Source organism: Streptomyces sp. NPDC048484, assembly GCF_040651415.1.
Lineage (GTDB): Bacteria > Actinomycetota > Actinomycetes > Streptomycetales > Streptomycetaceae > Streptomyces.
In genome coordinates, this window is sequence record NZ_JBEZJY010000023.1 from 76,193 (window position 1) to 173,242 (window position 97,050).

Below are 97,050 nucleotides of genomic sequence, written 5' to 3' on the forward strand. Positions count from 1 at the left end.
CCTCGCGGCAGTCGAGCAGTTCCCGCACAGGCAGTTCCTGCACAGGCAGTTCCCGCACAGGCCAACGAAATCCTGTGCGCCCGGCGCCCCGGAGTGTCGGCGCCACGCGTGGCCGGGCCCCGCAGCACCGAACAAGACGGCGGCTGTCCAACGCCGGTGGGCGTTGGACAGCCGCCGTCTTCTCCTGTGCCCCAACCGGGCTTCCGCGTCCGGCCGCCCGGGCAGAGGCCGGGCTCCGGACCGTCGTGGCGGGTCAGTCCGCCGCCCGGTTCGAGCCGGCCAGCGGCCGTACGTCGGGTCGCGTACGGGGCTTTGCCGAGGCCAGGAGCGTGACCAGTGCCGTCAGGGCCGCCAGCGCGGCGAGTACGGCCGTGAGACCGGCGAGCCACGGCGGCGCGAGGGTCAGATCCAGGGCCCGGGACAGACCGGGCGACTGGATGCGGCCTTCCAGGAGCTGGGCGACGGCGAGTGCCGCCGGAACCACGATCCCCAGGGCGAGCACCGGCAGCGTGCTCCGGCGGAACAGTGCCAGACCCGCCAGGCCGCACAGACCGCAGGCGACGGCGATGAACCCGAACGCGTTGACGGAGGCGCCGTCCCGGTGCGGCGGGAAGTGCACCAGAGCGCACACCACGAGCATCAGGGCCGCGGCCCACAGCGGCCAGGCAGGAGAGTCACCGTGCTTCGCCGTCCGGCCACGGCGTGCCCGGGCCGTCCGGCCGATGGCGACCGTGCCGCCCTCGGCGATGAGCCGGTCCTCGTAGGGGGATCCATGCTTGGAGGAGGCCGTGCGAGCTTCGGCGTCGGCCGGATTCGCCCCTGCCAGTGTCGATGACTTCGACGGCTTCCGGTCCTCGCGTACGCCCCGTTTCTGGGCCATACGGCCGATCAGTTCCACGAGTTCCTCGACCGGCCGGCTGGCGGCGGCCGCCCGCACCGCGGCCTCCCCGCAGTGAGGTTCCAGCGTGGGCTGGTGCAGCAGTGCCATCAGCCTGGTGACGTCCTCCACGGGCCGGGCCTCGGCTGCCGCGCGGATCGCCTCGTCGGCGCTGTCGGCGTTCCTCGGCGGCCGGGTCAACAGGGCCACCAGCCGGCTCACGTCCTCCACGGACCGGTCCGTGCCGACCGCCCGCAGTGCGTCGACCGTGGCCCTCGCGTACTCAGGTGACTGCTCCAGCAGCTCGATGAGCTGGATCACCTCCTCCAAGGACCGGTCGGCCACGGCGGCGTGCACCAGTCCGTCGACCGGGTTGAGGTACGCGGGGTCGGCCTCTTCGGCCGGGCCGGAGTGCGACTCGTCCACCGCGTCGACCGTGGCCGGGTACCGCTGGTCGGCCTCTTCGGGCGGGTCGGGGTACGTGGGGTCCGGCTCGTCGGCCGGCTCGTCGGCCGGCTCGGCGTACCGGCGATCGACTTCGTCGGCCGGGCCCGCGTAGCGGTGCTCGCCCCGTTCGCCCCTCTTGCCCCGTTCGCCCCTCTCGGCCGGACCGGTGTAGCGGTGGTCGGCCCTCTCGGCCCTCTCGGCCCTCTCGGCCCTCTCGGCGCGGTCGGCGTACCGGTGGTCGGTCTCGTCGGCCGGGGCGGCGTACCGGTGTTCAGCCCTGCGCGGTGCCCTCTCCGGCGCCTCGTCCGGCGGCGTGTGCCAGGGGGCGGAGACGGGTGGTGGCGGCATGGGCGCGTCGACCACGTTCTCGGGAGATATGCCAGGTCGATCGGAGTCGAAAGGCGAACGGGTTGTCATACTCGGCTCCCTACGAAGGGTGCAGTCGCTGTCGTGGCCCGGACGCGCGGCCCGAGAGTTGCTGTTCGACCCTTTCTAAGCGCCCGCGCCGGACACCGCCAACGGGATGAGGCACCCGTGTGAACGTGGGCCGGAGCCGGACCCGCCCGGGTGTCAGCCGTTGGGGCTGCCGTACAGCCACAGGCGCAGCAGACGACTGAGCCCCGGCATGATCACATACGTGAGCATGGGCACCAGCACCATCGGGAAGACAGCGGCGCGCAGCGGCAGAGGCCACGCGGCCATCTGGGGTGCCATCAGCCACTGGATGAGGAAGGCCATCGGATAGGCGCCCAGAAAGGTCACCACGACCATCTTCCAGCGTGGCGGGGGCTTGACCGCGGTGCCGGGGAGGCGGAACCAGCTTTCCATGCCGGTGGTCGACTGGCGTTCGGCACGGACCTCGGTGGCGATGCCCTCGATACGCGCGTGCCACTCCGCCCGCTCCGGCGAGGTCAGCCAGTCGGTGAGCCGCTGCGGATCGGAGAAGCGGAGCACCGCGTGGAACCGGAGCCCGGGCTCCGGTCGCAGCCAGGACACCCCCTCGCTGCCCGGGAACCGGGTGACGCAGTCGGCGACGCCTTGGGTCCACTCCTCGAATTCGGCTTCACGGCCGGGGCGTACCTGCCAGGTGAAGACCGAGGTGACGGGTTCGGTGTACGGGACCTGCGTGGTGCTCATGCCCTGACGAGTTCCATGTGCCGAACGGGTCATGCACAGGCCGGTCAGAGGGTTCGGATTCAGCCGTCGGGGTGCAGGCTGCGGGGTTCAGCCGTCGTGGTTCAGGCGTCCACGTCGTGGACGCCCGGGGTCACTATCTCGTCCAGTGCCCTGCGCACGGCCTCATAGGTGTGTCCGCGCAGCTCGGCGTCGCGTGAGCCGTCCGGATCGCCGATCTTGAGCTCTTCGCTCCGCGCCTTCCACGTCCGCTCCTCCTGACCGGCCCAGGAGCGGGCCCGCTGGATACGGCGCAGGAGTTCGTCGGAGTCCACCACATCGGTCATGGGACACGGGTACCCGCACAAGCCCTTCCGACGAGTCGGTATCCGTGCCGAGTCTGTGAACGCTGTGCGGACGTGACCTGGAGAGGGCCGGGGCTATGGCTTACGGCCCACTCCGCCGTAGGCGTCCACCACGGAGGCGGGGGAGTCCGGACGCCACTGGGTGACCTGGGCGACGCCGGGTTCGACCAGATCCAACCCTTCGAAGAAGCCGGCGATCTCCTCGACACCGCGCACGTGGTAGGGGACGGCTCCGCTGGAGTTGTACGCCTCCGAGGCGGCGATCATGCCCTCGCTGGTGGCCGTGCTGTCGCTGATCACCAGGTAACTCCCCGACGGCAGGCCGGACATGAGACGGGCGACCAGCTTCCGGGCCTGGTCGTGATCGGCGACATGGCCGAGCGTGTTGAGGATCATCAGGGCGACGGGCCGGGACAGGTCCAGCGTGTCCGCCGCCGCGTCGAGGATGGCCTCGGGGTCGTACAGGTCGGCGTCGATGTACGCCGTCCGGCCCTCGGGCGTGCTGGTGAGCAGTGCGCGCGCGTGGGCGAGCACCAGCGGGTCGTTGTCGACGTACACGATCCGTGCGTCCGGGGCCACGCGCTGGGCCACCTCGTGGGTGTTGTCCGCGGTCGGCAGCCCGGTGCCGATGTCGAGAAACTGCCGGATGCCCTGCTCTTCGGCGAGATACCGGACCGCGCGCCCGAGGAAGTGACGGCTCGTGCGCGCCACGTCGGCCAGGCCGGGGAAGATCTCCTTGATGTGGTCGCCGATCTCGCGGTCCACCTCGTAGTGGTCCTTGCCGCCCACGAAGTAGTTCCAGAAACGCGCGGAGTGCGGCTTGTCCGTGTCGATCCGGGCCCGGATGTCGGCAGCGGCGGCGAGCTGGGGTTCCTGGTCCGTCAAGGGAGCGCCTCCTGGAGAACGTGTTCGGTCATCGTCCGCCAACCTAGTCGAACAGCGCGGCCGAACGCCCGTGTACGGGCAGGTCAACAGGGGTCCACTGGGCGGTTTTTGGCCACTTGTGGGTGAGCGTGAGCCTTCGCGAGGGTGGTGTCAGTCGAGGATGTGCCGGAGATAGGCCTGCGGTTCGGCGAGGTAGCGGCGCCAGTGGTCGACCAGCGCCAGCTCCTGCCAGGCCACCCGCCGCATGCCGTGGTCACCGACCTCGATGATGTCCGCTCCCGGCAGCGCGGTCAGCAGGGGGGAGTGCGTGGCGCAGACGACCTGCCCACCTTGCTTCACCAGTTGGTCGAGGTGGCCGAGCAGTTCGAGGCACGAACCGAACGAGAGCGCGGCCTCCGGCTCGTCGAGTACGTACAGTCCGGGCTGGTGGAACTTCCCACGGAACGCCGCGAGGAACCCCTCGCCGTGACTGACCGAGTTCGGCGCGAAGCCTTCCCGGTCCAGTGCGTCCATGGCTGTCTCGGCCCGTAGGAAGAACCCCTTGCGGGCCGACCAGCTGCCGAGCATCCGGCGCCCGCGCGCCGCGGCGTCGAAGCGGATCCGCTCGCCCAGCACCGACTTGGGCCGGGAACTCGCGTACCGCCAGTCGTGGGAGCCGCCGTAGGAATCGAGCCCGAAGCCCTCGGCCAGTGCCTCGACCAGCGTCGACTTGCCCGAGCCGTTCTCACCCACGACGAAGGTCACGGGCGCGGTGAACCGTATTCCGTCCGCCAGCAGCCCGCGCACGCAGGGCACGGACCAGGGCCACGCCTCTTCGTCGTACGAAGCCACATGTGCGTACGCGCGTTCGATTATCATGCGTCGAGTATGCCGCCGGCTAGCGCTCGGCCTTCTTGTCCAGGTCCTCGTCCTTGTCCTTGTCCTTGATACGGGCCGTTTCCTTCCGGACCTCGGCCTGGGTCGCGCGCTCCTTCCGGAGCCACTCCGGCGAGTCGTTCTTCAACGCCTCGATCTGCTCCGTGGTGAGGGCATCGGTCACTCCGCCGCGCGCGAGTCCCGAGATGGAGACGCCGAGCTTCGCCGCGACCACCGGCCGGGGGTGGGGGCCGCTGCGCCGCAGCTCCTGCAGCCACTCGGGCGGATCGGCCTGGAGGGCGGTGAGCTCGGAACGCGAGACGACACCTTCCTGGAACTCGGCGGGTGTGGCTTCGAGGTACACACCCAGCTTCTTCGCCGCGGTCGCGGGCTTCATCGTCTGGGTGTTCTGGTGCGACGTCATGATGCCCAGGGTATCGAGCATGTGAACCAGCGCCGACCACGACGGGTAACCTGGCCAGGTGACAGGCTCGGAAGAATCCCCTTCGTTCCGGCTCGCGTATGTCCCGGGAGCGACGCCCAGCAAGTGGGTGCGGATCTGGCACGAGCGGCTGCCCGACGTCCCCCTGACTCTCCTCGCGGTGTCCGCCGCCGAAGCCTTCGACGTACTGCGGGGCCGTGGCGCCGACGCGGGCCTCGTCCGGCTGCCGGTCGACGGTACGGATCTCAGCGCGATCCCTCTCTACGCCGAGACGAGCGTGGTCGTCGTCCCGAAGGACCACGTGGTGGCCGCGGTGGACGAGGTGACCGCCGAGGACCTGGCGGACGACGTCGTGCTGCATCCCCTCGACGACACCCTCGACTGGGAGCGGCTGCCGGGCCGCCCCGCGATCGAGCGCCCCGCCACGACGGCCGACGCGGTCGAACTGGTGGCGGCGGGGGTGGGACTCCTCGTCGTTCCGCAGTCGGTCGCCCGCCTCCACCACCGCAAGGACCTCACGTACCGGCCGGTCACGGACGCCCCCGAGTCGCGTATCGCCCTGTCGTGGCCGCAGGACAGGACCACGGACCTGGTGGAGGACTTCATCGGGATCGTCCGGGGCCGCACCGCCAACAGCTCCCGGGGCCGCTCGCAGCCTCCCGCCCAGCCGAAGGCGGCAGGCTCCGACAAGGGCACCGCCCGGCGGAAGCCTGCCGCGGGCAAGAGCACCGGCAAGAGCACAGGCAAGACCACCGGCAAGAGCCCCCGGACGGGCTCCGGCACCTCCAAGGGAGCCAAGGGAGCCAAGGGCGGCAAGCCTCGCCGTCGCCCGTAGACCCGGCCACCGGGGCGCTACGGACCGTGCGGGACCTCGTCCGTGTCGCGGACGAGGCCGGCGACGTGGTCCGTGATCGTGGCGAGGATGTCCGCCCACGCCGAGTCGTCGCCGAGAACGAGGAAATTGAGGGTCAGTCCGTCGGTCATGGCGGCCAGATAGCGGGCCAGTACCGGGACGGGTACGCGCAGCGCGAAGTCCATGTCGCGGCTGAGCTGCTCGACGAGCTCGGCGTAGGTTTCGGAGTACAGCTCGTACTGCCGTCGGGCCAGGTGCTCGAAACCCGGCCGGCGCAGGGCGTACTGCGTCAGCTCATAGGTGAGCATGTGCTCGCCCGGGTGGGCGGACACATGGTTCCAGTACGCCTGGAAACCGGCCGCGACGGTCTCCCGCAGGGTGGCCTTCGGCCGGATCGCCTCACGCACCACCGTGGCGGAGTGACTCGTGATCGTCTCGATGACGGACGCGATCAGGGCCTGCTTGGAGTCGAAGCAGTAGTGGAAGACGCTCAGTGACACGCCCGCCTCGGCCGCGATGGACCGGGTCGTCGTCCTGGAGACGCCGTCCCGGGTCATCGCGCGAATGGCCGCTTCGGTGAGCTGACGGCGCCGCTCGGCCGACGGCATCCGTGCCATGGGGCCCCTTCCGTCCGGCGGGCGTGTCGTTGCCGGGCTGGTCCTGGCGCGTGTCAGGTGCTGTGGACGCCCACCTCGTACAGGGAGTATCCCCAGTCGGTGCCGCGATCCAGCCCGTGGACGCGTACATAGCGGGCGGGTACGCCGGAGAAGCGGGCCGTGTCCAGACCGCCGTCCCCGGTGGTGGTGGACCAGACGGACTGCCAGTCCGTGCCGTTGGTGGAGACCTCCACGCGGTACGACTTCGCGTAGGCGCGCTCCCAGCCGAGGGTGACGCGCTTGACCGTGCTGGTGGAGCCGAGGTCGATCCGCAGCCACTGGTCGTCGCTCCAGTCGCTGGCCCAGCGCGTGTCCGTGTCGCCGTCCACGGCGCGGCCGGGCGCGTAGCTCGTGAAGGGGTTCGACTCCGACGAACTCGCCGACGCGGACGCGCCCTTGGCGAGGTTCACCCCGGCCCTGTGCCCCTCGGACGCACCCCAGGTGTCCAGGTAGGACTCGGCGCCGCGGAACAGGTCGTCCACGACCTCCTGCCCCGCGACCACCCGGATGTCCTCGATCCAGTCCGGTACGAGACCGTAGTGGGCGGCGCCGTCGGTGTTGATGTCCCAGGTGCGTTGCCCGGTGGTCTGCCGGTCGATCACGGAGGTGCCGTCGGTGCTGCGGAACGGGTACCGCACGGGGTTCGAGGAGTCCGCGCCGCGCGGGGCGGGCCAGCCGCCGACGCCGTTCATGTCGGTGCCGTAGCCGTAACCCACGTCGTACTGGTCGCGCAGGGCCTTCGTCCGCGCGGCCTCCGCGCCGAACTGCTCGGAGCCGTGCATGTACTGGGCGATGAAGCCGCCGAGACGATAGACCCGCTCGGTCCAGTTCAGGTCCATCCAGCTGTGCGAGGACACCACCCCGGGGTAGGACTCCGCCTCGAAGAGATCGAGGGCCCGACCGGTGGCCTTGACGCTCATGTGGTCGATCTCAAGCATCATCTTGCGCTTCATCAGCCCGCGGACGGCGTACTCGCCGAGACCGGTGAGCCCGCGTTTGTTGCACTGCGCGTCCTCGTCGTACGACGGGACGTCGACGCCCGCCGGCAGTTCCTTCTCCGCGCCCGGCGCCGCGGCACCCCCGATGGGGTTGTCGTGCTGCGGGCCCGTGCACTTCTCCGTCTGCCAGAAGGTGCCCGTCGACAGGAACTGGCCGACGTTGATCGCCGTACCGAGGCCGCCCTCATCGAAACGGACTCCGCACAGGGCGTTGTCGAACTTGTGGCACAGGAACATGCTGCGCACGCCGAGGTCGTACAACTCGTCCAGTCCGGCGTCGATGTCGGCCTTGTCGCACTGCGCGATGTCCAGGACCTGTTTGCAGCCGAACGGCTCGGACGTCTCGACGCCCAGGACTACGGCGAGTTTGCCCTGCTCGGCGACCTGCCGGGCCTGTGCGCTGTCGGTGACGATCCTGAACCAGCCCTTGCCGGGACCGCCGTACATCGCGTCGATGTAGTCCTGCATGTCGTACGTCAGCTTCGCCTGCAGCCGGATCGAGGTCATCTCGTCGCAGCTGCGGTCCTTGAAGGGGTAGACGGAGCAGATCACGCCGTTGGTGACCAGGTCGTTGACGAGTACGCGCTGGCCGCCGCGCCAGGCCCGTTCGACCCACGCGTAGTAGTTCTGCTGATGCGTCAGCGAGTCGTGGGCGGGCCAGTCCTTGAACGTGGGCCAGCCATCGGGATCGTGCTTGCCGTCACCGCCGTTGGTGATGAAGTCGAAGATCGCCAGGGAGCCGTCCGGGTAGTGCTCGGGACAGTCCTTGAGCGCGTCGGCGACCCCCGCCTCGGAGAAGGCCTTGCCGCAGATGAGGCGGCCGCCGAAGGCCTCGTTGGCCATGATGTGGTTGTGCGCGTCGACGAACCCGCGCACCTCTCCCTGAGAGTTCGTGCCCTTGAAGGGCTCCCCGGTGACGTTGATCCGGGAGTCCGGTGCGGGCCGGGCGGTCGGGTTCCACCACTCCGGGCCGGCCGCGGAACTGGGCGTGGGACCGAGCGCCATGGCCATCATGACGAGCAGCAGCGACAGGACCGTGAGGGGCCTGCGCCGATGGAGAGGCAGTCGGGTCATGGTCATCACCCAGGTCTTCGGTCGGCGGACGATACTTGTCATGACTCGTGCAAACGCTGGGACGAGAATCCCGACTGCCGCCAGGAGAGTCAAGGGTCCGGGACGGTTGACCTGATGGCCCTTCGTGCCTTCCGGTCAGTTGGTCAAGCACTCATTTACGGCGCGCTGTCCGACGTGGTCCGGCCGGCCACGGGTGCCTCCGCCGATCAACAACCGGCCTGACACGGGCGGGACCAGGATGGTAGAAGCAGGGCATGACCACTTGTTCCACCCGCACTCGCACCAGCACCCGCACCCGCACCAGCACCGACTCCGCCACCACCGGCACCTTCTCCCCGGCCGGCGCACGATGACCGCGGGCGTCGGCATCGACACCCCCGACCGCAGGGGCCGTACCGGACTCGACCGGGTCGGCCTGGACCTGACGGGGAACCCCCGGGTCAAGGTGCGGGACGTGACACTGCTGTCCTGCCACTGGTACGTGGAGCGCACCACGACCTTCGACCTCCAGCTCGCCGACGGCACCTGGTCCACCCAGGAGCGCGAGACGCACGACCGCGGCAACGGCGCCACGATCCTGCTGTACGACACCGAACGCGAAACCGTGTTGCTGACCCGGCAGTTCCGCTATCCCGTGTACGTCAACGGACACCCCGACGGCATGCTCGTCGAGACACCGGGCGGCCTGCTGGACGAGGACGACGAACACCCCGAGGCCGCTGTACGCCGCGAGGCCGTCGAGGAGACCGGGCACACGGTCGGCGAGGTCCAGCGGGTCTTCGACGTCTACATGAGCCCGGGCTCGGTCACCGAGCGCGTGACCTTCTACGCCGCCTCCTACGGACCGGCCACCCGCACCCACGAGGGCGGCGGACTGGACGAGGAGGGCGAGGACATCGAGACCGTCGAACTGCCCTTCCGCCAGGCCCTTGGCATGATCCGCACCGGCGAGATCGCCGACGCGAAGACCATCATGCTGTTGCAGTGGGCGGCGTTGGAAGGGCCGTTCAGCGGAGCAGCAGCTGGACGAGGGCGAGAGTCCCGATCGTCACGATGAGGGTGCGCAGGACCGCGGGGCTGAAGCGGCGGCCGACCGAGGCTCCGAGCTGCCCGCCCAGCGCGGAACCGACGGCGATCAGTGCGACGGCCGTCCAGTCGAAGTCCGCGACGAAGAGGAAGAAGGTCGCGGCGACGGTGTTGACGACGGCGACGAGAACGTTCTTGACGGCGGTGAGGCGTTGCATCGTCTCGTCCAGGAGCACCCCCATCAGCGACATGTAGATGATTCCCTGCGCCGCCGCGAAGTAGCCGCCGTAGACGCTGGCGAGGGTGAGGCCGATGAACAACAGCGGGCCCCCGTCGCTACGGGCGGGGGCAGGGGCGTGATCGAGGGCGCCGACGGGATCACGGGCGGAACCACCGGCGGGAGCATCGGCGGATTCGGCGGTGGTTGCCGGTGTGCGGCGGCGGCGCATGCGCTTGGTGATCAGCGGCTGGAACGCGACCAGGACGAGAGCCAGGCCCACCACGACCGGCACGATCTTCTCGAACGCCGTCGCGGGGAGGGCCAGCAGGAGCACGGCGCCCGTGAAGCCGCCCAGCAGGGCGCCGACGCTCAGTTTGAGGATGCGCCGCCGCTGACCGCGGAGCTCCGCCCGGTAGCCGAGGGCTCCGCTGACGGCGCCGGGAACCAGGCCGAGCGCGTTGGAGACCGTGGCGGTGACGGGCGACAGACCGGTGGCGAGCAGCACGGGAAAGGTGATCAGGGTCCCGGAGCCGACGACGGTGTTGACGGCGCCCGCGCCCACCCCCGCGGCGAACACGGCGACGGCCTCCACCGGCGTCACGCGGCGCCTCGCCGCGCACCGCCGCCGCGCCGGTCCGGGAACGGCCGGGCGGCGGCGGTGCGTCGCGGGTGACGGGTCACTCGAATCGTGAGGTGTCGCCGGCTCCCTTGCGGACGATCTCCGCCTCACCGCTGGAGAAGTCGATGACCGTCGTCGGCTCGGTGCCGCAGTCTCCGGAGTCGACCACCGCGTCGACGGAGTGGTCGAGCCGCTCCTTGATCTCCCAGCCCTGGGTCATCGGCTCGTCCTCGTCGGGCAGGAGGAGCGTGCTGGACAGGAGCGGCTCGCCCAGCTCGGTGAGCAGTGCCTGGGCGACCGTGTGGTCGGGGATGCGGACTCCGACCGTCTTCTTCTTCGGATGGAGCAGCTTGCGCGGGACTTCCCGGGTCGCGGGAAGGATGAAGGTGTAACTGCCGGGCGTGGACGCCTTGATGGCACGGAACACGTCGTTGTCGATCTGCACGAACTGGCCGAGCTGCGCGAAGTTCTGGCATACGAGCGTGAAGTGGTGACGGTCGTCGAGCCGGCGGATGGAGCGGATCCGGTCGATGCCGTCACGACTGCCCAGCTGGCATCCCAGCGCGAAACAGGAGTCCGTGGGATACACCACGAGCGCACCCGCACGGATGGAGTCGGCGACCTGGGTGATGGTCCGCGCTTGAGGATTGTCGGGATGAACGTCGAAGTACTTTGCCACCCGACGAGCTTATGCCTCTGTGCCGCTGCCGCCGACGCGGGCCCGCTGCAAAACGCGGGGCGCCGGTGAGAACAGGGCTCTCACCGGCGCCGGCAGCCCTTGGGCGTGTTTCGAAAGTCCCGTCTGCCCGGCGGCGTCATGCACGCACTCTCGGCGCACCGGACGCAGACCCAAGTACATCCAGTACGAGGGTCTACGCCCGGCACGCCGAGAGCACGCACCTGACGCCGCCGGGCCCGCCCTCCGGGCGGACGACGCTACTTTCGAAACACGCCCTAGGCCGAGGTCAGTCTCTGAGCCGGTCGATCTGGCGGATCTTGTTGGTGGCGTCGAGCGCGGCGACCTTGTAGGACTCCGCGAGCGTCGGGTAGTTGAAGACGGCGTCGACCAGATAGTCGACCGTGCCGCCGCAGCCCATCACCGACTGCCCGATGTGGATCAGCTCGGTGGCGCCCGTACCGAAGCAGTGCACGCCGAGCAGTTTGCGGTCGTCGGGGGAGACGAGCAGCTTGAGCATGCCGTGCGAGTCGCCGATGATCTGGCCCCGGGCCAGTTCGCGGTAGCGGGAGACGCCGACCTCGAACGGCACGCGGTCCTCGGTGAGCTGATCCTCGGTCTTCCCGATGAAACTGATCTCCGGGATGGTGTAGATGCCGATCGGCTGAAGGTCGTGCATCCGGTTCACCGGCTCGCCGCACGCGTGGTACGCGGCCGTACGCCCCTGTTCCATCGAGGTCGCCGCCAGCGCCGGGAAGCCGATGACGTCGCCGACGGCGTAGATGTGCGGCACCTCGGTGCGGTAGTGCTCGTCGACCTTGATCCGGCCGCGCCGGTCGGCGGACAGGCCGGCCTTGTCGAGGTCCAGGCCGTCGGTGAGGCCCTGCCGGCCCGCGGAGTACATCACGGTGTCCGCCGGGATCTTCTTGCCGCTCTCCAGGAGGGTGAGCGTGCCCCGGGAGTGGCGCTCGACCGCGGCGACCGTCTCGCCGAAGCGGAAGGTGACGGCCAGGTCCCTGAGGTGGTACTTGAGCGACTCGATCACCTCGACGTCGCAGAAGTCGAGCATGCCGGGACGCTGTTCGACCACGGTGATCTTGCTGCCGAGGGCGGCGAACATGGAGGCGTACTCCATGCCGATCACGCCGGCCCCGACGATGACCATGGAGCGGGGTACCTTCTCCAGGTTGAGAACGTTGTCGGAGTCGAGGATCGTCTGCTCGTCGAACTCGACGGTCGCGGGCCTGGCCGGCCTGGTTCCGGTCGCGATGACGATGGTGTCCGCGCTCAACAGCTTCTCGTTGCCGGTCACTTCGCGCAGGGCGACGGTGTGGTCGTCCACGAAGCGGCCGGTGCCCGCGAACAGGGAGACCTGGTTGCGGGAGAGCTGATTGCGGATGACGTCGACCTCGCGGCTGACCACGTGCTGGGTGCGCGCGGTCAGGTCGCCGATGGTGATGTCCTCCTTCAGCCGGTAGCTCTGGCCGTACAGGTCCCGCTGGGTGAGACCGGTGAGATAGAGGACCGCCTCGCGCAGGGTCTTGGAGGGGATGGTCCCGGTGTGGATGGAGACCCCTCCGACCATGTCGGGGCGGTCGACGACGGCGACCCGGCGGCCGAGCTTGGCCGCGGCGATGGCGGCCTTCTGGCCGCCGGGGCCGGATCCGATGACAAGCAAGTCGTAGTCGCGCACTTCCGAAGTCTGTCAGTCGGCGCTGTCGCCCGAAAGGGTGAACAGGTGACAGTTGGCCCCGCGGACGGGAAGAGGGCCGGCCCGGAAACCCGTACCGGGCGGGTTTCCGGGCGGGTGGCTCAGCACTCCACCGAACGCGCGACGCGGAACCCCACGTCGTCGACCTGGTAGCTCGGGTGGCTGCGGCGCCGCGCGGAGGCCCGGCAGCTCCAGTGCTCGTCGAACCAGCCGCCGCCGCGCAGAACCCGGTAGGTGCCGTAGACCTCGGCGTCGTAGACGTCCCAGCACCAGTCCCAGACGTTGCCCAGCATGTCGTGCAGGCCCCAGGAATTGGGCCGCTTGCCGCCCACGTCGTGGACGCGCTCCTCGGAGTTGTCGCGGTACCAGGCGATCTCGTCGAGCGGTCCGTAACGCGGTCCCGGTGTACCGGCACGGCAGCCGTGCTCCCACTCGGCCTCGGTGGGCAGCCGGTAGCCGTCGGCGGTCGTGTCCCAGTCGATGCCCTCCCCTTCGGCGGGGATGAAGTAGGCGGGGGTGAGTCCCTCGCGCCGCGACAGCGCGTTGCAGAACCGGACCGCGTCCCACCACGAGACGCCCTCGACGGGTAGTTCGTCCCCGTCGGCGCTGCTCGGTCGCAGCCCCGTGACCCGCGCGTACAGCGCCTGCGTGACCGGGAAGGACCCGAGCCGGTAGGGCGCGAGTTCGACCGTCCAACTGCGCTGCGTCCGCCGATCCGACAGCGTGACCTGCCCAGGCGGGACTGCGATCATCTCGTACACCGATCGTGTGTCCATGAGCAGGCAATCCTACTGATGATCCGGTGGGCGATCCGCTCGTGTCCGCACGTACCGCGCGGTTATGCCACGATCATTCGGTCACATTTGCCCAAGTGCCGTGCTCGGCGGAACGGGCCATGGCGTCCAGCGCGGCCGCGCTGTGGACGGCGTCCTCCAGAGTGGCTCCGTACGGGGTGCCCTCGGTGATGGAGCGCAGGAAGTTGTACGCCTCGATGACCTTCAGATCGTCGTAACCCATGCTGTTGGCCGAGCCCGGCTGGAAGGCGGCGTACTCGCCGTGCCCCGGGCCGACGTACAGGGTGCTGACCGGCTGGTCCTGGAACGACGTGCCGCGGCTGACACCCAGTTCACCCATACGACGGAAATCCCAGGAGACCGCGCCCTTGGTGCCGTGGATCTCGAAGCCGTAGTTGTTCTGTTCGCCGACCGAGACCCGGCAGGCCTCCAGGACGCCGCGGGCGCCGGAGGCGAAGCGCAGCAGGCAGGACACGTAGTCCTCGTTCTCCACCGGCCCCAACTCACCGCCCGCGGAACGGGTGTGGCCGGCGGTGGCGCCGGTGGGCCGGGCCCGCTCCGGGACGAAGACGGCCGTGTCGGCGGTCAGCGACGCGATCTCGCCCAGCAGGAAACGGGCCAGGTCCACGCCGTGCGAGGCGAGGTCGCCCAGTACTCCGCTGCCGCCGCGCTCACGCTCGTACCGCCAGGTCAGAGCGGACTCGGGGTGGGCGGCGTAATCGCTGAAGAGGCGGATACGGACATGCGTGACGGTGCCGATCTCCCCGGCGGCCACGAGTTCGCGTGCGGCCGCGACGGCGGGCGCATTGCGGTAGTTGAAGCCGACCGCGCCCTGGACGCCCGCTGTGGCGACGGCGCCCGCGACGGCCCGTGCGTCCTGGGCGGTGAGGCCGACCGGCTTCTCGATCCACAGGTGCTTGCCCGCCTCGGCCATGGCGACACCGATCTCGCGGTGCAGGAAGTTCGGGGCGGCGACGCTCACGGCCTGGACCCGGGGATCGGCGGCGACCTCACGCCAGTCCCGGGCCGCCGTGGCGAACCCGTACTGCGCGGCGGCCTCTTCGGCCCGGCCGGGAACCTCGTCGGCGACGGCGATCAGTTCGGGTCGTACGGACAGCTGCGGGAAGTGGTGCGGCACGCGTGCGTACGCCTGGGTGTGCACCCGCCCCATCCAGCCGAACCCCACGACGGCGACGCCGAGCGTACTCCCCATAACTGTTCCTCTTCGGATCGGTTCCAGCCCGGTTCCAGATCGGCTCTTGAGCGGCTTCGGATCGCTGTTGGGCCAGCTTTGGGTCAGCTTTGGGTCAGCTTTGGGTCAGCTTTGGAGCGGTCCATAGTCGTTCTGGATCACATTGAAGTCCGTCACAGCAGGTGTCAACCCCTTTGACTTCGGAGTGAGACGTGTGGAACGGTCCATTTCATGAGACCGCCGACGATCCGCGATGTCGCCGAACGGGCCGGAGTGTCGAAATCCCTGGTCTCGCTCGTGCTGCGCGGCTCCGACCGGGTGCGCCCCGAGAAGCGGCAGGCCGTCCTGGCCGCCGTCGAGCAGCTCGGCTACCGGCCCAACGCCGCCGCGCGCAGCCTCAGCGAGCGCCGCGCCCACCCCGAGGCTCTCGACCACGCCCGGTCGGGAGGCGCCCCGCTGGTGGGCGTGCTCCTGAACGACATGCGCAACCCCTGGTTCGTGGAACTGCTGGACGGCCTCAACTCCCTGCTGGATGCCCGCGGCCTGCATATGCTGCTGGCCGACGGCCACCTGAACCGACGGCTGGGTGAGGACCTCACCCGCACGTTCACGGACCTGCGGGTCGACGGCCTCATCGCGGTCGGAACACTGACCGGTCCCGAGATGCTGCGGGCGGCGGCCGGGCGGCTGCCGACCGTCGTCGCGGGCGCCCGTGAGCCGGTACTGCCCCGGGCGGACATCGTCGCCAACGACGACGAGCACGGTGCCCGTCTCGCCACCGAACACCTCATCGGGCTCGGTCACCGGCACATCGCCCACATCGCCGGTCAGGGCATGGTCGGCGAGCTGCGCCGGCGCAGCTTCGAAACCGTCATGCGCGACCACGGACTGGCCGGCACGGCCGTCGTGGAGCAGGGCGACCTCACCGAGGAGGGCGGTTACCGGGCCACGGTCCGGCTGCTCAGCGCCCCCCGACGGCCCACCGCCGTGTTCGCCTTCAACGACATCGCCTGCGTCGGCGCGCTGTCCGCCGCCGGGGAACTCGGTCTCCAGGTGCCCCGGGACCTCTCCCTCGTCGGCTACGACAACACTTATCTCGCCCGGCTGCGCCACCTCTGGCTCACCACCGTGGACAGCGCGGGCCACGACGTCGGCCGCCGCGCCGCGCAGTGCCTGCTCGACCGGATCGCCGACCCCGCCCGCCCCGGCCAGGTCCTCCTCAGCCCGCCCGCCCTCGTGGTGCGGGGCACGACCGCTGCGCCCCCGCGGACCGCTGTCCACCAGCGGCCGACCTGACCGTACGACCCACGCGGAATCCCCGACGGTCATCCAGCGCGGTCAGCGCGGTCGGTACGCGGTCGCCACCGGGCCGGGCCGCGTCGGCGCCGCGCGCCAGGGCGAACTCCGCGAACCGGCCGCCGCCTGCCCTGGCGGTGACGAGTTCACGGATCCGCTTCCTGGGGCATGCCCTCCTGGGCCATGTCCTCCGGACCCAGAAGGGCCTCCTGCGGGACCGGCCCGACGCCGCCGGTGTCGGTGGCGCGGGCGTCGGTGGCGCGGGCGTCGGCCGGCCGGCGTGCGGAGAGTTCGGCGACAGCCGCGGACAGTTGCTGCCGCACGGGTTCGGGCAGTGACTCGCCCCGGACGGCGGCCACCGTTCCCTCGGCGAGATGGCGCAACTTGATGTTGGCGTTCTGAGAGACCGTGACCAATACGCTCCATGCGTCCTCGGGGCTCAGCCCGAAGGTTGCCATCAGCACTCCGCGGGCCAGGTCGATGACCGGCCGTGTCTGCATGGCGCGCTTCAACTGGACGACTTCGAGGCGAAGATCCTGCTCGGCATCGGCATCAGCGTCGGTGTCGACGGCGTCGATGGCGGTGTCGGACAACGGACTTTCCTCCGTGGGGCTGTGCGCCGCGCCGGGGCGCGGATTCTGATTCCGGAGAGCGGTGTCAGGGTCGGCGTCGCCTGTGGACGCGAACAGCGACGACGTCTGCGAGAGGGTGAGCAGCCGCTCGATGGCGGGGCTCGCCGACCGGACGACGACCGTCTTGCCCTCCGATGCCGCGCGCCGATGGATGAGCAACAGGGCGTTGAGGCCTGAGCAATCGCAGAAGTCGACCCCGGACAATTCGAGATCGACGCCGCGGGCCGATTCGGACAAGGCCTTGTTCAGGGACAGCTGCAGCTCCGGGCAGGTGTCCATGTCGATCTCGCCGACCGCCGTGACGGTCGTCCGCCCGTCGGCCGAGTGTGTTTCGACCTTCAAGAGCGTCTGCGGGTGGCCCCTCGCGGGGCTGGGCGACGCCGCACAGAGCGTGATGTTCCCACCCACGACGTGGGAAGTAAGCACTGGTTCCGACATGGCAGCCGCTCCCCGGGCATCCACCGTCACTGTCCCCTCCAGATTCGGCTCTGTATCTTCACACGTCAAGGGATACATGAAAATTATTTCACCCTTTGAGTTGCGTGAATGACAAGTCGTATGCTGTGGACCATGGGTGGAGTACCTGAGACACATTCCGGCTGGACGTTCCTGACGAATCATGCCCGGGTGCTGGCTGCGATCGACGAGAACCCGAACACCCGCATCCGGGACATCGCAGCGCGCTGTCGGCTGACCGAGCGTGCTGTGCAGAAGATCATTTCCGATCTGGAGGAGGGCGGCTATCTCACCCACACCCGGCAGGGGCGCACCAATGAGTACCGCATCCAGCCGGGGACGATCCTGCGCCACCCGGCCGACGCCGGACTGTCGGTCTCGGGTCTGCTGTCGGTGCTGGCCCGGCACGACGCCGAGCGCGACGCCGAGCGCGACGCGAGTCCTCAGTGGCTGCAGCCGGCCTCCGTCCGCGAGCAGAGTCCCCCGGCCGGTCAGTGACGTCGGTGGCGTGGCCCGCAGCCCGCAGCCCGCAGCCCGCAGTCCGCGGCACCGACAGCGGTGGCGTGCGTGTGCGGACGGGTCCGCGTCCTGTGTGCGGAGGGGGACGCGTCCATGCGTGGTTCCACCCGTACGGGGGACCGGCGGGGCCACACATCGACCGCAGGAGTGACTCCCGTCCCGTGACGCGCCGGGCGCTTCGCCCGGCGAGCAGGGGGAACCCGGGGCCGCATGACTGGTGACGCGGGCGATCAGACGTCGTACTGGATCGGAACGGCACCCCCGGGAGACCTTCACCCGCCCCCGGCCGGCGACATCACGGTGGATGTCGCCGTGATCGGAGCGGGTATCGCCGGGCTCAGCACCGCCCTGGAGCTGGCCCGCGCCGGACGGAGCGTGGCCGTACTGGAGGCGGACCGGATCGCCACGGGCGTCACGGGGCACACCACCGCCAAACTGAGCGCCCTGCACACCCTCGTCTACGAACGACTGCGGCGTACCCGGGGCATCAAGGCCGCGAAGCTGTACGGGCGATCCCAGTCCGAGGCGATCCGCCACGCGGCCGCGCTCGTGGACGAACTGGACATCGACTGCGACTGGGAGGACACGGACGCCTTCACCTACACCCAGGATCCCGAGCGGGTCGGGGAACTGAAGGCCGAGGCCGACGCCGCCCGTGCGGCCGGACTGCACGCCGAGTACGTGACCGGGTCCGGAACAGATCTGCCGTTCCCCGTCACGGGCGCCGTCCGGGTGAGGGAGCAGGCCCAGTTCCATCCACGGAAGTACCTGCTGGCAGTCACCGACGACCTGCTCCGGCACGGCGCCCGGATCCATGAGCACACCAGGGTGATCGGACTGAAGGAGGGTGAACCGTGCCGACTCACCACCGAGGCGGGGCCGACAGTCACCGCCACGGACGTCGTGGTCGCAACGCACTACCCGATCTTCGACCGTGCGCTGCTGTTCACCCGGCTCTCGCCGCGCCGCGAACTCGTGCTGACCGCCCCCGTCGCGGCCGGCCTGGCTCCGCACGGCATGTACATCACCACGGAGCACGGCACCCGCTCGCTGCGTACCGCTCCGTACGCGGACGGGCAACGGCTGCTCATCGTCACCGGGGAGCACTTCACCCCGGGCGCGGCCGACGTGGAGGAACGGTTCGGGCGGCTCGCCGACTGGGCCACGGAACACTTCGGAACGCTCGACTTCACGCACCGCTGGGCCACACAGGACAACGACTCCACCGACTCCGTGCCGTTGGTCGGCCCGTTCCACGCGGGCAGCCGGCACACCTATGTCGCGACCGGGTTCGGCGGGTGGGGGGTGAGCGGCGGCATCATGGCGGGCCGGCTCCTGTCGGACCTGATCACCGGTCAGAGTCCGCCGTGGAGCGAGCTGTACGACCCCCGGCGGGTGCGCGCGGCTGTGCGTGAGGCGCCGGCCTTCCTCAAGCACCAGGCGCAGGTCGCCCGGCACTTCGTCGGCGACCGGCTGCCGCCCACGTCGGGCTCGGCGGACGATCTCGCCCCGGGCGAGGGTGCGCTCGTCCGTATCGACGGCCATCGCTGCGCCGCCTACCGCGACGACGACGGAGAGCTCCACGCCGTCTCGGCCCGCTGTACGCACCTGGGCTGCCTGGTCGCCTTCAACCGCGCGGAACGGGCCTGGGAGTGCCCCTGCCACGGCTCCCGGTTCGACCCGGACGGCCAGATCCTCCAGGGGCCCGCGACCCGGCCGCTCGAACGACGTACCGTGCCCGGCCCGGACCCGGTGGCGGACGACACGGCGGCGGACGACGGGTCCACGGAGCGCCCCTGAGACGGAACGACCGGGTTTTCGGGCGCCGCTGCGGGGGACCCGGTTAGGTAACCGACAAAAGGTAGCAAGATCACGCAGACCCGGACCCGTGCGGGACGGGTCGCAGAAGGAATGTGAGGAGTCGTGACCGCGTACGCAAGTACTCAGGACACCATGCGCCGCCCCGAGACCGGCTGGGCGCTGGCCCGCCGCAGCCGGGACAGCGGCGTACGTATCTGCCTGCCGGCGATAGCCGACAGGGACACACGCCGTACTTCGGCGGAGCCGGAGGGGAACATCGTCAGGGGCGAGGACTGAGCGGCGTGGCGTCCATGGCCGAGTGATCGACTGGTGAGGCCGGGAGCACGGCGCTAATGTCGTTTGAGCGGCCGCCTGCGTGCAGGCGTCGCCAGGACACAGGGCCATCCCATGACGGGCGCACACGCGACACCTTCCGACACTGCCAAGTCCCCGGAGCGGGGCCGCGGCAGCGGAATCGCACTCCTCGTCATCGCCTCGTGCCAGCTGATGGTGGTCCTCGACATCACCATCGTGAACATCGCCCTCCCGCACATCCAGAGCTCGCTCGGTTTCTCGACCGAGAACCTGTCGTGGGTGGTCAACGCCTACACACTGACCTTCGGCGGTCTGCTCCTGCTCGGCGGCCGACTGGGCGACATCCTCGGCCGCCGCAAGGTCTTCGTCTTCGGCGTTCTGCTCTTCGTGCTGGCCTCTCTGCTCGGCGGACTCTCCCAGGAGTCCTGGCAGTTGCTCACGGCTCGCTCGCTGCAGGGCGTCGGCGGGGCCATCGCTTCTCCGACGGCCCTCTCACTGATCACCACGACGTTCCGCGAAGGACCCGAGCGCAACAGGGCGTTCGGCGTGTTCGCCGCGGTCTCGGCCGGCGGCAGCGCGATCGGGTTGCTCGCGGGCGGCCTGCTCGTGGAGTGGCTCGACTGGCGCTGGGTCCTGTATGTCAACATCCCCATCGGCCTGCTGATCGCGCTGGCGACACCCCGCTACATCCGGGAGTCCGAACGCATGCCGGGCCACTTCGACATCCTCGGCGCGCTCACCTCCACGGCGGGCATGGTGCTGCTCGTCTACGGGTTCATCCGCGCCTCGGAGGAGGGCTGGAGCGACGGGCCGACCCTCGGGGCCTTCGCGGCCGCCGTCGTGTTCCTCGCCGCGTTCATCTTCGTCGAGCGCAGGTCGAAGCAGCCCATCACCCCCCTGTGGATGTTCCGGGACCGCAACCGTGCGGGCGTCTACGTGATCATGCTGTGCCTGGCCGCGGCGATGTTCGGCATGTTCTTCTTCCTGACGCTCTTCGTGCAGAACGTCCTCGGCTTCAGCCCACTGCGGGCGGGCCTCGCCTTCCTGCCGATCAGCGCCATCATCGCGGTGGGCGCCGGTATCGCCTCGCAGTTGCTGCCCAGGTGGGGCCCCAAACCGTTCATGACGGTGGGCGCGATCCTGTCGGCCGCCGGACTCGGCTGGCTGACCCTGACCGAGGTCGACAGCACGTACGCGGGCAGCATTCTCGGGCCCATGCTGGTCTTCGGCTTCGGCATGGGGCTGAACTTCGTGTCGCTGACACTGATGGCGGTGTCGGGCGTGGCGCCGCAGGAAGCGGGAGCCGCCTCCGGAATCCTCAACGCCACCCAGCAGGTGGGTGGTTCGCTCGGCTTGTCCGTGCTGGTCACCGTCTTCGGCACGGCCAGTCGCAACGAAGCAGGCGACCAGGTCCGCCGGTTCATGGCGGAGGCGACCCCCGCCCAGCGCCTGGAGTTCCGCAGGACCGGCACGCTCCCGTCGCCGTGGAGCGACCAGGTGCTGACCTCGGGCATTTCGAGCTCGTTCATCGTCGCCGCCGTCTTCGCCGTCGTGGCGGCCCTGGTGGCCCTGCTCGTCATCCAGGTACGCCCCGACGACCTGGAGCGTCTCCAGGGAAACGGCGAACCGTAGAGGCTGTTTCCGTTCGTTCCGTTCGTTCGGTTCGGTCCGTTCGGTTCATCCGGCCTGTTCGGTTCAGGGCAGCGGCTGTTCGGCCCAGATGACCTTGCCCCCCAGGGTGTAGCGGGTGCCCCAGCGCTCGGTGAGCTGCGCGACGAGGAACAGACCGCGTCCGCCCTCGTCCGTCGTCGCCGCGTACCGCAGGTGCGGTGAGGTGCTGCTGCCGTCGAAGACCTCGCAGATCAGAGAGCGGTCGAACAGCATGCGGACCTGGATGGGGCCGTTGCCGTACCGGATCGCGTTGGTGACCAGCTCGCTGAGGATCAGCTCCGTCGTGAACGCCATGTCCTCCAGGCCCCACTCCGTCAGCTGCCGGGTGACCGAGGCGCGCACCTCGCCGACGGCTGCCGGGTCGGACGGCACCTGCCACTCGGCGACGCGGTCGGGATCGAGCGCACGGGTGCCCGCGACGATCAGGGCGATGTCGTCGCTCGGGCGGGGCGGGAGCAGGGCGTCGAGAACGGCCTGGCAGGTGGCCTCCGGCGACCGCTCGGCACCGGCGAGGGCGGTCCGCAGAAGTTCGAGGCCGACGTCGATGTCCCGTTCCCGGTCCTCGACGAGCCCGTCCGTGTAGAGAACCAGCCTGCTGCCCTCCTCCAGCGTGAGTTCGGCCGTCTCGAAGGGGAGGCCGCCGAGACCGAGCGGCGGCCCGGCCGGCACCTCCGGGAACTCGACAACGCCGTCCGGGCGGATCACCGCGGGCGGCGGATGGCCGGCGCGGGCGACGGTGCACCGCCGGGAGGTCGGGTCGTAGACGGCGTACAGGCAGGTGGCGCCGGTGACGGCGGCGCTGCTGTCGTCCGTCATCTCGTCCTGGTCGATACGGCCGACGAGCTCGTCGAGGAGACTCAGCAGCTCGTCGGGCGGCAGGTCCAGCGAGGAGAAGTTGTGGACCGCGGTACGCAGCCGTCCCATCGTGGCCGCCGCGTGCAGTCCGTGGCCCACGACGTCACCCACGACCAGCGCGACCCGGGCGCCGGACAGCGGCAGCACGTCGAACCAGTCGCCGCCCACCCCCGCCTGGGCGGGCAGGTAGCGGTAGGCGATGTCCAGGGCGCTCTGCTCGGGCAGGTTGCGGGGCAGCAGACTGCGCTGCAGGGTCACGGCCATGGTGTGCTCGCGCGTGTAGCGGCGGGCGTTGTCGATGGAGACCGCGGCCCGTGCGACCAGTTCCTCGGCGAGGGCCAGCTCCTCCGCGTCGAACGGCTCGGGCCTCTGCGAGCGCCAGAAGTTCGCCACGCCCATCACCAGGTGCCCCGCCCGCAGCGGGACCGTGATCAGCGAATGGATTCCGTACTCCACGACCTGCGCGGTACGCACGAGGTCCTGGGCGAGCCAGCCGTGAGCCTCCTTGAGGTCGGGCGCGATCACGGCCTCGCCGGTGCCGAGGCTGTGTGCCTGTGGTGTGGAGGCGATGAATCCGATCCGCTCGCCCACCTGATACAGGGGAGAGTCCTTCCGGATACCGCTGAACGCCGTACGGCGCAGCGAGGTACCCGCGTCCGGTTCCTCCCCGCTCAGCACGGCCTCGGCCAGATCCACCGTGGCGAAGTCCGCGAAGCGCGGGACGGCCACTTCCGCCAGCTCCTCGGCGGTACGGGTCACGTCCAGGGTCGTGCCGATGCCCACCCCTGCGTCGTACAGGAGCTTGAGGTGCTCCCGGGCCACCTCGGCCCTGCCGGACAGCGCACGCAGCTCGGTCGAGTCGCGGAGCGTCGCGACACTGCCGGCCGGGCCGCCCTTGAGGTCCGTGGGCCGTTGGTTGACGGCCAGCAGCCGGTCACCGACCAGGTGCACCTCGTCCGTGACGAACCGCCCCGAGGCCAGCAGGCCGGCGGTGCCCGTGTCGAGGCCCAGTTCGAGGACATGGCGCCCCTCGGCGTTCTCCGGGAGATCCAGCAGGCGATGGGCCTCGTCGTTGGCGAGCAGCAGCCGCCCCTCGCCGCCGACGATGAGCACTCCCTCCCGCACGGCGTGCAGCACAGCGTCGTGGTGCTCGTACATCCGGGTCATCTCGAACGGTCCCAGGCCGTGGGTCTGGCGCAGCAGCCGCCTGCTCACCAGCGCCGTCCCCGCCAGGGCGAGCGCGAGCGCGGCGGCCGCGGCGGTCAGCAGGAGCGGCAGCTGCCGGTCCCCGACGCCTCCCACGTTCTCGGTCGTGATGCCCGCCGACACCAGGCCCACGACCGAGCCGTCGTCGGCCTTCACCGGCACCACGGCCTGCACCAGCGGCCCGATGGTCCCCGTGATCTCCTCGGTGAAGGACTCGCCGGCCAGCGCGGGGCCGAGGGTCCCGACGAACTTCTTGCCGATCCGGTCCGGCTTGGGGTGGGTGTAGCGAACGCCGTCGGTGTTCATCACCACGACGAAGTCCACCTTGGACTGCACGCGGGCCGCCTCGGCGCGCGGCTGGAGTACCGCCGTGGGATCGGGGGCGCTCAACGCCGCGCGGGTGCCCGGAGCGTTGGCGAACGCCGCGGCGACGGCCAGGGAGCGATTCCGCGCCTCCCGTGTGCTGTCGTGGCGTACCTGCAGGACCAGCGCCACCACCGCGGCCACGACGAGCAGCAGCACGATCGCCACCTGCAGGACGAAAACCTGGCCCGCGAGGCTGCGTCTGCCCAGCGCCGACCGCGCACCCGCGGCCCCGTGCCGGGGCTCGCCTTCCTGCGCCCCCTGCCGACGCCGCGCGCGCAGGCCGTTGAGGCGGGGGGTCGACCGGGCCCAGGATCGACCCAAGAGTCGGACCATATGACCACTTCTACACTGCCGGAGCCCAGGAGGCGAGGGGCGCCTGTGGCGCGACGGGTGGTGGCTGGGCCTTCGACCTGGGGCGAAGGGCTACCGTCGGCGTGTGAGCACGATGCGGATCTTCCAGCCGGCCGAGCGTTTCTGGCGTTCCGGCCACCACTCTGCGCTTCTACGAAGGCGCGGGCCTCTTGCCGGCCGGCCGGTCGGACGTACGTCCGACCGGCGGATACCGGGTGTACGGCGAGGACGCGGTCGAGCGGCTGCCGGAGTCGCCCTGCTCACCCGACCTGTTCGGCCCGGCCGCCTGACCGCCCCCGCCTTCCCGCCCGCTTCCCCGTTCCGGAGAGAACCCGTCGTGCTCGTCGCCCGCTCCATCGCCCTGTTCGCTGTCGCCGCCCTGTTCGAGATCGGAGGCGCGTGGCTGGTCTGGCAGGGCATCCGTGAACACAGGGGCTGGGTCTGGATCGGCGCCGGTGTCATCGCCCTGGGCGTGTACGGGGTGGTGGCCACTTTCCAGAGCGACGACAACTTCGGCCGGATCCTCGCCGCGTACGGCGGGATCTTCGTCGCCGGGTCGATCGCGTGGGGCATGGTCGCCGACGGCTACCGTCCCGACCGCTTCGACGTCCTCGGCGCGCTGGTCTGCCTCGCGGGGATGGCGGTCATCATGTACGCCCCCCGCGGTCACTGAGGAGCCGTCCGACTCCCGCCAGGTTGACCGCTCGGCGGTCCAGGGAGGCCGGCGCCGGCACCGGCCGGCCGAGATCCGATGAGTTCGGGCCGGGTCCGGAGTCTGTTCCGGTGACCCTCGCAGCAGTGTCGTACGACGCTGTCCGGCACGAGACACCACGGAGGACACCATGACGACCAAGCCGAATGACTCCACCACGACGACCGAGCCGAGTGATCCCACCACCGCGCTGCCGGGCCGCCCACCCGTCGTTGACGCGGCCACCTGGCAGGCCGCCCGTGATGAACTCCTGGCCCGCGAGAAGGCCCACCTGCTTCCTGCGCGACGGCGACCGCGTCTTCCTGACCTACTCCACGACGGGTCGTGGCAACGAGCCGGTCAACGGGTCCCTCAGCCTGCTCGACATGACGCCCTACGGCCGCGGCGAGGCGTGGGAGGACAAGCCAGGCGGCCGGCCCGAGGGGCGCGACTCGTGCTGGTACTGGCGCACGGACGCGGACGGAGACGCAGCTTGGGGCCCGACCAGCCGCCCTGTGCCGCAGTGGACCCGCCCCGGCGCGGCCCCCCGTGGAGACCCTCGGCCGACAGGGCCACCACCACTGACACCTCTTCGCCCGTCGAGGTTTCGCAGCTGACCGCGAGGTGCAGTGGTGCGATCACCGCGACTGCCGCAGGACAGCGGAACCGTACTCGGGCATCGGCCACGCGACGGCCGAGCGGATCGGCGTACAGGGCTGCGGCCGCTGATCCGGGGGCGTGCGGCGCGCCGTGTGACGCCGTATCGCCTCCGTGGCCCTCGGGAAACCCGCACGCTGCCGGGGCCCGGCCCGTTGCAAACCGGCGGAAACGGTGTCACTCGCGCCCCGCAGAGCCCCTCGGATCGCCCTTCCCCAACCAGACCGCAGGAAAACGTGATTGCCCGGACACGGGTCTCGCAAACGCCTGGTTCATGAGAGGTTTCTATGAATCTGGGATGTGTGTGAACACTCTGAGCTTCATCTCCGTATGAAGCCGGGGGCGCCATGCCGGTCGGCACCGAAGCGTAGGAGTACATCCGTGGGACGCAACACGCGCAGACGCCCAACAGGCGCACGACGCGCGACCATCGGGGCGGTCGCGCTGATGCTGGGAGGAGGTGGGCTGGTCGCGGCGAACGTCTACGCCACGGCCTCCGAGAGCACCTCGGGCCAGACGGACCAGGTCCTTGCCTCCGGTGCCGCCACCATCGACTGCCCGGATGTCGGCAGCGAGCTGGCAGCGGTGCCGGACGGCTCCAAGACGCAGGTCGACAAGGAACTCGCCTCCCTGGACAAGCAGATCGCCGAGGCCTACCAGCAGCTGCAGAGCTCCGCGGAGGCGATCAAGCAGGACGGCGGCTTCGCCGAAAACTCGATCATGAATCCGCTCAAGGACAAGCGAGCGGCGACGATCGAGCGCATCGTGGCCGCCATCGACGCCGTGGGGGACCGCCCGCAGGGGCTGGACGCCTTCGCGCCCTGCATTCTCCGCGCCTCCGGCAACCAGGACGAGCCGGAGAACGGGCAGGACGGCGAACAGAACGGCGACGGCCAGGGCGACAACGCGAACGACGCCGAGAACCAGGACCAGGCCGACGGCCAGGACCCGGGCGGCGACCAGGGGCAGGGCGACGAGCAGGGCGGCAACGGCGGCCAGACCGGAAACGGCCCCGTGGCAGCGGACTTCGTGGACATCTCCACCGTCCAGCCGAACGTGCAGAAGCCGAGCGCCGGGGGTGACGCCTCCAAGGGCTCCTTCACCACCAGCTGTGGTGTGAACGAGAAGGGGCTGTTCAACTCCGACAACATCATCGCGGCTCCCGGTGTCACCAACGGGGCCCACCACTTCCACGACTACATCGGCAACCAGTCCAACGACGCCTTCGCGAGCGACGAGGACCTGGCCAACGCCGAGACGACCTGCGAGAACGAGGGCGACAAGTCCTCGTACTACTGGCCCGTGGTGCGGTTGCAGAACGGCACCGAAGAAAAGGACGCGGCCTCTCCCGGCGGTGGCATCGAGGGCAACGCCGGTGAGATCGTCACACCCAAGCAGGTCACGCTGACGTTCGAGGGCAACCCGCGCGGCGAGGTCACGGCCATGCCGAAGCTGCTGCGTATCATCACCGGCGACGCCAAGGCGTTCGTCAACGGCCCCGCCAACGCCAACGCGTCGTGGAGCTGCACCGGCTTCGAGGACCGGCAGCTCAAGGACAAGTACCCCCTCTGCCCCCAGGGCAGCGACGTGGTCCGCACCTTCAAGTTCCAGAGCTGCTGGGACGGTCAGAACATCGACAGTGCCAACCACCGCACCCACATGGCGTTCGCCGACGCCGGCGGCAACTGTGCGAACGACTTCAAGGCCGTTCCGCAGCTGGTGCAGCGCATCGTCTACGACATCGACGCGCCCAGCGTCGCGGACGGCGGCAAGACGAAGCCGCTGTTCGCGGTCGACTCCTTCCCCGAGCAGCTCCACAAGCCGGTCACCGACCACGGCGACTTCATCAACATCTTCGATGAAGCGCTGATGGGGGAGATGGTGGACTGCATCAACGAGGGCCGGAAGTGCGACGGCGCGGACGACGGGGGTAACGGCGGCAACAACGGCGGTGGCGGTGGCGGCGAGGAGCCGACCGACCCGCCGGCGCCTTCGCCGGACCCGACGGAGGGGAACGAGCAGCCCGGGAACGAGCAGCCGGGCGACGACGAGCCGGGGACCGAGCAGCCGGGCGGGAACGACCAGCCGGGCGACGAGGGCCAGACCGACGCCCCGGCGGACAACGGCGACAAGAACACGCCGGAGCCCACCGTCAGCAGCACCCAGAGGACCACGCCGGCGGACGACGCCGACAAGGGCAACGCCGACAAGGGCGCTGCGGACAAGGACAACGCGGCGCCCAAGGCGGCCACGTCCCCGTCGGCGGTCGGGAGTGACGCGGCCGGCTCGGCGGGCGGCTCGGACTCCGACAGCGCCGTGCCCGGTCCCGAGCCCGAGGAGGCGGGCGGGGTGGCCGAACCGCAGACCGCCACGGGCGGACTCGCCGACACCGGGACCCAGCTGTGGCCGGCCGCGGCGGGAGGGCTGCTGGTGATCGCCGGGTTCGTACTCCTGCGTCGAATCGCGGGCAGGTCGAGGTAGCACTGCCTGACGCATCCCACGAGGGGCGGCCGGACCTGCGGAGGCAGGCCCGACCGCCCCTCGTGCGTGCCGCGAGCGGGGGTGGAAGCGCTCCGGTCGACGAGTGACTGGATCAAGACCTTCCTGAAGGGCGGAGAAGCGTGAACGGCACAGACGCGTGCAACGCACAGCTCTCGCAAAGACGCGCGACGAGCCGGAGAACACCCCCGTAGGCAGGCGCGATGTCGTCCACGGTGGGTGGCCGTACCGGGCGGACCGACGGGCGCGGCGGTCGGCGGGCGTACCGTCGCCGAACGGGAGGGTCACGTGAACGCAACGGATGCGCCAGTACCAGACCGGCGGATGTCGGGCTTGTTCGGTTTTTCAGATCCCCTGGCGCGGGGTACTTCTTGGCGTCCGGTGTGGCCGACACGGCTCTTGTTTGACATATTTACCTACCGAGTTGGGCACCTGGAGCCCGTGCCGGTGGTCAGTATCGAGAATTCGGCGGACGCCATGCGACGGCGCCCGTGCTGAGGTCCACGGGGAGAGCGGTGCGCGCAGGCAAAGCCAGAGAGATGCGGAACCTGATCGGTCAGCTGGTCGACGCGCTCAGTCTGCCCGCGCCGACGGCCCCGGACGTTCTGTTCGCCGCGCTGATCACGACCGTGAGCGAACTGAGAGGCCGTGAGGTCCGGCTCGTGAAGGAGGAGTTCCCGCACGAGACCGCCAGCGGGCTGTGGCTCGACCTCCCCGCCTACGACCTCATCGTGGTGGACAAGCGGGCGACGCCCCTGCACCAGCTGGCGATCTTCTTCCACGAGGTCTGGCACATGCTCAGGGGAGACTGCGGCAACCACGTCGTGGGCAAGGCGGTGGCGGCCCGGATGCTCTCGACCGGCGCCGAACTCCCCGAACTCCAGGAGCCAGCACGCAAGGTGGCCGCCCGTACCGAGTTCGACCGGCGCGAGGAGGCGGACGCCGAGAGATTCGGCCTGCTGGCGGTCACTCGCTTCCGTGTCTGGCTGGAGGGTGAACCCGGCAGCGCGGCCACGGACCGAGGCCGGATCGCCGGCCGCATCGGTGCCTCGCTGGGACAGCGCCGGCCACAGGGCTGAGCCGTGGACTCCTCGACCTACTACGTCCCGGCCGTCGCCACGCTGGCCGGCCTGGCCGTCAAGCTGCCGGGCCTGCTGAAGGACTGGCGCGACCCGCTCGTACGGTCGGTCTGCCTCGTGATCGCTCTCGGCGGAGTCTGCTTGTTTTTCGCCGCTCCTCCCACGATCAGCGCCGTCAACGAGGCCACCGGCACAGCCAACTTCTCCAGCCCGCTGGTGTACGGCATCCTCAGCGCCTTCAGCGCCGCCTGTCTGCTGCTCATCGTCCACTGGCGCGGGGGCCCGCCCGAGTACGTGCGGCGCGTCTCGCGACGCTGGCAGGCCGGGTACACCCTGGTCGTCATCATGCTGGTCGTCCTCTTCGCACTCGGCGACGCCCCGGTGGACCGGCACACCGACTTCGACACCTACTACGCGACGACCCCTTTCATCCGCGAGATGATCGTGCTGTACCTGGTCGCCCACCTGACCGCCGCGCTCGTCACCACGGTGCTGTGCTGGCGCTGGGCGCTCCAGGTCAGCGGATGGCTGCGGGCCGGCCTGTGGGTTCTCGTCGTCGGCTGGCTGCTGAACATGGCCTTCAGCGGCCTCAAACTGGCCGCGGTGGTGGCGTGTTGGGCCGGCCAGGACTGGGGAGCCCTCAGTACGACCCTGGCGCCTCTCCTCTCCGCGATGTCCGCGCCCTGTGCCACCGTCGGGTTCCTGCTGCCCCTGGTGGGCCCCTGGGTGGTCCGGAACCGGCGGGCCGCGAGAACCTGCCGGAAGCTCGGCCCGCTGTGGCGCGAACTCGGATACGCCTCGCCCCGCACGCCGCTCGCCGGGCCCATCCCCTGGTACTCACCGCCCCAGGTCCGCCTCACCCAGCGCGAGGCGGGCATCCAGGACGGACTGAGCCTCGTGGCGCCGTGGTTCGACGCCGAGGTCCGCGCGCACGCGCGGAGCGCGGCGTCCGCCGCGGGCCACACCGACGACGAGGCCGCCCGGATCGGTCACGCGGCGATGGTCGCCGCCGCTGTCCGGGCCGTCCGCCGGGGTCTGCCCGTCGGCTCCCGTGTCCGCCCCGACCACTTTGAGATCACCGCGGTACGTACCGCCCCCCTGGGCGTGTCGGACGCGCTGCGTACGTCCCCGATCGTCGCGGCGGCCCGCGACCGCCCCGTTGTCGCCCCGGTCGAGGAGGGCGAGAAGTCCCCCACATGAACCACCTGCGCACCGCCCTTCAGCCTGGCCCCGCTCTCGTCGCCGGGCCCCCCGGCAGGGCCCCAAGTCGCCGGCCGACGGCCGCGGAAGGCCGGTGAGACCATGGACGTCGTCCTCTACATCCCTGGCGTGATCCTTCTCGGCACGGCCGTCTTCAACCTGTCGGCCATGAGGGGACTGTGGCACGACCCACTGATGGCCGCGAGCCTGCCGGTCCTGCTCATCGGCGCTGTGGTGTGCATCCTTTCCGTGCCTCCCACCATCGGCTTCGTCAACGGACTCACCGGCATCGCCAACTTCGCCGCGCCGCTGGTCTATTCGGGGATGTCCGCACTCAGCGCCTGTTATCTCGTCCTGATGATCGCCTGGAGAGGAGGGGAGCCCGAGCGGGCCGCCCGCGCGACCCGTCTGGTGGTGTGCGTCTACGGGCTGGTGATCATCGGGATCGTCACCCTCTTCGCCCTGGCCGACGTGCCGGTCGAGCGGACCCGGGACCTGGACACGTACTACGCCGGAACGCCGTACATGCGCGAAATGATCTTGTTGTATCTGGGGTTCCACACCGTGGCCACCGCCGCCCTCGCGGGCATGTGCCTGAGCTGGCTGCGGAAGGTACGGGACCTCACCCGCAAGGGCCTGACGCTGATCGTCGTCGGCGTGCTGTTCGACCTGTCGTACCAGATCACCAAGTACGTGGCCATCGGCGCCCGTTGGAGCGGTCGCGACTGGGACTTCCTCTCCACGAGCCTGTCGCCGCCCCTCGTGGCGGTCGCGGGCGTAACCGTCGCCGCCGGCTTCGCGTTGCCGCGCCTCGGCCCCTCCGCCGCGGACAACTTCCGTGCCTGGCGGCGCTACCGGCTTCTCAGGCCTCTGTGGCTGGAGATGCGGGACCTGCGGACACCGGTGGCCGACACCCACTGGTGGGATCCCCCCGTGATGCGCCTGGTCCACCAGGAGATCACGATCCTGGACGGAGTCCTGGTGTGCTCGCGCTACCTCGACAACGAGGTGCGCAGGGCGGTCGAACGGGCGGCTCCGGACCATGCGGAGATCATCGCCGAGGCGGCCATGCTCGTGGTGGCCAAGGAGCGGATCTCCTCGGGCCCGGACGTGGAACTCCCGTCGGACGTGGGCCGGTTGCGGTCCGTCGCCCAGCCGCACCTGCTGGTGGAGCTGGCTCGCGCCCTGTCGTCCTCACCCGTCGTCGCCGAGGCCCGACGGCGGGCGGCCCGGCAGAAAGTACGTCACGACTGAAGCGTGAGCATCGCACTGCGCGGCTGACGGCCTCTCAAGTAGCGGCCCGAGGCGCCCGGTTGGTGATCGGGGGTCCGTGATGCCCTCCGGACCCGATCATGGTTCGATCAACGGGCGGCCGGACCGAAGAGAATCTCGGCTCCCGCGCTCGCTCCGAACAGCGACCACCTGCACCCGCGTGATCCGGGTCGTCAGGGGGTGAGTCGTCAGGGGGTGACAGGTGTCCGTGCCTGCTTCTTGCAGGCGCGGTAGGCCGCGGCCTTGAGCTTGTTCCCACAGGACTCCATGCCGCACCACTGTCGTCGCATGCCACGCGACCGGTCGACATAGACGCGGGTGCATTCGGGGTCGGCGCACTCCTTGAGCAGCGGTACGTCCGGACCGCTGAGCACCTCGACGGCGTGCCGCGCCACGGTGGACAGCGCCTCGTCCGGTGTCGCGTCCGTTCGCCGACCCGTCGCGGTGAGCTGCGGGGTCGCGGGAGGCCTGCGCGCCGCGCTGTTCACCGTGGTGAGCGCCTTGTCGTCGTAGGGTTCTCCGAGGCGCCGGGCGGTGACCAGCGCGTAGACGGCCTCCCGGACGGCGACCGCCCGCGCGACGTCGGATGCTTCGCTGGGGGAGACGGTCCCGACGATCCCCGCCTCGACGTACCAGGCGTCCAGCCGCTCCGGTGACACGAACGTCTCGAAGCGAAGGGTGCGGCGGGCGCGGAGCGTCGCGGCGAAGTCCAGGGCCGGGTTTCCACACACGAAGACGTGATCCGAATTCACGTCACCATCCTGGCGGGTGACAATTCCCTGTGCAAGGTCCGTCTCCCGTGATCGTCGGGCGTCACCCCCGGCGTGACTCTTGACTTCCCAAGGCCCTCGCGCCAGATTCCTGACTCCGCATCAGAACCGGGCGCCGGACACACATCGGCCTCCGGGGGCACCGTACGCTCTCCCATTCCTTCGCCCGGTTGGAGCGCCCTGCCATGACCACAAGCGCGGACCCCGCCAGACGCACAGACCCCCCGCCCCCGCCCGGCCCGTCGAGGCGCCGGGTGCTCGGTGCGGCGACCGGAACCGGGCTCGCGCTCGCGTCCGGTCTCCCCGGTACGGCGCAAGCCGCCGACCTGCCCCTGCTCGGTACGTACGACGTCGTCGTGATCGGGTCGGGAGCGGCGGGGATGACCGCCGCGCTGACGGCCGCGAAGCGGGGACTGAGCTGCGTCGTCGTGGAGAAGGCGGCCACCTTCGGAGGTTCGGCCGCGCGCTCGGGAGCCGGGGTCTGGATCCCGAACAACCCGGTGATCCTGGCCGCGGGCGTTCCCGACACCCCGGCGAAGGCGGCGGCCTATCTGGCGGCCGTGGTCGGCCCCGATGTCTCCGCCGACCGCAGGCAGGCCTTCCTCGGGCAGGGGCCCGCCATGATCTCCTTCGTCATGGCCAACAGCCCGCTGCGTTTCCGCTTCATGGAGGGCTACAGCGACTACTACCCGGAACTGCCGGGAGGTCTGCCCGGCGGTCGTTCCATCGAACCCGCCCAGCTCGACGGGAACATCCTCGGCGCCGAACTCGCCCGTCTGAATCCCCCCTACCTGACGGTCCCCAGCGGCATGGTCGTCTTCAGCGCCGACTACAAGTGGCTGGCCCTCTCCGCGGTCAGCGCGAAAGGCATCGCCGTCGCCACCGAGTGCCTGGCCCGCGGTACCAGAGCGGCGCTCCTCGGCCAGAAGCCCCTCACCATGGGCCAGTCACTGGCGGCCGGGCTGCGCGCCGGACTGCTCGCGGCCCAGGTGCCCGTGTGGCTGAACACCCCGCTCACCGAGCTGTACCTGGAGGGCGGAACCGCCGCGGGAGCCGTGGTGGCCAAGGACGGCACGCCCGGTCTGATCAGGGCCAGGTACGGAGTGATCGTCGGCTCGGGCGGCTTCGAGCACAACGCGGCCATGCGCGAGCAGTACCAGCGACAGCCCATCGGCACCGAGTGGACGGTCGGCGCGAAGGAGAACACGGGCGACGGGATCCGGGCCGGTCAACGGGCCGGCGCCGCGCTCGACCTGATGGACGACGCCTGGTGGGGCCCGGCCATCCCGCTGCCCGGCCAGCCGTACTTCTGTCTCGCCGAACGCACCCTGCCCGGCGGGCTCCTCGTCAACGCCGCCGGAGCGCGCTTCGTCAACGAGGCGGGCCCCTACAGCGATGTCGTGCACACCATGTACGACAAGAACGCGAGTGCCCCGCACATCCCGGCCTGGCTGATCGTCGACCAGAACTACCGCAACCGCTACCTCTTCAAGGACGTCGCTCCGACCTTCACCTTCCCCGAGGCGTGGTACACCTCCGGCGCCGCCCACAAGGCCTGGACGCTCGACGCCCTCGCCCAGGGGATCGGCGTGCCGGCGGCCGCCCTGCGGACCACCGTCAACCGCTTCAACGGCCTTGCCCAGAGCGGCACCGACACCGACTTCCACCGCGGCGACAGTGTCTACGACCACTACTACACGGACCCCGCGATCCTGCCGAACTCGTGTCTGGCGCCGCTGTGGCTGGCCCCCTTCTACGCCTTCAGAATCGTCCCGGGCGACCTCGGCACCAAGGGCGGTCTGCGCACGGACGCCCGGGCGCGCGTACTGCGCCCGGACGGATCCGCCATCCCCCGTCTGTACGCCGCCGGGAACGCCAGCGCGGCGGTCATGGGGCACAGCTACGCGGGCGCCGGTTCGACCATCGGACCGGCGATGACCTTCGGCTACATCGCGGCCCGGGACATCGCGACGGCTGCCGGGGCCTGATGCCGGATCAGTTGTGGAAGCCGATGTAGCCGTTGCGGTCGGGGTCGGAGCCACTCTTGGTGTAGGCGTGCACGTCGGAGCGGCTGCGGGAGGGCTTGTAGAGGTAGATCGTGTCGCCGGGGTTGTTCCACATGAAGTTGCAGTTGTCGCGGTAGACGACGTTGCGGCTGTCGGAGTCGGCTCCGTTGCCGCCGCGCAGCTTCACGTAGTCGCCGGGCTGGAGGTAGTGGTTCGCGGTGAAGAGGAATCTGTTGCCGGTCCTGTCCTTCACGAGGTAGTTCTTGAGGTTGATGGTCGCGGAGGACGAGTAGTTCTTGATCGTCAGGTACTCCTCGTCCGTGTTCCCGGTGGCACAGCTGTTGGAGTCGCTGCCGGGTGCGTCGTACTGCACGCCGCGGATCTTCAGCGCCGAGTGGTACTCGGCTGCCTGGGCCGGCGCGGCGGCGACGACGGCCAGCGCGCCGGCGGTGGCGGCGGTGACGGCCGCGGTTATGACTGGGTGCTTGCGCATGAGAATTTTCCCCCTCCGGAAACCTGTAAGGCACCGGATCTTAACCATGATGTGAAACGTACGTGTTGGATCCGTGGAAATTATTTCTTCCTTCATGGAAACGTGATAAATGACGGCACTGGCGAAGTAGCGGTAGAAGGGGCAGGAAAGCGTCTCTTCTGCAGGGCCGACACAGCCGCGCCGCACAGTCGCTCGGGCGTTCTGCGACCGCCGCAGGTGACCAGGGCGCGTCCGTCAGCCGTCAGCCGGTACCGGGGGAGCGGAGCGCAGGGCGGTCAGCGCAGCCAGTTCGTCCGCGGTGCGCGGGCCGGCCGACGGGCTGGTCAAGAGGCCTTGTCCACACAGGAGTTCAGCCACCGCGATGCCCCACGGCAGGCGCAGCCCCGCCTGCTCCAGGAGATCCGTGCGGGCCAGGATCGCGGCGGCCGGGCCGGTCACCGCTCCGGACGGGACGAGGAGCGCCGCGTCGTCGGCCCAGCGCAGGGCGAGGTCCACGTCATGCGTCGCCATGACCACGGTGGTGCCGCTCTCGCGCAGCCCGTCGAGGGTCGCGAGCAGCCGTTCCTGGCCGTCCGGGTCGAGCCCCGCGGTCGGTTCGTCGAGGATCAGGACACGCGGTCGCATCGCCACGGCGCCCGCGATCGCGGTCCGCTTGCGCTGTCCGTAGGAGAGCAGATGGGTGGGCCGGTCGGCCAGGGCGGCGATGTCCAGCGCGGCGAGTGCCTCGTCCACCCGGGCTCGTACCTCGGCGTCGGGCAGGCCGAGGTTCAGCGGCCCGAACGAGACGTCCTGGCCCACGGACGCGGCGAACAACTGGTCGTCCGGATCCTGCACCACCAGCTGGACGGTCGTGCGCAGCAGGGTCAGGCCCTTGCGGTCGTACCGCACCGGATCGCCCTCGACGGTCAACTGTCCACCGCGCGGCCGCAGCCCGCCGCTGAGCAGCCGCATCAGCGTGGTCTTGCCGCTGCCGTTGCGGCCGAGCAGAGCGAGGGCGCGACCCGCGCGCACCTCGAAGTCGAGGCCGCTGAGCACGGCCGGGCCGTCCTCGTACGCGTAGGACGCGCCCCGCAGGGCGACCAGCACGGGCTCGCTCATCGCAGCGGCCTTTCCAGTACGAAGGTGAGGGCGGCCAGAGCCGCGAGCAGCGCGACGCTGGCGAGCGTGAAGCGTGCGGAGACCCGGGCCTCCGGTACCAGGACGCGCAGGGTGCCGTCGTAACCGCGCCCGGCGAGCCCCGCCTGGAGCCGGGTCGCCCGGTCGAAGGCCCGGACGAAAGCGGTGGCGCCGAGCCCTGCCAGGGAACGCCAGGCCGCGGCCCGTGTGGTGTGTCCGAGCCGGGCGGCCTGCGCCTCCCTGATACGGCGTACGGAGTCGAGGAGCAGGAAGCTCATCCGGTACGTCACCAGGGCGACGTCGACGACCGGCGCGGGCACCCCGGCGTTCACCAGCCGCGGCAGCAGGTCGGACAGGGGAGTGGTGAACGCGAACAGGAGCACGCCGAGGGAGGCCGCGGAGGTACGCAGCAACAGTTCTCCGGCGCGCGTCGGCCCGCCCTCGGCCAGGGTCACGAATCCGTCGGGACCGCCGACCTGGAGGAGCAGGGGGAGCGCCCCGGTCACGCAGAAACCCAACGGCACCCGGTAGGCGCGCCACAGCCGGCGGCCGGGTACCGCGGCAGGGCCCAGCAGGACGGCGAGGGCCGTCACCAGGACCAGGGCGGCGCCCGGCCAGGGCGGGAGCGAGATCGCCAGTACGGTCAGGCCGAGCCCGAGCACGGCCTTGTCCACGGGATGGCGGTGGCGCCAGCGGCTGCTGTGCGCCGCCGCGTCGATCGGCAGCACGAAGGCTCAGGTCCGTCCGGCCGCGGACGCACCGGTGCCGGCGGTACCGCCGGTTGTGCCGGGCGTGGGGGCCTGGCCGTCCCGCTGTGCCAGGGCACGCTGTTCACCCTGGCGTCGGCCCCGGCGCACGCCGAAGTAGTAGGCGAGAACGCCGGCGCCGAGGGCGGCCTGGAGGGCGAACAGCGCCGACTCGATCTCACCGGACGGCGGCTCGTACAAAGGTGAGAACCACGGCTCGTAGTCGGGCTCGATCTCGGTGATCGCGGTCTCCGCCTCCGCGTCGGCGCCCGTGAACGGCTCCTCCTTGTGGTCGCCCATGCCGAAGGCCAGCGGCAGTACGGCGAGCGCGGCCACGACGAACAGCAGCAGCGCGTTGATCTTCGCGTTACGGCTCATCGGGCCACCGTCTCGGTCGTCTCGGTCGTCCCGGTCCGGGACTGCTTCTTGGTGAGGAACACGCCGAGCCGGGTCAGTTCGCCCTTGCTCGACTGCACCAGCAGCCGCATCACGAGCACGGTCAGGAGCCCCTCGCTCACCGCGAGCGGGATCTGGGTGACGGCGAAGATCGAGCCGAACTTGCCGAGCGCGCCCACGAATCCGCTGCTCGGGTCGGGGAACGCGAGTGCCAGCTGCACGCTGGTGACGCAGTAGGTGGAGAGGTCGGCGACGAACGCGGCGAAGAACACCGCGACCATCAGCGGCACGCCGAACCGCCGGAGCAGCCGGTAGACCCCGTAGCCGGCCCAGGGCCCGACGATCGCCATCGAGAAGACGTTGGCGCCCAGCGTGGTCAGTCCGCCGTGCGCGAGCAGCAGCGCCTGGAAGAGCAGCGTGATGGTGCCAAGGACCGCCATGACCGGTGGCCGGAACAGGATGGCGCCCAGTCCCGTGCCGGTGGGGTGCGAGCAGCTCCCGGTCACCGACGGCAGTTTCAGCGCGGAGAGAACGAACGTGAAAGCTCCGGACGCCCCGATGAGCAGCGTGCTCTCGGGATGCTCTTTGACCTCACGGGTGAGCGACCGGACTCCGTGGACGACGAACGGCGCCGACGCGACGCCCCAGGCGACCGCGTGCGCCGGAGGAAGAAAACCCTCGGCTATGTGCATGGCTCAGCAGACCCTCTCCAGCACCTCGTGGATGGTTGACGCGCCTTGGCCGGTCTCCTGGCTTACGGGTAAGACCACCCGTGCTCCGCCTTCCCGGGTCCGAGGACCCAGTGGCCGCCCCTGAGGGCTGGAGCCGGACTTCCCGATCACAGTGGCGAGGGCCGCACCGGCATCACACCGATTTCCCGAGCACCAAGGCGTCGCGACAGTAGTGCCCGTGCAGGGGTGGTGACAAGCGGCGCCAGGGGGCGTGAGAGCGGTCACGCAGCGCGTGCCGGTTTCCCCCGGCGGGGCCGGAACGGCGGTTCAGCCGCCCTGTACATGGGCCAGCAGTTTTCGGACATGCGGTGTCGCGGGGTGGTCGGGACCGAGGCTCCGTTCGCTGTCGGCAAGGACCTGCGCGAACAAGGCGGCGCTGCGCGCGGCGTTTCCCGTTTCGTGGTGGGCGTGGGCGAGATTGCTGCGGGAGAGCAGGGTGTCGGGGTGGTCGGCGCCCAGGACGCGCTCGCGGTCGGCGAGGGTCCGTTCATGGAGCGGGACGGCGCGGGTGGGGTGGCCCGTCAGTTCGTGGGCGCGCGCCAGATTGTCCCGGCACACCAGGGTGAGCAGTTCGGCGGGCCCCAGGACGCGTTCGCGGCCCGCCAGGGCACGCTCGTAGAGCGGAATGGAGCGGTCCGGGGCGCCGTCCGCCTCGTACGCGCCCGCGAGGTTGTTGCGGCAGGTGAGTGTGTGGGGGTGGTCGGGGCCCAGGAGGCGCTCGCTGTCGGCCAGGTTGCGCTCGGACAACGGCACGGCCCGCTTCAGGTGTCCTGCCTGCAGACAGGCGCCCGCGAGGTTGTTGCGGGAGAGCAGGGTGTCCGGGTGGTCGGGGCCGAGGTCGCGTTCGTGCATGGCCGCCCGCTGTTCGAAGAGGACCACCAGGTCGTCCCCGGCTGCCGGGCCGTCCGAGGGATGCTCACCCTCCACAGGAGGGAACGGGATCCCCTCCAGCCCCTCCAGCGACCGGTCCTCCGCGGCCCGCTGCAGTTCCTCTCGCAGCGCTTTCATCGTCCCGGCGCATTCCGTGCACGACCGTCCCGCCATGTCATCGGCCTCTCGTCCGCAGCCCGTTGTCAGGGTACGCACGGTCTCCGCCACCGGATTCCCCAGAACAGGCCACACTGCTGCCGGGCGCCGCCTTCGGTGGCCGGGGCCCACAAGTGATGGGCACCGGGCGGCTCATGAAGCACAACGGCTCCGGTGCCGCCGTCCGGCCGGATGCCGCGGACTGGAGGAGCCTTTGCGAAGGCCCCTCCAGAACATCCGTCACGAGGCGGGGCATGCGCGATGTCTTGACGTGCCCCTGGCAAGGTGACTCCATGGGAGCGCTCCCACTTCCCCGAAACTCACGTTTCTTGGCGCTCACTCCCTGGAGTCGCAGTGAGAAGAACAAGAAGCACGACACGAAAGAGCCAAGTCGGCGCCCTGCTGGCCGGGCTGGCCGCTTTCCTGGGGCTCGTCGTTCTCGGTGCCCTCGTCCCGACTGCCGCACATGCCCAGTCGCCCGGGGCCTTCGCGACCGGCCTCCATATCGACGAGGGCCGCCTGCTCGAAGGCAACGGCAACGATTTCGTCATGCGCGGCGTCAACCACGCCCACACCTGGTACCCGGGTGAGACGCAGTCGCTGGCCGACATCAAGGCGTTCGGCACCAACACCGTCCGCGTCGTCCTCTCCAACGGCCACCGCTGGACCAAGAACAGCGCCGAGGACGTGACCGGCGTCATCGCCCAGTGCAAGGCCAACCGGCTCATCTGCGTACTGGAGGTACACGACACCACCGGTTACGCCGAGGAGGCCGCCGCGGCCACCCTCGACCAGGCCGCCGACTACTGGATCGGCCTGAAGAGCGTACTCGCCGGCCAAGAGAACTACGTCATCATCAACATCGGCAACGAGCCCTGGGGCAACACCGATCCCGCGGGCTGGACCGCCCCCACGATCGCCGCCGTCAAGAAGTTGCGCACCGCCGGGTTCGAGCACACCATCATGGTGGACGCACCCAACTGGGGCCAGGACTGGCAGGGCGTCATGCACGCCAACGCCCAGTCCGTCTACGATGCCGACACCACCGGCAACCTGATCTTCTCGATCCACATGTACAGCGTCTACGACACCGCGCAGGAGATCACCGACTACCTGAACGCGTTCGTGAGCGCCGAACTGCCCATCCTCATCGGTGAGTTCGGCGGGCCGGCCGACCAGTACGGCGACCCGGACGAGGACACCATGATGGCCGCGGCGCAGCAGCTCCGGCTCGGCTACCTCGCCTGGTCCTGGAGCGGCAACACCGACCCGATCCTCGACCTCGCGATCGGGTTCGACCCCAGCCGGCTCAGCTCCTGGGGCCAGCGCGTCTTCAACGGCGTCAACGGCATCGCCCAGACCTCCCGGGAAGCCACGATCTACGGCGGCGGAAACTCGGGCGACACCCAGGCCCCGACCGCACCGGGCACCCCCAGCGCCTCCGCCGTGGCAGCCACGTCCGTGACCCTCACCTGGACCGCCGCGACCGACAACGTCGGCGTCACCGGTTACGACATCGTCCGGGTGGGCGGCGGCTCCGAGAGCACGGTCGCCGCGTCCACCACCAACACCGCCACCGTGACCGGCCTCACCGCGGACACGGCGTACACCTTCGCCGTCTACGCACGGGACGCGGCGGGGAACCGGTCGGCCCGCTCGGCCTCGGTGACCGTCACCACCGACGACGGCGGCAGTACACCCGGCGCGGGCTGCGCCGTCGGCTACCGCGTCGTCAACGAGTGGCCGGGCGGCTTCCAGGGCGAACTCACCATCCGCAACACAGGCACCGCCGCCATCAAGGGCTGGAAACTGGTCTTCGCTTTCGCCAACGGCCAGACGGTCTCCAACATGTGGGGCGGAACCCCGACCCAGAGCGGTGCCACGGTGAGCGTCGCTCCCGCCTCGTACACGTCCGACATTCCCGTCAGTGGCTCGGTCGGCGTCGGCTTCACCGCCAACAAAGGTGCTGTCAACACCGTCCCGACCACGTTCACGCTCAACGGCACCGCCTGCGCCACCGCCTGACCCCGCTGTCACCGGCCGGCGGGGTCAGCGAGGGCCCCGTCGGCCAGTACACACACGCAAAGGCCGGCACAGTCAGGCGGTGTCCGGGGCCTGTTCGGCGGCGGTGCCGGGCACCGTGTAGAAGACGGACGATCCCTGCTTGGTGCGCTGGACCTGGCCCCGGGCGACGAGTCCTTCCACCGTGGTGCGCACGACCTTGGGCTTGATCTCACGGTCGGGATGGGCCTCGGCCAGCCCGGTGGCGACCTCCGCGGACGAACGCGGCTCGTTCTGACGGCCGAGGTGTTCGCGGATGAGTTCGACGAGGGTGGGCTTGCCGGCGGCAGACTTCGCGGCAGCGGGCTTGCTCGCTGCGGGCTTGGCGGCCGGCTTCGTGGAGGTGGCCTTCTTGCGCCTGCCCGCCGCGGTCGCGGCCGAAGCCTGTCGCGGTACCGAAGGCGCGGGCGCGGTGCTCTTCCCGGTGTTCGGGCCGGCCCCCGCGGGGCTGTCGCCGCCCAGCGCCCGCTGCAGTTCCGCCAGCAAGGACCGGTCGTGCCGCAGGGCACGCAACTGCTCCTCCAGTGCGCCCACTTCGGCGCCGATACGTTCTTGCTCCCGGGTGTTCCGTTCAAGGTCCCCGGCCACCTGGGCGGCGTACTGGGTCTTGAGCTCCGTGGCGGCCGATTCGACCTCGGACATGGCAGTGACCTTTCCTCGTCATCGTGTGGTGCTGGGGCCGGATGCTACTCGCATCATCCAGGCCATGATCCCGAACCTGTTCGGACCACTCCTGTGCGTCCGGGACTCGGAACATGGCGCTGTGGGCTGCGAAGTGCAGGCAGGACCGGATGCTGGAGACACCGCCCACCCGAGGGAAGCGATGTCTCAAATTCAACCTTCAAGGTGACCGCACAGCTGACTGTGCGGAGGCCCGACCGGGTCTTCGGCCGCGTCACCCGATCCGCACCTTTTTCGTTACGGCCGACACCCTTGACAGCCTGCGTACTGTTTCGCGACGTTTGAGCCTTGTCGGAGGCTTCGGGTCCCGCTCGCCGGACGGGGAACGTGCGCTTCGACGGCGTGAGTGGGGAGTCAGCCGAAGGGGTATCAGGATGCGGTTACCGCGTCCAGGGGGAAACGGGGGCGATCGTCCATGCCGTGTCTGCGGTCCATGCGGTCCATGCGTAGTGGTTCACGAGCCTTACAGGGTTGCGCCCCGGTCGGTACGTTCTTCACGGAGCCTGTGGAAGGACGGTTGATCTGAGGTGGAGACAAGCATCCACAGACCCGAGTCGCTGAGTGCTTCGCTGCGCCAGGCCTGGCACCGGGCGGCGGACGAGTCACCCGACTACGCCAACCCCTTCCTGTCACCGGAGTTCGCGGCCGGTATCGGCAGATATCGCAGCGGGGCGCGGGTGGCGGTCCTGCACGAAGGCGCAGAGGCCGTGGGCTTCTTCCCGTACGAGCGCAGCTCCCTCGGTGTGGGGCGGGCCATCGGTCTCGGCCTGTCCGACTGCCAGGCCCTCGTACATCGGCCCGGAGTCACCTGGGACACCGGGAAACTGCTGCGGGCCTGCGGGTTGTCCGTCTTCGAGTTCGATCACCTCGTCGAGGAACAGAAACCGTTCAACCGCTTTGTCACGGGAACGTTCGCGTCACCGGTGGTCGATCTGAAGGTCGGTGACGCCAGCTACGCGCAGTGGCTGCGCGGCGCGTACCCGGGGCTGGCCAAGACGACGCTCAAGAAGGAACGCCGCCTGGGACGTGATGTGGGCGAGATGCGCTTCGTCTTCGACGAGCGCGACCCCGCGATGCTGCGCAAACTCATGGAGTGGAAGTCCGCCCAGTACCGCAGGACCTCGCGGATGGACCGGTTCGCGAGGCCCTGGATCGTGAACGTGGTGGATCACCTGTTCCACGTCCGTGAGGAGCACTTCACCGGCGTCCTCTCGGTGGTGTACGCCGGTGACCGGCCGGTGGCCGCACACTTCGGACCGCGATCGCGCACGGTGTTCGCGGCCTGGTTCACCGCGTACGACCCCGACCTGCGGTACTACTCACCCGGGTTGATCATGCATCTCCGGATGGCGGAGGCCGCCGCCCGGGAGGGCGTGCGGATGATGGATCTGGGACGTGGGGACAAGGAGTACAAGGACTGGCTCAAGACCCGGGAGCTGCGCGTGGGGGAGGGCTTCGCGAGCCGCCCTCACCTGGTGGCGACGGCGCACCGGTTGTGGCGCCGACCGGTACGCGGCCTGCGGAACACGGTCCTGGCCCATCCCCGGCTGAGGGAGCCTGCCGACCGGCTGTTGAAGACAGCCGGCGCTCTGCGTACCTCCGCCGGCGCCGGCGCCGCGCGGAAGAGGTGACGGCGCCTGCCCGGGGCCCGGCCGGTTCGCTCGTCGGCGGAGAGCTGTGCGCCGGGCCGCGCTCTTGACCGCGGCCCGGGCGGTCAGCTGGGCTTCTCGCCCGTCTGGCAGACCTGGCGGGCGACCTCCCGCAGTTTGATGTTGCGGTCCTGGGACGTCTTCTTGAGCACCTTGAAGGCCGTGTCCTCGGTCAGACCGTAGCGCTCCATGAGGATGCCCATGGCCTCGCCGATCTCGTGACGGGTCTCCATCGCGTGGCTGAGCTGCTGATGCGTACGGGCCGCCGAGAAGGCCACGGCCGCGTGGGAGGCGAGGATCCAGCCGGCACGCCGAGCGGTCTCGTCGAAGTTGCCCGGGTTGTGCGAGTACACGTTCAGGGCGCCGAGGTTGTCGTCCTCGGTGAAGAGCAGGAAGCCCATCATGCTTCCCATCCCCAGTTTCCTCAGCTCGGGGGCGAGGCGGGGCCACTGCTTGTTCGGCTGCTGCATGTCCTCGATGGCATAGACCTGCTGGCGGTCGACCACGGCGTCGAAGCAGGGGCCTTCCCGCAGATCCTGTTGGATGCGGTCCGCATGGCGCACTACGTCGCTCGTCGCCGCCAAGGCGTTTACCTTGCCCTGGCGCACGGTGAGAATGCCGGCTTCGTCACACCCGTTGATCAGGACCTTCGCGTGTTCCACGACGCGGTCCAAGGTGCCCTGGGCGGAGTTCTGGGCCAGCAGGTCCCGCGCCATTTCCGCCACGGCGATCGCGAATTGCTCCCAGACCTCGCCCGGCTGCTCCGACATGTGTCACCTGCTCATCCGTTGGAGCGTCCTGGACATCGCTCCGTGAAGGTCCATCCTGCCATCGGAGCGTCCCCGTCGCGCCGGGGGAGGGTTCCCCGGCATCCGCTCGTACGCGATCGCTGGTGCTGTCGGACGCTCAGGCGGCGCCGCCTCACAAGGCTATTTGTTTCACCGGCGCGGTCCTGGGTGACCCGAAGGGGGGACTCAACCCATGAACAACACCATTGCGACCCAAGGAGACCCCCATGGAGGGCTGGCGCGAACACGCGGAGTGCCGCACCGTCGATCCCGATCTCTTCTTCCCCATCGGCACCACGGGCCCGGCGCTCGTACAGATCGAGGACGCGAAGAGCGTCTGCCGACGCTGCCCGGTGCGTGAGGAGTGTCTGAACTGGGCGCTCGACACGGGCCAGAGCATCGGCGTCTGGGGTGGCAAGAGCGAGGCCGAACGGCGCACCCTGAGGCGACGCGCCCGTAAGCGCGCGTCCCACGGGACCGGTGCGTAGCCGGCGTACCGACGACGTGACGTAACGGTTCGTCAGTACCGACAGGTGTCGGTCCTCGCGACGGGGGCAGACGGGTCTGCTGAGGGCGGCATTCAGTGCCGTACCCGAAGCCGTACCCGAACGAGCCCGAACGAGGTGGAGCAGTGAGCCTGGAGGAGGACCGAGCGTCCGGCCTCGTCGACGACACGGGCGACGAGGTGGCGGAGCCGTCCGAAGACGAGCGTGCCGCCTGGGCACGGGTGCGGCGCTCGGCCACGGGAATGCGCCACCATGAGGCGAAGGAAGCGCTGGAGGGCGCCCGCAGGGCGGCCGAGGAGGCGGCCGAGGGCGGGTCGCTCGTCGGCCGCGACGCGCTGATCGCGCAGGCGGAGATCGACGAATGGGAGCGCATCACCGAAGCGCTCTTCGATCACGCCGGCGTGTACGACACCGCGGACGATCCCTTCGTCCAGGGCGAACTGGAGGGTCGCGCGCATCATGCGCGGACACCGTCCGACCAGCCGGTGAAGGACGGTTCCTGAGCGTGGCTCGGAGCGGCTCGAAGCGGCCCCGGCCGCGTTGTCAGTGCTCTGCGGAAGAATGCCGAGCAGCGAGAACGTCATCGTTCCCGGTGACATGCGATCGAACCCGTCCGTCGAAAGGCCGCCCGCACATGACGCTCACTCTCCACCGCAGTGCCGAGCCGCAAGCGTCGAACGGAGAGTGCTGACCATGCTGCGAGCTCTCCCGCGTACGCCCGCGCCGCTCGGCCCCGGCGGCGCCGAGGTTCTGCGTCTCATCACGGTGCAGCGCGTCCCCGTCTGCCTGACCGTGCACGCCAATGGCCGACGTCGATACGGCTACTGGCAGGCCGCGGGCGCCGGCTCCGGGTACGGAGGCTGCTACGTGGCCCTGCCCACGGACGAGTGCGACGCGCTGCACGCGGCGGGCCGGATCGTGCTGGGGGACCCGGTGACAGATCCGGCGAAGACCACGTACCCGGTGCGTCCTGTGGCACGCGGCACCTCGTCGTCGGCGGCGGGGGTGCCTCGGCAGGCACTCACGGCGTGACCTCGTTCCGCACCGACGCATCCCGCACCGAAGCGTTCCGCACGGGCGTGTGCCTCACGGCCGCATGAGAGGTACCACGGCCGTGATGCGCTTTCCGCCGGCCTGGAGTTCCGAGATGCTGATGTCGCGGGCGAGACGGCACACGATCGGCCAGCCGTGGCCTCCGGGCCGCATGAAGCCCCGCTCGCTGACATGTTGCTTCGGCGCCGGGAGTTCCTGGCTGCGGTCGCTCACCGACAGACGTACGTCCCCGTTGTCCAGCGTCACCTCGAACCCGGTGACACCGCCGCCGTGCAGCATCGCGTTGGTCGTGAGTTCCGAGGCGACCAACAGAGCGTCGCCGATGATGTCGTCACCACCCAGGGTGTCGCGGCGCCGGCGGCGCCGCGCGTCTGCGAGCGCGTGCCTGACCTGCTCGCGCACCTCGGCCGGACTGCGCGGTCCGGACGGGGCGGGCCGAGACGGCGAGGTCGCCGAGTCGGTGGGAGGTGTTCGGTGCTCCGCGAGCATTTTTCTCGCCCCTTCGACTTAACAGAAGCAGGCCCGCCGCAAGAACGTGCGACGGGCCCTGTGCATTAGATGATCTTCAATGCCGGAAAATGCCGGAATGCGTCCTTGGCCTTCTCCTCGGCCTGACGATCGTTGCCCTTGACCTGCCCGGTCCTCCGTACGATCTGGTGTTACGCCTGACCGGATCTAGCCGGTCCAAACACGGCCTTTCGAGAATGCGACGAGATTCCCCTGAACGGCCGGATCGCGACCGCGAAGAAAGTAGATACTGCAATTAGATTGCGACCGGGGAGTGAAAGTGTGGACGTTCGTGAATGATCTTCGGCGCCCTCGCCCGCAGCCTCCCTTGTCCGGAGTGCTGACAGCGTGAAGCTAGGTCTGTAGATTGCTGCCGTCACGAAAATGCACAACATGAAGCGAGTTGTCGAGTCGCGCTTCACGTCGATCACCAGTGCTTTCCGTCAGGAGGAGCCCATGCGCAGGCGCATTCTGGGGTTTGCCGCAGTGCTGACCACCCTCGTCGCCGCAGCCGGATGCGGGTCGTCGGACTCGGGGGCCGGAGATTCGTCGTCCTCGGGCGGGGGCAAGACCACACGGGTCAAGGTCGGCATCATTCCGATCGTTGATGTGGCCCCGCTCTATCTGGGACAGAAGAAGGGGTTCTTCGGCAGTCGCGGCATCGAACTCGAGATGGTCAGTGCCCAGGGCGGCGCGGCGATCATCCCCGGTGTGGTGAGCGGCCAGTTCCAGTTCGGGTTCAGCAACACCACTTCGCTGATGGTCGCTCAGGTGAAGGGGGTCCCGGTCAAGTCCGTGGTCAACGGCGCGGCCTCCAACGGCAAGGTCGGGGGCGACGTCACCGGTGTGGGCGTCAGAAAGGACAGCTCGATCAAGTCGGCCGAGGACCTCGCGGGGCGCACGGTGGCGGTGAACACTCTGCGGAACATCGGGGACACCACGGTGCGCGAGTCGGTCCGTGCGGCCGGCGGTGACCCGGCCGAGGTCAAGTTCGTGGAGATACCGTTCGACCAGATGCCGGCGGCCCTGGACGACGGACGCGTGGACGCCGCGTGGATGGGTGAGCCCGCGATGACGATCGCCAAGGCGCAGGGGGTCCGCGTGGTGGCCTCGCCGTTCGCCGAGACGGATCCGAAGCTCACCGTGGCGACGTACTTCACCTCGGCCAAGCTGGAGAAGCAGGACCCGGACCTGGTGAAGAAGTTCACCGAGGCGATGACCGAGTCGCTGCGATACGCCACCGGCCACCCCGATGAGGCACGCCAGGTCCTCACCACGTACACCAAGATCAGCGGCGATGTCCTGAAGAAGCTCACGCTGCCGAGCTGGCCGCCGGACGTCGACAAGGCCTCCCTGGAGAAGCTGGCGTCCCTCGGTGAGCGGGACGGCCTCTTCGGCGACAAGAAGCCCGACCTGGACGCCCTCTTCTCCTGACCGGCGCTCGCCGTTGTGAGGGATCGCCTGATCGCGGGTGCCGTGGTGCCTCGCGCTGCGAGAGGCTGCTTCAGCCTGGTTGCACCGACCTGGCCGGATTGCCGGACCTATGGGCTCGGTCGCCTCCGAGAACGCGCGGGGCGATACCTTGGGGGTCCCATGCGTGTCCGAATGTGTGTGCGGTCACCTTCCGCCGCCCGGCCGCGATCGTCCAGGGCGCTACGGCTGAGGACTGGGGGCCGGACGGGCGACACGAGGAGACACAGGCGATGGGTACCGTCGTGCACGTCCCGCAGACGCGGGACATGATCGGGGAGGAACTCTCCGGCGACGAGGCACTCACCGCACTGCGGCGTTACGGAGGCGGTCGCCTGCTGGTGGACGCGTTCTCCCGCTTCCGTTACGCCGACGGTTTCACCAACGCGCGCTCCCTCGCGTTCCAGGTGGTCCTGGGCATGGTCCCCTTCACCATCGCTCTGGTGGGTGTCGCCACGACCGTCCACACCGAGAGCGTCGGACGGATCATCGAACTCACCCTCGGCCGGATCGTGCCCGGTGCCAGCGCCGATCTGGTCGAGGAAGCCCTGGACGAGACGGCGCGCAGTGCCGGGTCCGGTGTCTGGGGCGCCCTCGCGATGTGGCTGGGTCTGGCGTTCGCCGTGCTCAACCTGGCCTCGGCGATGGGCCAGATCGAACGGGGTGCCAACCGTATCTACGGCATCGAACGCGACCGGCCGTTCCTGGCCAAGTACGGCCGGTCCCTGCTCCTCGCCCTCACCGCGGGCATGCCCCTGGTCCTGGGATTCCTCGTCCTCGTCGCCGGTGACGCGGTGGGGGAGTCGGTGGTGGATGCCTTCGGCTGGTCCCGGGACGGTCTCGACTGGTGGGGGCCGCTGGAGGTGCCGCTGGGCGTGGCCCTGGCGTGGGTCGCCTCCGCGGTGATCTTCCGCTGGGCTCCTCGCAGGGACCAGCCGGGCTACACCTGGCTCGCCTTCGGCTCGGCGGTCCATCTGGTGCTGTGGGTCGCGGCCACCTGGCTGTTGGCGCTCTACGTCGCCAGGAGCGGGTCGTTCGGTGCCGTCTACGGCCCCCTCACCGCGTTCGTCGCCCTGCTGCTGTGGGCCAACCTCACCGGTATCGCGCTCTTCCTGGGCGTGGCCTTCGCCGCCCAGCTCGAAGCCGCCCGTGCCGGGATCACTGACACTGTGGAACCGGACCCGGGCTCCGGCCCCTGATTCCTGCCCTCCCGAGTCAGTGCCGCCGACCCTCCGGGTTCTCGGTGCGTTCAGTGCGTTCAGTGCGGTCCGTGTGTTCGGTGCGCTGGTCGTAGTACGCCCACAGCCCGACCGCCACGACAGCGGTGCCCGCGACCGCCACCACGCGCGGCACGCCCGAAGTGGCCAGGGCGACCAGACCGGTCGCCGCTCCACCACACAGCATGATCATGCGGCTGACGAGGCGCTGTCGGGGCGTCTGCGGCTCTTCCCGGTCCTTGAGATCGTGCAGGGCTTCGTGGGCCGGATGTCCGGAACCGCGCCGGGCGCGTGCCCGGTAGGCCAGTGCGTAGCTGATCACTGCGTACAGAGCCAGAGCCCCCAAGGCCCAGAGCCAGCCTTCGGGGTCGCCGCTGCTTCCGCGTGCCAGATGCATGACACCTCTCCTCCCTTTCGGCATCCGGATGCCCCTGAAACCCCGAGAAACCCCGGGGCGCGCGAAATGCCTGCCACACGGTGGGAAACCCCAGGCTCCACTGACGGAGCGTCACCTTGGGAGAGGGCGGGGTCGATGGAAAAGAACGACGCAGAACCCTAGGGACCGACTGGACGGTATGTCATTCTACGGGGCAGGACGAGACGGGTGCCGGCCATCGCGGAGAGCCGCGGCCGACAGGCGGGGCCGCGCACGGGCCGCTGTGAGCGCACCGCCACGGAGCCGACGCCCTGGGAGAACGCGATGCATCAGGCAGTACGGTCCCGAGTCGAGCTCGGTCACGGACCGCCGTCCGCCGCGCTGTCGCGTGCCCCGAAGCCCCGTTCACTGATCGACGCCGACGCTCTTCGCGTCCTGCATCGGTCGGCCCGGGTGCTCCTGAACAACCTCCCCGAGGTGACCGACCGGCTCGTGGCGGTGCTGCGGGAACGGGAACCCGCCTACCGGAGCACCCTGGAGAGCGATCCCGCGGGCACGTGGCAGGAGGTGCACCGGTCGCTCCGGCACAGTGTCGGTTCCCTGCTGGACCCGCGGAGCGCCCGGGACCCGGCCCTGCGCTGCTCGTCGAAGATCGGCGCCGCACGCGCCGAACAGGGTCTGCCGCTGGACGCGCTCCTGCACGCCTTCCGGCTCGGCGGGTCCCTGGTCTGGCAGATGCTGGTCGAGGAGACCTCCCGGGCCGCCCCCGAGGATGTCCGCCTGCTCGTCCATGTGGCAGCCGACGTATGGAACTTCGTCGACGAGCACTGCACCCTCGTGGCGGAGGTCTACCGCAAGGTCGAGCGTCAGCACGCCTGGCGCCAGGAACACCGGGTGCGGCTGCTGACCGCGGCGCTGCTCGACGGCACGAGCCGTATCGCCGACGTCGCCGACACGGCCGAGGCCCTGGACCTGCCGGAACAGGGCCGGTACGCCGTGGTCGCCGTGGCGAGCGGACGTCAGGTCGGCCGCGCCTCCCCGCCCGCCGTCGTCGTCCCGGGCGGTGCGCGCGTGCACTGGCACACGGGGGCGGACATCGACCACGGCGTCGTCCTGGTCGGTGACGGAGACCCGCCCGCACCGACCATGGCGCCGACTGCCCCCGCGGGTACGAGAGTCGGAGTCGGACCCGTCGTGGCGGGGCTGGCCGCGGTGGGCGACGCCCGCAGGCTGGCGGACATGGCTCTGAGTATGTGTGCGGACGGCGGAGGCACCGTACAGCTGACCGAGCAGCTGCCGGCGGCCCTCGTGATGTCGTGCCCCGAGCTGGGCGGCGCGCTGGCCCGGAAGGTCCTCGGGCCGCTGCTGTGTCTGGAGCCGTCCGACCGCGACATCCTGCTGGACACGCTGGCGGCGTGGCTCGAGTGCGACGGCTCGGCGCAACGGGCGAGTGTGCGTCTGTACTGCCATCGCAACACCGTCCTGAACCGGCTGAAGCGGTGCGAGCAGCTGACCGGCCGCTCGCTGGCCCGGCCGGCCGACATGGTGGAGTTCAGCCTCGCGCTGACCGCCCGCCGCCTCCTGCGCGACTGAGGGCAGCGCCCGATGTGCCCGGCCAAATGCCTCCAGCAGGTGAGGTGCCGCCAGGTGATGTACCACCAGGTGGTGTGCGTGATGTCCAGTAATGTGATCGTTTGAAAGTTACCTCAGGGTATGTCGTGACTTCTCGTGGGGCTGACAGTAGAACCCGTTTCACTCTATGGAGAGTGAGGCGCCCGCATGAACGACGATTCCCCACGTGGGATCCACGTGAGAGGTGTGTCCCGCCGAAGATTCATAACTGGAACAGGTTCTCTTCTTGGGTCGGCGGCACTCGCCGGCCAGGTGGTCCCGGCCCACGCCGCCGCCACCGCAGCCGCAGTGATCGAACCAGGGGCGCACGTGCCCGCCCTCGTGATCGGCACCGGATACGGCGGCTCCGTGGCCGCTCTGCGCCTGGCCCAGGCGGGTGTCGACGTACACATGGTCGAGATGGGCATGGCCTGGGACACCCCCGGGTCGGACGGCAAGATCTTCGCCAACACGACGAGCCCCGACTACCGGTCCTACTGGTTGCGCACCAGGACGAAGCAGCCGCTCAGCAACTTCCTCGGATTCCCCATCGACAAGGACGTCCCGCGACACACCGGAATCCTGGACGCCGAGGAGATGGGCGGCATCATCGTCTACCAGGGCCGCGGTGTCGGCGGCGGCTCACTGGTCAACGGAGGCATGGCGGTCACCCCCAGGCGCGAGAACTTCGGCGCCGTCCTGCCGTCGGTCGACGCCGACGAGATGTACTCCGTCCACTACCCGCGCGCCAACGCGGGCCTCGGGGTCGGCACGGTCGACCCGACGTGGTTCGAGACCGCCGACTGCTATCAGTTCGCCCGGGTCGGCCGTAGGCACGCCCAGCGTTCGGGCTTCCCGTTCGTCTTCGTGCCCGACGTGTACGACTGGGACTACATGGAACAGGAGGCCGCCGGGACCGTACCGAAGTCCGCACTCGCGGGCGAGATCCTCTATGGCAACAACTACGGCAAGAAGTCCTTGCAGAAGACCTACCTCGCCAAGGCGAAGGCGACCGGACGGGTCTCCATCTCAGCACTGCACAAGGTCACTTCCGTCGCCCCGGCGACCGGTGGCCGCTACACGGTCGTCATCGACCAGCTCAACACCACCGGCGGCACCACGGCCACCAAGACCGTCACCGCGGACCGGGTGTTCTTCGCGGCCGGCAGCGTCGGCACCAGCAAGCTCCTGGTGAGACTCAAGGCCACCGGCGCGCTGCCGGGCCTCAACGGCGAGGTGGGCAGGGGCTGGGGCGACAACGGCAACGTGATGTGCGGCCGCGCCAACCACCTGTGGGACCCCACCGGCGCCGTTCAGTCGTCCATCCCCTGCTCCGGCATCGACAACTGGGCCGCGGGCGGCGCGTTCGCCGAGGTGGCCCCCCTGCCCACCGGCATCGAGACCTACGCCTCGTTCTATCTGTCGATCACCAAGAACCCCAACCGCGCCCAGTTCTCGTACAACGCCGGGACGGGCAACGTCGATCTCAACTGGCAGACCGCCTGGAAGCAGCCGTCCATCGACATGGCCAAGACGATCTTCGACAAGATCAACGCCAAGGAGGGCACGATCTACCGGACCGATCTCTTCGGTGCCTACAAGATCTGGGGCGACCACCTCACCTACCACCCCCTGGGCGGCGCGGTGCTCAACAAGGCGACGGACAACTACGGCCGCCTGCACGGACATCCGGGTCTGTACGTCATCGACGGCGCGCTCGTCCCGGGCAACACCAGCGTCAACCCGTTCGTCACCATCACGGCGCTCGCCGAACGGAACATCGAAGCGATCATCGCCGCGGACCTGTAGGGACACCGGGGTACGGAACCGGGGCCGCCCGGACCAACGGACGGTCCCGGACCGGCCGGGTGCCTGTCAGTGCCCCGGCAGTACGCACATGGCGTCCAGCCCCAGCACGCGGTTGAGCCGCCCGAACGCCAGCCACGAGCCGAGACTCATGGTCAGCTCCACGATCTCGGCCTGGCTGTAGTGCGCGGCCATCCGGTCCCAGAACTCCTCGTCGAGACCGTGGTGGTCCAGGGCGTACCGCTCCGCGTACTCGGCGGCCAGGCGGGCGCGCTCGTCGAGGCCGTCGGCCGTGCGCCACTTCGCCACCGCGTCGGCGAAGTCCTCCTCGACCTTGAGCCCGTCTCGCTCGGTCCGCCAGTCGAGGCAGAAGAGGCAGCCGTTGATCTGCGCGATCCGAAGCCGCGCCGCCTCGAACTCGCGCAGCCCCAGGGTCGTATGGGCGTAGACGGCCAGCGAGAAGTCCGCGGCGGCGGGCCCTATCCCGGGGACCAGCTCGCCCCACACGTACTCGATCGGGTTCTTGCCGTCGGGGATGTCGATGTTCATCCGGGGCTCCTTCGGGTCCGCGGTGTCACTTCCTGCCGAGCCGTCCGACCGCCGGGCGCAGCGGGACGTCGAGCGCGTCGTACAGTCCCGGCTCCGCGTCCACGAGCCAGTCGATGGCGCCGACCAGCCGGCCGACCGCCGTGGCGTTCCCGCCCGCGGACCGGTTCTCGCCCTCGTCGGTCGCCTCGACGGTGATCTCGATGCGCGGGCGGCCCTCGATGATCACCCGGTGCGCCCCGTCGTCGCCTGGCGGCGTGGGCCAGTCCGGAGCGCAGGACGGGTGGATCCGGGTGACGTGCTCGATGACGATGCGAGGTTCACCCCCGACGAAACCCTGCACCTCGAAGCGCACCGCGCCCTGGGTGCCGGCCTCGAACACGCCCATCGTCCGGGTGCTCACCGTGGCGTCCAGCGCGCGGCGCTGCAAGGTCTCGCGTATCTCGTCCAGTTCGACGCCGAGGGCCCTGGCCATCAGACGTATCTGCCCGTCCCACACCATCGTCGGGATCGAGGGGGCGAGCATCAGCGGCTCGTAGTCCATCGGCCGGCCCATCCCGACCAGATGCCGCACCGACTCCTCCTGCTCGTACGTGGAGTAGTCGAAGATCTCCTGGCAGCGGATGGCGTCGACGACGGTGCCCAGACCGCTCATCAGCAGGGGCAGTACGTCGTTGCCCCAGCCCGGGTCGACGCCGGAGACGAACAGCGACCCGCCGCCGTCCGCGACGGCGGCGAGTACGGGCTCACGGAACTCGGGCGGGGCGTTGCGCTGGTCGTAGAGCGGATACAGCGCCGGAGTGACGACCACGGCGCCGCTCCGGATCGCCCTGCCGATGTCGGCCAGGGCCTCGTCGGGCCGGATGTCGCCCGACGCCGCGTAGACGACGGCGCGGGGGCCGTCGGCCAGGACGGCGTCGATGTCGTCGGTCGCCGCGACACCCAGGCCGCGGTCGAGGCCGCCGAGTTCGCCCGCGTCCCGGCCGACCTTGTCCGGGCTGTGCACGAGTACGGCCGCGAGGTCGAGCAGCGGGTGCGCCTCGACCGCGCGGATCGCCGCGCGGCCCACGTTGCCGGTACCCCAGACCACCGTGGAAATCATGCGGGGAGCGTAACCTGACGAGTCGTCAGTTTCCATAGCCCCGCAGCGATCTGCCGGGGTGTGCCCGGGTGGGTCGCGGAGGGTGTGAGGGGCGGGTGTGGGGCCTGTCCGGCGGTCGGTAGGTAACGGTTTCCCAGCGGTGCGGCCGTGCCGTTGCCTGACGGCCTCTGCGTGATAGTCTTGATCCAGTTGCAGTTGTAGTTCCCGCACACTTCAAGTGCCGCAGGCGAATTCGTATTCGTCGGGCACTTCTGTATTTCCGGCATTTCGTTCCGGACGGGGTCAATTGCGGCGACACAGGGGTCCACACAGTGCGGGCCCCCGGGTACTGCCCCGAAAGGGATATGACATGGCTACTGGAACCGTTAAGTGGTTCAACTCGGAAAAGGGCTTCGGCTTCATCGAGCAGGATGGCGGCGGCCCGGACGTCTTCGCCCACTACTCGAACATCGCCACTCAGGGCTTCCGTGAGCTTCAGGAAGGCCAGAAGGTGACCTTCGACGTCACGCAGGGTCAGAAGGGCCCGCAGGCGGAGAACATCACTCCTGCCTGATGACGTAGCGCGCAAGGCGGCTGGGGTCCCACTTCATGGTGGGGCCCCAGCTTGCTGCTTTCTCAAGCCCGACGCCGTTTCCCTTCGGTGGGTCGCGTCGGCGTGGTCGGATCCGTTTCGACTTAAATTTCGGCTCGTTCTTGCAATTCATTCGGCATCCGTATGCCGAGGATTCCTCGATACGTGCCATATCGAGGAAGGTTCTTCATGAACCGGTCAGCTCGTACGAACGATCGTTTCTCAAACAACCGCAAGGACGGCTTCGGCGGTTCCGACCGCGGCGGCCGGTCCCGCTCGCCGGGCCAGGGCCGTCCCGCCATCCGGCCGGGCGGCAGCGGACGGCGTCCCGCCGCGGTGCAGGGGGAGTTCGCCCCGCCGACCACCATCACTCCCGCCCTCCCTGCGGTGGCGACCTTCGGTGAACTGGGCCTGCCCGCCGAGCTGCTGGAGACGCTCACCGGCCTCGGTATGGAGGAGCCGTTCCCGATCCAGGCCGCCACGCTGCCGAACTCGCTCGCGGGCCGCGACGTGCTGGGCCGTGGCCGCACCGGCTCGGGCAAGACGCTCGCCTTCGGTCTCGCGCTCCTGGTCCGCACGGCCGGGCAGCGTGCCGAGCCGCGGAAACCACTGGCCCTGATCCTCGTCCCCACGCGCGAGCTGGCCCAGCAGGTCACCGACGCGCTCACGCCGTACGCCCGGTTGCTGAAGCTGCGGCTGGCCACCGTCGTCGGCGGTATGTCGATCGGTCGGCAGGCCGGCGCACTGCGTTCCGGTGCCGAGGTCGTCGTCGCCACCCCGGGCCGTCTCATGGACCTCGTCGAGCGCAAGGACTGCCGCCTGGACCGGGTCGGCATCACGGTCCTGGACGAGGCGGACCAGATGGCCGACATGGGCTTCATGCCCCAGGTCACCCAGCTCCTCGACCAGGTGCGGCCCGAAGGCCAGCGCATGCTGTTCTCGGCGACGCTGGACCGCAACATCGACCTCCTGGTCCGCCGCTACCTCCATGACCCGGTGGTCCACTCGGTCGACCCGTCGGCCGGTGCCGTCACCACGATGGAGCACCACGTGCTGTACGTGCACGGTGCCGACAAGTACGCCACCGCCACGGAGATCGCCGCCCGCGACGGGCGAGTGCTCATGTTCCTCGACACCAAGCACTCCGTCGACCAGTTCACCAGGCACCTGCTCGGCAGCGGTGTGCGGGCCGCGGCCCTGCACGGCGGCAAGTCGCAGCCCCAGCGCAACCGCACCCTGGCACAGTTCAAGAGTGGCCAGGTCACCGTGCTGGTGGCGACCAACGTGGCGGCCCGTGGCATCCACGTGGACGATCTCGATCTTGTCGTCAACGTCGACCCGCCCGGCGACCACAAGGACTACCTGCACCGCGGAGGCCGTACGGCCAGAGCCGGCGAGTCCGGCAGCGTCGTCACGCTGGTGACTCCCAACCAGCGCCGCGACATGACCCGTCTGATGTCCGACGCCCGCATCCGGCCGCAGGTCACGCAGGTCCGCTCCGGTGAGGCCGAGCTCAGCCGCATCACCGGCGCCCAGGTGCCCTCCGGCGTCCCCCTCGCAGGCGGCGCCCCGATCGCGGAGCGCCCTCAGCGCGGCGGCACACCCTTCCGGGGCATGGGCACCCGCCCGGGACGATCCGGTGGTGAGTCCCGCCGGTCGGCCGAGGCCCGTCAGACGGCGGAGGCCCGGAAGGCCGCCCGGATCCGTCGCGGCGCGTAGGCCGGTCGGGGCGCGGGCCGACGGCCGATGGCCTGGGGCCCCGCGGTCTCGTGGGCGGTGTCGAGCGGCGGTGAACGCTTGGATCCACCATTCTGGACGCAGATGCGATCACATTGCCCACATTGGGGAAGTCGAGTCCCATGACTGAATCAGAGTTTCCGCCGGAAGGCCGACCCGTCGATCTTTACCTCGATCTGTTGCGTGTCCGCATGACCCCATCCGACTACGCTCTGCTGCTGCGCATGGTCGAACCCGTCCTCGCAGCCATGCAGGAGCAACGGGCAGGCCCGATCGAGCTGAATCTGGAGGGCGAGGACGGAGCGGGCGTCTCGCAGGAGGTCCGCGACGAGGCGTCCCTCGTCGTGGCGGTCGCCGTCACCGGGCGTATGGACAACCAGATCGTCGAGATCGAGACCGAGGAGGACGGACCCGTCAGGGTCGTGACGGACTCGGGCACCGCGGCGGATCCCGCCCGGTGCCAGGAGATCGCCGACTTCATCGGTGAGCGTCACCGGCAGGACGAGGAACTGCGAGGCATCGCCGAGGTGAGCGGCCTGCCCACCGACGTCTGACGCGCGCCGTTGCCAGACTCGTCACACGGCACGGGTTCTCGGCATGCCCGGGGCCGGGACCTGCGAGGCTGGCCCCGTGTCGATCACCTCATCCGTGCCGGAGCCGATCACGCCCGACGCCCCGGTCGTACTGCACCGTCCGCTGCTCACCCAGCAGTGGCTGGACCTCGCCTTCGTGCACTGGGCCGTGGACCCGGCCGCCGTGGCGGCGCTGCTGCCGGCCGGCACCACCCCTGACACCCTGGACGGTGCCACCTTCGTCGGTCTGGTCGCCTTCCGCATGCACCGGGTGGGCTGGTGGCGAATGCCGGGCGTGCCCTACTTCGGCTCGTTCCCGGAGACCAACGTGCGCCTGTACTCGGTGGACGAGCACGGGCGGCGTGGTGTGGTCTTCCGTTCCATGGACGCGTCCCGGCTCCTACCGGTGGTCCTGGGGCGCCTCGGTTTCCGGCTGCCGTACGTGTGGTCCCGGATGTCCGTCAGGACCGCCGGGGACACGGTCGGCTACACCAGCGTGCGGCGCGTGCCGGGCCCGCGGGGCGCGTACAGCCGTCTCGTCGTCAGGCCGGGGGAGCGCATAGCGGAGCCGACCGATCTCGAACACTTCCTGACCGCCCGGTGGGGTATGCACAACCCGTTCTCCGGCGAGGCGGGCTTCCTGCCGAACGACCATCCCCGCTGGCCGCTGCACCGCGCGACGCTGATCTCGTGCGAGGAGAACCTCGTCCGGTCGGCCGGGCTGCCGGCACCGACAGGGGATCCGGTGAGCGTGCTGTACTCGCCGGGAGTCCCCGTACGCCTCGGCCGCGCGACGACGGGCCCGCCGCGCGGATGAGGCCCGCCGGGGCCAGGAGCGCCCTTGCCCCGGACGCAGGATCTCAGCCGTTTGGCCGGGGCTCCGAGCGACGCGTGGCGAGCAGCAGCGCTATGTCGTCGGGGCGGTCGGCGACGTGTCTGGCCTTGGCGGTGAGCCGGTCGGCGACTCCCGCGAGCGACCGGCCCCCAGGGCGGTTCCCGGGGTGGCCCCCAGGCCGGCCGGCGGGGGCACCGGCCCGGGCCAGGGCCACCCGCAGCGCGGTGATGCCCTCGTCGATGTCGACGCCGGGCTGTTCGACCAGGCCGTCCGTGTAGAGCGCGAGGATGGCTCCGGGGTCCAGGCGCAGGTCCGTCACCGGGTAGTGGGCCTGCGGATCCACCCCGAGGACGACACCGCCGGGGATGTCCAGGACGTGGGTACGGCCGTCCGGGTGACGGAGGATCGGCGGCGGATGCCCTGCCCGGGCCACCCGGGCCAGACCGGTGAGCGGATCCAGGCGGATGTAGCAGCAGCTGGCGAACAGACCGGGGTCGAGGTCGATCAGGAGATGGTTGGTGCCGCTCATGACCTCGTCGGGCGGCCGGTCGCCGAGGGCGAAAGCCCTTACGGCACTGCGCAGCTGCCCCATCGTGGCGGCTGCCTGGACACCGTGCCCCTGGACGTCGCCGATGACCAGCGCGAGACCGTCACCCGACTCGACGACGTCGTACCAGTCCCCTCCGACGTCCATCCCCTGCGTGCCCGGCAGATAGCGTCCGACGGTCTCCACCTGCGGGTGTGCGGAAAGGCGCCGGGGAAGAAGTGCCTGCTGAAGGCCTCGTGCGAGCGCGGCCTCGCTGTCGTAGCGCTGGGCCTTCTCCATGGCGTGGGCGATCAGACCGGCGAGGGCCGTGAGCACCGTACGTTCCTCGGTGCTGAACCCACGAGGGCCGTCGAAGCCCAGGATGCAGGAGCCGACCGGACGCCCGGAGGCGATCAGGGGCAGGAAGGCCCGGGAGCCCTCCGTCGCGTCGAGGGGGATGCCCGGGTAGGCGGTCGCGAGCTGCTGCATCGACTCGAAGAAGAGCGGGCGGCCACTGGTGAGGGTCTCGACGCCGGGCAGCCGCGCGTCGAGTCCGACCCCTTCGAAGGGTGCGAGAAACCCCTGCGGGAAGCCTGATTCCCAGGCCAGGTAGAGGTGCCGGTCCTGCAGCAGATAGATGGCGAGCCGGCGCCCGCCGAAGGCCGGCAGCAGCTCCTGCATCACGACCGCGGACACCTGCCGCGCGGTGACCGCCTCGGTCAGTGCGATCGCGAGGACGATCGGCCGGTACAGAGGGGCCATGGAGCTGACTCCCGCAGCCGGTCCGTCGGGCCCGGGCGCACCGGCCGGCGTGCCCCCCTCGTGCGGGCGCGCGGGCTCGGGCACCGGGTCGGCCACCCGGTTCGCGGACACGATGGTGCAGGTCAGAATGTCGGGCCCGGGATAGACGGAGAGCGCCAGCCAGTCACCACCCCCGCGGGGGTCCGGGCAGGGCTCCTCGCCGGGCTGGAGACCGGGCTGGAGGGGCCGTACGACGTGGAAGTGCGCCGGGTGCGAGGACAGCAGGGCTTCGCGGAGGTGGTCCTCGTAGGCGGACGGATCCAGCCACGGGACTTCCTCGCCCAGGGACCGGCCCAGAAGCCGCGCGCGAGGCCGCCCCAGCAGGCGGGCGGCCCGCTCGTTCGCGTAGACGATCAGCCCCAGCCGGTCGAGGCAGAACACGCCCTCGGGGAGCAGGTCGGCCGCTCCGTCCCCCGCCGATCCGATGTCCGGATCGAGGACGAGGCCCCGTACGGCACGCGGTTCCGGTGACTCGGCCGTCTCCTCCGGCGTCCAGAGCTCCAGGAGCCGCAGACCGCCGTCGGCCGCGTGCACCGGCAGGGGAAGCGGCGGAGGCCTGCCCACGGACGTCTCCCGCAGGGCGGTCAGGATCTCCTGGGCGTCCGCGGCGGCCACGGCGTCCGCCAGCGCCTCCGGGGTGTCCGTGGACTCGCCCGGCGGCACGCCGAGCAGGGCGTGCAGGCGACTGTCCGCCGTCACGACGCCGGACGCCGGATCCCAGGTGAACCGGCCCATGCGCCCCGCGGGAGGCTGGGTGGTCGGTGGCCGTACACAGAGTGGTTCGCCGTCCCAGGCGACGTCCGGCCCGCCGTCCTGCTCCAGGTCCCACAGGGCCTCGCCCAGGTCTTCGGCCAGTTGAGCCATGCGGTCACGGTCCGGCAGTACCTCGGTGGTGTCCGACACAGAGGGACGCAGCAGCGTCAGTACGCCGTACGTCGTCGACCTGCCCACGACGGGCACGTACAGGGAGCCGAACTGGAACGGCAGACCCGCCGCGAACTGGGGATAGCGGCGCATTGTCTCCGTGGCGTCCGGGAGCACCACCTGGACGCCCAGCCGGTAGGCGTCGGCCACCGGGAACCGGCGGTCCACATGCATGCGCCACCAGGGGCGGAACAAGGGGCCGGGCAGTCCCGAAAGCACGGCCAGCCGTAACAGCCGCGGTGTGCCGGAGCGCAGGTACACGCCCCCCGCGAAGCCGCCGACCGCGCTGATCGCCTCCCGCGTGATCCCGATGAGCAGCGGGTCCAGGCGCCCGGAGGTACGGGTCTCGTGCTCGGCTCTCCCAGTCATCGGCCCTACCTCGTCCGTGCGCCGCCCGGATGGCTGACACAGCAAGAATGCGCCACGACGCCCTCTGCCTGCACCTGGGAGAAGCATTGTGCGTATGGATCCGATGAGGCTACCGGGGTGTACGCGAACCGTGGGTGTCCGGTGCCGACTGCGTTCTCCCGCATTTCCGGGCGGAGGAGGGGAACGCGGAACGTGGATCACACACGAGGAGTTTCCATGACCACGTACGTCATCACCGTCCCCGGCACATTCGTCAACGGTGTCCCGGACGTCGCGCGCTCCGCCATCGAGAGCAGGCTCCGCCCCCGGGATCCGAAGAACACGGACCTGGGCGAGAGTGAGGAGCTGAGCCTGCTGACGGTCGAGGACGGCGGCATGTTCTCGGCCAGGATCGAGGTCGAGGCGGCGGACCAGTCCAGCGCCGAGACCGAAGCGGTCCAGCTGGTCGCCCGGGCGCTGCGTGACAGCGGGTTCCCCGAGAAGGACGCCCCACTGGGGCCGGCGTTCGTGACCGGCATCGACCGCGAGTTCTGAGGGCACCAACCCGGGTGCGCCAACCCGGGTGTGCCGAGCAGGGTGCGGCAACCCGGGTGTGCCGGGCCGGGTGGGTCGGGTCGGCCTGGGGCTCGACGACAGGCTCCCCCGCGCCTCGCACCATCCCGCGCCTCCGCCCCCGCGCGGCCTCCGGGGGTCGTCGTCTCCGGCGCTGATGACACCGGGTCCGATGGCACCGGCTGTTGCTGACGAGGTTGCGGCTGCGGTGAATCACCGCAGCCGCTCTTGTCGTCCTCGAACGACTGACCGTACCCTGACAAGTCATAGAACTTCGGGCGTGATTGACTGGGGGAGCCGTCATGTCCTCGGACCGCAATGACCCGCGCGACGGGTTCGTCATACCGCCGATGCCGACCGCGCCACCGCCCGCTCCCGCCGACAGAACGAGAGCGGCCGCCGTGGCGCTGCTGAATCTCTGCGGCCTCGGGCTCGGCTACGCACTGGTGCGCCGCTGGTGGCTGATGGCGGCCTGCTGGGTCGCGACGGCGGTCCTGCTCCTGGTGGCCCTGCCCGCGGACCCCGACGGCGTCCCGGCCGGCGCCCTCGTCACGTACCTCGTCCTCCTCGGGCTCGCGGCCGTGCACGGCGCGGTGGTGGGCCTGCGGACCCGGCTGAGATGGCCGCCGGCGGCCTGGCCCGCTGTCGTGCTGGGGATCGTGCTCCTGGCCGTGCCCGCCGGAGGGGCCGCCCTGTACGGCGGCGCACGCGACGAAGCCACCGAGCAGCTGCTCCTGGACCGCCTGGAGCGGGCGGACAAGCTGGTCCGGACGGCCGGGAAGCAGTCGTTCGCGACGGCGGAGCCCGACTACCGACGGGCCCTGACCGACTACGGCGATCTTCGCAGCGATCATCCGGGCTCGCGGGCGGCCGACCGGGTCCCCGACCGGCTCAAGACGTACTACGCCACCGTCGGTGCTCCCTACGCGCGGCAGAACTACTGTGACGCCGTGGCGCCCTTGAAGTACCTCCGCACGGTTCCGCGCACCCTGGGCAAGGACGAACTCGGAGCGCTCGCGACATGGCCCGACGACCGGTTGGCCACCTCGCTCTACGAGTGCGGGGCGCAGTCGCTGACAGGCGGAGCCGGGGACTGGACCACGCACTACGGCGAACTCCTGACGGCCTTCCCGCAGTCCGAGCAGGCCGCCAAGGTGGAGCCCTCGGTCAGGACGGCGGTCGACAAGGCCGTGCGGGAAGTGGGTGGCGACGAACCCTGTGCGGCCGTCGAGCGACTCAAGACCCTGAACTCCCAGGTCGCCGGAGTACCGGGCGAGCGCGCCGGTCTGGCCGAAGCCCTCGACAAGGACGCCGACCGAGCGGGCAGGAACGCGGACTCGGGTACGTACGCCTGTGGGGTGGACCAGTACAAGGAGGGGAGCTTCGCCGAAGCCCTCACCACCATGAACGACTTCGTCGAGAACAACGAGCAGCACAAGAACCGGGCCCGCGCCAAGAAGATCGCCATTGCCGCCGAGGTCGCCCAGACCGTGCCCGCCGCGGGCAAGCGCCTGCCGACCACGGCGTCCGGCGGCGGCATCTCCGTCACCGTCAAGAACGACAGCCCCGACGACATCACAGTGCTGTACACGGGACCGGTGACGGGAAGCTTCACTCTCAAGGCCTGCGGGAGCTGCGCCTCCTACTCCCTCGCCGGAACGGTGGGGCTGGGCTTCGAACCGTGCAGCGACAGCGGCAAGAACTACCCGCAGCGGACCATTCGACTGCCCGCCGGCACGACGTACTTCGTGCACAAGGCCAGGGGCGGCCTCGGGAAGTCCCCGGCCTCGGACACGGCCAAACTGTCGGCCGGCTACATCTACACCGAGTGCGCCTACACGACGAGCTTCCGTTACTGACGGCACTTCCGCACTGTCACGCCGTAACGGACTTCGTCGAATATCCGGGATCAGTGCAATTCTGACGCCCAGTGTATATCGCCCTATTGTGAATGCGTGCGCCCCGGTAACGGGTGTGTGGATTTTGTGATCCATTGGTTCTGCGGGGATGGCCGACCCGGTCGGCGGGCATGGATCCAGTAAAGTCGGGGGCCTTGGTGTGGCTTGCGGAAATATCTATTGCGCAATAGCTAGGTGAGTTATGAATCTTTTCAGCCGAGGTGCTTCTCCCCGCCGCTCGGACACGCTCGTCGAACCGAAACGGCCCGCCGGCCGAGCTGCCGTTCCGCACGGTGGTCAGCCGGAACCCGACCTGCCGGCCCTGACCGGAAACTGGGTCATCGACCCCGCTCACAGCCGGATCGGCTTCTCCGTCAGGCACGCCATGGTCACGACGGTGCGGGGCTCCTTCACGGACTACCAGAGCCGCCTCTTCTTCGACGGCCGCGACCCGTCCCGCTCGGGGGCCGAGATCGTGCTGTCCACCGCGAGCGTCGAGACGGGTGTGGACCAGCGCGACAGCCACTTGGCCGGCCGTGACTTCCTGGACTCCGCGGCCTACCCGCACATGCGTTTCCTCAGCACCGCCGTGCAACTCGCGGGTCCTGACGTCTACCGGATGACCGGCGACCTCACCATCAAGAACAGGACGCGTCCCATCGTCCTCGAACTCACCTACATAGGACACGTCACCGACCCCTTCGGCTACGAACGCGTCGGCTTCGACGGCACCACCACCATCGACCGCTCCGACTGGGGGCTGACCTACAACAGCAGGCTGGCCGAGGGCGGCGCCATGGTGAGCGAGAAGGTCCGCCTCCAGTTCGACATCGCCGCCATCCGCAGTACGCCGTCGACCGGCTGAACGCGGGCCGTGTGTGGCGGGATGTCTGTGGACGCGACTGCCGGGTACCCGGTTGCTGGACATCGGCATACGGACGGCAGGAACGGGAGTGGGCAGGTGGGGGTCAAGGCGATGGGCTGGGCGCATTCGTTTCCCGTGTCGGGCGGTGTGCGTGCCGGGCGTGAGTGGGCGCGCGAACATCTGGAGTCCCTGTCGTGGACCGCGGACGAGCCGGACACGGTGGACGCCGTCGTCCTGACCGTGTCCGAGCTGCTCACCAACGCCCATATCCACGCGCACAGCGACGCACGCCTGGTACTGACCTGGGACGGCGACTGTCTCCATGTGAGCGTCCACGACGACGACCCGACGCTGCCGCGGCAGCGCGACCCGGGGGCCGGCGAACAGTCCGGACGCGGGGTCGGGATCGTACGGATGCTCGCCGACGAGTGGGAGATGCGGTGCCAGCGGCACGGCAAGGTGGTGACGGCTTGCTTCCGTCCGGCCGGGGCCGACCGGCGGATCGCCGACTGAGCTGCACGGACTCGTAACTCGCCCCGCCCGTCACGCGCTCCGGGTCGCGAAGGCTCCGTCGGTGCCGAAGGCATGCTCGGCGAAGCGTTCGCCGATGAGGCGGTGGGTGGCGGCGTCCGGGTGGAGCTGGTCGGGCAGCGGCAGTTCGGCGAAGTCGGCCTCGCCGTACAGACGGAGGCCGTCGAGCTGGTGCAGGTTCGGGTCCTCCTTCGCTCGCTGTGCGACGATCCGGGCCAGCTCGTCCCGGATGACGCGCAGAGTCAGTTTCCCGGCCGCCTTCTCCGCCGGATCGCCCATGGCCACGAACCGCAGTTGCCCGTCGGCGAGGTGGGTGAGGTCCGGGGCGCTCGGGCCGGGCGTGTCCTCGTGGATGGGGCACAGGATCGGCGAGACGACCAGCAGCGGTGTGTCGGGATGGCCTTCGCGGATGGTGTCGAGGAAGCCATGGACCGCGGGGGTGAACGCGCGAAGGCGCATCACGTCGGCGTTGACCACGTTGATGCCGATCTTGAGGCTGATCAGATCGGCGGGCGTGTCCCGGAGGGTGCGGGCGGTGAAGGGGTCGAGCAGGGCGCTGCCGCCCAGGCCCAGGTTGATCAGCTCCACGCCTCCGAGGGAGGCGGCTACGGCGGGCCAGATGGAAGTGGGCCCGGCGGCGTCGGAGCCGTGGCTGATGGAACTGCCGTGGTGCAGCCACACCCTGCGCCCCCGGTCCGGCGCGGGCTCGACTGGGGCGTCGGTGCGCAGGGCAACGAGCTCGGTGGTCTCGTTGTGCGGCAGCCAGATCTCGACGTCCTTGCTGCCGTCGCCGTCGCCGTCGCCGTCGGGCAGGCCGCTGAAGCGGACGGTGCCGACCGGACCGGGCCGGAGCTCGGCGCTGCCGGTGGTCATGTCGATGGTCAGCGTGTTGCCGTCCCGCACGCTGTCCTGGCCGGCCGGTCGCCCGTCGACGAGCAGTTCGTACAGGCCGTCCGGGCGGGGCGGGGCGCCCACGTAGACCCGCTTGGTGGGCAGCGTGTCCAGTTCGATGGCGGTCGCCCGGGTGCGGAAGACCAGCCGTACGCCCGAGGGCTGGGACTCGGCCATCGCCAGCTGTCCGTCGGCGTACTGGGCGCGGGCCCAGGCCGGCAGCCGGTGCGGCAGTACGCCGTGCTCGGTGCGCTCCACGTCGAGGGCGCCGCGCAGGAGGGCCGGGGTGATGGGAGTGGTGATCCAGTTGTCCCTGTGGGCTGGTTGGTCCTTGGTGCGCATGGTCTCGGCCTTGTCGGTTCAGTCGGTTCAGTCGGTTCAGTCGGTTCAGGCAATTCAGTCAGCGCAGCGGTTCAGTTCAGCGCGGGGCTGCGGTCACTGGGCGGGCCAGTTCCGGAGGAGGGTGTCCAGGGCGTCCAGGATCCGGGTCCAGGTTTCCTGCGAGTCGGGGGCACTGTGGCTGAACCCGCCGCCCAGCTCCAGGCTGACGTAGCCGTGGAAGACGCTGCCCAGCAGCCGGACCGCGTGCGTCTGGTCCGGTTCCGTCAGGTCGTAGCCGCGCAGGATGGCCCGCGTCATCTGCGCGTGCCTGCCACCGGCACTGGCGGCCGCCGCCTCGGGGGTGAGTCTGAGCTGGGCGGCGGCATAGCGGCCGGGGTGCTCGACGGCGTAGTCGCGGTAGACGTTCGCCAGGGCGGTGAGGGCGTCCTTGCCGGCCCGTCCGGCCAGTGCGGTCGCGCCCCGGTCGGCGAGTTCCTCCAGGGCGAGCAGCGCGATCCGGGTCTTGAGGTCCTGGGAGTTCCTGAGGTGCGAGTACAGGCTCGCGACCTTGACATCGAACCGTCTGGCGAGCGCCGACGCGGTCACCTGGTCGAAGCCGACCTCGTCGGCCAGTTCGGCACCCGCCTGGACGAGGCGCTCCGTCGTCAGTCCCACGCGGACCATGGTCTTCCTCCCGTTCGCCAGGCTCGATTATGCATTTGCCTAAAGCATTTAGGCAAATGGGTGTGCCCTGAAGGCGGAAGGAGTGGCTTGGCCGGTGGTCGACGGCCCGTGGTCAGTGGTCGGTGGCCGGTGGCCACAGAGGTCAGTGGTCGATGGCGTCGATCAGGCCGCGGGCTCCCTGGCGCAGCAGGGCGACGGCCACGGAGGTGCCGAGGGTCGCGGGGTCGAGGCGTCCGGCCCATTCGTGCGCGTTGAGCTGGGTCTTGCCGTCCGGGGTGAACACGCAGGCGCGCAGCGACAGTTCACCGCCTGGGCGGACCGTGGCGTAACCGGCGATCGGCGAATTGCAGTGGCCCTGCAGGACGTGGAGGAACATGCGTTCCGCGGTCGCCTCGCGGTGGGTGTCCGGGTCGCCCAGGGCACTGACGGCGTCGATGACCGTGGTGTCGCCCTCGCGGCACTGGAGGGCGAGGATACCCGCACCGATCGGCGGCATCATCGTCTCGGGGGAGAGGATCTCGGTGATCACATCGGTACGTTCGATGCGCTCCAGGCCCGAGACCGCCAGCAGCAGCGCGTCCGCCTCACCTGCCGCGAGCTTCTCCAGCCGCCGGTTCGCGTTCCCGCGGAACGGCACGCAACGGAGGTGCGGCCGAGAGGCGGCGAGCTGAGCGATACGGCGTACGGAGGAGGTCCCGATCCGGGTTCCGGGCGGCAGTTCGTCAAGGGCGAGCCCGTCCGGGTGGATGAGGGCGTCCCGGATGTCGTCCCGCTTGAGGTACGCCGCGAACATGGTGCCCGCCGGGAGCGGCCGGTCGGCGGGCACGTCCTTGACGCAGTGCACCGCCAGGTCGGCCTCGTCTGCCAGGAGCGCGGCGTCGACCTCCTTGGTGAACGCCCCCTTGCCCTCGACCTGGGCGAGGTCGCCCATCCACTTGTCGCCGGTCGTCTTCACGGGTACGACCTCGGTGCGCGTCCCGGGATGGAGCGCGGCCAGTTCGGCCCGGACGCGCGCCACCTGGGCCAGGGCCATGGGTGAGTCGCGGGAGACGATACGGATCAACTCGGGAGCGCGCATGCGGCCCACGATAGACCGCGGGGCTCACGCCAACCGGGGCCTGTCCCTCAGGCATCGCCCTCACGGGGCGCCTCGCTCGGCGCCGGCGTGAAACCCGGCCAGGAGTTCGAGGTGTGGTCAGCGCGTGCGGGGCTCTGCTCGCGGCTCTTCAGCGGCCGGATGGTCCGGGTCTTCCGCGGCCGACGGCAGAATGTTGGAGCCTTCCGCCCAGTGGTTGACCCAGCCGCAGTACGAGCACGCGTACCTGTTGTTGAGCCCGCTCACCTTGGCACCGCACTGGCGGCAGTCCGTCGTGGTGATCTCCGCGCCGGTCGAAGCCGCGACGGCATCACTGGACTCGGCTTCCGGAGGCCCCTCCTGCGTCATGGAGGCAGCGTACCCGCGGATGCCCGGCCCGCCGGAAGTCTCATCACACCGGGCGGCCGGGACCCGATGGTCCCGGCCGCCCCTGTCCTCCCCGTCGCGGGAGTCCGGTCGCCGGACCTGCCGACGGAGTCTCAGTCGTGGGTGCCGCGGGAGCCGCGGGAGCGTGCGTAGTGCCGCCGCACCCGTTCACGGTTGCCGCAGTCACCGGTCCGGCACCACTGCCGGGTGTGGCTGCGGCTGCGGTCCAGGAAGAACCACCCGCAGCCCGGCCCCTGACAGCGGCGGAGGTTGGTGAGCGGCTCGGACAGAAGCTTCGCCGCCTCCAGAGCCAGTGCTCGTACGACATCGTCCGGCACGGTGACGTCCAACTCGGGGCGCAGCGGCAGGGCCGAGGCGAACTCCGCCCGGTGCCAGGCGTCGAGGAAGCAGCGGTGCACCACGGTCAGGTCCTCGCGGCGGGGCGGTCGGCCGTCCACGGCGGCGTCGAGCAGGCGGAGCAGGGCGGCCCGCAGCCGCCGTGCCGCCCGCAGGGTGTGAGCGGCGGAGTCCGGGTCGTCCTCGGCGACACGCAGGAGCGTCCCGGTCCGGCCCGCGTCCAGCAGGCCGCTCACGCCGGCCCAGGTGAGCAGGGCCGCGGGATCGGAGACGCGGTCGACCGTGCGGCGTTCGTCGAGCCGCCACGCGATCGTGTTGGCGAAGTCCAGTACCACGTGCCCGCCGATCAAAGCCGACGACGTCGCTTCCATGGTTTTATTCTAATGCTCATAGAGTCGTATGACTGTTAGCCTGGCGCCATGGACCGGACATCTCCGCAAGCCGAGGGCCCCACGGCCCAGGAGGAGGCCGACGGCTCCCGTCGGCAGAGCTTCGTCGCGGGCATCAAGGTCGGCGTCGGGCTGGCCGCGGCCGGCTTCGTCCTGGCTGTCACCTTCGGAGCGTTCGCCCGCTCGGAGGGCTGGGGAATCCTCCCTCCGATCGTCTGCTCCCTCATCGTGTTCTCCGGGTCGGCGCAGTTCGCTCTCGCCACCGCTCTGGCGGGCGGCGGGGGCGTACCGACGGCCATCGTGGCGGCCGCGCTGATCAACGGCCGCTTCATCCCGATGGGCGTGGCCGTGGCCGGGGACCTGCGCGGTGGCCGGCTCCGGCGGGCACTGGAGGGCCAGGCCGTCGTGGACGGTTCATGGGTGGCCGCCCACCTGGGCGGCGGCCGGTTCGACCGCTACAAGCTGTTCGGCGCCACCGCAGTGCAGTGGCCCGCATGGGTGGCGGGAACCGCCCTGGGCGTCGTCGTGGCTCCGCCGGAGAGCCTGGTGGAGACTCTCGGCCTCGATGTCGTCTTCCCGGCCTTCTTCCTGCTGCTCCTGCTGGACGAACTGCGTGGATCGCGGGCGGCACGTGTCGCGGCGGCACTGGGCGCGTGCGTCGCCGCCGCCCTGGTGTTCTGGGTGCCGGCGGGTCTCGCGCTGCTGGGAGCGAGCGCGGCGGCCCTGCTCGGACTGCGCAACGGGCTCGTTCCGCGCGCCACGCGCGCCACGAAGGAGGGGGGCGGATCGTGAACCTGTGGTGGGCCATAGTCTCTGTCGCGCTGATCAGCTTCACCTTCAAGGCGACCGGACCGGCGGTACTCGGAGACCGACGGCTTCCCGTGGCGGCGCGCGGTGTCATCGCGCTGCTGGCACCGGTGCTCCTCGCCGGACTTCTCGTCGTCGACGTGGCGGGCCCGCGGTGGACGGGGCTGGACGGGGCCCTGCTGTCCGGACTCGCGGCGGTGGTCGCCGCACGGCTGTTGCGTGCGCCGATGCTGCTCGCGATCGTCGCCGCAATGGCAGTCACGGCGCTCGTCAGGCTGCTGTCGAGCTGACCAGCCGCAAGCCGCGGCCGCAAGCCGCAAGCGCAAGCCGCGTGGCGACCGGCACCGCCGCCCGTCACTCCCGGAAAGACCGGCATTGTCCAAGGTCGTGTTTCGTTCGGTGGATTGTGTCAACCGGTAATACATGGTCCAGTCGATGCGGGAGACAGAACGAAAGTACGAGGTCCCTTCGTCCGCGGACACCTCTTGGCTGCCCGAGTTGGGTCGCGTGGACGGTGTCGCCGCTGTCGTCGACCGAAGTCCGGAGGAGCTGGACGCGGTCTACTACGACACCGACGACCTCCGGCTGTCCGGATCCTCGGCCGTACTGCGCCGCAGGACCGGTGGAGCCGATGCCGGGTGGCATCTCAAACTGCCGTTGTCGGGCGACAGCCGGGAAGAGATCAGCTCCGCCCTGACCGACACCGTCCCGGACTCCCTGCTCGACCTGACCGTGTCCCGTACCCGTGGAGCAGAGCTGACGCCGGTGGTCCGCATCCGCTCAACGCGTGAGGTGCGGCACCTCCTTGACGCCGACGGCACCCTGCGTGCCGAGCTGTGCGTCGACACGGTCCGCGCGGAGTCCCTGCGCGCGGAGGGCCGGCGTGCGGTGTGGAACGAGATGGAGGTGGAGCTGGCCGAGGGCGCCGACCCCGCCATCCTGGACGCCGTGGACAAGAAGCTTCGAAAGAAGGGGATCGCTCGCGCGCAGTCCCCGTCCAAACTGGCCCGGGCACTCGACGAGACCGCGACCACCTCGGCCGGCGCACCCGACGAGCCCGCCGAGTCCGCCGGCCTGGACCCGGATCAGGCAGGGGCGCAGGTCCTCGCGTACGTGCGGGAGCAGGTCGGTGTCCTGACCGCTCTCGACCCGGCCGTGCGACGCGACCGGCCCGACGCGGTGCACAAGATGCGTGTCGCCTGCCGTCGCCTGCGCAGCTGCCTGCGGTCCTACCGGTCCGTTCTCGACCGCGATGTCACCGACGTGATCCGGGGCGAGCTGAAGTGGCTGGCCGGCGAGCTGGGCGCCGAGCGCGATCAGGAAGTGCTGATGGAGCGCCTCAGCGAGGAGATCGCGGCCCTGCCCGCGGAACTGGTTCTCGGTCCCGTCGCCGCACGGTTGCGGGTGTGGAACGTCGTCGACAGTACGGAGACTCACCAGCGCAGTCTCGACGCCCTGGGATCGCGACGCTATCTCGCTCTGCTCGATTCCCTCGTGGTGCTCCTGGAGCGGCCCCCGCTGCGTGCCAGGGCCGGGAAGAACGCCGACAAGGTCATGGCCAAGGCTGTCCTCAAGGAGTACGGGCGACTGGCCGGGCGTATGACACAGGCCCTGGAGCTGTCGCCCGGCCCCGAGCGCGATGTCGCCCTGCACGAGGCGCGCAAGGCGGCGAAGAAGGTCCGGTACGCGACGGAGGTGGCCCGCCCGGTCTTCGGTAAACCGGCCAAGCGTCTGGGCAAGCGGGTCAAGGCGGTGCAGAAGGTCCTCGGTGACCACCAGGACAGTGTGGTGGCCCGGTCCGCCATCAGGGACCTCGCTGTGGCGGCCCAGACAGCGGGCGAGGCCGGCTTCACCTGGGGCCTGCTGTACGGCACGGAGCAGGCCCGCGCGTACACCAGGGAACAGGAACTGCCTTCTGTGTGGGAGCCGGCCTCGGCCCCCGGACCGCGCGAGAAGCTCAGCAAAAGCGCTACCGGCTGAGCGACAGCGACGCGGGACCGCGTGACTCCCGACTCCCAACTCCCGGCCGGTACGGAGAGTGCTGCGGGTCGAGGCAGCACCACCCCGCACCGGCCATGTCGACTACCAACCGTGTCGACTGCCGGCCGCGTCATCGACCACCGGCCGTGCCGGTCAGCCGATGACGCGGCCCAGCTCGATGCGGTCGATGTTCGGGGCCCACGCGTCCGCGTTGCCGAAGGTCACCTTGTTGGACCCCTTCTTCAGGTCCACGGGGACAGCCAGCGTCCAGTAGTCGTCCCAGCCCCAGGTGTTCTTGAAGGTGGCTGTCAGGGGAGCGGTGGTGCCCACCGTGATGTCCGCCGTACGGGACATGATGTCCGTGTTGTAGGCGTGGCCGTTGTCGCGCCGGTCGTTCTGCGCGTAGTGGACGACCAGGAGATGGCGGCCGGAGCTGGGTGCGTCCACCGTGAACGCGGCGGTGCTGGTGGCGCTGTTGCCGAGGTCTCCGATGTAGGAACCGGCGGAGGCGTGGGCGGAGTCGACGAGCCGGGCCCCGCCCGCCAGGGTGGCCGAGGCGCCCTCGTAGGAGAGTGTGCCGGCGGTCGAGCCGGCGCCGGAGATGTCGAGGGAGCGGACCGCCGCGGACCCGGCCGTCGCCCGGACGCGGTTGTTGCCCGCCACGAGATACAGCCGCAGGGACTGGCCGGGCGCCGCCGTCACCGTCTCTCCGTGCAGGCTGAGCCGTACCGCAGCCGAGGCCCGCGGGACCACCGTGAAGTAGCCGTCGCGCGGGGCGTAGACGTCGAAGACCGCCTGGTCGCCGGAGCGCAGGACCAGGGAGCCCGTGCCGACTCCGGCCGACGAGGAGTAGTCGTAGGAGGGCTTCCCGCTGATGTCCGCGAGTGTGGCCTCGTAGGAGGCGGAGGGTTCCGCGGCGGTACGGGCGGCCAGGTCGACGCGGTCGAGGGTGACCTCGGCGTCGCCCTTGGCCAGCGTCAGGACATGGGTGCCGGCGGACAGTTCGACGGTCAGGTCCTTCTTGGCGCGGTAGGTCCAGTTCTCGGTGGACGGGTAGGTGACCGTGACCGGGTCCCGGCCGTCGACCGACAGCTTCTGCGTGGCAGGTGTCCCGGACTGGTTGCCGTACAGGACCGCCAGGTCGTACGTCCCCGCCTTGGGGACCGTCACTGTGAAGTCGACCTTGCTGGCGGCCGTGTTGAGCGAACCGACGTCCTTCGTCCCGGAGGCCGCGTAGCCGTTGGCGTTGCTCACCGTGCCCTGCGTGTAGACCTGGCCGCCGGTGATGGCCGCGTCCTCGGCCTCGTACGAACCGGTCCAGGGGACGACGGCCGCGGACGGGGTGCCCGAGCCGCCCGGGGTCAGGGCGATCCGGTAGGCGGACATCTTGTGCATGCCGCGCAGCGGGACGGTCGCTGTGCCGTCGGCCGCGACCGTGACCTTCGTACGCGTGAGGACGCGCGGTGCCGCGTGCTGACCCTCGTAGCCGGACCAGGCGGCCTCGGCGACGGTCGCGGTGACCGTCCGGCCGAAGACGGACCGGGGCACGTTCTTGACCACGACGTCGGAATCACCGGCGGAACCGCCGAGCAGGACCTGCGCCTGACGCCGCTTGGTGTCGTACGAGGCCAGCCCCTGCAGGGTGTCGATCGTGTTGGCCTGCGGGGGAGTCACCTGCACGGTGTTGCCGGTCAGTCCCGCGTACCAGCGGAAGAACCACCAGCCGCCGTTGGGGATGTTCGAGCGCACCACGTTGCCGTCGAGGTTTCCGGCCGCGTCCCAGTAGGCCTGGTTGGCGTACACCTTGTTCCGCTCGAACATCGAGACCCACTGCGCGAGTTGCCCGGGCACGGACAGGTCGCGGCGGTTGGCGTACTCGTCGATGTTGATCTTCAGGGGTGCGATGCCGAGGTCGCGTTCGATCGAGCGGTAGGTGTCGTAGTGCCCCTGGAAGTCCCGGAGGGAACCGGAGCCCAGTTCGTGCCAGGTCATGACCTGGGGGAGGACGTTCTCCCGCTTCGCGAAGGCGAGGAAGTCGGTCAACAGGCGTGTGTGGTACGCGGATTCGTTGGGACCGGCGATCCTGGCGTCGGGGTCGACGGCACGTATCCGCTGGTACACCGTCTTCCAGTCCTTGAAGAAGCGGTCGCGGTTGGCCTCGTACTGCGCCTGGTCGGAGGTGCCCAGGTTGTACCAGATCTGGTCGGGTTCGTTGAACGGGATGTAGACGAACTTTTCGCTGTTCGGGTCGGCCGACACCTCCTTCGCGATCTTGTCGACCTTGGGGAGGTAGTCGTCGATGCCGAGATCCTCGTACGGCCACTTGGCGTAGATGTCCTGCATCATCACGTTGATCTCGCCGCCGCCGTTGCGGAAGAACGACTTGGAGACCGTGAGCGCGTCCCCGTTGGGATGCTGCGCGCCGCCCTCCGGCTTCTGCGAGACGCTGGTGATCTTGAGGGGTTCCAGCATGGCGTCGCTGGGCACGCCGTCGTCGCTGAGCCCGTACAGCGTGCCGTTGGCGCCGCGCATCACCGGGCCTTCGGGGGCGGCGAGGTCGACCGTGACGCGTTGCGGTGCGGCGGCGGCCGCCGCGGCGCCCGATGCGGGGAGGGTGCCTGCCATGGCGCTGACTCCAAGTACGGCGGTGATCAGGGCGGTTCGGGTGCGGGACCCGATACGGGATCTCGTGCGGATGCGGATGGGGGTGGGGGTGGGGACGGGGACGGGTGCGGGGGTGTTCACGCGGGTTGGACCTCCAGTCATTTGACGGCTCCACTGGTGATTCCGGACACGATCTTTCGCTGCGCCACGAGGAAGATGGCGACCATGGGCAGGCTCATCACCACGACGTACGCGAAGACGAGATGCCAGTTGTTGAGGTAGAGCTGGGCGCTGGCGACCTTGTAGAGGTTGAGCGGCAGGGTCGCTCTGTCTCCGCCGCCGAGGACGAAGAAGGCATAGAAGATGTCGCTCCAGGCGTAGAGCATCACCATGATCGTCGCGGTGGCGATGACGGGCCTGAGCAGCGGCAGCACGATGCGCAGGAAGATCCGCAGCGGCTTCGCGCCGTCCATCCGCGCGGCCTCCTCCAGCTCCAGGGGGATGGCCCGGATGAAGCCGGTCATGAAGAAGATCGACGTGGAGAGGTACATCCCGGTGTAGACGGCGATCATTCCGGGCCGGGTGCCCGCGAGGCCCAGTTGCCGCAGCTCCATCACGATGGTGATGACGGCCGGCGGCAGCAGCAGCCCGCTGATGCACAGCGCGTACGCCGCCGAGACCAGCTTCGACTGGCGGCGCGCGAAGACCCAGGCCGCTCCGGCGCCCAGGATCAGGACGAGGGCGACCGAAGGCACCACGACCAGCAGGGAGTTGACGAAGCCCCGCAGCATCTCGCCCTGGCCGACGGCGTCCTCGTAGTTGCCGGCCGGCTGCCACTGCCGTGGCAGGTCCAGGTTCGGGTCGATCGCTTCGGCCTGCGGCTTGGCGGAGGTGACGGCGACCAGCCACAGCGGTACGCCGACGGCGAGGCCGGCGAGCAGCAGGACGAGCGCCGGACGGCCGTACCGCCATACGGGACGCACGGCGGACGCGCGGTTCACGGAGTGACCCACGGGAGCGGAGTGATCTACGGGGACGGAGTGATCTACGGAGGTACTCACAGCAGTTGCTCCCTTCGACGCAGCCCGACGATGAGCGGGATCGCGACGGCGACCACGACGAGGAAGAGGACGAGACTCATCGCGGAGGCCTGGGCGTACAGGCCCTGTCCGAAGATCCGGAACATGTAGATGTTGAAGACCTCGGTGGAGGCGGCCGGTCCACCGCCCGTGGTGGCCTGCACGATGTCGAAGGTGTTCATCGAGCCGATCAGCGCCGTGGTGACGTTGAAGGTGACAGCGGGCGCCAGCATCGGCCAGCGAACCGACCAGAAGGTCCGCCACGGCCCGGCGCCGTCGCACTTCGCGGCCTCCAGCATCTCGCCGGGGATGCCCTTGAGCCCGGCCAGGTAGATCAGCATCGACAGGCCCATCCACTTCCAGCCGTGGATGACGGTGACCAGGACCAGCGTCCAGGTCGTCGAACCGAGCCAGGGGATGTCGGTGCCGAGGAGACCGTTGACCGCGCCGTCCTGGTCCAGCAGGGCCTGGAAGACATAGCCGGTCGCGAGCGCCGAGATGAGCACGGGCAGGAAGAAGACGGCGCGGAAGAACCGGTTGAAGCGGCTGTCGGCCTCCAGCAGCAGAGCCAGCACCAGCCCGAAGCCGTTCTGGAAGAGCGCGGCCAGCAGGGCGTACAGCAGGGTTGTGCGGATCGCCCGCAGCAGGGACCCGTCGTCGGCGATGGTCCGGAAGTTGTCGAGGCCCGTGAAGGCGATGTCCGGGTGGTACGAGGACCAGTTGGTGAACGGGTAGTAGAAGTTGAGCAGGTTGGGCACCAGGAAGAAGGCCGCGAAGACGGCGACCGCGGGGAGAGCGAACCACCACGGGTGGTGGACGGCGCTGCGGGACAGCCGTCCCGCCCTCTTCTTCCCGCTCCTGGCAGGCGCCGGTTTCTGCGTGCGCGTGCGTATGGCCGTGTCCGCCATCGGAAAATCCTTGCCCGTCGGGTCGGGTCGGGTTGAGAGCAGGGGATGTGACACAGGATCTGAGCCGGGGGAACTAGAAGCCGGGCGCGCCCTGGGCCTTGGCCACCTGTGCGAACTGGTCCTGGATCGCCTGGGCGACCTGCCGCGGGTTCTTCTTCCCGTAGATCATGTCGGCGAGGTACAGGTGTGTGTCGGGGGCGACGATCGCCTTGGCCTGGAAGACGCCGATGGCTGTGGGCAGCGCCTCGACCTGGGCCATCGAGGCCTGGGGGAGACCGCCGGGGGTCGGCACGGACGGCTGGACCGAGGGGATCTTCATCGCCTTGATGTAGTCGGCGTAGTCCGGCCCGAGCCAGAAGGCCATGAACTGGCGGGCGGCGTTCTGCCGCTTCTCGTCACCGGTCTTGAAGGCGACGACGCCGTTGGTCTGGTCGGGCGAGTACATCCCGGTGGCGGAGGAGTTGGCGATCGGGAACCAGCCGATCTTCTTGTCGATCTCGGCCGTGGAGTACTTGGCCTGCAACTGGCTCTGGAAGGAGGTGACGTTGAGAACCATGCCGGACTCGCCCTTCCAGAGGGAGTCGGCCTGCCCGGTGAACGTGCCGGTCTTGTAGTTCTTCTGGGCGAGCCCCGCGTCGAGCAGCTTCTCCTTGTACTTCTTGATGGCACCGACGACGACCGGGTCGGTCCACTTCTCCTTGTTCTCGTTGAGACCGGCCCACCACTGCTTGTCGAGATCGGTGAGCTGGACCTGCATCTGCCACTGCATGGGCCACTTGTCGCCGCCCGCCTCGTAGAAGGCGGCCGCGTCGGTCTTGTCCTTGACGGTGTGGCCGAGTGCCAGCAGCTCGTCGTACGACTTCGGGAAGTCCTTCTCGCCGAGCCCGGCCCGCTTGAAGACGTCCTTGTTGTAGTAGACGCCGAGCATGGCGGGGCTGGTGACGATCGCCGCGTACCGCTTGCCGTCGATGACGCCCAACGACTTCTCCGTGTCGCCGAGTTCGGAGATCCACTCCTCCCCGTCGAGAGTGAGCAGGTTCTGCCGCGGCTGGATGAAGGGCAGTGTGGAGACGGACGGCTGCCAGAACATCAGGTCCGGCTTGTCGCCGGAGGCGAGCTTGGTCGGCACGTTCTGCTCGTACAGATCCGGGATCGCCTGGGTCTCGACCTGCGCGCCGGTGGCCTTCTCGAAAGCGGTGACGACCTGCTTGGGTGCGTTGAGGGTGTTCTGCGCGGTCCACATGGTCAGCTTCACGCCGTCCAGGCGGGCGGTCGGGTCGACCTTCGCCTGCTTGCCCTCCGAGCCGGACGGGGAACCGGAGTCTCCGGCGGTGGGGTCACTGCATGCGGTGGCGCACAGGGCGGCGGCGCATATGAACGCCAGCGCGGGAAGGGCTCTTCTCTTCATGACGTGCCTTTCGCGAACGGGCTCGGGTAGGGGCATCAGGAAGCGGTCCGGCGGACGAAGTGCGAGCGGTCGTTCGGGCCGAGTACTTCGGGTACTTCGGGCGTAGTGCTTCGGGCGGCATCCGCGGTGCGGGCTTCGCGGTGCGGCACGAGCGGGTCGGATCAGGAACCGCAGGAGCCCGCTGGGCATGGCGACGCGTTCACCCGCGCCGAGGCGGCGGTCCCGAGCTTTCCCGCACGACCAGCTCCGGTACGGAGACGGGATGCGGGCCGACCTGCACAGACTCCTCCAGTACGGCGTGCAGGAGGCCGAAAGCGGACCGCCCGAGGCCGGTGAAGTCCAGGCGTACGGTGGTGAGCGACGGGGTGAGGAAGGCGGAGTGCGGGGCGTTGTCGAAGCCGGCCACACTCACGTCGTCCGGTACCGACCGGCCCTTCTCGTGCAGGGCGCGCATCACCCCGAGTGCCAGGTCGTCGTTGCCGCAGAGGATCGCGGTGATGTCCCGGTCCCCGGCGAGCTTCAGGCCGGCCGCGTGGCCGCCCGCCGGACCCCAGCTTCCCTGCACGGGACGGGGGCGAGGGGCTCCGGCCTCCTTGAGCGCCTGCTGCCAGCCGGAGGTACGGGCGCTGGTGCGCCTGGTGCTGGACGGGATGGCGACGTAGTGCACGGTCTCGTGACCGAGGGAGAGCAGATGGCGGGTCGCCTCGTAGGCGGCCTCGCGGTCGTCGGTCCACACCCACGGGCGGTCGCCGCCGGGCGGACGGGCAGGGGTCTCCACCACACCGACCACCGGCAGTCCCGCGGGCACGGCTCCCAGGGCCCGCACACCGGCCGGATCGTAGGCGATCACGATCAGGCCGCCACCGGTGTCCGCCGCCCGCTGCACCTGGGCGGCGACGTCGGCCTCGTCGCGCGATTCGAGAACGCCGATCCCCACGGCGTACGAGGCTGCGCGGGCGGCCTCCTCGATGCCCTGGAGGATCGAGGCATAGCCGTAGTGCGTGGTGTTGGCGGTGAGCACGGTCACGGCCCGACTGCGTCCACTGGCGAGCGCGAGCGCGGTGGAGCTGCGCCGGAAGCCCAGCTCGTCGATGGCCGCGAGTACCCGTTCCCGGGTGGACGGTTTGACGCTGGGATGCCCGTTGATCACCCGGGAGACGGTCTGGTAGGAGACCCCGGCCGAGGTGGCGACGTCCCTGATGCTCACCGAGCGCCTTGTGTGACCGGTCACATTCATGCCAGGATTGTGACCGGTCACATGGGGCTCGTCAAGAGACCGTAACCATGGATTCACGCGCCAGACTCAGACCGCCGGCAGCGGCGGTCACCGGGAGGGGAAGACGTTGACCGATACGTCGGACACGGCTGACACGGTGGGCGGGTTTGACACGGCAGGCAGCTTCGGGGCGAGCGCGGCGGTCCTCGGCGACTCCCGGCGGACCATCAGCTGGGGCCACCGGTCTCTGGAGGTGGTGCTCGTAACCGGCCACGACGGCGACCTGCGGCTGGTCCGGCTGGCCCGCCCCGGCGACCCGGCTCCGGAATCCGCCCTCGACGCACCACTCCACCTCGTGGAATTCACCGCTCTCGGCCACGGAAGCGGCTGGTCCGGGCCGCGCTTCACCGGCACGGCTCTGGGCTCACGCCTGCGATACCGCGCTCACACCGCCGAGGAACACGGCGACTGGACCTGCCTGACCGTCGAACTCCACGACGCCGGGACCGGGTTGACCGCTTTCGTCGAGCTGTCCTCGCCCATCGGCCTGCCCGTGCTCCGGTCCCGCGTCCGGCTGCGCAACGAGGGAGGCGAGGCACTCGTCGTGCAATCCGTCAGCAGCCTGCTGCTCGGCGCACTGCCGCCGCCCGACAGGCTCGACGTCCACCGTGCCCGCAACGACTGGCTGGCGGAGTGCCGTTGGTACGCCGAGCCGCTGAGCGGCACCGTCGCCGACATCAGCGTCGACGTCCACCAGCACGACAGCCGGGCCGCGCTCTCCCTGACCGGACGCGGCAGTTGGTCCAGCGGCGGGCACCTTCCGATGGGCGCCCTCACCGAACGCGGGGGCGGCCGGGCCTGGTTGTGGCAGGTGGAGTCCCCGGCAGGCTGGCGCTGGGACCTGGGCGAGCGCCACCACGGTACGTATCTCGCACTGAACGGACCCACGGACGCTGAGCATCAGTGGCGGGTCCGGCTGGAGCCCGGCACCGAGTTCACCACCGTGCCCGGCGTCCTCGCCCTCGGCTCCGGCCTTGACGACGCCTTCGGCGCCCTGACCTCGTACCGCCGTGCCGTGCGCCGCCCGCACCCCGACCACGCCGCGCTTCCCGTCGTCTTCAACGACTACATGAACACGCTGATGGGCGATCCGACGACGGAGAAACTGCTTCCGCTGATCGACGCGGCCGCCGAGGCCGGATCGGAGTACTTCTGCATCGACTCCGGCTGGTACGACGACAGTACCGAGGGCTGGTGGGACAGCGTCGGCGAGTGGCTGCCCTCGTCGCGCCGCTTCCCCGGCGGCGGAATCCACACCGTCCTGGACCGGATCCGGGAGCGCGGCATGGTGCCCGGACTGTGGCTGGAGCCCGAGGTGGTGGGGGTACGCAGCCCGGTCGCGTCCGAGCTTCCGCCGGAGGCATTCTTCCAGCGGGACGGCGTGCGCCTGAGCGAACAGGGCCGCCATCAACTGGACCTGCGGCACCCGGCCGCCCGGGCACACCTCGACAGGACCGTCGACCGGATCGTCGGCGACTGGGGGGTGGGCTATCTGAAACTGGACTACAACATCCTGGTCGACCCGGGTACCTGTGGGCCCGGAGACCTCTCTCCCGGCGCGGGGCTGCTGGGCCATGCCCAGGCGTACCTGGACTGGCTCACCGAGGTGCTCGAACGGCACCCGGGCCTGGTGATCGAGAACTGTGCCTCCGGCGGGATGCGGATGGACGGGGCCACGCTGGCCGTCACCCAGCTCCAGTCCACCAGCGACCAGCAGGACCCCCTGCGCTGCCCGCCGATCGCCGCCGCCGCACCGACGGCGGTCCCGCCCGAACAGGGCGCCGTCTGGGCCTACCCCCAGCCCGGGTTCGACGACGACCTCATCACCTTCACCCTGGGCGGGGCGCTGCTCGGCCGGATCCATCTCTCGGGCCACCTGGACCGGATGTCGGAACACCAACTCGCGCTCGTACGGTCCGCGGTGGACGTCTACAAGTCGGTCCGCGGGGATCTGGCCGAGGCTCTGCCGTTCTGGCCGCTCGGACTGCCGGGCTGGGCGGACGAGTGGACGGCCCTGGGCATGCGGGTGCGCGGTGACGGCACGTCGTATCTGTCGGTCTGGCGCCGGGCCGGGGAGAGTGAGATCCGGGTGCCGGTGGAGCACTTGGCCGGCCGGGCGGTGAACGCGGAGATCCTGCATCCGTCGCCGACGCCGTCGCAGCCTCCGGCGCCGTCTTCTGCCCTGTCCGTGGCCGGGTCTCCATCCACCGGGTCGGCGGTCTGGGACGGAGGTGGAGTGCGGGTCTTGCTGCCGCGTACGCCTGGTGTGCTGCTGATCCGTCTCACTGCGACCGCGTAGGGGTGAAGGCCGGACCCCCTCGCGTCCGGCCCGATGGACGCCTCCGGCTCGATTGACCCATCCGGCCTGATCGGCGGATTGGCGTCCGTCGTCGCTGGGCAGGGAGCCAGGGAACGCCATGTCATGTGCACGCCGACCAGTCATGTGCACGACTACCTTCCCCCCCTTAAGGAGGTCGACCATGCACGTCCGTAAGCTGACAAGTGGACTCGCTGCCGTCCTGGCGGTGACCTTTTCCCTGATGGGCGGCCAGGCCGTGGCCGCCCCGGCCCCCGTCGCGGACCGCGCCGCCGCACGGGTTGTCACCTACGACGCGAGCGGGTCCGCGGAGTTCAGGACCGCGGTCGACAGAGGCGCCGCGATCTGGAACGAAAGCGTCGATGCCGTAGACCTGCGGCCCGTCGCGTCCGGGCAGCGCGCCAACGTACGAGTCCTGGCGGACAACGGCTGGCCTCGCGCGCTGACCACCTCGCTGGGCAACGGAACCGTCTACATCGGACGGCAGGCGGTCGATCAGGGCTACAACACGATCCGCATCTCGGCCCACGAGTTGGGGCACATCCTCGGTCTGCCGGACCGCAAGCCCGGCCCGTGTTCGAGTCTGATGTCCGGTTCCAGCGCGGGAACCGCGTGCACGAACCCCTACCCGAACGCGGCGGAGAAGTCCGAGGTCCAGGGCAACTTCGGTGCTGCGCTCACGCGGACGGCCGGAGCGGTTCCGGTCGGCGTCATGATCGTGGACTGACTCGCCGCACACCGATCTGCCGACCGCCGACTGGGCCGGCGGACGCAGAACTCGGGTAAGAGCAGCGGTACGCCCCGGAGCGGATATCACGTTCCGGGGCGTACGGGTGCGAACAAGGTGTACGGGTGTATGTAGGTGTATGTATGGGCGAATGGGGGTGAGTGAACGCTGTGCGCCCCTGTCAGCGGATGCCGGGGTCGGGGTCCGGGCTGGGACCGGGGTCGGGACCGGGTCCGGGATCGGCGAGCAGGGCGATCCGGGCGGTGATGTGTTTGCCGACCGGCTCTCTCTGTACTGCGAAGCCCTCGCAGACGGCCATGACGATCTCCAGGCCGTGCTGGCCCACTCGTTCAGGATCCGCGGCTCTGGCCACCGGCAGTACCGGATCGCTGTCCCAGACAGCCACCTCGAGCGACCCGCCGACGATCCGCAGATCGAGCAGGACCGGACCCGGCGCGTACTTCAGGGAATTGGTGACCAGTTCGCTCACCACCAGCTGGGTCAGGTCCATCGCACGCGCCGTCACCGGCAGGCCGTGCTCGGCCTGGGCGCGCGCGAGGAAGTCGGCCGCGAGATGACGGGCCTCGGCGATGCACAACGAATCGCCCTCCAGAGCAACAGTCGTCTCCACGCGGCCACGCTGCGGCGCCATACGGCCTCCGCTCTTGATCAATGGTTCCATGCAGTCCGCCCTCACCCTGTGCTCGCCGCCCGCATGTACCCCCTCTTTCGCCGTATACGCATCTGCCGCCCACGAATTTCGGCAGGACGAAAACAGGAGTGGAGTAAGGCGGGAGAGTGGGGGTACTGGGCCCATGTCGCGGGAAAGCGGGACGTGGAGCCTGGGGAGGTCGCACGTCCCGCTTTCCCGCCTTCCTGTAGGCGCCTTCCCGCAGGTATCACCTTCCTGCAGGACCCCTTCTCCAGTTCTCCAGGCCCCCTTCTCCAGGTTCTCTCCTCGCTCCGCGATTCTTCGAGGACGGATCCGGAAGTGAGTTCGACAGCCGTGGTGGACATCAGCGGTTCAGCCGCATCGGGCATCAGCGATTTCGGATGCGTTGAACGCAAGACATGGCCCGCCGCGTATTCCTGGTGACTGGGAGCAAGGCTTCAGCGAGGGATGGGCATGGGCAACGCGAGTGCCGCTGCAAATGAGTTGGTCGCCGGAAGGTATCGGCTGCAAGAGGTCGTCCACCGTGAGGTGAACAGCGTTTGCTGGTACGGCGAGGACACCGAATACGCACGTCCACGACTGCTGACGCAGACGCAACTCGTGCCAGATCCGCTGAAGGATCCGGCCGGGCCGGCCGTCGCGCGGATCATGCATGCCTCCGAGGTCATGGGGCTGCGCTGTCCGGGCATGGTCGCGACCGTGATCGACGTCGTCGAGGAGTCCGGAAGTCTGTGGACGGTCGTCGAGTGGATTGACGGCGTACCTCTGGGTGAGTTTCTCGACCAGTCAGGCCCACTCGACTACGTGCGGGCCGCCCGTATCGGGCTCGAAGTCCTCGACGTGCTGGAGTCCGCGCACGGCGAGGGCTTCGTCCATGGCGAACTGAGCCTCGGTCAGGTGTTCGTGCGCGACCAGGGCGGTGTGGTCGTGTCCGGCTACGGCTTGGGGGGCGCCGGTTCGTCGGCACGGATCGGCGCACCGGCGTACGCGTCTCCGGAACAGGCCCGCGGCGAGCCCTACGGTTCACCGGCCGACCTGTGGGCACTGGGCGCGCTGCTCTACACGATGACCGAGGGGCGCCCGCCCTTCCGTGACCGTGGCCAGCCGCAAGCGACCCTTACGGCGATCGTGAGGTTGCCACTTCGCAGCCTGCGGCGGGCCGGCCCGCTGGCCGAGATCGTGCAGGGGCTGCTCCGCAAGGACTCCCGTGAGCGGTTGCCGGGCCCGGTGGTGCGCGACGCCCTCAACCGGCTCCTCAGCGAGGACCCCGCAGCCCTGCAGGTGACGGTTCAGCAACCACGGCCGGAGTCCTCGGTTCACCGCTTCGTGAACCTGACTCGGGGCAGGCAGAACCTCGGCCGAGCGACGCTCATCGGGGCCGCGGTCGTCGCCGCCGTCGCTGTGACGGTCACCGCCCTCGCCGCGACCGGCGACAGTTCCGAGGTCGATTCCTCGGCGCCCGGCGCGGCGGCCTCTCCCAGCGCCCCGGTACTCCCGACCGCCGAGGACGGAATCGAAGCGAGCACGCCGCCGCCCAGTACCGCGGCCCCTTCGTCTTCCCCTCCCCCTTCTCCTTCCGTTTCCGTTTCCGCGTCCTCCTCGCCTCCGTCCTCGCCCTCGCCCTCCCGCACCGGGGCCCTTCCGGCCGGCTTCCGTGTCTACAAGGCGCCGGAAGGGTTCGCCGTCGCTCTCCCGAAGGGCTGGAAGCGGCTCGACACCGGCGGCGCCGACGATCGCTCCTACCGGGTCGTCTTCGGCGCCCACGGTGATCCGCGGAACCTGGCCGTCACCTACAGCACGGCCGTCGGCTCCGACCCGGTGGCCGTATGGCGGGACACCGTCGAGCCCGGACTGCAACAGGGGTCCGACTACGACAGGTTGGGCGCGATCAGCGCGACGACCTACCAGGGCCGCGAGGCCGCGGACATGGAGTGGGTCGAGGAGTCCGACGGCACGCGGGTACACACCTTCGGCCGTGGGTTCCTCGTCGGGGGCGGCGAAGGCTTCTCCCTCCGCTGGACGACTCCGGACGCCGACTGGGACACCGCGGGCAACAAGCAGGCGTTGAAGACCTTCCTGGCGACCTTCCGCAGCCTGTCGGACTGAGCGGGCGGGGCGGGGCGGAGCCAGAGGCAAGGAGAGGGGGGCAGGAGCGGGAGTGGCGGAGCTGCGGAGGCAGTCGGCGTGTCCGGTCGGGCAACAACAACGAAGTCAATGTCGTGAACCACGTCGTCGTGCTCGACCACGGAGGTACCCTCCACGGCCGTGCGTCGTCACAGCACAGGGCTCGCGTCCGCGGGTGTACGAGGGGCGCTGTGACGAGGGGCGCCGTGCCAGTCCAGTATCAGGACTGTGGCGTCGTCGGTGAGGTTGCCCTGGCAGGTTTCCCACACCCTGGCCGTCAGGATCCGGACCGCCTCCCTGGGATGCAGGGCGCGGGTTTCGTGCACGAGCCCGGCCAGGTCGACGGCCGAGGCACCGCGGTCCTGCATGCCGTCGGTGAGCAGTATCAGCCTGTCTCCGGCCCGCAGGTGCAGTTCCTGCTCGCGGTAGGGGACGGGCGCCGGTACGCCGAACGGCAGGTTGACGGCGAGTTCGACCTCTTCGACGGCGCCGTCGCGCAGGCGCAGCGGCCAGGGATGTCCGGCGTTGACCAGTCGGCAGACACCCGTGTCGAGATCGATGCACAGCAGTTGGCCGGTGGCCAGCCCCCGGCTGTGCTTCATCAGGGCCTGGTGGGCCTGGTGGGCCTGTCTGACCGGGTCGCAGCCGCTGCGGCGGGCCCCTCTCAGCGCACCGACCAACAAGGTGGCCAGCAGAGCGGAATCGGTGTCGTGGCCCATGGCGTCGGTGATCGACAGGTGCAGGGTGTCGCGCCCCAGGGTGTAGTCGTAGGTGTCGCCACCGATGTCGTCGGCCGGGATCAGATCCGCGGCGAGGGTGAACTGTGAGGCCTCACAGCTGGATGCCGTGGGCAGCAGTTGATGCTGGATCTCCGCGGCCAGGCTGGCCTTGGTGGTACGCCGACACAGGTGATACAGGTCGGTGAAGCGGCGGTCCGTGACGATTATGTAGGCCAGTGCGTGTGCCGCCTCCCTTACCTGTCTGAGCACGGTGTCGTCGGCGTACTGCAGGGTCACCTCAAGGACGCCGATGCAGTCCCCGCGGTTGGAGACAGGCGTGATGATGCGCTGCCCGTCCTGACCGTCCGGCTCGACATGTTGGCGCTGGCTCTGCAGCACTGTGTCGTAGACGCTCCCCTGCAGAGCGATCGGCTCGGTCCGCTCCGCGACGTCACCCTCGGCGACCGCGGCCAGCCGTACCAGTCGCTGACCGAGAAGGTCGACGAACAGGAAGGAAACGTGCTCCGCACCGAACCGCTTCTGCAGGTCACGTGCGACCACGTCAACAGATTCCCCGGGTGGCGCGGCCTCCGCAGCGGCCAACAACTCACCCAGTTCCACATCTCCACCGTTCACGGCGACCTCCCATCGGATTCCGTTCCTTCTGCCCCGACTTCCTCCGACCTCACTCGCTGTGTGGCTCCTCACGGGGGGTGTCGCCGTACATGTGTGCGGGCACTATGGGGCGCGCGCAGGAATTCCCGACTCACGTGGACCTCACACCGCGTGCAACACCTCACACCGCGTACAACAACCTCACATACCTCACATCACGAACAAGTCGTGTCCGGTCCAGAGGCACCCCAGCGGAGGCAGTCCAGTGGAGACAGCTCAGTGGAGGTATAAATGAAGCGCACCGGTACGGGGCGCGATGCGCGGTTGACCGCCCATGGAGCTGTCTCCACATCTCTTGCCCTGCACAGCGATCGCGCTCTCCTCGCTCTCCTGGACGCGGCCGGCACGACCGGTTCCGGCATCGGAGGGAAGTCGACCCTGCTGGAGGTCGCCGGAACACGGGTCTTCGTGAAGCGGGTCCCCCTCACCGACCTGGATCGGCGACCGGACAACATGAGGTCCACGGCGAACCTGTACGAGCTGCCGCTCTTCTGCCAGTACGGCATCGGCGAGGACGGGATAGGCGGGCCGGGGTTCGGGGCCTGGAGAGAACTCGCCGTACACACGATGACGACGAACTGGGTCCTCGCGGGGGAGCATGACGGTTTCCCTCTGATGTACCACTGGCGGGTCCTGCCGGACGCGACGCCCCTGCCCGAGGAACTGGCCGATGTGGAGCGGGCCGTCGCCTCCTGGGACGGCAGAACATCGGTACGTCGCCGGATCGAGGGCCTCCAGCACTCCTCGGCGAGCATCGCCCTGTTCCTGGAGTACATCCCACAGAACCTGCACCAGTGGCTCGGCGAACAGCTGGCCGCAGGTGACGAGGCCGTCAACCGGGCCTGCGCCATGGTGGAGAGCGGGCTGGAAGACGGGATCTCCTTTATGGGGAGCCGAGGTCTTCTGCACTTCGACACCCACTTCGAGAACATCCTCACGGACGGCGAGCGCCTCTACTTCGCGGACTACGGGCTCGCCCTCTCCGCCCGCTTCGAGCTGACGCGGGAGGCGAGCGACTTCTTCGTCCGGCATCACGACTACGACCGCTGCTACTCGACCAGCTACTTGGTGAACTGGCTGGTCACCGCGCTGTACGGGTATGGGAGAGACGACCGTGAGGCGCAGGTCCGTGCCTTTGCCGATGGTGAGCGTCCCACCGGGATACCGGCGGCGGCAGCGGCGATTCTCACCCGCGACGCACCACTCACGGCGGTGATGGCCGACTTCTTCCGCCAGCTGAGGGGCGAGAGCAGGAAGGCCCCGTACCCGGTCGGGGAACTCCAGCGGGTGGGCGCCATCGCCATGCACCGCACACCCGGCGACTGACGGGTGGGCGCCGTTGCCCGGTGGCCGGCCCGGGCGGCCGGCATGGCATGAGTGGCATGGCATGGGGGGCGATGAGGCACGTCAGTGCGTCGGCAGCCACTTGTCGAGGGCGTCGATGAGGCGGTCGAGTGCGGGGTGTGCGGCAGAGCGGTCCGTGATGACCGTACGACCGTCGAATCGCAGCTTGTACTGGAACATGTCCGCCGCGCCCGGGTCCACCGTCACGTCGGGGACGTCCGCCAGCGCCGGATCCCCGAGCAGCGTACGCAGCTGTGTGAACTGGGCCGCGCCGGCGCGGCGCACCTCGGTCTTGCCCTTGTCGCTGGTGTGGACGGTGCCGTCGCCACGCAGGATCACCTCCTGCTGAACACCGGCGAAGCCGCCGCTGACGGTCATGGTCACCAGCTTCTGCTCCGGTCCGGAGCTGGGGACCGGCGACGGGCTCCTGGAGGCCGATGACGATGCCGATGGGGCAGGCGAGGGGGTGGCGGACGTTCTCGATGGGGAAGCCGACGGCGGAGCCGGGGGAGAGGTCGTGGTGCTGACCACAGGATCCGACGGCTGCGCCGAACTGCCGCCGCCGTCGTCGGCGGAGCAGCCGGCCAGGCTCAGTACGGTGGCCGCGAACACGGCCGTCGCCACCACGGTTCCGCGCCCTGCGTACACGCTGCCTCCTTCTCCTGCTTCTCCTACTTTCCGGTCCTCTTTCTTTCTGGTCCTCTTTGATCCTTTTTGGTCGTCCCGCTTCTGGATCGTCTCCACCGGACTGTGGATACCACGGATCCGCGCGTTCAGGCCCGCCCGTCCGGGTGTCATGCTGTCAGTTCTTCCGTCGTCCGAGGAGGCCCTATGCCCGAGCCGTCCGTTCTCGCCGCGTTGGTGTCCGGATTGCGAGGGGGGTCCATCGAAGTCGTCGACCTCACGGCGCCGTTGTCGTCGTCGACGCCGGTGCTCCAACTGCCGCCCCAGTTCGGCCAGACGGCGGTGTTCGCACTGGAGGAGATCAGCAAGTACGACGACCGCGGGCCGGCCTGGTACTGGAACAACTTCCGCAGCGGTGAGCACACCGGCACCCATTTCGACGCCCCGAACCATTGGGTGACCGGCAAGGACCTGGCCGACGTGGCCTCCGTACCAGCGGGCCGGCTGATCGCACCGGCCGCCGTGCTGGACTTCACCGCCGAAGCGGAGGAGGACCCGGATTTCCTCGTGGAGGTGGAGCACGTGCAGGCCTGGGAGGCCGAGAACGGGCCGTTGCCCGACGGCGGCTGGTTGTTGCTGCGCACCGGCTGGGACGCCCGCTCGCACACGCAGGAGGCGTTCCTCAACGCGGACGAGAACGGCCCGCACACCCCTGGCCTGTCGCCGGAGTGTGCCCGCTGGGTGGCCCAGGAGTCACCGGTGATCGGCCTCGGCGTCGAGACGGTGGGTACCGACGCCGGACGCGGGCACACCTTCGACCCGGCCTTTCCGTGCCACTCCTATCTGATGGGCAGTGACAAATACGGGCTGACCCAGCTGCAGAACCTGGCGGCGCTGCCCCCGACCGGCTGCGTCGTCGTCGCCGGGCCGCTGCCCATCGTGTCGGGGTCCGGGTCTCCCGCGCGGGTGCTCGCACTGGTGGAGCGCGCATGAAGGTCGCGGAGGCCGTCGGACGGGCGCTGTGCGCGGCCGGAGTCTGCCAGGTCTTCGGCGTCGTGGGATCGGGCAACTTCCATCTGACCAACGCCATGGTCGCGGCGGGCGCGCGCTTCGTCGCCGCACGCCACGAAGGTGGCGCGGCGACGATGGCCGACGCGTACGCGCGCATCAGCGGCACCGTGGCTGCGCTGAGCGTTCATCAGGGTCCCGGCCTGACGAACGCCATGACGGGTGTCGCCGAGGCGGCCAAGAGCCGTACGCCGCTCCTGGTCCTGGCAGCCGAGGTGACTGAGCCCCGGTCCAACTTCCACGTGGACCAGGACGCGCTGGCGCGGGCGGTGGGTGCGGTCCCGCTGCGGATCACGTCGGCCGAGCTCGCGGTGGAACAGGCCCGTGCCGCGGTGGAACGAGCCCTGCACGAGCGGCGCACCGTGCTGCTCAACCTCCCTTTGCGAGTACAGGCCCTGGACGTGCCCGAGGGCGCCTTGGCACAGGCCGTGCAAGCCGAGCAGACCACGCCGCCGCGGGAGCGGACGGCGGTCGAGCCGTCGTCGGACGACGTGGCGGCGTTGCTGCAGGTACTCGAACGGGCGCGGCGGCCGGTCTTCGTGGCCGGCCGGGGCGCACGATCACCAGGTGGACGGGCCGCACTCGAAGCTCTCGCCGAGCGCTGCGGAGCCCTGCTGGCGACATCGGCCGTGGCGCGCGGTCTGTTCCACGGCAATCCGTGGTCGCTCGACGTGTCCGGAGGCTTCTCGTCGCCGCTGACGGCCGAGCTGATCGGCGCCGCGGACGTGATCGTGGGCTGGGGCTGCACGCTGAACATGTGGACGATGCGGCACGGTCGGCTGATCGGTGCCGACACGACGGTGGTGCAGGTCGACGACGACGCGTCGGCGCTCGGCGCGCAGCGGGAGATTCGGCTCGGGGTCACCGGCGACGTGGAACTGACCGCGCGGCGTGCGCTGGAGACGGGCGGCGCCGGAGAACGGCAGGGTTACCGGACCGCCGCCACGGCCGAGGCCATCACCGCACGCGTGTGCTGGCGGAACGTGCCGTACGAGGACACGAGCAGCCGTGAGCGGATCGACCCGCGAACGCTGAGTATCGCGCTCGACGACATCCTCCCCGCTGAGCGAGTGATCGGCGTCGACTCAGGCAACTTCATGGGTTACCCCACCATGTATCTGTCGGTGCCGGACGAGAACGGCTTCTGCTTCACCCAGGCGTTCCAGTCGATCGGCCTGGGGCTGGCGACCACGATCGGCGCGGCACTCGCGCGGCCGGACCGGCTCGCGGTGGCGGCGCTCGGGGACGGCGGCGCCATGATGGGTGCCGTGGAACTCGACACGGTACGCAGGCTTGGGCTGCCGATGGTCGTGGTCGTGTACAACGACGACGCCTACGGAGCGGAGGTGCACCACTTCGGGCCGGACGGATATCCGCTGGAGACGGTCGAGTTCCCGCCGACGGACATCGCCGCGGTGGCCCGGGGCTACGGCTTCGAGGCGGTGACCGTGCGCGCGCGGACGGATCTGAAAGCCGTCGAGGACTGGGTCGCCGGGCCTCGGTCCGCACCCTTGCTCATCGACGCGAAGGTGACCCGGGACCGAGGGGCCTGGTGGCTGGAAGAAGCGTTCCGCGGACACTGAGCCCGGCGCGGGCACGGATCATGGCCACAAGGCATGCCCCGCGGAGCACGGCCGCGAGGCATGGCACCGCGGAGCATGGCCGCGAGGCATGGCACCGCGGAGGAAGAGCAACCCTCTGACCGTCTCGCAAGTCTCCCTCTCGAAAGTCTCCCTTCCAGGGGGTGCTATGGGGACGGAAGATCAAATCGCTTACTTCCTACGGGAGTTGACCGACACGGACCCGGAGCGACGCACGGCAGCGGCGAAAGGGCTCGGCAGGACCGGCCGGCCCGAACACGCCGGAGCCCTCGTCGAGGCAGCCGGCGACCCCGAGCCCGCGGTGCGCGCGGCGGCGGCTCTCGGACTCGGCCGGCTCGGAGCCCCGGAGGCGGGCGGCACAGTGCTGCCGCGGCTGATGCGTGCAGCGGATCCACGGGTACGACGCCAGGCTTCGCTCGCCGCGATCCGGCTCGGGCTGGACGACCGAGCCGTCACGGAGGCCTTCGCGGGCCTGCTCGGTGATCCGGACCACCACCTGCGGATCAACGCCCTGGTCGGTCTGGGCGCGCTGGGCGTGACCGGCGACGTCGCGGCGCTGGTGCGACTGCTCGGCGATCCGGACGGAGCGGTGTGGGGACGCGCCCGCTCGCTGGTGTACCAGTTGCGCGACGACCCGGCCGTCCGGGCGGAAGTGATCCGTACGGCTCGGGAGGGCGAGGGCGCCGCCCGTGCGGAGGCTCTGAGGATGCTGCCGAACAACTGCACCGAGCTGTTGCTCGATTCGCTGCTTGCCGGACTGCGCGACTCGTCCCGAGCGGTGCGGCTCGCGGTGACCGGGCGGCTGTTGGACGCGGAACAACCCACGGTGCGGGACGCCCTGGTCGCGACCCTGCAGACGGAGCGGGACCCAGCGGTGGCGGGAACGCTGCTGAGCGGACTCGGGGGGCGCGGAGAGCGTCGGGTGGCCGATCCCGCGGTGCGGTGGCTCCGCGACCCCGAGGCCGGCCGGTGGGCCGCGCAAGCCCTTGGCCGCCTGGGCACCCGGACCGCTGTCGAGCAGCTCCGCAAAGTCCTCGGTGACAAAGCGGTACCGGGGCGCACCCGGGCGGCCGCCGCAGAGGCGGTCGGCGCCGCAGGGAGATGGGACGCGGTATGGCTGCTGCTCCCGCTTCTCGACGATCCCGACGCCGACGTCCGTGCGGGTGCGGTCGACGGACTGGGGGAACTCGTCCAGGAAGGTCTGCGCTTCTGGGAAAGCCGTCCCGTGGCCGAGGCACTCACCGCCCACCTCGCGTCCGGCGGGGAGGCGACCTGGCGTACACGCAACGCCCTCTACGGTCTCGACGACGCCCTTCCCGCCGTCCGGCGCCTGGCGGACACATCCTCCTCCGGGGCGGTCCGGGCTGCCGCGCTGTCACTGCTGGACGCGGAGGACGCCCCCGATCACGAGACGGCCCGGCAGGACATCCGGCGCTTCGAGCGAGGCCTCGACGACGCACACGAGGACGTCCGCCTCCAAGCGGTCAAAGGCCTCACCCGCTGGGCGGCGGATGGAGCACTGCCATCGGTCGACGAGGCGGCCCGCGACCGGCTCACCACGTTCACCACCGACGCCTCCCCGCCACACCTGCGCCGAGCGACCACCGAACTCCTCGAAGCACTGGACACAGACCGTGAGCAGTGACGCCGACCGGGCGGGTTCCAGATCCACGACCTGATCGCCATGGTTCTGGAGGCGGCGCAGGAGGGGGCCTGAGGGCGGGACCGGGTTCAACTCGCAGCGACCATGAACCTCGCAGCGACCATGAACAACGAGGCCCCTCATGCCCGATGGTTACGATCATGGGATTCCCGGCGACCTATGAGGAGTTGATCTGTGATGCTGGCTGGTCCCGCCGATCCGAACGTGCTGCATCCCATGCCCGAGCAGCCGCGTGTGGTGCTGCTGCGTCCCCTGGTCACCTCGCCGTTGATCGAGGTGGGGGAGTACTCGTACTACGACGATCCGGATGATCCGACGGCCTTCGAGACCCGCAATGTGCTGTACCACTACGGGCCGGAGAAACTGGTGATCGGTCGGTTCTGCGCGCTGGGTGAAGGCGTGCGGTTCATCATGAACGGCGCCAATCACCGGATGGACGGCCCCTCGACCTTTCCCTTTCCGATCATGGGAGGTTCCTGGGCCGAGCACTTCGATCTGATCACCGGCCTTCCCGGCCGGGGAGACACCGTGGTCGGCAACGACGTCTGGTTCGGGTACCGGACCATGGTGATGCCCGGTGTCCGTATCGGGCACGGCGCGATCATCGCCTCGGGGGCCGTCGTGGTCGACGACGTGCCCGACTACGGCATCGTCGGCGGCAACCCCGCCAAGCTCCTGCGCCGGCGGTACAGCGACGAGGACATCGTCCGCCTCCTGGCTCTGTCCTGGTGGGACTGGCCCGCCGAGCACATCAGCGAGCATGTCCGCACGATCATGTCCGGCAGTGTCGACGACCTTGAGGCGGTGGCCCCGGCCTCGAAGTGACCCCGAGTATGGCTGTGGCTGTGGCTGTGGCTGTGGCTGTGGGGTCGGGACCGGGCTGCTGGATTTCAGGGAGCTCTCCGGCCCTCGGTCAGACCCGTGTCCGCCGGCGGGCGGTCGCGACGCGCAGGGCCAAGGCGATGGCGAGGAGGATCCAGGCCACGGCAGAGTAGGCCCAGTGCGTCGCTCCGTTCACGACGCCGAAGATGCTCCATACGGCCCACAGAGCCAGAACGGTGCACAGCGCGGTCCACGCGATGTCCATGAGGCGGACACGCAGCTGCCCGCGTTGCTCGGTGCCGCGCTCCAGGGTGCCCAGCTCGGATGTCCTGGCCGGCTCGGGTGTCTCCGGTGTTCTGCCTCGCGGTGTCACGACGCGTCTCCCCTTCCACTCGGCTCCTACGTTCACCTTTGGTCGTACGGTGCTTCCGCGTACCCCGCGCTGTGGTCCGCAACCTGTCAAGCCGTCCACGACAAGCGGAAGTTGACGGTCCGGGCAGGCGCGCCAAGCACCCCGGTTTTCGTGCGCGGCCGAACCGCGACGCGCGACGCGGACACTCTCCGCGTCCCGCGCCTGCCGTATTTGTGAGCTTTATCTGTTTAACATGCAGTGATCCACTTTCGGTGGCCCTGCCGCACGTAGCTCGTGGGTCCGTTGTGCCATCAACCGCGAGAGGAGGCCTCCATGGCCCCGGCAGGCTGCCGCAGATCCCTGACGCAGGACACCTCGTCACGACACGACCCCGAATTGCGTGCCGCCGCGCGGCATTTCGGGCGCCGCCGTTTCTTCACGGTCACCGCTGCGGCCGCCGCTCTCGCCTTCTCCGCGAACCTGCCGGCCCGGGGAGTGGCTGTCGGCACCGAACTGGACGCGGCGAGGATCCCCAGCGATCCGTTCAAGCTCGGCATCGCCTCCGGAGACCCGCGGCCCGATTCCGTGCTGCTGTGGACCCGGCTCGCGCCCTCCCCGTACGAGCCGGGCGGAGGTCTGCCCGAGCAGTACGTGGCCGTCGAGTGGGAGGTGGCCACCGACGAGCGCTTCGCCTCGATCGTCCGCAGGGGCTACGCCGTCGCCTTCCCGGAGTACAACCACAGCCTGCACGTCGAGGTCGGAGGCCTCGCCCCCGGTCGTGTGTACTACTACCGGTTCAGGACCGGCACCTGGATCAGCGACACCGGACGTACCCGCACGGCACCGGCAACCACCGCCGCCACCGCGAAGCTCACCTACGCGGCCGTGGCCTGCCAGGCCTACAGCGACGGGTACTTCACGGTGCACCGCCATCTGGCCCAGGACGACGTCGATGTGGTCTTCCACCTCGGCGACTATCTGTACGAGTACGCCGTGAACTCCGCGGGCGGCGCGCGCGACTACACCGACCGGAAGCTGCCCGGCCTCTTCAACCGTGAGGCCAAGACCCTGGAGGACTACCGGCTTCGCTACGCCCTCTACAAGAGCGATCCGGACCTGCAGGCGGTGCACGCGGCGCACCCCTTCGTCGTCACCTGGGACGACCATGAGACCGAGAACAACTACGCGGGCACCATCAGTGAGAACAACGTCCCGCCGAAGGAGTTCCTGCTGCGGCGCGCCGGCGCCTACCGGGCGTACTGGGAGAACCAGCCCCTGCGCGGCACACAGCAGCCCAGTGGTCCGGACATGCAGCTCTACCGCCGCCTCCAGTGGGGCACGCTCGCGCAGTTCGACGTCCTCGACACCCGCCAGTACCGCTCCGACCAGGCGTACGGGGACAGACCGCACGCTCCCGGTGCCGAGTCGGACGATCCGGCGCGCACCCTCACCGGGGCGGCGCAGGAGAAGTGGCTGATCGACGGCTGGCGGGCCTCGGGGGCCCTGTGGAACGTCATGGCGCAACAGGTGTGCTTCTCGCAGCGCAAGTTCGATCTCAGTGCCGAGGCCAAGATGTCCATGGACGCCTGGGACGGCTATCGGGCCTCGCGCCGACGGGTCCTCGACGGTGCGAAGTCGGCAGAGGTCGACAATCTGGTGGTCATGACGGGGGACGTGCACGTCGGGTACGCCTTCGACATCAAGGAGGACTTCGACGATCCGGCGTCGAAGACGCTGGGCACGGAGATCGTCGCCACCTCGGTCGCGAGCGGCAGCGACGGCGCGGACAGGCCCGCCAACTGGGACACGTACCTCAAGGCCAACCCGCACCTGAAGTTCTACAACGGGCGCCGTGGCTATGTGCGGGTCGCCCTGGACCGTCAGAAGGCCCGGGCCGACTTCCGAACGGTCTCCGCCGTGACGACGCCGGACGCACCGGTCACGACCGCCGCGTCCTTCGTGAGCGAGGCGGGCAGCCCGGGCCTCGAACCCGTCTGACGCGGGCCCTTCTCCTCATCGCGGTACCTGGTGAGCCGGTCCATCGGCATCCGGTACTACGCCGGGCGGGTCCTTCGTGTCGTCCGAAGCGCCGAACTGGAGACAAGTGGACATTTTCTGCGCCCATGTCGGCAAGGCCTAGGGTCTCGGCCCCTTCCTGCTCCCGAACACTCGAACACCCGAACCCCAGAACCTCCGACCCTTCCCAACCTCCGAACACCCGAAAACGAGGAGTCACCCGATGGTCCACAGACATGCCGGCGGAACCGCCCGGACCGCCTTGACCGTGCTCGGCGCACTCGTGCTCACGGGGCTGCCCGAGGCCGCGGCCGTCGAGCCACCCGCTCCGGCGCCCCCCTCGTCCGCCGCGCAGACGCTCGGTGCGGACAAGCCGTCGTCAACCCTTCTGCGCGCGCTGCAGCGCGACCTGGGGCTGACGGCGTCGCAGGCCAGGGCGCGGCTGGTGAACGAGGCGGAGGCGGGCACGCGCGCCGGCCGGCTCCAGAACGCGCTGGGCAAGCACTTCGCGGGTGCCTGGGTGCACGGCACGACCTCGGCCCGTCTGACCGTCGCGACCACCAACGCCGCGGGTGTCGCCGCCATCAAGGCCAGCGGGGCGCAGGCGAAGGTGGTCAGGAACACGCTGGCGGATCTGCAGGCAGTCAAGGCGAAACTGGAAGTCGCCGGGGCGGGCAAGTCCCTCGACACACCGGTGCGGTACGTCGACGTACGGACCAACCGGGTGACGGTGCAGGCGACGAGCAGTGCGGCCGCCGACAAGCTCATCGCGGCCGCCGGCGTCGACCGGCGGCTCGTCGAGGTCAAGGTGTCGGCGGACCGGCCTCGCGCCCTGCACGACGTCCGGGGCGGTGACGCGTACTACATCGACGAGAAGGCACGCTGTTCGGTCGGGTTCTCCGTGACCAAGGGCGACAAGCAGGGGTTCGCCAGCGCCGGACACTGCGGGAAGCCGGGTGCCAAGACCACCGGCTTCAACAAGGTGGCCCAGGGCGCCTTCGAGGCCTCGATCTTCCCCGGCAAGGACATGTCCTGGGTGGGCGTCAACAGCCAGTGGACCGCCACGCCAACTGTCAAGGGCGAGGCTGAAGCGAACGCGCAGGTCGCCGGTTCGGTGGAGGCGCTGGTGGGCGCGGCGATCTGCCGGTCCGGCTCCACCACCGGCTGGCACTGCGGAAAGATCGAGCAGCACGGCACCAGCGTGAGCTACGCCGAGGGCGTCATCGAGGGAGTGACGCGCACGACGGTGTGCGCGGAGCCCGGCGACTCCGGCGGCTCCTACCTCTCCGGCACCCAGGCCCAGGGCGTCACCTCCGGGGGCACCGGCGACTGCAAGAGCGGCGGGACCACCTTCTACCAGCCCATCAACCCGCTGCTCAAGGAGTACGGGCTCACGCTGAAGACCGCCGCGGGCGAGGGCACACCCGGCGCACAGGACGTTCCCTCGGGCAGTTGGAGGGCGGGCAAGGTCTACGGGACAGGCGTACGGGTGACCTCCAACGGCGTCACCTACGAGTGCCTGCAGTCGCATCAGGCGCAGGGTGCGTGGCAGCCCGGCCTCACGCCGGCTCTGTGGCAGCGCGTATGACACGTACGGGGCAGCGCGTCTGACGCGTACGGTTGCGCCGCGGGGCGGGGCCCGGTCCACGGACC

At 69.8% G+C, this 97,050-nt stretch carries 87 protein-coding genes, 1 pseudogene and 1 riboswitch; of the genes and pseudogenes, 45 read left to right on the forward strand and 43 right to left on the reverse strand.

Annotated features, from left to right (window positions below):
• Positions 1 to 253 precede the first annotated feature (253 nt).
• The 6 genes from AB0D14_RS23605 to AB0D14_RS23630 form a co-directional block, all read right to left on the reverse strand.
• The gene (locus AB0D14_RS23605) at positions 254 to 1,741 is read right to left on the reverse strand and encodes a hypothetical protein (RefSeq protein ID WP_362782092.1); all 1,488 of its coding nucleotides are present in this window, start codon (positions 1,739 to 1,741) and stop codon (positions 254 to 256) included.
• 153 nt (positions 1,742 to 1,894) lie between these two features.
• Complete coding sequence (locus tag AB0D14_RS23610) at positions 1,895 to 2,461, reverse strand: antibiotic biosynthesis monooxygenase (protein WP_362782095.1); 567 nt, start codon at positions 2,459 to 2,461, stop codon at positions 1,895 to 1,897.
• Between the two features lie 101 nt (positions 2,462 to 2,562).
• A complete protein-coding gene (locus AB0D14_RS23615; protein ID WP_362782098.1) occupies positions 2,563 to 2,784 on the reverse strand; it encodes a hypothetical protein in 222 nt (73 codons plus the stop codon).
• A 93-nt stretch (positions 2,785 to 2,877) separates the two neighbouring features.
• A complete protein-coding gene (locus AB0D14_RS23620; RefSeq protein WP_362782101.1) occupies positions 2,878 to 3,687 on the reverse strand; it encodes an SAM-dependent methyltransferase in 810 nt (269 codons plus the stop codon).
• 150 nt (positions 3,688 to 3,837) lie between these two features.
• Positions 3,838 to 4,545, reverse strand: coding sequence for an AAA family ATPase (locus tag AB0D14_RS23625; RefSeq protein ID WP_362782104.1), 708 nt, complete (start codon positions 4,543 to 4,545; stop codon positions 3,838 to 3,840).
• A 19-nt stretch (positions 4,546 to 4,564) separates the two neighbouring features.
• Positions 4,565 to 4,987 carry a DUF5997 family protein gene (locus tag AB0D14_RS23630; protein ID WP_362782107.1) on the reverse strand — a complete coding sequence of 141 codons (423 nt, stop codon included), beginning with the start codon at positions 4,985 to 4,987 and terminating at the stop codon, positions 4,565 to 4,567.
• 37 nt (positions 4,988 to 5,024) lie between these two features.
• Between AB0D14_RS23630 and AB0D14_RS23635 the strand changes: the two genes are divergently transcribed.
• Positions 5,025 to 5,819, forward strand: coding sequence for a LysR substrate-binding domain-containing protein (locus AB0D14_RS23635; RefSeq protein WP_362782110.1), 795 nt, complete (start codon positions 5,025 to 5,027; stop codon positions 5,817 to 5,819).
• Between the two features lie 17 nt (positions 5,820 to 5,836).
• Here AB0D14_RS23635 and AB0D14_RS23640 read toward each other — a convergent pair whose 3' ends face one another.
• Complete coding sequence (locus AB0D14_RS23640; RefSeq protein WP_362782113.1) at positions 5,837 to 6,454, reverse strand: TetR/AcrR family transcriptional regulator; 618 nt, start codon at positions 6,452 to 6,454, stop codon at positions 5,837 to 5,839.
• A 53-nt stretch (positions 6,455 to 6,507) separates the two neighbouring features.
• Complete coding sequence (locus AB0D14_RS23645) at positions 6,508 to 8,565, reverse strand: discoidin domain-containing protein (protein WP_362782323.1); 2,058 nt, start codon at positions 8,563 to 8,565, stop codon at positions 6,508 to 6,510.
• Positions 8,566 to 8,914: 349 nt separating this feature from the next.
• Between AB0D14_RS23645 and AB0D14_RS23650 the strand changes: the two genes are divergently transcribed.
• Entirely contained in the window at positions 8,915 to 9,622 is a 708-nt protein-coding gene (locus tag AB0D14_RS23650) for an NUDIX domain-containing protein (RefSeq protein ID WP_362782116.1), read from the forward strand.
• On the opposite strand, the gene AB0D14_RS23655 is transcribed toward AB0D14_RS23650, so the two are convergent.
• From AB0D14_RS23655 to AB0D14_RS23675, 5 genes are all read right to left on the reverse strand, one after another.
• The gene (locus tag AB0D14_RS23655; protein WP_362782118.1) at positions 9,573 to 10,412 is read right to left on the reverse strand and encodes a sulfite exporter TauE/SafE family protein; all 840 of its coding nucleotides are present in this window, start codon (positions 10,410 to 10,412) and stop codon (positions 9,573 to 9,575) included. The two genes, AB0D14_RS23650 and AB0D14_RS23655, sit on opposite strands and share 50 nt — an antisense overlap.
• A gap of 76 nt (positions 10,413 to 10,488) precedes the next feature.
• Entirely contained in the window at positions 10,489 to 11,109 is a 621-nt protein-coding gene (locus tag AB0D14_RS23660) for an L-threonylcarbamoyladenylate synthase (RefSeq protein ID WP_362782121.1), read from the reverse strand.
• A 286-nt stretch (positions 11,110 to 11,395) separates the two neighbouring features.
• On the reverse strand, positions 11,396 to 12,799 hold the full coding sequence (sthA, locus tag AB0D14_RS23665; RefSeq protein ID WP_362782124.1) for a Si-specific NAD(P)(+) transhydrogenase: 1,404 nt from the start codon (positions 12,797 to 12,799) through the stop codon (positions 11,396 to 11,398).
• Positions 12,800 to 12,918: 119 nt separating this feature from the next.
• A complete protein-coding gene (locus AB0D14_RS23670; RefSeq protein ID WP_362782127.1) occupies positions 12,919 to 13,593 on the reverse strand; it encodes an SUMF1/EgtB/PvdO family nonheme iron enzyme in 675 nt (224 codons plus the stop codon).
• A gap of 73 nt (positions 13,594 to 13,666) precedes the next feature.
• Positions 13,667 to 14,824 (reverse strand): Gfo/Idh/MocA family oxidoreductase, encoded by a 1,158-nt coding sequence (locus AB0D14_RS23675; RefSeq protein WP_362782130.1) that lies wholly within the window; start codon positions 14,822 to 14,824, stop codon positions 13,667 to 13,669.
• Between the two features lie 210 nt (positions 14,825 to 15,034).
• Between AB0D14_RS23675 and AB0D14_RS23680 the strand changes: the two genes are divergently transcribed.
• A complete protein-coding gene (locus tag AB0D14_RS23680; RefSeq protein ID WP_362782132.1) occupies positions 15,035 to 16,099 on the forward strand; it encodes a LacI family DNA-binding transcriptional regulator in 1,065 nt (354 codons plus the stop codon).
• A 146-nt stretch (positions 16,100 to 16,245) separates the two neighbouring features.
• Here the strand turns inward: AB0D14_RS23680 and AB0D14_RS23685 are convergent, their stop codons facing one another.
• The gene (locus AB0D14_RS23685; RefSeq protein WP_362782135.1) at positions 16,246 to 17,073 is read right to left on the reverse strand and encodes an ANTAR domain-containing protein; all 828 of its coding nucleotides are present in this window, start codon (positions 17,071 to 17,073) and stop codon (positions 16,246 to 16,248) included.
• Between the two features lie 228 nt (positions 17,074 to 17,301).
• Between AB0D14_RS23685 and AB0D14_RS23690 the strand changes: the two genes are divergently transcribed.
• The 4 genes from AB0D14_RS23690 (at position 17,302) to AB0D14_RS23705 (ending at position 21,453) form a co-directional block, all read left to right on the forward strand.
• Positions 17,302 to 17,685: a helix-turn-helix domain-containing protein gene (locus tag AB0D14_RS23690; RefSeq protein WP_362782137.1), complete on the forward strand. Its 384-nt coding sequence runs from the start codon at positions 17,302 to 17,304 to the stop codon at positions 17,683 to 17,685.
• A gap of 231 nt (positions 17,686 to 17,916) precedes the next feature.
• The gene (locus AB0D14_RS23695) at positions 17,917 to 19,506 is read left to right on the forward strand and encodes an FAD-dependent oxidoreductase (RefSeq protein ID WP_362782138.1); all 1,590 of its coding nucleotides are present in this window, start codon (positions 17,917 to 17,919) and stop codon (positions 19,504 to 19,506) included.
• A 123-nt stretch (positions 19,507 to 19,629) separates the two neighbouring features.
• Positions 19,630 to 19,803 carry a hypothetical protein gene (locus tag AB0D14_RS23700; RefSeq protein WP_362782140.1) on the forward strand — a complete coding sequence of 58 codons (174 nt, stop codon included), beginning with the start codon at positions 19,630 to 19,632 and terminating at the stop codon, positions 19,801 to 19,803.
• Positions 19,804 to 19,914: 111 nt separating this feature from the next.
• On the forward strand, positions 19,915 to 21,453 hold the full coding sequence (locus AB0D14_RS23705; RefSeq protein ID WP_362782143.1) for an MFS transporter: 1,539 nt from the start codon (positions 19,915 to 19,917) through the stop codon (positions 21,451 to 21,453).
• A 63-nt stretch (positions 21,454 to 21,516) separates the two neighbouring features.
• Here AB0D14_RS23705 and AB0D14_RS23710 read toward each other — a convergent pair whose 3' ends face one another.
• Positions 21,517 to 24,252: a SpoIIE family protein phosphatase gene (locus AB0D14_RS23710; protein WP_362782146.1), complete on the reverse strand. Its 2,736-nt coding sequence runs from the start codon at positions 24,250 to 24,252 to the stop codon at positions 21,517 to 21,519.
• Positions 24,253 to 24,413: 161 nt separating this feature from the next.
• Between AB0D14_RS23710 and AB0D14_RS23715 the strand changes: the two genes are divergently transcribed.
• From AB0D14_RS23715 to AB0D14_RS23745, 7 genes and pseudogenes are all read left to right on the forward strand, one after another.
• The gene (locus AB0D14_RS23715) at positions 24,414 to 24,560 is read left to right on the forward strand and encodes a MerR family transcriptional regulator (protein ID WP_362782326.1); all 147 of its coding nucleotides are present in this window, start codon (positions 24,414 to 24,416) and stop codon (positions 24,558 to 24,560) included.
• Positions 24,561 to 24,607: 47 nt separating this feature from the next.
• A complete protein-coding gene (locus tag AB0D14_RS23720; RefSeq protein ID WP_362782148.1) occupies positions 24,608 to 24,943 on the forward strand; it encodes a YnfA family protein in 336 nt (111 codons plus the stop codon).
• 169 nt (positions 24,944 to 25,112) lie between these two features.
• A pseudogene (locus AB0D14_RS23725) lies at positions 25,113 to 25,546 on the forward strand (DUF899 family protein).
• 453 nt (positions 25,547 to 25,999) lie between these two features.
• On the forward strand, positions 26,000 to 28,099 hold the full coding sequence (locus AB0D14_RS23730) for a DUF1996 domain-containing protein (RefSeq protein ID WP_362782150.1): 2,100 nt from the start codon (positions 26,000 to 26,002) through the stop codon (positions 28,097 to 28,099).
• Between the two features lie 557 nt (positions 28,100 to 28,656).
• Entirely contained in the window at positions 28,657 to 29,196 is a 540-nt protein-coding gene (locus AB0D14_RS23735; protein WP_362782153.1) for a toxin-antitoxin system, toxin component, read from the forward strand.
• A 3-nt stretch (positions 29,197 to 29,199) separates the two neighbouring features.
• Positions 29,200 to 30,396 (forward strand): MAB_1171c family putative transporter, encoded by a 1,197-nt coding sequence (locus AB0D14_RS23740; protein WP_362782155.1) that lies wholly within the window; start codon positions 29,200 to 29,202, stop codon positions 30,394 to 30,396.
• Between the two features lie 102 nt (positions 30,397 to 30,498).
• Positions 30,499 to 31,650 (forward strand): MAB_1171c family putative transporter, encoded by a 1,152-nt coding sequence (locus AB0D14_RS23745; RefSeq protein WP_362782157.1) that lies wholly within the window; start codon positions 30,499 to 30,501, stop codon positions 31,648 to 31,650.
• 206 nt (positions 31,651 to 31,856) lie between these two features.
• Here AB0D14_RS23745 and AB0D14_RS23750 read toward each other — a convergent pair whose 3' ends face one another.
• A complete protein-coding gene (locus AB0D14_RS23750; RefSeq protein ID WP_362782160.1) occupies positions 31,857 to 32,420 on the reverse strand; it encodes a CGNR zinc finger domain-containing protein in 564 nt (187 codons plus the stop codon).
• A 203-nt stretch (positions 32,421 to 32,623) separates the two neighbouring features.
• Here AB0D14_RS23750 and kstD point away from each other — a divergent pair, with 203 nt between their 5' ends.
• Complete coding sequence (gene kstD / locus AB0D14_RS23755; RefSeq protein ID WP_362782162.1) at positions 32,624 to 34,426, forward strand: 3-oxosteroid 1-dehydrogenase; 1,803 nt, start codon at positions 32,624 to 32,626, stop codon at positions 34,424 to 34,426.
• A gap of 7 nt (positions 34,427 to 34,433) precedes the next feature.
• Here the strand turns inward: kstD and AB0D14_RS23760 are convergent, their stop codons facing one another.
• The 6 genes from AB0D14_RS23760 to AB0D14_RS23785 form a co-directional block, all read right to left on the reverse strand.
• Positions 34,434 to 34,937 carry a lamin tail domain-containing protein gene (locus tag AB0D14_RS23760; RefSeq protein ID WP_362782165.1) on the reverse strand — a complete coding sequence of 168 codons (504 nt, stop codon included), beginning with the start codon at positions 34,935 to 34,937 and terminating at the stop codon, positions 34,434 to 34,436.
• Between the two features lie 234 nt (positions 34,938 to 35,171).
• Complete coding sequence (locus AB0D14_RS23765; RefSeq protein WP_362782168.1) at positions 35,172 to 36,035, reverse strand: ATP-binding cassette domain-containing protein; 864 nt, start codon at positions 36,033 to 36,035, stop codon at positions 35,172 to 35,174.
• The gene (gene cbiQ, locus AB0D14_RS23770) at positions 36,032 to 36,781 is read right to left on the reverse strand and encodes a cobalt ECF transporter T component CbiQ (protein WP_362782171.1); all 750 of its coding nucleotides are present in this window, start codon (positions 36,779 to 36,781) and stop codon (positions 36,032 to 36,034) included. Before cbiQ ends, AB0D14_RS23765 begins: the two co-directional genes overlap by 4 nt.
• Before the next feature lie 6 nt (positions 36,782 to 36,787).
• Entirely contained in the window at positions 36,788 to 37,177 is a 390-nt protein-coding gene (locus tag AB0D14_RS23775) for an energy-coupling factor ABC transporter substrate-binding protein (RefSeq protein WP_362782174.1), read from the reverse strand.
• A complete protein-coding gene (locus AB0D14_RS23780; protein ID WP_362782177.1) occupies positions 37,174 to 37,887 on the reverse strand; it encodes an energy-coupling factor ABC transporter permease in 714 nt (237 codons plus the stop codon). The genes AB0D14_RS23775 and AB0D14_RS23780 overlap by 4 nt, the downstream gene beginning before the upstream one ends.
• Positions 37,888 to 37,916: 29 nt before the next feature.
• Positions 37,917 to 38,099: riboswitch (cobalamin riboswitch) on the reverse strand.
• A 94-nt stretch (positions 38,100 to 38,193) separates the two neighbouring features.
• The gene (locus AB0D14_RS23785) at positions 38,194 to 38,934 is read right to left on the reverse strand and encodes a tetratricopeptide repeat protein (protein ID WP_362782180.1); all 741 of its coding nucleotides are present in this window, start codon (positions 38,932 to 38,934) and stop codon (positions 38,194 to 38,196) included.
• A 372-nt stretch (positions 38,935 to 39,306) separates the two neighbouring features.
• On the opposite strand from AB0D14_RS23785, the gene AB0D14_RS23790 reads away from it, so the two are divergent.
• A complete protein-coding gene (locus AB0D14_RS23790) occupies positions 39,307 to 40,977 on the forward strand; it encodes a cellulase family glycosylhydrolase (RefSeq protein ID WP_362782182.1) in 1,671 nt (556 codons plus the stop codon).
• A 72-nt stretch (positions 40,978 to 41,049) separates the two neighbouring features.
• On the opposite strand, the gene AB0D14_RS23795 is transcribed toward AB0D14_RS23790, so the two are convergent.
• Entirely contained in the window at positions 41,050 to 41,655 is a 606-nt protein-coding gene (locus AB0D14_RS23795) for a hypothetical protein (RefSeq protein WP_362782184.1), read from the reverse strand.
• 566 nt (positions 41,656 to 42,221) lie between these two features.
• Here AB0D14_RS23795 and AB0D14_RS23800 point away from each other — a divergent pair.
• The gene (locus AB0D14_RS23800) at positions 42,222 to 43,325 is read left to right on the forward strand and encodes a GNAT family N-acetyltransferase (RefSeq protein WP_362782187.1); all 1,104 of its coding nucleotides are present in this window, start codon (positions 42,222 to 42,224) and stop codon (positions 43,323 to 43,325) included.
• An 83-nt stretch (positions 43,326 to 43,408) separates the two neighbouring features.
• On the opposite strand, the gene AB0D14_RS23805 is transcribed toward AB0D14_RS23800, so the two are convergent.
• Positions 43,409 to 44,113, reverse strand: coding sequence for a GAF and ANTAR domain-containing protein (locus tag AB0D14_RS23805; protein WP_362782189.1), 705 nt, complete (start codon positions 44,111 to 44,113; stop codon positions 43,409 to 43,411).
• Positions 44,114 to 44,358: 245 nt separating this feature from the next.
• Here AB0D14_RS23805 and AB0D14_RS23810 point away from each other — a divergent pair, with 245 nt between their 5' ends.
• From AB0D14_RS23810 to AB0D14_RS23820, 3 genes are all read left to right on the forward strand, one after another.
• On the forward strand, positions 44,359 to 44,619 hold the full coding sequence (locus tag AB0D14_RS23810; RefSeq protein WP_362782191.1) for a WhiB family transcriptional regulator: 261 nt from the start codon (positions 44,359 to 44,361) through the stop codon (positions 44,617 to 44,619).
• A 143-nt stretch (positions 44,620 to 44,762) separates the two neighbouring features.
• On the forward strand, positions 44,763 to 45,140 hold the full coding sequence (locus AB0D14_RS23815; protein ID WP_362782193.1) for a hypothetical protein: 378 nt from the start codon (positions 44,763 to 44,765) through the stop codon (positions 45,138 to 45,140).
• Positions 45,141 to 45,330: 190 nt separating this feature from the next.
• Positions 45,331 to 45,669 carry a hypothetical protein gene (locus AB0D14_RS23820; protein WP_362782196.1) on the forward strand — a complete coding sequence of 113 codons (339 nt, stop codon included), beginning with the start codon at positions 45,331 to 45,333 and terminating at the stop codon, positions 45,667 to 45,669.
• 54 nt (positions 45,670 to 45,723) lie between these two features.
• Here AB0D14_RS23820 and AB0D14_RS23825 read toward each other — a convergent pair whose 3' ends face one another.
• Positions 45,724 to 46,179: an ATP-binding protein gene (locus AB0D14_RS23825; RefSeq protein WP_362782198.1), complete on the reverse strand. Its 456-nt coding sequence runs from the start codon at positions 46,177 to 46,179 to the stop codon at positions 45,724 to 45,726.
• Positions 46,180 to 46,653: 474 nt separating this feature from the next.
• On the opposite strand from AB0D14_RS23825, the gene AB0D14_RS23830 reads away from it, so the two are divergent.
• Entirely contained in the window at positions 46,654 to 47,631 is a 978-nt protein-coding gene (locus tag AB0D14_RS23830; protein ID WP_362782329.1) for an ABC transporter substrate-binding protein, read from the forward strand.
• 269 nt (positions 47,632 to 47,900) lie between these two features.
• The gene (locus tag AB0D14_RS23835; RefSeq protein ID WP_362782200.1) at positions 47,901 to 48,866 is read left to right on the forward strand and encodes a YihY/virulence factor BrkB family protein; all 966 of its coding nucleotides are present in this window, start codon (positions 47,901 to 47,903) and stop codon (positions 48,864 to 48,866) included.
• A gap of 16 nt (positions 48,867 to 48,882) precedes the next feature.
• Here AB0D14_RS23835 and AB0D14_RS23840 read toward each other — a convergent pair whose 3' ends face one another.
• Positions 48,883 to 49,281 carry a hypothetical protein gene (locus AB0D14_RS23840; RefSeq protein ID WP_362782202.1) on the reverse strand — a complete coding sequence of 133 codons (399 nt, stop codon included), beginning with the start codon at positions 49,279 to 49,281 and terminating at the stop codon, positions 48,883 to 48,885.
• Between the two features lie 303 nt (positions 49,282 to 49,584).
• On the opposite strand from AB0D14_RS23840, the gene AB0D14_RS23845 reads away from it, so the two are divergent.
• Positions 49,585 to 50,853, forward strand: coding sequence for a helix-turn-helix domain-containing protein (locus tag AB0D14_RS23845; protein WP_362782205.1), 1,269 nt, complete (start codon positions 49,585 to 49,587; stop codon positions 50,851 to 50,853).
• A 186-nt stretch (positions 50,854 to 51,039) separates the two neighbouring features.
• Positions 51,040 to 52,680, forward strand: coding sequence for a GMC oxidoreductase (locus tag AB0D14_RS23850; RefSeq protein ID WP_362782208.1), 1,641 nt, complete (start codon positions 51,040 to 51,042; stop codon positions 52,678 to 52,680).
• Between the two features lie 66 nt (positions 52,681 to 52,746).
• Here AB0D14_RS23850 and AB0D14_RS23855 read toward each other — a convergent pair whose 3' ends face one another.
• Both AB0D14_RS23855 and AB0D14_RS23860 read right to left on the reverse strand, forming a co-directional pair.
• Positions 52,747 to 53,226 carry a carboxymuconolactone decarboxylase family protein gene (locus tag AB0D14_RS23855; RefSeq protein ID WP_362782211.1) on the reverse strand — a complete coding sequence of 160 codons (480 nt, stop codon included), beginning with the start codon at positions 53,224 to 53,226 and terminating at the stop codon, positions 52,747 to 52,749.
• 25 nt (positions 53,227 to 53,251) lie between these two features.
• Positions 53,252 to 54,325 carry a dihydrodipicolinate reductase gene (locus AB0D14_RS23860; protein WP_362782214.1) on the reverse strand — a complete coding sequence of 358 codons (1,074 nt, stop codon included), beginning with the start codon at positions 54,323 to 54,325 and terminating at the stop codon, positions 53,252 to 53,254.
• A gap of 349 nt (positions 54,326 to 54,674) precedes the next feature.
• On the opposite strand from AB0D14_RS23860, the gene AB0D14_RS23865 reads away from it, so the two are divergent.
• From AB0D14_RS23865 to AB0D14_RS23880, 4 genes are all read left to right on the forward strand, one after another.
• Positions 54,675 to 54,878 carry a cold-shock protein gene (locus tag AB0D14_RS23865; RefSeq protein WP_055510728.1) on the forward strand — a complete coding sequence of 68 codons (204 nt, stop codon included), beginning with the start codon at positions 54,675 to 54,677 and terminating at the stop codon, positions 54,876 to 54,878.
• A 207-nt stretch (positions 54,879 to 55,085) separates the two neighbouring features.
• A complete protein-coding gene (locus AB0D14_RS23870; protein WP_362782216.1) occupies positions 55,086 to 56,615 on the forward strand; it encodes a DEAD/DEAH box helicase in 1,530 nt (509 codons plus the stop codon).
• A gap of 140 nt (positions 56,616 to 56,755) precedes the next feature.
• On the forward strand, positions 56,756 to 57,187 hold the full coding sequence (locus AB0D14_RS23875; RefSeq protein ID WP_362782219.1) for a hypothetical protein: 432 nt from the start codon (positions 56,756 to 56,758) through the stop codon (positions 57,185 to 57,187).
• Between the two features lie 76 nt (positions 57,188 to 57,263).
• Positions 57,264 to 58,022, forward strand: coding sequence for a DUF2071 domain-containing protein (locus AB0D14_RS23880; protein ID WP_362782221.1), 759 nt, complete (start codon positions 57,264 to 57,266; stop codon positions 58,020 to 58,022).
• Positions 58,023 to 58,065: 43 nt separating this feature from the next.
• On the opposite strand, the gene AB0D14_RS23885 is transcribed toward AB0D14_RS23880, so the two are convergent.
• Positions 58,066 to 60,660: a SpoIIE family protein phosphatase gene (locus tag AB0D14_RS23885; RefSeq protein ID WP_362782224.1), complete on the reverse strand. Its 2,595-nt coding sequence runs from the start codon at positions 60,658 to 60,660 to the stop codon at positions 58,066 to 58,068.
• Between the two features lie 216 nt (positions 60,661 to 60,876).
• Here AB0D14_RS23885 and AB0D14_RS23890 point away from each other — a divergent pair, with 216 nt between their 5' ends.
• The 4 genes from AB0D14_RS23890 to AB0D14_RS23905 all read left to right on the forward strand — a co-directional run bounded on the left by AB0D14_RS23890 (position 60,877) and on the right by AB0D14_RS23905 (position 64,488).
• A complete protein-coding gene (locus AB0D14_RS23890) occupies positions 60,877 to 61,194 on the forward strand; it encodes a hypothetical protein (protein WP_362782226.1) in 318 nt (105 codons plus the stop codon).
• A gap of 320 nt (positions 61,195 to 61,514) precedes the next feature.
• On the forward strand, positions 61,515 to 63,071 hold the full coding sequence (locus AB0D14_RS23895; RefSeq protein ID WP_362782228.1) for a hypothetical protein: 1,557 nt from the start codon (positions 61,515 to 61,517) through the stop codon (positions 63,069 to 63,071).
• Between the two features lie 241 nt (positions 63,072 to 63,312).
• Positions 63,313 to 63,975 (forward strand): YceI family protein, encoded by a 663-nt coding sequence (locus AB0D14_RS23900; protein ID WP_362782231.1) that lies wholly within the window; start codon positions 63,313 to 63,315, stop codon positions 63,973 to 63,975.
• A 96-nt stretch (positions 63,976 to 64,071) separates the two neighbouring features.
• Positions 64,072 to 64,488 carry an ATP-binding protein gene (locus tag AB0D14_RS23905; RefSeq protein ID WP_362782234.1) on the forward strand — a complete coding sequence of 139 codons (417 nt, stop codon included), beginning with the start codon at positions 64,072 to 64,074 and terminating at the stop codon, positions 64,486 to 64,488.
• A 30-nt stretch (positions 64,489 to 64,518) separates the two neighbouring features.
• Here AB0D14_RS23905 and AB0D14_RS23910 read toward each other — a convergent pair whose 3' ends face one another.
• The 5 genes from AB0D14_RS23910 to AB0D14_RS23930 all read right to left on the reverse strand — a co-directional run bounded on the left by AB0D14_RS23910 (position 64,519) and on the right by AB0D14_RS23930 (position 68,592).
• Positions 64,519 to 65,739 (reverse strand): GDSL-type esterase/lipase family protein, encoded by a 1,221-nt coding sequence (locus AB0D14_RS23910; protein WP_362782236.1) that lies wholly within the window; start codon positions 65,737 to 65,739, stop codon positions 64,519 to 64,521.
• A gap of 93 nt (positions 65,740 to 65,832) precedes the next feature.
• Positions 65,833 to 66,402, reverse strand: a complete 570-nt coding sequence (locus AB0D14_RS23915; protein WP_362782239.1) for a WHG domain-containing protein — start codon at positions 66,400 to 66,402, stop codon at positions 65,833 to 65,835.
• Positions 66,403 to 66,544: 142 nt separating this feature from the next.
• On the reverse strand, positions 66,545 to 67,480 hold the full coding sequence (gene hemC / locus AB0D14_RS23920) for a hydroxymethylbilane synthase (protein ID WP_362782242.1): 936 nt from the start codon (positions 67,478 to 67,480) through the stop codon (positions 66,545 to 66,547).
• 117 nt (positions 67,481 to 67,597) lie between these two features.
• Entirely contained in the window at positions 67,598 to 67,846 is a 249-nt protein-coding gene (locus AB0D14_RS23925) for a hypothetical protein (protein WP_362782244.1), read from the reverse strand.
• A 131-nt stretch (positions 67,847 to 67,977) separates the two neighbouring features.
• Complete coding sequence (locus AB0D14_RS23930) at positions 67,978 to 68,592, reverse strand: CGNR zinc finger domain-containing protein (protein ID WP_362782247.1); 615 nt, start codon at positions 68,590 to 68,592, stop codon at positions 67,978 to 67,980.
• A gap of 48 nt (positions 68,593 to 68,640) precedes the next feature.
• Here AB0D14_RS23930 and AB0D14_RS23935 point away from each other — a divergent pair, with 48 nt between their 5' ends.
• The 3 genes from AB0D14_RS23935 to AB0D14_RS23945 all read left to right on the forward strand — a co-directional run bounded on the left by AB0D14_RS23935 (position 68,641) and on the right by AB0D14_RS23945 (position 71,397).
• Positions 68,641 to 69,402, forward strand: a complete 762-nt coding sequence (locus AB0D14_RS23935) for an AzlC family ABC transporter permease (protein WP_362782250.1) — start codon at positions 68,641 to 68,643, stop codon at positions 69,400 to 69,402.
• Positions 69,399 to 69,707, forward strand: coding sequence for an AzlD domain-containing protein (locus AB0D14_RS23940; RefSeq protein WP_362782253.1), 309 nt, complete (start codon positions 69,399 to 69,401; stop codon positions 69,705 to 69,707). The genes AB0D14_RS23935 and AB0D14_RS23940 overlap by 4 nt, the downstream gene beginning before the upstream one ends.
• A gap of 133 nt (positions 69,708 to 69,840) precedes the next feature.
• A complete protein-coding gene (locus AB0D14_RS23945) occupies positions 69,841 to 71,397 on the forward strand; it encodes a CYTH and CHAD domain-containing protein (RefSeq protein ID WP_362782255.1) in 1,557 nt (518 codons plus the stop codon).
• Between the two features lie 153 nt (positions 71,398 to 71,550).
• Here AB0D14_RS23945 and AB0D14_RS23950 read toward each other — a convergent pair whose 3' ends face one another.
• The 5 genes from AB0D14_RS23950 to AB0D14_RS23970 form a co-directional block, all read right to left on the reverse strand.
• Positions 71,551 to 74,022 carry a CBM35 domain-containing protein gene (locus AB0D14_RS23950; RefSeq protein WP_362782258.1) on the reverse strand — a complete coding sequence of 824 codons (2,472 nt, stop codon included), beginning with the start codon at positions 74,020 to 74,022 and terminating at the stop codon, positions 71,551 to 71,553.
• A 137-nt stretch (positions 74,023 to 74,159) separates the two neighbouring features.
• Complete coding sequence (locus AB0D14_RS23955; protein WP_362782332.1) at positions 74,160 to 74,984, reverse strand: carbohydrate ABC transporter permease; 825 nt, start codon at positions 74,982 to 74,984, stop codon at positions 74,160 to 74,162.
• A gap of 74 nt (positions 74,985 to 75,058) precedes the next feature.
• Positions 75,059 to 75,988: a sugar ABC transporter permease gene (locus AB0D14_RS23960; RefSeq protein ID WP_362782261.1), complete on the reverse strand. Its 930-nt coding sequence runs from the start codon at positions 75,986 to 75,988 to the stop codon at positions 75,059 to 75,061.
• Positions 75,989 to 76,061: 73 nt separating this feature from the next.
• Positions 76,062 to 77,396, reverse strand: coding sequence for an ABC transporter substrate-binding protein (locus AB0D14_RS23965; RefSeq protein ID WP_362782264.1), 1,335 nt, complete (start codon positions 77,394 to 77,396; stop codon positions 76,062 to 76,064).
• Positions 77,397 to 77,595: 199 nt separating this feature from the next.
• A complete protein-coding gene (locus tag AB0D14_RS23970) occupies positions 77,596 to 78,633 on the reverse strand; it encodes a LacI family DNA-binding transcriptional regulator (RefSeq protein WP_362782267.1) in 1,038 nt (345 codons plus the stop codon).
• 232 nt (positions 78,634 to 78,865) lie between these two features.
• Here AB0D14_RS23970 and AB0D14_RS23975 point away from each other — a divergent pair, with 232 nt between their 5' ends.
• Positions 78,866 to 80,971 (forward strand): alpha-galactosidase, encoded by a 2,106-nt coding sequence (locus AB0D14_RS23975; RefSeq protein WP_362782335.1) that lies wholly within the window; start codon positions 78,866 to 78,868, stop codon positions 80,969 to 80,971.
• Positions 80,972 to 81,152: 181 nt separating this feature from the next.
• Positions 81,153 to 81,716 carry a snapalysin family zinc-dependent metalloprotease gene (locus AB0D14_RS23980; protein ID WP_362782270.1) on the forward strand — a complete coding sequence of 188 codons (564 nt, stop codon included), beginning with the start codon at positions 81,153 to 81,155 and terminating at the stop codon, positions 81,714 to 81,716.
• 181 nt (positions 81,717 to 81,897) lie between these two features.
• Here AB0D14_RS23980 and AB0D14_RS23985 read toward each other — a convergent pair whose 3' ends face one another.
• Positions 81,898 to 82,398, reverse strand: coding sequence for an ATP-binding protein (locus AB0D14_RS23985; RefSeq protein ID WP_362782272.1), 501 nt, complete (start codon positions 82,396 to 82,398; stop codon positions 81,898 to 81,900).
• A 519-nt stretch (positions 82,399 to 82,917) separates the two neighbouring features.
• Between AB0D14_RS23985 and AB0D14_RS23990 the strand changes: the two genes are divergently transcribed.
• Positions 82,918 to 84,495, forward strand: coding sequence for a serine/threonine-protein kinase (locus AB0D14_RS23990; protein ID WP_362782275.1), 1,578 nt, complete (start codon positions 82,918 to 82,920; stop codon positions 84,493 to 84,495).
• Positions 84,496 to 84,662: 167 nt separating this feature from the next.
• Here AB0D14_RS23990 and AB0D14_RS23995 read toward each other — a convergent pair whose 3' ends face one another.
• Positions 84,663 to 85,868 (reverse strand): PP2C family protein-serine/threonine phosphatase, encoded by a 1,206-nt coding sequence (locus AB0D14_RS23995; protein WP_362782277.1) that lies wholly within the window; start codon positions 85,866 to 85,868, stop codon positions 84,663 to 84,665.
• 270 nt (positions 85,869 to 86,138) lie between these two features.
• On the opposite strand from AB0D14_RS23995, the gene AB0D14_RS24000 reads away from it, so the two are divergent.
• Positions 86,139 to 87,233 carry a protein kinase family protein gene (locus AB0D14_RS24000; protein ID WP_362782279.1) on the forward strand — a complete coding sequence of 365 codons (1,095 nt, stop codon included), beginning with the start codon at positions 86,139 to 86,141 and terminating at the stop codon, positions 87,231 to 87,233.
• Positions 87,234 to 87,314: 81 nt separating this feature from the next.
• Here the strand turns inward: AB0D14_RS24000 and AB0D14_RS24005 are convergent, their stop codons facing one another.
• Entirely contained in the window at positions 87,315 to 87,899 is a 585-nt protein-coding gene (locus tag AB0D14_RS24005) for a hypothetical protein (RefSeq protein WP_362782282.1), read from the reverse strand.
• Positions 87,900 to 88,082: 183 nt separating this feature from the next.
• Here AB0D14_RS24005 and AB0D14_RS24010 point away from each other — a divergent pair, with 183 nt between their 5' ends.
• From AB0D14_RS24010 to AB0D14_RS24025, 4 genes are all read left to right on the forward strand, one after another.
• Positions 88,083 to 88,868: a cyclase family protein gene (locus tag AB0D14_RS24010; RefSeq protein WP_362782284.1), complete on the forward strand. Its 786-nt coding sequence runs from the start codon at positions 88,083 to 88,085 to the stop codon at positions 88,866 to 88,868.
• Complete coding sequence (locus tag AB0D14_RS24015) at positions 88,865 to 90,526, forward strand: thiamine pyrophosphate-binding protein (protein WP_362782286.1); 1,662 nt, start codon at positions 88,865 to 88,867, stop codon at positions 90,524 to 90,526. Before AB0D14_RS24010 ends, AB0D14_RS24015 begins: the two co-directional genes overlap by 4 nt.
• Positions 90,527 to 90,692: 166 nt before the next feature.
• Positions 90,693 to 92,189, forward strand: a complete 1,497-nt coding sequence (locus AB0D14_RS24020; protein ID WP_362782289.1) for a HEAT repeat domain-containing protein — start codon at positions 90,693 to 90,695, stop codon at positions 92,187 to 92,189.
• Between the two features lie 195 nt (positions 92,190 to 92,384).
• Positions 92,385 to 93,032, forward strand: coding sequence for a CatB-related O-acetyltransferase (locus tag AB0D14_RS24025; RefSeq protein ID WP_362782291.1), 648 nt, complete (start codon positions 92,385 to 92,387; stop codon positions 93,030 to 93,032).
• An 88-nt stretch (positions 93,033 to 93,120) separates the two neighbouring features.
• On the opposite strand, the gene AB0D14_RS24030 is transcribed toward AB0D14_RS24025, so the two are convergent.
• Positions 93,121 to 93,402 carry a hypothetical protein gene (locus AB0D14_RS24030; protein WP_362782294.1) on the reverse strand — a complete coding sequence of 94 codons (282 nt, stop codon included), beginning with the start codon at positions 93,400 to 93,402 and terminating at the stop codon, positions 93,121 to 93,123.
• A gap of 312 nt (positions 93,403 to 93,714) precedes the next feature.
• On the opposite strand from AB0D14_RS24030, the gene AB0D14_RS24035 reads away from it, so the two are divergent.
• Positions 93,715 to 95,379: an alkaline phosphatase D family protein gene (locus tag AB0D14_RS24035; RefSeq protein ID WP_362782297.1), complete on the forward strand. Its 1,665-nt coding sequence runs from the start codon at positions 93,715 to 93,717 to the stop codon at positions 95,377 to 95,379.
• A 241-nt stretch (positions 95,380 to 95,620) separates the two neighbouring features.
• Positions 95,621 to 96,985 carry a carbohydrate-binding protein gene (locus AB0D14_RS24040; protein WP_362782300.1) on the forward strand — a complete coding sequence of 455 codons (1,365 nt, stop codon included), beginning with the start codon at positions 95,621 to 95,623 and terminating at the stop codon, positions 96,983 to 96,985.
• Positions 96,986 to 97,050 lie beyond the last annotated feature (65 nt).

What these genes read in the sequence shown, in the direction of transcription:
- AB0D14_RS23605 (WP_362782092.1), bottom strand. Translation starts at nt 1,741, where the DNA reads ATGACAACCCGTTCGCCTTTCGACTCCGATCGACCTGGCATATCTCCC.
- AB0D14_RS23610 (WP_362782095.1), bottom strand. Translation starts at nt 2,461, where the DNA reads ATGAGCACCACGCAGGTCCCGTACACCGAACCCGTCACCTCGGTCTTC.
- AB0D14_RS23615 (WP_362782098.1), bottom strand. Translation starts at nt 2,784, where the DNA reads ATGACCGATGTGGTGGACTCCGACGAACTCCTGCGCCGTATCCAGCGG.
- AB0D14_RS23625 (WP_362782104.1), bottom strand. Translation starts at nt 4,545, where the DNA reads ATGATAATCGAACGCGCGTACGCACATGTGGCTTCGTACGACGAAGAG.
- AB0D14_RS23630 (WP_362782107.1), bottom strand. Translation starts at nt 4,987, where the DNA reads ATGCTCGATACCCTGGGCATCATGACGTCGCACCAGAACACCCAGACG.
- AB0D14_RS23640 (WP_362782113.1), bottom strand. Translation starts at nt 6,454, where the DNA reads ATGGCACGGATGCCGTCGGCCGAGCGGCGCCGTCAGCTCACCGAAGCG.
- AB0D14_RS23645 (WP_362782323.1), bottom strand. Translation starts at nt 8,565, where the DNA reads ATGACCCGACTGCCTCTCCATCGGCGCAGGCCCCTCACGGTCCTGTCG.
- AB0D14_RS23650 (WP_362782116.1), top strand. Translation starts at nt 8,915, where the DNA reads ATGACCGCGGGCGTCGGCATCGACACCCCCGACCGCAGGGGCCGTACC.
- AB0D14_RS23670 (WP_362782127.1), bottom strand. Translation starts at nt 13,593, where the DNA reads ATGGACACACGATCGGTGTACGAGATGATCGCAGTCCCGCCTGGGCAG.
- AB0D14_RS23675 (WP_362782130.1), bottom strand. Translation starts at nt 14,824, where the DNA reads ATGGGGAGTACGCTCGGCGTCGCCGTCGTGGGGTTCGGCTGGATGGGG.
- AB0D14_RS23680 (WP_362782132.1), top strand. Translation starts at nt 15,035, where the DNA reads ATGAGACCGCCGACGATCCGCGATGTCGCCGAACGGGCCGGAGTGTCG.
- AB0D14_RS23690 (WP_362782137.1), top strand. Translation starts at nt 17,302, where the DNA reads ATGGGTGGAGTACCTGAGACACATTCCGGCTGGACGTTCCTGACGAAT.
- AB0D14_RS23695 (WP_362782138.1), top strand. Translation starts at nt 17,917, where the DNA reads ATGACTGGTGACGCGGGCGATCAGACGTCGTACTGGATCGGAACGGCA.
- AB0D14_RS23705 (WP_362782143.1), top strand. Translation starts at nt 19,915, where the DNA reads ATGACGGGCGCACACGCGACACCTTCCGACACTGCCAAGTCCCCGGAG.
- AB0D14_RS23710 (WP_362782146.1), bottom strand. Translation starts at nt 24,252, where the DNA reads ATGGTCCGACTCTTGGGTCGATCCTGGGCCCGGTCGACCCCCCGCCTC.
- AB0D14_RS23735 (WP_362782153.1), top strand. Translation starts at nt 28,657, where the DNA reads ATGCGGAACCTGATCGGTCAGCTGGTCGACGCGCTCAGTCTGCCCGCG.
- AB0D14_RS23745 (WP_362782157.1), top strand. Translation starts at nt 30,499, where the DNA reads ATGGACGTCGTCCTCTACATCCCTGGCGTGATCCTTCTCGGCACGGCC.
- kstD (WP_362782162.1), top strand. Translation starts at nt 32,624, where the DNA reads ATGACCACAAGCGCGGACCCCGCCAGACGCACAGACCCCCCGCCCCCG.
- AB0D14_RS23760 (WP_362782165.1), bottom strand. Translation starts at nt 34,937, where the DNA reads ATGCGCAAGCACCCAGTCATAACCGCGGCCGTCACCGCCGCCACCGCC.
- AB0D14_RS23765 (WP_362782168.1), bottom strand. Translation starts at nt 36,035, where the DNA reads ATGAGCGAGCCCGTGCTGGTCGCCCTGCGGGGCGCGTCCTACGCGTAC.
- AB0D14_RS23775 (WP_362782174.1), bottom strand. Translation starts at nt 37,177, where the DNA reads ATGAGCCGTAACGCGAAGATCAACGCGCTGCTGCTGTTCGTCGTGGCC.
- AB0D14_RS23780 (WP_362782177.1), bottom strand. Translation starts at nt 37,887, where the DNA reads ATGCACATAGCCGAGGGTTTTCTTCCTCCGGCGCACGCGGTCGCCTGG.
- AB0D14_RS23785 (WP_362782180.1), bottom strand. Translation starts at nt 38,934, where the DNA reads ATGAAAGCGCTGCGAGAGGAACTGCAGCGGGCCGCGGAGGACCGGTCG.
- AB0D14_RS23795 (WP_362782184.1), bottom strand. Translation starts at nt 41,655, where the DNA reads ATGTCCGAGGTCGAATCGGCCGCCACGGAGCTCAAGACCCAGTACGCC.
- AB0D14_RS23805 (WP_362782189.1), bottom strand. Translation starts at nt 44,113, where the DNA reads ATGTCGGAGCAGCCGGGCGAGGTCTGGGAGCAATTCGCGATCGCCGTG.
- AB0D14_RS23810 (WP_362782191.1), top strand. Translation starts at nt 44,359, where the DNA reads ATGGAGGGCTGGCGCGAACACGCGGAGTGCCGCACCGTCGATCCCGAT.
- AB0D14_RS23820 (WP_362782196.1), top strand. Translation starts at nt 45,331, where the DNA reads ATGCTGCGAGCTCTCCCGCGTACGCCCGCGCCGCTCGGCCCCGGCGGC.
- AB0D14_RS23825 (WP_362782198.1), bottom strand. Translation starts at nt 46,179, where the DNA reads ATGCTCGCGGAGCACCGAACACCTCCCACCGACTCGGCGACCTCGCCG.
- AB0D14_RS23830 (WP_362782329.1), top strand. Translation starts at nt 46,654, where the DNA reads ATGCGCAGGCGCATTCTGGGGTTTGCCGCAGTGCTGACCACCCTCGTC.
- AB0D14_RS23835 (WP_362782200.1), top strand. Translation starts at nt 47,901, where the DNA reads ATGGGTACCGTCGTGCACGTCCCGCAGACGCGGGACATGATCGGGGAG.
- AB0D14_RS23840 (WP_362782202.1), bottom strand. Translation starts at nt 49,281, where the DNA reads ATGCATCTGGCACGCGGAAGCAGCGGCGACCCCGAAGGCTGGCTCTGG.
- AB0D14_RS23845 (WP_362782205.1), top strand. Translation starts at nt 49,585, where the DNA reads ATGCATCAGGCAGTACGGTCCCGAGTCGAGCTCGGTCACGGACCGCCG.
- AB0D14_RS23850 (WP_362782208.1), top strand. Translation starts at nt 51,040, where the DNA reads ATGAACGACGATTCCCCACGTGGGATCCACGTGAGAGGTGTGTCCCGC.
- AB0D14_RS23855 (WP_362782211.1), bottom strand. Translation starts at nt 53,226, where the DNA reads ATGAACATCGACATCCCCGACGGCAAGAACCCGATCGAGTACGTGTGG.
- AB0D14_RS23860 (WP_362782214.1), bottom strand. Translation starts at nt 54,325, where the DNA reads ATGATTTCCACGGTGGTCTGGGGTACCGGCAACGTGGGCCGCGCGGCG.
- AB0D14_RS23865 (WP_055510728.1), top strand. Translation starts at nt 54,675, where the DNA reads ATGGCTACTGGAACCGTTAAGTGGTTCAACTCGGAAAAGGGCTTCGGC.
- AB0D14_RS23870 (WP_362782216.1), top strand. Translation starts at nt 55,086, where the DNA reads ATGAACCGGTCAGCTCGTACGAACGATCGTTTCTCAAACAACCGCAAG.
- AB0D14_RS23875 (WP_362782219.1), top strand. Translation starts at nt 56,756, where the DNA reads ATGACTGAATCAGAGTTTCCGCCGGAAGGCCGACCCGTCGATCTTTAC.
- AB0D14_RS23885 (WP_362782224.1), bottom strand. Translation starts at nt 60,660, where the DNA reads ATGACTGGGAGAGCCGAGCACGAGACCCGTACCTCCGGGCGCCTGGAC.
- AB0D14_RS23890 (WP_362782226.1), top strand. Translation starts at nt 60,877, where the DNA reads ATGACCACGTACGTCATCACCGTCCCCGGCACATTCGTCAACGGTGTC.
- AB0D14_RS23895 (WP_362782228.1), top strand. Translation starts at nt 61,515, where the DNA reads ATGTCCTCGGACCGCAATGACCCGCGCGACGGGTTCGTCATACCGCCG.
- AB0D14_RS23900 (WP_362782231.1), top strand. Translation starts at nt 63,313, where the DNA reads ATGAATCTTTTCAGCCGAGGTGCTTCTCCCCGCCGCTCGGACACGCTC.
- AB0D14_RS23910 (WP_362782236.1), bottom strand. Translation starts at nt 65,739, where the DNA reads ATGCGCACCAAGGACCAACCAGCCCACAGGGACAACTGGATCACCACT.
- AB0D14_RS23915 (WP_362782239.1), bottom strand. Translation starts at nt 66,402, where the DNA reads ATGGTCCGCGTGGGACTGACGACGGAGCGCCTCGTCCAGGCGGGTGCC.
- hemC (WP_362782242.1), bottom strand. Translation starts at nt 67,480, where the DNA reads ATGCGCGCTCCCGAGTTGATCCGTATCGTCTCCCGCGACTCACCCATG.
- AB0D14_RS23925 (WP_362782244.1), bottom strand. Translation starts at nt 67,846, where the DNA reads ATGACGCAGGAGGGGCCTCCGGAAGCCGAGTCCAGTGATGCCGTCGCG.
- AB0D14_RS23930 (WP_362782247.1), bottom strand. Translation starts at nt 68,592, where the DNA reads ATGGAAGCGACGTCGTCGGCTTTGATCGGCGGGCACGTGGTACTGGAC.
- AB0D14_RS23935 (WP_362782250.1), top strand. Translation starts at nt 68,641, where the DNA reads ATGGACCGGACATCTCCGCAAGCCGAGGGCCCCACGGCCCAGGAGGAG.
- AB0D14_RS23945 (WP_362782255.1), top strand. Translation starts at nt 69,841, where the DNA reads ATGGTCCAGTCGATGCGGGAGACAGAACGAAAGTACGAGGTCCCTTCG.
- AB0D14_RS23950 (WP_362782258.1), bottom strand. Translation starts at nt 74,022, where the DNA reads ATGGCAGGCACCCTCCCCGCATCGGGCGCCGCGGCGGCCGCCGCCGCA.
- AB0D14_RS23960 (WP_362782261.1), bottom strand. Translation starts at nt 75,988, where the DNA reads ATGGCGGACACGGCCATACGCACGCGCACGCAGAAACCGGCGCCTGCC.
- AB0D14_RS23965 (WP_362782264.1), bottom strand. Translation starts at nt 77,396, where the DNA reads ATGAAGAGAAGAGCCCTTCCCGCGCTGGCGTTCATATGCGCCGCCGCC.
- AB0D14_RS23970 (WP_362782267.1), bottom strand. Translation starts at nt 78,633, where the DNA reads ATGAATGTGACCGGTCACACAAGGCGCTCGGTGAGCATCAGGGACGTC.
- AB0D14_RS23980 (WP_362782270.1), top strand. Translation starts at nt 81,153, where the DNA reads ATGCACGTCCGTAAGCTGACAAGTGGACTCGCTGCCGTCCTGGCGGTG.
- AB0D14_RS23985 (WP_362782272.1), bottom strand. Translation starts at nt 82,398, where the DNA reads ATGGAACCATTGATCAAGAGCGGAGGCCGTATGGCGCCGCAGCGTGGC.
- AB0D14_RS24000 (WP_362782279.1), top strand. Translation starts at nt 86,139, where the DNA reads ATGAAGCGCACCGGTACGGGGCGCGATGCGCGGTTGACCGCCCATGGA.
- AB0D14_RS24010 (WP_362782284.1), top strand. Translation starts at nt 88,083, where the DNA reads ATGCCCGAGCCGTCCGTTCTCGCCGCGTTGGTGTCCGGATTGCGAGGG.
- AB0D14_RS24015 (WP_362782286.1), top strand. Translation starts at nt 88,865, where the DNA reads ATGAAGGTCGCGGAGGCCGTCGGACGGGCGCTGTGCGCGGCCGGAGTC.
- AB0D14_RS24020 (WP_362782289.1), top strand. Translation starts at nt 90,693, where the DNA reads ATGGGGACGGAAGATCAAATCGCTTACTTCCTACGGGAGTTGACCGAC.
- AB0D14_RS24025 (WP_362782291.1), top strand. Translation starts at nt 92,385, where the DNA reads ATGCTGGCTGGTCCCGCCGATCCGAACGTGCTGCATCCCATGCCCGAG.
- AB0D14_RS24035 (WP_362782297.1), top strand. Translation starts at nt 93,715, where the DNA reads ATGGCCCCGGCAGGCTGCCGCAGATCCCTGACGCAGGACACCTCGTCA.
- AB0D14_RS24040 (WP_362782300.1), top strand. Translation starts at nt 95,621, where the DNA reads ATGGTCCACAGACATGCCGGCGGAACCGCCCGGACCGCCTTGACCGTG.